This window comes from Streptomyces glaucus, from assembly GCF_039533365.1.
GTDB lineage: Bacteria > Actinomycetota > Actinomycetes > Streptomycetales > Streptomycetaceae > Streptomyces > Streptomyces glaucus.
Genome location: NZ_BAAATK010000005.1, coordinates 1 through 115343, shown reverse-complemented (window position 1 = coordinate 115343; position 115343 = coordinate 1). Strand labels below are relative to the sequence as shown.

93 protein-coding genes and 6 pseudogenes (1 of these 99 running past the window's edge) are annotated in these 115343 nt (G+C 74.4%); 48 read left to right on the top strand and 51 right to left on the bottom strand.

Annotated features, from left to right (window positions below):
• The 6 genes from ctaD to ABD363_RS05700 all read left to right on the top strand — a co-directional run.
• Positions 1 to 1579, top strand: partial view of an aa3-type cytochrome oxidase subunit I gene (gene ctaD, locus ABD363_RS05725; RefSeq protein WP_344600247.1) — the 3' portion only. Its footprint begins 134 nt before the window's first position; only the last 1579 of its 1713 coding nucleotides appear in the window; its start codon lies off the left edge, out of view; its stop codon occupies positions 1577 to 1579.
• Positions 1576 to 1950, top strand: a complete 375-nt coding sequence (locus ABD363_RS05720) for a hypothetical protein (RefSeq protein WP_344600246.1) — start codon at positions 1576 to 1578, stop codon at positions 1948 to 1950. The genes ctaD and ABD363_RS05720 overlap by 4 nt, the downstream gene beginning before the upstream one ends.
• Before the next feature lie 255 nt (positions 1951 to 2205).
• The gene (locus ABD363_RS05715; RefSeq protein ID WP_344600245.1) at positions 2206 to 3327 is read left to right on the top strand and encodes an ABC transporter ATP-binding protein; all 1122 of its coding nucleotides are present in this window, start codon (positions 2206 to 2208) and stop codon (positions 3325 to 3327) included.
• Between the two features lie 8 nt (positions 3328 to 3335).
• Entirely contained in the window at positions 3336 to 4043 is a 708-nt protein-coding gene (locus tag ABD363_RS05710) for an ABC transporter permease (protein WP_344600435.1), read from the top strand.
• Complete coding sequence (locus ABD363_RS05705) at positions 4040 to 4705, top strand: ABC transporter permease (RefSeq protein WP_344600244.1); 666 nt, start codon at positions 4040 to 4042, stop codon at positions 4703 to 4705. The genes ABD363_RS05710 and ABD363_RS05705 overlap by 4 nt, the downstream gene beginning before the upstream one ends.
• 83 nt (positions 4706 to 4788) lie before the next feature.
• Positions 4789 to 5745 (top strand): ABC transporter substrate-binding protein, encoded by a 957-nt coding sequence (locus tag ABD363_RS05700; RefSeq protein ID WP_344600243.1) that lies wholly within the window; start codon positions 4789 to 4791, stop codon positions 5743 to 5745.
• 40 nt (positions 5746 to 5785) lie between these two features.
• Here ABD363_RS05700 and ABD363_RS05695 read toward each other — a convergent pair.
• The 5 genes and pseudogenes from ABD363_RS05695 to ABD363_RS05675 form a co-directional block, all read right to left on the bottom strand.
• Positions 5786 to 6393, bottom strand: a pseudogene (locus ABD363_RS05695) (GTP-binding protein).
• Positions 6380 to 6739 (bottom strand): DUF742 domain-containing protein, encoded by a 360-nt coding sequence (locus ABD363_RS05690; RefSeq protein ID WP_344600242.1) that lies wholly within the window; start codon positions 6737 to 6739, stop codon positions 6380 to 6382. Before ABD363_RS05690 ends, ABD363_RS05695 begins: the two are co-directional and overlap by 14 nt.
• A gap of 1 nt (position 6740) precedes the next feature.
• Positions 6741 to 7160: a roadblock/LC7 domain-containing protein gene (locus ABD363_RS05685; protein ID WP_344600241.1), complete on the bottom strand. Its 420-nt coding sequence runs from the start codon at positions 7158 to 7160 to the stop codon at positions 6741 to 6743.
• 84 nt (positions 7161 to 7244) lie between these two features.
• Positions 7245 to 9632: a sensor histidine kinase gene (locus ABD363_RS05680; protein WP_344600240.1), complete on the bottom strand. Its 2388-nt coding sequence runs from the start codon at positions 9630 to 9632 to the stop codon at positions 7245 to 7247.
• A 132-nt stretch (positions 9633 to 9764) separates the two neighbouring features.
• A complete protein-coding gene (locus tag ABD363_RS05675) occupies positions 9765 to 10409 on the bottom strand; it encodes a substrate-binding domain-containing protein (RefSeq protein WP_344600239.1) in 645 nt (214 codons plus the stop codon).
• Between the two features lie 322 nt (positions 10410 to 10731).
• Between ABD363_RS05675 and ABD363_RS05670 the strand changes: the two genes are divergently transcribed.
• On the top strand, positions 10732 to 11067 hold the full coding sequence (locus ABD363_RS05670; protein ID WP_344600238.1) for an ArsR/SmtB family transcription factor: 336 nt from the start codon (positions 10732 to 10734) through the stop codon (positions 11065 to 11067).
• Between the two features lie 49 nt (positions 11068 to 11116).
• On the opposite strand, the gene ABD363_RS05665 is transcribed toward ABD363_RS05670, so the two are convergent.
• On the bottom strand, positions 11117 to 11869 hold the full coding sequence (locus ABD363_RS05665; protein WP_344600237.1) for a TioE family transcriptional regulator: 753 nt from the start codon (positions 11867 to 11869) through the stop codon (positions 11117 to 11119).
• Between the two features lie 58 nt (positions 11870 to 11927).
• Here ABD363_RS05665 and ABD363_RS05660 point away from each other — a divergent pair, with 58 nt between their 5' ends.
• The 7 genes from ABD363_RS05660 to ABD363_RS05630 all read left to right on the top strand — a co-directional run bounded on the left by ABD363_RS05660 (position 11928) and on the right by ABD363_RS05630 (position 20766).
• On the top strand, positions 11928 to 13130 hold the full coding sequence (locus ABD363_RS05660) for an erythromycin esterase family protein (protein WP_344600236.1): 1203 nt from the start codon (positions 11928 to 11930) through the stop codon (positions 13128 to 13130).
• A 240-nt stretch (positions 13131 to 13370) separates the two neighbouring features.
• Positions 13371 to 14018: a ScbR family autoregulator-binding transcription factor gene (locus ABD363_RS05655; protein ID WP_344600235.1), complete on the top strand. Its 648-nt coding sequence runs from the start codon at positions 13371 to 13373 to the stop codon at positions 14016 to 14018.
• A 52-nt stretch (positions 14019 to 14070) separates the two neighbouring features.
• The gene (locus tag ABD363_RS05650) at positions 14071 to 15249 is read left to right on the top strand and encodes a damage-control phosphatase ARMT1 family protein (protein WP_344600234.1); all 1179 of its coding nucleotides are present in this window, start codon (positions 14071 to 14073) and stop codon (positions 15247 to 15249) included.
• 147 nt (positions 15250 to 15396) lie between these two features.
• Positions 15397 to 17595 carry a germacradienol/geosmin synthase Cyc2 gene (cyc2, locus tag ABD363_RS05645; RefSeq protein WP_344600233.1) on the top strand — a complete coding sequence of 733 codons (2199 nt, stop codon included), beginning with the start codon at positions 15397 to 15399 and terminating at the stop codon, positions 17593 to 17595.
• A gap of 29 nt (positions 17596 to 17624) precedes the next feature.
• Entirely contained in the window at positions 17625 to 18356 is a 732-nt protein-coding gene (locus ABD363_RS05640; RefSeq protein WP_425577944.1) for a multicopper oxidase domain-containing protein, read from the top strand.
• Between the two features lie 222 nt (positions 18357 to 18578).
• On the top strand, positions 18579 to 19706 hold the full coding sequence (locus tag ABD363_RS05635; protein ID WP_344600232.1) for an aminopeptidase P family protein: 1128 nt from the start codon (positions 18579 to 18581) through the stop codon (positions 19704 to 19706).
• A 106-nt stretch (positions 19707 to 19812) separates the two neighbouring features.
• Positions 19813 to 20766 (top strand): aminoglycoside phosphotransferase family protein, encoded by a 954-nt coding sequence (locus ABD363_RS05630; RefSeq protein WP_344600231.1) that lies wholly within the window; start codon positions 19813 to 19815, stop codon positions 20764 to 20766.
• Between the two features lie 63 nt (positions 20767 to 20829).
• Here the strand turns inward: ABD363_RS05630 and treZ are convergent, their stop codons facing one another.
• Positions 20830 to 22575, bottom strand: coding sequence for a malto-oligosyltrehalose trehalohydrolase (gene treZ / locus ABD363_RS05625; protein ID WP_344600230.1), 1746 nt, complete (start codon positions 22573 to 22575; stop codon positions 20830 to 20832).
• Between the two features lie 367 nt (positions 22576 to 22942).
• Here treZ and ABD363_RS05620 point away from each other — a divergent pair, with 367 nt between their 5' ends.
• Together ABD363_RS05620 and ABD363_RS05615 are read left to right on the top strand one after the other, a co-directional pair.
• A complete protein-coding gene (locus ABD363_RS05620) occupies positions 22943 to 24301 on the top strand; it encodes a M14 family zinc carboxypeptidase (protein ID WP_344600433.1) in 1359 nt (452 codons plus the stop codon).
• Positions 24298 to 24744 (top strand): SSI family serine proteinase inhibitor, encoded by a 447-nt coding sequence (locus tag ABD363_RS05615; protein ID WP_344600229.1) that lies wholly within the window; start codon positions 24298 to 24300, stop codon positions 24742 to 24744. Before ABD363_RS05620 ends, ABD363_RS05615 begins: the two co-directional genes overlap by 4 nt.
• A 36-nt stretch (positions 24745 to 24780) precedes the next feature.
• On the opposite strand, the gene treY is transcribed toward ABD363_RS05615, so the two are convergent.
• Entirely contained in the window at positions 24781 to 27150 is a 2370-nt protein-coding gene (gene treY, locus ABD363_RS05610; protein ID WP_344600228.1) for a malto-oligosyltrehalose synthase, read from the bottom strand.
• Positions 27151 to 27235: 85 nt separating this feature from the next.
• A complete protein-coding gene (gene glgX / locus ABD363_RS05605; RefSeq protein WP_344600227.1) occupies positions 27236 to 29359 on the bottom strand; it encodes a glycogen debranching protein GlgX in 2124 nt (707 codons plus the stop codon).
• 612 nt (positions 29360 to 29971) lie between these two features.
• Between glgX and ABD363_RS05600 the strand changes: the two genes are divergently transcribed.
• Positions 29972 to 31240 (top strand): SAV2148 family HEPN domain-containing protein, encoded by a 1269-nt coding sequence (locus ABD363_RS05600; protein WP_344600226.1) that lies wholly within the window; start codon positions 29972 to 29974, stop codon positions 31238 to 31240.
• 118 nt (positions 31241 to 31358) lie between these two features.
• Positions 31359 to 32081, top strand: coding sequence for a 3'-5' exonuclease (locus tag ABD363_RS05595; protein WP_344600225.1), 723 nt, complete (start codon positions 31359 to 31361; stop codon positions 32079 to 32081).
• A gap of 17 nt (positions 32082 to 32098) precedes the next feature.
• Here ABD363_RS05595 and ABD363_RS05590 read toward each other — a convergent pair whose 3' ends face one another.
• Positions 32099 to 32962, bottom strand: coding sequence for a phosphotransferase enzyme family protein (locus ABD363_RS05590; protein ID WP_344600224.1), 864 nt, complete (start codon positions 32960 to 32962; stop codon positions 32099 to 32101).
• A 749-nt stretch (positions 32963 to 33711) separates the two neighbouring features.
• On the opposite strand from ABD363_RS05590, the gene erm(O) reads away from it, so the two are divergent.
• Both erm(O) and ABD363_RS05580 read left to right on the top strand, forming a co-directional pair.
• Positions 33712 to 34491, top strand: a complete 780-nt coding sequence (erm(O), locus tag ABD363_RS05585; protein WP_344600223.1) for a 23S rRNA (adenine(2058)-N(6))-methyltransferase Erm(O) — start codon at positions 33712 to 33714, stop codon at positions 34489 to 34491.
• Positions 34488 to 35745, top strand: a pseudogene (locus ABD363_RS05580) (glycosyltransferase). Before erm(O) ends, ABD363_RS05580 begins: the two are co-directional and overlap by 4 nt.
• 133 nt (positions 35746 to 35878) lie before the next feature.
• Here the strand turns inward: ABD363_RS05580 and ABD363_RS05575 are convergent.
• A pseudogene (locus tag ABD363_RS05575) lies at positions 35879 to 36109 on the bottom strand (MMPL family transporter); the annotation flags it as partial.
• 52 nt (positions 36110 to 36161) lie between these two features.
• Between ABD363_RS05575 and ABD363_RS05570 the strand changes: the two are divergent.
• The gene (locus ABD363_RS05570) at positions 36162 to 36710 is read left to right on the top strand and encodes a DUF1697 domain-containing protein (protein ID WP_344600222.1); all 549 of its coding nucleotides are present in this window, start codon (positions 36162 to 36164) and stop codon (positions 36708 to 36710) included.
• Between the two features lie 145 nt (positions 36711 to 36855).
• Here ABD363_RS05570 and ABD363_RS05565 read toward each other — a convergent pair whose 3' ends face one another.
• From ABD363_RS05565 to ABD363_RS05495, 15 genes are all read right to left on the bottom strand, one after another.
• A complete protein-coding gene (locus tag ABD363_RS05565; RefSeq protein WP_344600221.1) occupies positions 36856 to 37638 on the bottom strand; it encodes a sirohydrochlorin chelatase in 783 nt (260 codons plus the stop codon).
• Positions 37639 to 37646: 8 nt separating this feature from the next.
• On the bottom strand, positions 37647 to 38552 hold the full coding sequence (locus tag ABD363_RS05560; RefSeq protein ID WP_344600220.1) for an ABC transporter permease: 906 nt from the start codon (positions 38550 to 38552) through the stop codon (positions 37647 to 37649).
• Complete coding sequence (locus ABD363_RS05555; protein WP_344600219.1) at positions 38539 to 39327, bottom strand: ABC transporter ATP-binding protein; 789 nt, start codon at positions 39325 to 39327, stop codon at positions 38539 to 38541. The genes ABD363_RS05560 and ABD363_RS05555 overlap by 14 nt, the downstream gene beginning before the upstream one ends.
• Positions 39328 to 39367: 40 nt before the next feature.
• Complete coding sequence (locus ABD363_RS05550) at positions 39368 to 40471, bottom strand: aliphatic sulfonate ABC transporter substrate-binding protein (RefSeq protein WP_344600218.1); 1104 nt, start codon at positions 40469 to 40471, stop codon at positions 39368 to 39370.
• Between the two features lie 222 nt (positions 40472 to 40693).
• The gene (locus ABD363_RS05545) at positions 40694 to 42028 is read right to left on the bottom strand and encodes a sulfate adenylyltransferase subunit 1 (protein WP_344600217.1); all 1335 of its coding nucleotides are present in this window, start codon (positions 42026 to 42028) and stop codon (positions 40694 to 40696) included.
• A gap of 2 nt (positions 42029 to 42030) precedes the next feature.
• Complete coding sequence (gene cysD / locus ABD363_RS05540) at positions 42031 to 42978, bottom strand: sulfate adenylyltransferase subunit CysD (protein WP_344600216.1); 948 nt, start codon at positions 42976 to 42978, stop codon at positions 42031 to 42033.
• Positions 42975 to 43544 (bottom strand): adenylyl-sulfate kinase, encoded by a 570-nt coding sequence (gene cysC, locus ABD363_RS05535; RefSeq protein ID WP_344600215.1) that lies wholly within the window; start codon positions 43542 to 43544, stop codon positions 42975 to 42977. Before cysC ends, cysD begins: the two co-directional genes overlap by 4 nt.
• Before the next feature lie 2 nt (positions 43545 to 43546).
• A complete protein-coding gene (locus ABD363_RS05530; protein WP_344600214.1) occupies positions 43547 to 44257 on the bottom strand; it encodes a phosphoadenylyl-sulfate reductase in 711 nt (236 codons plus the stop codon).
• Positions 44254 to 44442 carry a hypothetical protein gene (locus ABD363_RS05525; protein ID WP_344600213.1) on the bottom strand — a complete coding sequence of 63 codons (189 nt, stop codon included), beginning with the start codon at positions 44440 to 44442 and terminating at the stop codon, positions 44254 to 44256. The genes ABD363_RS05530 and ABD363_RS05525 overlap by 4 nt, the downstream gene beginning before the upstream one ends.
• Positions 44439 to 46136, bottom strand: coding sequence for a nitrite/sulfite reductase (locus tag ABD363_RS05520; protein ID WP_344600212.1), 1698 nt, complete (start codon positions 46134 to 46136; stop codon positions 44439 to 44441). Before ABD363_RS05520 ends, ABD363_RS05525 begins: the two co-directional genes overlap by 4 nt.
• A 125-nt stretch (positions 46137 to 46261) precedes the next feature.
• Complete coding sequence (locus ABD363_RS05515) at positions 46262 to 46345, bottom strand: putative leader peptide (protein WP_309486338.1); 84 nt, start codon at positions 46343 to 46345, stop codon at positions 46262 to 46264.
• A gap of 127 nt (positions 46346 to 46472) precedes the next feature.
• Entirely contained in the window at positions 46473 to 47045 is a 573-nt protein-coding gene (locus ABD363_RS05510) for a GNAT family N-acetyltransferase (RefSeq protein ID WP_344600211.1), read from the bottom strand.
• Positions 47046 to 47112: 67 nt separating this feature from the next.
• On the bottom strand, positions 47113 to 48402 hold the full coding sequence (locus ABD363_RS05505) for a hypothetical protein (RefSeq protein ID WP_344600210.1): 1290 nt from the start codon (positions 48400 to 48402) through the stop codon (positions 47113 to 47115).
• Between the two features lie 277 nt (positions 48403 to 48679).
• A complete protein-coding gene (locus ABD363_RS05500; protein WP_344600209.1) occupies positions 48680 to 49969 on the bottom strand; it encodes a GAF domain-containing protein in 1290 nt (429 codons plus the stop codon).
• A gap of 290 nt (positions 49970 to 50259) precedes the next feature.
• Entirely contained in the window at positions 50260 to 51894 is a 1635-nt protein-coding gene (locus ABD363_RS05495) for an acyl-CoA dehydrogenase family protein (protein ID WP_344600208.1), read from the bottom strand.
• 174 nt (positions 51895 to 52068) lie between these two features.
• Between ABD363_RS05495 and ABD363_RS05490 the strand changes: the two genes are divergently transcribed.
• Both ABD363_RS05490 and ABD363_RS05485 read left to right on the top strand, forming a co-directional pair.
• Positions 52069 to 53196 carry a YihY/virulence factor BrkB family protein gene (locus ABD363_RS05490; protein ID WP_344600207.1) on the top strand — a complete coding sequence of 376 codons (1128 nt, stop codon included), beginning with the start codon at positions 52069 to 52071 and terminating at the stop codon, positions 53194 to 53196.
• A gap of 168 nt (positions 53197 to 53364) precedes the next feature.
• Positions 53365 to 54045, top strand: a complete 681-nt coding sequence (locus ABD363_RS05485) for a helix-turn-helix domain-containing protein (RefSeq protein ID WP_344600206.1) — start codon at positions 53365 to 53367, stop codon at positions 54043 to 54045.
• On the opposite strand, the gene ABD363_RS05480 is transcribed toward ABD363_RS05485, so the two are convergent.
• From ABD363_RS05480 to ABD363_RS05470, 3 genes are all read right to left on the bottom strand, one after another.
• The gene (locus ABD363_RS05480) at positions 54031 to 54429 is read right to left on the bottom strand and encodes a VOC family protein (RefSeq protein ID WP_344600205.1); all 399 of its coding nucleotides are present in this window, start codon (positions 54427 to 54429) and stop codon (positions 54031 to 54033) included. The genes ABD363_RS05485 and ABD363_RS05480 overlap by 15 nt on opposite strands.
• Before the next feature lie 59 nt (positions 54430 to 54488).
• Entirely contained in the window at positions 54489 to 55121 is a 633-nt protein-coding gene (locus tag ABD363_RS05475; RefSeq protein WP_344600204.1) for a VOC family protein, read from the bottom strand.
• A gap of 140 nt (positions 55122 to 55261) precedes the next feature.
• The gene (locus ABD363_RS05470) at positions 55262 to 56041 is read right to left on the bottom strand and encodes an SDR family NAD(P)-dependent oxidoreductase (protein ID WP_344600203.1); all 780 of its coding nucleotides are present in this window, start codon (positions 56039 to 56041) and stop codon (positions 55262 to 55264) included.
• A gap of 393 nt (positions 56042 to 56434) precedes the next feature.
• On the opposite strand from ABD363_RS05470, the gene ABD363_RS05465 reads away from it, so the two are divergent.
• Entirely contained in the window at positions 56435 to 57265 is an 831-nt protein-coding gene (locus ABD363_RS05465) for a helix-turn-helix transcriptional regulator (RefSeq protein ID WP_344600202.1), read from the top strand.
• Between the two features lie 287 nt (positions 57266 to 57552).
• On the top strand, positions 57553 to 58221 hold the full coding sequence (locus ABD363_RS05460; RefSeq protein WP_344600201.1) for a ThuA domain-containing protein: 669 nt from the start codon (positions 57553 to 57555) through the stop codon (positions 58219 to 58221).
• Positions 58222 to 58228: 7 nt separating this feature from the next.
• Here the strand turns inward: ABD363_RS05460 and ABD363_RS05455 are convergent, their stop codons facing one another.
• On the bottom strand, positions 58229 to 59314 hold the full coding sequence (locus ABD363_RS05455) for a LacI family DNA-binding transcriptional regulator (protein WP_344600200.1): 1086 nt from the start codon (positions 59312 to 59314) through the stop codon (positions 58229 to 58231).
• Positions 59315 to 59607: 293 nt separating this feature from the next.
• Between ABD363_RS05455 and ABD363_RS05450 the strand changes: the two genes are divergently transcribed.
• Positions 59608 to 60129 (top strand): hypothetical protein, encoded by a 522-nt coding sequence (locus ABD363_RS05450; RefSeq protein ID WP_344600199.1) that lies wholly within the window; start codon positions 59608 to 59610, stop codon positions 60127 to 60129.
• Between the two features lie 10 nt (positions 60130 to 60139).
• Here the strand turns inward: ABD363_RS05450 and ABD363_RS05445 are convergent.
• Positions 60140 to 61016, bottom strand: a protein-coding gene (locus ABD363_RS05445) for an IS5 family transposase (RefSeq protein WP_344600198.1) whose coding sequence is annotated in 2 segments (ribosomal slippage) — positions 60140 to 60586 and positions 60588 to 61016 — 876 coding nt in all. Because the reading frame shifts where the segments join, the coding sequence is not laid out codon by codon here.
• A 101-nt stretch (positions 61017 to 61117) separates the two neighbouring features.
• Between ABD363_RS05445 and ABD363_RS05440 the strand changes: the two are divergent.
• Positions 61118 to 62348 (top strand): annotated as a pseudogene (locus ABD363_RS05440) (IS701 family transposase).
• Positions 62349 to 62496: 148 nt separating this feature from the next.
• On the opposite strand, the gene ABD363_RS05435 reads toward ABD363_RS05440, so the two are convergent.
• The gene (locus ABD363_RS05435) at positions 62497 to 63102 is read right to left on the bottom strand and encodes a TetR/AcrR family transcriptional regulator (RefSeq protein ID WP_344600197.1); all 606 of its coding nucleotides are present in this window, start codon (positions 63100 to 63102) and stop codon (positions 62497 to 62499) included.
• Between the two features lie 159 nt (positions 63103 to 63261).
• Here ABD363_RS05435 and ABD363_RS05430 point away from each other — a divergent pair, with 159 nt between their 5' ends.
• Entirely contained in the window at positions 63262 to 64398 is a 1137-nt protein-coding gene (locus ABD363_RS05430) for an MFS transporter (RefSeq protein ID WP_344600196.1), read from the top strand.
• Positions 64399 to 64791: 393 nt separating this feature from the next.
• Here ABD363_RS05430 and ABD363_RS32575 read toward each other — a convergent pair.
• Positions 64792 to 65037: pseudogene (locus ABD363_RS32575) on the bottom strand (helix-turn-helix domain-containing protein); the annotation flags it as partial.
• A gap of 77 nt (positions 65038 to 65114) precedes the next feature.
• Here ABD363_RS32575 and ABD363_RS05425 point away from each other — a divergent pair.
• Positions 65115 to 65983, top strand: a protein-coding gene (locus ABD363_RS05425) for an IS5 family transposase (protein ID WP_344600195.1) whose coding sequence is annotated in 2 segments (ribosomal slippage) — positions 65115 to 65640 and positions 65640 to 65983 — 870 coding nt in all. Because the reading frame shifts where the segments join, the coding sequence is not laid out codon by codon here.
• A 77-nt stretch (positions 65984 to 66060) separates the two neighbouring features.
• Here the strand turns inward: ABD363_RS05425 and ABD363_RS05420 are convergent.
• Together ABD363_RS05420 and mmuM are read right to left on the bottom strand one after the other, a co-directional pair.
• Entirely contained in the window at positions 66061 to 66549 is a 489-nt protein-coding gene (locus tag ABD363_RS05420) for a DUF4265 domain-containing protein (protein ID WP_344600194.1), read from the bottom strand.
• A gap of 254 nt (positions 66550 to 66803) precedes the next feature.
• Positions 66804 to 67832 (bottom strand): homocysteine S-methyltransferase, encoded by a 1029-nt coding sequence (gene mmuM, locus ABD363_RS05415; protein ID WP_344600193.1) that lies wholly within the window; start codon positions 67830 to 67832, stop codon positions 66804 to 66806.
• Positions 67833 to 68249: 417 nt separating this feature from the next.
• On the opposite strand from mmuM, the gene ABD363_RS05410 reads away from it, so the two are divergent.
• Genes ABD363_RS05410 through ABD363_RS05400 form a run of 3 tightly spaced genes read left to right on the top strand, consistent with a single transcriptional unit; the run spans position 68250 to position 71834 of the window.
• Complete coding sequence (locus ABD363_RS05410) at positions 68250 to 69368, top strand: glycoside hydrolase family 43 protein (protein WP_344600192.1); 1119 nt, start codon at positions 68250 to 68252, stop codon at positions 69366 to 69368.
• Position 69369: 1 nt separating this feature from the next.
• A complete protein-coding gene (locus tag ABD363_RS05405) occupies positions 69370 to 70782 on the top strand; it encodes an RICIN domain-containing protein (RefSeq protein WP_344600191.1) in 1413 nt (470 codons plus the stop codon).
• Positions 70779 to 71834, top strand: a complete 1056-nt coding sequence (locus tag ABD363_RS05400) for a rhamnogalacturonan acetylesterase (RefSeq protein WP_344600431.1) — start codon at positions 70779 to 70781, stop codon at positions 71832 to 71834. The genes ABD363_RS05405 and ABD363_RS05400 overlap by 4 nt, the downstream gene beginning before the upstream one ends.
• A gap of 39 nt (positions 71835 to 71873) precedes the next feature.
• On the opposite strand, the gene ABD363_RS05395 is transcribed toward ABD363_RS05400, so the two are convergent.
• The 4 genes from ABD363_RS05395 to ABD363_RS05380 all read right to left on the bottom strand — a co-directional run bounded on the left by ABD363_RS05395 (position 71874) and on the right by ABD363_RS05380 (position 76847).
• Positions 71874 to 72392 carry a hypothetical protein gene (locus ABD363_RS05395; RefSeq protein WP_344600190.1) on the bottom strand — a complete coding sequence of 173 codons (519 nt, stop codon included), beginning with the start codon at positions 72390 to 72392 and terminating at the stop codon, positions 71874 to 71876.
• Positions 72393 to 72500: 108 nt separating this feature from the next.
• The gene (locus tag ABD363_RS05390; protein WP_344600189.1) at positions 72501 to 73601 is read right to left on the bottom strand and encodes a glycosyltransferase family 4 protein; all 1101 of its coding nucleotides are present in this window, start codon (positions 73599 to 73601) and stop codon (positions 72501 to 72503) included.
• A gap of 257 nt (positions 73602 to 73858) precedes the next feature.
• The gene (locus ABD363_RS05385) at positions 73859 to 76003 is read right to left on the bottom strand and encodes an amylo-alpha-1,6-glucosidase (RefSeq protein WP_344600188.1); all 2145 of its coding nucleotides are present in this window, start codon (positions 76001 to 76003) and stop codon (positions 73859 to 73861) included.
• 259 nt (positions 76004 to 76262) lie between these two features.
• Positions 76263 to 76847: a TetR/AcrR family transcriptional regulator gene (locus tag ABD363_RS05380; protein WP_344600187.1), complete on the bottom strand. Its 585-nt coding sequence runs from the start codon at positions 76845 to 76847 to the stop codon at positions 76263 to 76265.
• A gap of 300 nt (positions 76848 to 77147) precedes the next feature.
• Here ABD363_RS05380 and ABD363_RS05375 point away from each other — a divergent pair, with 300 nt between their 5' ends.
• The 3 genes from ABD363_RS05375 to ABD363_RS05365 all read left to right on the top strand — a co-directional run bounded on the left by ABD363_RS05375 (position 77148) and on the right by ABD363_RS05365 (position 80772).
• The gene (locus ABD363_RS05375) at positions 77148 to 78860 is read left to right on the top strand and encodes a PHP domain-containing protein (protein ID WP_344600186.1); all 1713 of its coding nucleotides are present in this window, start codon (positions 77148 to 77150) and stop codon (positions 78858 to 78860) included.
• Positions 78857 to 79369, top strand: coding sequence for a hypothetical protein (locus ABD363_RS05370; protein WP_344600185.1), 513 nt, complete (start codon positions 78857 to 78859; stop codon positions 79367 to 79369). The genes ABD363_RS05375 and ABD363_RS05370 overlap by 4 nt, the downstream gene beginning before the upstream one ends.
• Before the next feature lie 125 nt (positions 79370 to 79494).
• The gene (locus ABD363_RS05365) at positions 79495 to 80772 is read left to right on the top strand and encodes an MFS transporter (RefSeq protein ID WP_344600184.1); all 1278 of its coding nucleotides are present in this window, start codon (positions 79495 to 79497) and stop codon (positions 80770 to 80772) included.
• 119 nt (positions 80773 to 80891) lie between these two features.
• Here ABD363_RS05365 and ABD363_RS05360 read toward each other — a convergent pair whose 3' ends face one another.
• The 3 genes and pseudogenes from ABD363_RS05360 to ABD363_RS05350 form a co-directional block, all read right to left on the bottom strand.
• Positions 80892 to 83759, bottom strand: coding sequence for a glycoside hydrolase family 2 TIM barrel-domain containing protein (locus ABD363_RS05360; protein ID WP_344600183.1), 2868 nt, complete (start codon positions 83757 to 83759; stop codon positions 80892 to 80894).
• Between the two features lie 173 nt (positions 83760 to 83932).
• A pseudogene (locus tag ABD363_RS05355) lies at positions 83933 to 84364 on the bottom strand (transcriptional regulator); the annotation flags it as partial.
• A gap of 124 nt (positions 84365 to 84488) precedes the next feature.
• Positions 84489 to 85748 (bottom strand): D-arabinono-1,4-lactone oxidase, encoded by a 1260-nt coding sequence (locus ABD363_RS05350; RefSeq protein ID WP_344600182.1) that lies wholly within the window; start codon positions 85746 to 85748, stop codon positions 84489 to 84491.
• 324 nt (positions 85749 to 86072) lie between these two features.
• On the opposite strand from ABD363_RS05350, the gene ABD363_RS05345 reads away from it, so the two are divergent.
• Positions 86073 to 87392, top strand: coding sequence for a radical SAM protein (locus tag ABD363_RS05345; protein WP_344600181.1), 1320 nt, complete (start codon positions 86073 to 86075; stop codon positions 87390 to 87392).
• 739 nt (positions 87393 to 88131) lie between these two features.
• Here the strand turns inward: ABD363_RS05345 and ABD363_RS05340 are convergent.
• The 4 genes from ABD363_RS05340 to ABD363_RS05325 all read right to left on the bottom strand — a co-directional run bounded on the left by ABD363_RS05340 (position 88132) and on the right by ABD363_RS05325 (position 94172).
• Entirely contained in the window at positions 88132 to 90894 is a 2763-nt protein-coding gene (locus ABD363_RS05340; protein WP_344600429.1) for a helix-turn-helix transcriptional regulator, read from the bottom strand.
• Positions 90895 to 91168: 274 nt separating this feature from the next.
• On the bottom strand, positions 91169 to 92134 hold the full coding sequence (locus ABD363_RS05335; RefSeq protein ID WP_344600180.1) for an alcohol dehydrogenase catalytic domain-containing protein: 966 nt from the start codon (positions 92132 to 92134) through the stop codon (positions 91169 to 91171).
• Between the two features lie 96 nt (positions 92135 to 92230).
• Positions 92231 to 93148 (bottom strand): alpha/beta hydrolase, encoded by a 918-nt coding sequence (locus ABD363_RS05330; RefSeq protein ID WP_344600179.1) that lies wholly within the window; start codon positions 93146 to 93148, stop codon positions 92231 to 92233.
• A gap of 370 nt (positions 93149 to 93518) precedes the next feature.
• Positions 93519 to 94172, bottom strand: a complete 654-nt coding sequence (locus ABD363_RS05325; RefSeq protein ID WP_344600178.1) for a hydrolase — start codon at positions 94170 to 94172, stop codon at positions 93519 to 93521.
• Positions 94173 to 94771: 599 nt separating this feature from the next.
• Between ABD363_RS05325 and rsgA the strand changes: the two genes are divergently transcribed.
• From rsgA to ABD363_RS05300, 5 genes are all read left to right on the top strand, one after another.
• The gene (gene rsgA / locus ABD363_RS05320; RefSeq protein ID WP_344600177.1) at positions 94772 to 95872 is read left to right on the top strand and encodes a ribosome small subunit-dependent GTPase A; all 1101 of its coding nucleotides are present in this window, start codon (positions 94772 to 94774) and stop codon (positions 95870 to 95872) included.
• A gap of 63 nt (positions 95873 to 95935) precedes the next feature.
• Positions 95936 to 97315 (top strand): DNA-3-methyladenine glycosylase 2 family protein, encoded by a 1380-nt coding sequence (locus ABD363_RS05315; protein WP_344600176.1) that lies wholly within the window; start codon positions 95936 to 95938, stop codon positions 97313 to 97315.
• 365 nt (positions 97316 to 97680) lie between these two features.
• Entirely contained in the window at positions 97681 to 98550 is an 870-nt protein-coding gene (locus tag ABD363_RS05310) for an alpha/beta fold hydrolase (RefSeq protein ID WP_344600175.1), read from the top strand.
• A gap of 193 nt (positions 98551 to 98743) precedes the next feature.
• Positions 98744 to 100075, top strand: a complete 1332-nt coding sequence (locus tag ABD363_RS05305; protein ID WP_344600174.1) for a protein phosphatase 2C domain-containing protein — start codon at positions 98744 to 98746, stop codon at positions 100073 to 100075.
• 462 nt (positions 100076 to 100537) lie between these two features.
• Positions 100538 to 100954, top strand: a complete 417-nt coding sequence (locus ABD363_RS05300; protein WP_344600427.1) for an ATP-binding protein — start codon at positions 100538 to 100540, stop codon at positions 100952 to 100954.
• 103 nt (positions 100955 to 101057) lie between these two features.
• On the opposite strand, the gene ABD363_RS05295 is transcribed toward ABD363_RS05300, so the two are convergent.
• A complete protein-coding gene (locus ABD363_RS05295) occupies positions 101058 to 102101 on the bottom strand; it encodes a DUF2637 domain-containing protein (RefSeq protein WP_344600173.1) in 1044 nt (347 codons plus the stop codon).
• Positions 102102 to 102446: 345 nt separating this feature from the next.
• Positions 102447 to 103301, bottom strand: coding sequence for a (2Fe-2S)-binding protein (locus ABD363_RS05290; RefSeq protein WP_344600172.1), 855 nt, complete (start codon positions 103299 to 103301; stop codon positions 102447 to 102449).
• Between the two features lie 180 nt (positions 103302 to 103481).
• Here ABD363_RS05290 and ABD363_RS05285 point away from each other — a divergent pair, with 180 nt between their 5' ends.
• Positions 103482 to 104297 carry a GntR family transcriptional regulator gene (locus ABD363_RS05285; RefSeq protein ID WP_344600171.1) on the top strand — a complete coding sequence of 272 codons (816 nt, stop codon included), beginning with the start codon at positions 103482 to 103484 and terminating at the stop codon, positions 104295 to 104297.
• 31 nt (positions 104298 to 104328) lie between these two features.
• Here ABD363_RS05285 and ABD363_RS05280 read toward each other — a convergent pair whose 3' ends face one another.
• Complete coding sequence (locus ABD363_RS05280; RefSeq protein WP_344600170.1) at positions 104329 to 105111, bottom strand: hypothetical protein; 783 nt, start codon at positions 105109 to 105111, stop codon at positions 104329 to 104331.
• A gap of 118 nt (positions 105112 to 105229) precedes the next feature.
• Positions 105230 to 106930, bottom strand: coding sequence for a PucR family transcriptional regulator (locus ABD363_RS05275; RefSeq protein WP_344600169.1), 1701 nt, complete (start codon positions 106928 to 106930; stop codon positions 105230 to 105232).
• Positions 106931 to 107296: 366 nt separating this feature from the next.
• On the opposite strand from ABD363_RS05275, the gene ABD363_RS05270 reads away from it, so the two are divergent.
• Genes ABD363_RS05270 through ABD363_RS05260 form a run of 3 tightly spaced genes read left to right on the top strand, consistent with a single transcriptional unit; the run spans position 107297 to position 111218 of the window.
• Positions 107297 to 108187, top strand: coding sequence for an FAD binding domain-containing protein (locus ABD363_RS05270; RefSeq protein ID WP_344600168.1), 891 nt, complete (start codon positions 107297 to 107299; stop codon positions 108185 to 108187).
• Positions 108187 to 108750, top strand: coding sequence for a (2Fe-2S)-binding protein (locus tag ABD363_RS05265; RefSeq protein WP_344600167.1), 564 nt, complete (start codon positions 108187 to 108189; stop codon positions 108748 to 108750). The genes ABD363_RS05270 and ABD363_RS05265 overlap by 1 nt, the downstream gene beginning before the upstream one ends.
• Positions 108751 to 108752: 2 nt before the next feature.
• Positions 108753 to 111218, top strand: a complete 2466-nt coding sequence (locus tag ABD363_RS05260; protein ID WP_344600166.1) for a xanthine dehydrogenase family protein molybdopterin-binding subunit — start codon at positions 108753 to 108755, stop codon at positions 111216 to 111218.
• Positions 111219 to 111264: 46 nt separating this feature from the next.
• Here the strand turns inward: ABD363_RS05260 and ABD363_RS05255 are convergent, their stop codons facing one another.
• On the bottom strand, positions 111265 to 111705 hold the full coding sequence (locus ABD363_RS05255; protein WP_344600165.1) for an SRPBCC family protein: 441 nt from the start codon (positions 111703 to 111705) through the stop codon (positions 111265 to 111267).
• 202 nt (positions 111706 to 111907) lie between these two features.
• Here ABD363_RS05255 and ABD363_RS05250 point away from each other — a divergent pair, with 202 nt between their 5' ends.
• The 3 genes from ABD363_RS05250 to ABD363_RS05240 all read left to right on the top strand — a co-directional run.
• Positions 111908 to 112870 (top strand): UDP-glucuronic acid decarboxylase family protein, encoded by a 963-nt coding sequence (locus ABD363_RS05250; protein WP_344600164.1) that lies wholly within the window; start codon positions 111908 to 111910, stop codon positions 112868 to 112870.
• Between the two features lie 152 nt (positions 112871 to 113022).
• Positions 113023 to 114657 carry a carbamoyltransferase family protein gene (locus ABD363_RS05245; RefSeq protein WP_344600163.1) on the top strand — a complete coding sequence of 545 codons (1635 nt, stop codon included), beginning with the start codon at positions 113023 to 113025 and terminating at the stop codon, positions 114655 to 114657.
• On the top strand, positions 114654 to 115343 hold a 690-nt coding region (locus tag ABD363_RS05240; RefSeq protein ID WP_344600162.1), incomplete at its 3' end, for a glycosyltransferase family 2 protein. The genes ABD363_RS05245 and ABD363_RS05240, both read left to right, overlap by 4 nt.

The following is a 115343-nucleotide window of genomic DNA, read 5'->3' as shown; positions in this document are numbered from 1 at the left end:
GTTCTTCCTGGTCGGCGGGGTGCTGGCGATGGCGATCCGGGCGGAGCTCGCCCGGCCCGGGCTGCAGCTGCTGTCCAACGAGCAGTACAACCAGGCGTTCACGATGCACGGCACGATCATGCTGCTGCTGTTCGCCACCCCCACCTTCGCGGGCTTCGCCAACGCGATCATGCCGTTGCAGATCGGTTCGCCGGACGTGGCCTTCCCCCGGCTGAACATGCTCTCGTACTGGCTGTTCGCCTTCGGCGGCCTGATCGTGATCAGCAGCTTCCTCACGCCCCAGGGCGCGGCCGACTTCGGCTGGACCGCCTACACGCCGCTGAGCGGGCCGACCCGCACCGCCCAACTCGGCGGCGACCTGTGGATCATGGGCCTGGCGCTGTCCGGCTTCGGCACCATCCTCGGCGCGGTCAACTTCATCACCACCATCATCTGCATGCGCGCGCCCGGCATGACGATGTTCCGGATGCCGCTGTTCACCTGGAACGTGCTGCTCACCTCGGTGCTGGTGCTGCTCGCCTTCCCCGTGCTGGCGGCGGCCCTGTTCGCGCTGGAGGCGGACCGGCGCTTCGGCTCCCACATCTTCGACGCCCACTACGGAGGGGCGCTGCTGTGGCAGCACCTGTTCTGGTTCTTCGGCCATCCCGAGGTCTACATCCTGGCCCTGCCGTTCTTCGGCGTGATCACCGAGATCATCCCGGTCTTCTCGCGCAAGCCCATCTTCGGCTACACCGGCCTGGTCGGCGCGACCATCGCCATCACGGGCCTGTCGGCGACGGTGTGGGCGCACCACATGTTCGCCACTCAAGGGGCCCTGCTGCCGTTCTTCTCCTTCATGACCTACCTGATCGCGGTGCCGACCGGGGTGAAGTTCTTCAACTGGATCGGCACGATGTGGACGGGCTCCCTGTCGTTCGAACCCCCGATGCTGTGGGCGGTCGGCTTCCTGGTGACCTTCCTCTTCGGCGGGCTGACCGGCGTCATCCTCGGCTCGCCCCCGCTGGACTGGCACGTCACCGACTCCTACTTCGTCGTCGCCCACTTCCACTACGTGCTGTTCGGCACCATCGTGTTCGCGATGTTCGGCGGATTCAGCTTCTGGTGGCCGAAGATGACCGGCACCATGCTCGACGACCGGCTGGAGAAGGTGCACTTCTGGTCGCTGTTCACCGGCTTCCACCTGACGTTCCTGGTGCAGCACTGGCTCGGCGCCGAGGGGATGCCCCGCCGGTACTCCGACTACCTGGCCGCCGACGGCTTCACGGCCCTGAACACCATCTCCTCCATCGGCGCGTTCCTGCTGGGCCTGTCCACGCTGCCGTTCCTCTACAACGTCTGGAAGACGGCGAAGAGCGGCACGAAGGTCGAGGTCGACGACCCCTGGGGATACGGGCGTTCGCTGGAGTGGGCGACCTCCTGCCCGCCGCCCCGCCACAACTTCGTCACCCTGCCGCGGATCCGCTCCGAGTCCCCCGCCTTCGACCTGCACCACCCCGACGTGGCCCAGCTGGACGAGAAGGAGAACGTCGGCAAGCGCGACACGATCGACGCCGCCGGACACGAGAGCGACCGGTCATGATCAAGGACCGGGACGGCCGGCCGCGGACCGGCACCGGCGCGTCCCTGGCCGCCGAGGCCGAGGGCTACCTCCTGGCGCACGACCACTACGAGGCCGCGCGCCGGGAGGCCCGGGAGCTGTGCACCCGGATGCCGTGGCTGACCACCGGTCAGGCCGAGGAGGTGGCCCGCCACTACGTCGACCTGCGGCTCGACCTGACCCGCCAGATGCTGCGCAGCACGATCCGGCGCGCCGCCGAACTGCGCCAGGAGTACGAGGCCCGCTACCGCGAACTGCGCGGCGCCCTGCTCCGCCGCCACGCCGTCGGCGCCTGCGCGGTCCTGTCCTGCGCGACCGGCCTCGGCGCGGCGGTGGGCACGCTGGCGCGGTAGGGGCGCCTGCCGCGTGCCCGCAGGCCCGGCGGGTGCGGGCCGGGCGGGCACGGCCCCGGCCGCGGCCGCACAGCGGCTCCGGGGCGCCGGGGGAAGGGGAGCGGCCCACGAGAATCCCGGCCGGGCGGGGGGAGACGGCGCAGCGGGCACCCCTCGCCCACCGGAGCCGTGCGCACCGGAGCGTCTAGACTCTCCCGGCGACGGGCCGTGCGCCCCCGGCCGGAAGCTGCCGCCAACCGAAGGGTGTTCGGCGTTGTGATACGGATGGACTCAGTCAGCAAGCGCTACCCGGACGGCACGGTGGCGGTCGACCGGCTCTCCCTGGAGATCCCCGACCGGGCGATCACCGTCCTCGTCGGCCCGTCGGGCTGCGGCAAGACGACCACCCTCCGCATGATCAACAGAATGGTCGAGCCCAGCGAGGGCACCATCCTCCTCGACGGCGAGGACGTCCAGCGGCAGCCGGTCACCGCCCTGCGCCGCTCCATGGGGTACGTCATCCAGAACGCCGGGCTCTTCCCGCACCGCACCGTCCTCGACAACATCGCCACCGTGCCGCGCCTCCTCGGCTGGGGCAGGCGGCGGGCCCGCGCGCGGGCGGCGGAGCTGATGGAGCGGGTCGGGCTCGACACCTCCCTCGCCCAGCGGTACCCCTACCAGCTGTCCGGCGGGCAGCAGCAGCGCGTCGGCGTGGCGCGGGCGCTCGCCGCCGACCCGCCGGTGCTGCTGATGGACGAGCCGTTCTCCGCGGTCGACCCCGTCGTGCGCAAAGGGCTGCAGGACGAACTGCTGCGCATCCAGGACGAGCTGGGCAAGACGATCGTGTTCGTCACCCACGACATCGACGAGGCGGTCAAACTGGGCACGATGGTCGCCGTGCTGCGCACCGGCGGCCGGCTCGCCCAGTTCGCGCCGCCCGCCGAACTGCTGTCCGACCCGGCGGACGCCTTCGTCGAGGACTTCCTCGGCGCCGACCGCGGCATCCGCCGGCTGTCCTTCTTCCCCGCCGCGGGCCTGGAGCTGACCACCGGCCCGGTCGTGCCCGTGGACGCCACCGCCGAACAGCTCGCCGTCCCGGACGCCCCCTACCTCCTGGTCACCGACGCGGACCGCAGGCCCCTGGGCTGGGCCGAGCCGCGGGAGCTGATCGCCGGGGACATCCGGCCGGAGCGGCTGCTGCCGTACGGGCGGCCGTTCACGCCCGGCGCCGACTCGCTGCGCGCCGCGCTGGACTGCGCCGTGCTGTCGCCCACCGGCTGGGCCGTCGCCGTGGACGCCGACGGCCGGGTGACCGGGGTGGTGTCGCAGCAGTCCATCGCGGAGGCGATCCGCAGCGCCCACGCCGGCGCCCGCGACGACGCCAGGGTCGCCGGATGAGCGGCTTCCTGAACGACTTCTTCGACATCCCCAGCGACCTCCAGCACAGCTGGCCGGGCCTGATCGGGCTGCACCTGCGCGAAGCCCTGCTGCCGGTGCTGGCCGGGCTGCTGACCGCGCTGCCGCTCGCCCAGCTGTGCGTGCGGCTGCGCTGGCTGTACCCGCCCGTGCTCGCCGTGACCACCGTGCTCTACGCCGTCCCGTCGCTGGCGTTCTTCGTCGTCCTGATCGACTACACCGGCCAGACCGAGCTCACCGTGATGATCCCGCTCGCCGTCTACAGCCTGGTCGTGCTGGTCCCGGCCATCGTCGACGGCGTCCGGTCGGTGCCGCGGGAGACCCTCGCCGCGGCCACCGCCATGGGCTTCGGACCCGTACGCCGCTACCTCCAGGTGCAGCTGCCGATCGCCGCGCCCGCCATCATCGCCGGGCTCCGGGTCGCCACCGTGTCCAGCATCTCGCTGGTCAGCGTCGGCGCCCTGATCGGCAATCAGGGCGCCCTGGGCAACCTGCTCACGGACGCGCTGATCTACGACCGGCCGGTGCTCGCGGTGAACTCCGTGGTCACCACGGCCGCGCTGGCCCTCTCGTGCGACGTCCTGCTGGTCCTGCTCCGGACCCTGCTGACCCCGTGGATGCCGCGCGGGACCCGCGGCGCCCCGCGGACCGGCCGGCCCGACGCGGCGGCCCCCGCCCTCGAGGACACGGCCCGGTGAACGTACTGAACTTCGTCCACGCCTTCTTCGGCGACAGCGCCCACTGGCACGGCTACGACGGCATCCCGCACCGCCTGGGACAGCACGTGCTGTACTCGCTGCTGGCCCTCGCCCTCGCCGCCGCGATCGGGCTGCCGGCCGGGCTGCTGACCGGACACACCGGGCGCGGCGGCAACGCGCTCGCCCTCATCGCCACCGCCGCCCGGGCGCTGCCCAGCTTCGGCCTGCTGGTGCTGATGTTCGTGCTGCTCGGGCTGGGCCTGCTGCCGGTGATGATCCCGCTGGTGGTGCTCGCCGTCCCGCCGATCCTCGTCACGACGTACGAGGCGGTCCGCGCCGTCGACCCCGCGCCGGTGGACGCCGCCCGCGGCCTGGGCATGGGCGAGACGCGCATCCTCCTGCGGGTCGAACTGCCGGTCGCCCTGCCGCTGATCCTCGGCGGCCTGCGCTCGGCCGCCATCCAGATCGTGTCCACGGCCACCATCGCCGCCTACGTCAGCCTCGGCGGCCTCGGCCGGTACATCGTGGACGGGCTCTACCAGCGCGACTACGAGAAGGTGGTCGGCGGCGCCACGCTGGTGGCCGTGCTGGCCCTGCTGACCCTGGCGGTGTTCTGGGCGGTGGCGCGGCTCGCGGTGTCGCCCGGCGTGCGCCGGAGGTGACGCCGCGGCCGGCCCGCCCACCGGCGCCGATCGGCGACCGGTCCGGTCTTGACGGGCCGTGATCGGCTGGATTGGATCAGCGGATGACTTTCATCGCGAAGAGCAGCTGGTCCAGGACGAGGCACCCGAGCGCGGCGGCCGTCGCGCTCGCCGCCACGGCGGCGCTCCTCGCGGGCTGTTCCTCCTCCGGCACCTCCGACGACCCGTTGAAGGGCGACCGGGCCGACGGCGACACGGTCGTCGTCGGCTCGAACAACTTCGCCGAGAGCATCCTGCTCGCCGACATCTACGGCGAGGCCCTCAAGGCCGAGGGCGTCAAGGTCACCTACCAGCCCAACATCGGCAGCCGCGAGACGACGTACGGCCTGCTGAAGAACGGCTCCGTCACCGTCCTGCCCGAGTACAACGGCGCGTTGCTGGCCTACCTCGACCCCGAGGCCACCCCGAGGACGGTCGAGGAGACCACGGCCGCCATCGAGGCGAAGCTCGACGACGGACTGACGCTGCTCCGGCCCGCGCCCGCGCAGAACAAGGACTCCGTCACCGTCAACGCGGCCACGGCGAAGAAGTACGGCCTCACCGCCGACTCCGGCATCGCCGACCTGAAGGACGTCGCCGGCGAGATGGTGATCGGCGGCTCCCCGGAGTTCCAGACCCGGCACCAGGGCCTGGCGGGACTGAAGTCCGTGTACGGCGTGGAGTTCAAGTCCTTCAAGGCGCTGGACGCGGGCGGCCCGCTGACCCAGTCGGCGCTGCGGAAGAACACCGTGCAGGCGGCGAACGTGTTCACCACCGACCCCGCCATCGCCCGGGAGAAGTTCGTCGTCCTGAAGGACCCGAAGAACCTCTTCGGCTTCCAGAACATCCAGCCGCTCGTCCACGAGGACGGCCTGGACGACAAGGGGGCCGACGTCCTCGACGCCGTCTCCGCCGAGCTCGACACGGCCACGCTGCGGGACCTGGACGCCCAGGTCCAGCTGGAGAAGAAGGACCCCCTGGACGTGGCCAGGGCCTGGCTGAAGTCCGTCGGTCTCGGCTAGGGCACCGCCGGGCCCCGGCCGGGGCCCGGCGGTGCCCCGGTCAGGGCGCGGTGCGGCGGCCGGCGGTGCCGCCGGCCGCCGAGGCGATCAGCTGGTCGATCAGCGCGATCAGCACGTCCCGGCACGACTCCCGCTCCCGCGCGTCGCACAGCAGCACCCGGACGTCCGCGGGCAGCGCCAGCGCCTCCCGGACGTCCTCCGCCGGGTACGGGTGCTCCCCGAAGAAGCCGTTGACGCCGACGACGAAGGGGATGCCCCGGCGCTCGAAGAAGTCGATCGCGGCGAAGCTGCTCCGCGGCCGGCGGACGTCGACCAGCACCACCGCCCCCAGCGCGCCGATCGCCAGGTCGTTCACATGAACCAGAACCGCTGCTGCCCCGGTGTGCCGAAGAGGTACAGCACGAGGTCCCGGCCCATGGTGATGCGGCCGAAGTCCAGGGCGACGGTGGTGGCCCGCTTCTCCTCGACGCCCGCGAGGTCGTCGACGCCGAGGCCCGCGGTGGTCAGCGGTTCCTCGGTGCGCAGCGGGGCGATCTCGCTGACCGACCCGACCAGGGTCGTCTTGCCGACGCCGAAGCCCCCGGCGACGAGGATCTTGACCGTGTCGGGTGCCGTGGGCGCCGGGGAGGCGGCGTCAGAGCCGGCCAAGGCCGTCCCTCACTTTCTGCAGCAGTTCCAGGTCCGGGGTGGTGCGGGAGACGGGGCGCGGCGCACGGGCGGTGATCCGGCCCGCGTCCAGCAGATCGCTGAGCAGGATCACCACCACGCTCACCGGAAGGTCGAGCCGGGCGGCGATCTCCGCCACGGCGACGGGCTCCGCGCACAGCCGAAGGATCCGCAGATGCTCCGGCTGGGGCCGCGCGGCCCGCTCGGGCTGCGGGTCCACCGCGGTCACCGTCGTGATGAGCGTGAAGTCGGCGCGGCTGGGCCGGGTCCGTCCGCCGGTCAGGGTGAACGGCCTGACGAGCCGGCCCCCCGCACCGCCTCCGCTCACTTCACTCGCCGGGGCCGGCGGTGGCCCGCGGTGCCGCGCTGAGATGCTCGCCGATCTTCTTCACCAGCATGTTCATCTGGTATGCCACCACACCGACGTCCGCGTTCGGACCGGTGAGCACGGCGAGATGGGCGCCGGGGCCCGCGGAGGTGAGGATCAGGTAGCCGTGCGCCATCTCGATCAGCGCCTGGCGCACCGGACCGCCGCGGAAGTCCCTGCTGACGCCCTTGCTGAGGCTCATCAGGCCGGACGCGGTCGCCGCCAGCCGCTCGGCGTCGTCGCGCAGGAAACCCGTGGACTTGCTGACGACCAGTCCGTCCTCGGAGAGGACGACGGCCTGGTTCACGTCGGCGACCCTCTCCACGAGGCCGGTGAGCAGCTGGTCCAGCTGGGTGTTCGTGGCGGGAACGGGGCGTGTCATGGGGTGTCCTTCGTCGGAAGTCGGGAGTCGGCGGTCTGCGGTCGCGGGGCCGCGGTCCCCGGGGCGGGGGACCGCGGCCCGGGGTCAGCGGTCGGCGGGCGGCGCCGGGCAGAGCCCGGGGGCCCGCGCACCGGGGCCGCCCGGTGCGGCGGGGCCCTGCGGGCCGTGCGGGTCCCGGGGATCCGGACCGGCGCGGTCCGGGCCGGTACGGCCGGTGTCGGTGGCGGTGGCGGCGTCCCGCGCCCGGAGTGTGCCGCGCTGGAAGCCGGCCAGCGAGGAGGCGGCACGCTCCGCGGTGAACTCGTCGGGGGAGCCGTCGTCACCGGCGGGCGGCGCCTCCTCGCGCAGCTCGGCGGCCAGGCTGGTCCGCGGCACCCGGCGCGGCAGCGGGGCGAGGCCGTCCCGGCGGGCGGCGAGCGGCGGGGCGGCGACGCCCCGGGCCGGAGCCGGCCGGGCGGACCGCGCGGCCTCGCCGGCCCCGGCCCGCGCGTCCCGCCCGGCGGCCCGGGCGTCCGTCGTCTCCGGGGCACCGGCGTCGGGCACGTCCCGGACCACGATGTCGTGCGGGACCAGCACGACCGCCGTGGTCCCGCCGTACGGCGAAGGGCGCAGCGTGACGGTGATGCCGTGCCGGTGGGCGAGCCGGGCGACCACGAACATGCCGAGCCGCAGGTCGTCGGCGAGCGCCACCACGTCGAACTTCGGGGCCACCGCCAGCTGGGCGTTGAGCGCCGCGCAGTCCTCCTCCGACAGGCCGAGGCCGCGGTCCTCGACCTCGATGGCCAGCCCCCTGGCCACCATCGCGGCGCGCACCCCGACCGGGCTGGGCGCGGGGGAGTACACGGTCGCGTTGTCGATCAGCTCGGCCAGCAGGTGGATCACGTCCGCCACCGCGGGCGGCGCGAGGTGCACCTCCTCGTCGGTGTGCACCTCCACCCGCTGGTACTCGGCGACCTCGCCGACGGCGCCGTGCAGGATGTCGATCAGCGCGACCGGCTCCCGCCAGCTGCGCCGGGGCTGTTCGCCGCTGATGATGACCAGGTTCTCCTCGTACCGGCGCAACTGGCTGGCGATGGAGTCCAGTTCGTACAGCCCTTCGAGGACGTCCGGGTCGGTGTGCTCGCGTTCCAGCGCGTCCAGCTTGGTGAGCTGCATGTTGACCAGGTTCTGGCTCTCCCGGGCGATGCCCAGGATCACCTTCTGGAAGCCGCGCCGGGTGTCGGCGAGTTCGACCGCGGTGTGCACGGCGGTGCGCTGGGCGGTGTTGAACGCCTGCGCCACCTGGCCGAGTTCGTCCTGCCCGTAGTCCAGCGGCGGGGTCGCCGACTCCACGTCGACCGTCTCGCCCCGCTCCAGCCGGGCCACCACGTCGGGCAGCCGCTCCTGCGCCAGGCCGAGGGTGGCCGGCCGCAGGCCGCGCAGCCGCCGGGAGAGCGACCGCGTGATCCGCCAGGACATGCCGACGCACACCAGCAGGGCGGCCAGTCCGCCCGCGCTCAGCGACGCGGCCACCAGCAGCAGCCCGCGGGCCTCGTCGGCGCTCCGGGTGAGCAGGTCCGCCGTCTGCTGCCGGATCAGCGCCCTGTAGCGCTCGGTGAGCGTGTCCATCGCCTCGCTCCACCGCCGCCGCGCGTCGGGCAGGGCGACCGCGCCGTCGCTCCCGGCGGGCCGGGCCGCGAGCACCCGGTCCTCGATGCCCTGCAGGGTCCGCCACTCCGGGCTGCGCAGGATCCGCTCGGTCTGCGTCTTCGCGCTGCCGCTCAGCTGCGGCATGATCTGGTCCTCCACCAGCCACCGGCGGGTGTCGACCAGTTCGGTGAACCGGGACCAGGCCCGCTGGTCCAGCTCGCCGGCCGGCCAGGCCGGGGTGAGCTCCGCGTCCTCCTGCGAGACCAGCTCCGCCGCGTGCTCCAGCGCGACCAGCGGACCGGCCTGCGAGGTGAGGTCGCCGTCGTCGACCTGGGAGAGTTCCTGGAAGGCGTGGATCTGGTCGTCGATGATCGAGCTGTACTGGTCGAGCGCCTGCTCGGCGGTGATGTCGGTGGGGTCGTCGATCTGGTTCCGGTAGTACTCCAGGCTGCCCAGCGCGCCGAGCACCGAGTACAGCCGGTCCGAGATGCGTGACGGCGCCTGCTCGATGGCGTCGGACCGGCCGGCGAGTTCGGCGACCACGGCGTCCGTCCTCTCCCGCTGCGCGTCCAGGGCGGCCCGGGAGCCGTGCGGCGAGGCCAGCCACGCGGCCGACAGGCGGCGCTCCGACTGCAGCGCGAGCGCCGCTTCGGTGCCCATGGCCCCGGTCGACCGGCTCAGTTCCGTCTGCGTCCGCAGCCGCAGCCGCAGCCCTTCGGAGAACATCCGGATCGTCGTCACACCCCAGACGGCGGTGAGCGTGACGCCGGGGACCAGCGCCCGGAGGATCAGCGAGAGACGTAGGGAACCGAGACGGCGCCGGGCACCTGTCCGAGGAGACATCGTGGTCCTAGACGATCGGCGGGGCTGCGGGGGCGGCGGGGGAACGGGGTGCGCAGGATGCTATCCGGACAAGTGACCGTGCGGGCCGTGTCCGGCCGAATCCCTGGCTTCGGCGCCGTACGAAGCGGGCGGTCAGCGCGTGCCGTCGGCGGCGAAACGGGCGACCGCGTCGACGTTCGCCTCGGTGACGAAGGCGGGGCCGGTGAGGACGGGGGACACGCCGCCGCCGCTGACGTTGCCGTTGGTCCGGTACAGCCACAGCGCGTCCACCGCGAGATAGCCCTGCAGGTACGGCTGCTGGTCCACCGCGAACTGCACGTTCCCGGCCTGGACGGCCCTCACCAGGTCCTCGTTGAGGTCGAAGGTGGCGACCTCGGCCCCGCTGCCCGCCGCCGCGGCCGCGGCGACCGGGCCCTTCATCGCCTGCGGCTTGGCCAGGGTCACCGCGATGCCGTCCACCTTGTCGCGGACCGCGTCCCGCACCAGTTCGGCCTGGCCCGCGGTGTCGGAGTCGTTCGCGTGGACCAGGTCGACGCCGTCCTTGGCGGCGGCCGCTTCGGCGCCCTTCTTCACCAGGTCCCAGAAGGCGTCGCCCGCCCCGCCGTGGGTGACCAGGGCGACCCTCATCCGGCCGGTGCCGGCCCGGCCCGCCGCGTCCCCGTCGTCCCCGTCGTCCCCGTCGGAGCCGGAGCAGCCGGCGAGGAGCAGGCAGAGGGCGGCCGTCAGGGCCGCCGCGCGGGCAGGCCGGGGGGAAGCGGTAGGCAGGGGTGTGTTCATGGAGTGCGGCACCTCGCTGTGCGGCCGAGCAGGCGGAACGGGGCGAGGCGGGCCGGATGGCGAGGCGTGCGCGTCGGCCGGGTGACTCTCGCTGGCCCGGAGCCAACCGTGTGTGACCGGCGGTAGTCAAGTGAACAACCACGTGGTGCGGGTCGTTGCTGCCGCTTCGTGATGTGCGCGGGGCGGCGAGCGGTTCGCGACGGAAACGCGAGGGAACCCGCAGGGAGGAGGCCGCCGCCCGCGTGCCGCTGCCGCCGCTGCGGCCGGTCCCCGCGGCGGGCCCCGGGCAAGAGGGCGCGGACCGATACGGGAGGGCGACGAGGTGGCGGCAGCCGGCGGTGGCGCGGACGACCCGTCCGCCGACGTGGTCGAGCGTGCGGCCGTGACCTTCCAGCTGCTGGGCACGCCCGCCCGGCTGCGCATCCTGTGGGCCCTGGCCCAGGGCGAGAGCGACGTGAGCGGGCTCGCGCGGCGGGTCGGCGGCGCGCTGCCCGCGATCAGCCAGCACCTGACCAAGCTGAAACTCGCCGGCCTGGTCCGGGCCCGCCGCGAGGGCCGCCGCCAGGTGTACTACGTCGACGACCCGGACGTCGTGGACGTCGTACGGCTGCTGCTGGGCCGCCTGGCCCGGCGCACCCCGCCGGCCGGCCGCGGCTGAGACCGCCGGCGGCGCCCCCGCGGGGCGCCCGCGGCCGGGGACCGGAGCCTCATCCGCGCTCGCGCAGGTACGCCTCCAGCTCCGCGGCCCCGGCCAGCATCGCCCGCCCCCGGGCGGACAGCCGGTCCTGCCAGTCGCGCAGGGCGGCCCGCAGCGGCCCCGGCCCGCCCGCCTCCCGCACCTGGGCGATCAGCGGGGCGATCCGCTCCAACGGGTAACCGCCCCGCCGGAGCTGGTGCGCCAGCCGGGCGTCCCGCACGTCGGCCCCGTCGTAGATGCGGTACCCGGTCCTCGGGTCGCGGCGCGGACGCACCAGCCCGGCCCGCTCCCAGGCGCGCAGCGTCGCGGGCCGGATGCCGAGCCTTTGGGCCAGCGGCCCGATGAACGTGCCGCCCGCCCCGCCGGACACCGCGGCCGGCCCGGGCCCCGCACCGGGCCCGGGTGCCGTGCCGGGCTCCAGGTCGCCGAGGGCGCGTTCCACGGCCCGGAGGGTCCGCCGGTCGTCGAGGAGCCGGGCGTGGCTGTCGTCGATCAGGTGGAACGCCTCGTCGACCGCGCCCCGGTTCACGGCCCGCATGATCGACGCCGCCGTCCGGTGGCCGTGGCCGGGCACCAGGGCGAGGAACGCGCGCAGGGCCTGCGCGTGCAGCGGGGTGTAGGCGCGGTGGCCGTGGGGGGTGCGGTCGGCGGCCGGAAGGATGCCGGCCTCCTCGTAGTTCCTGACCGCCTGCGTGGACAGACCGTGCCCGCGGGCCAGATCGACCGGCCGGAGCCGTTGGCCCTTTTGAAGGTTTCGCCCCATGAGGCCGAAGGTATCGCGGAAAAGTCTCAACCGAGAGTTCAACGATAGCGTTGAAGGCATGGCCACTGTCATCGAGAACGCCGTCCATGCCGTCGAGGCCGCCGCCGTGACGGGGCTGCTCCCGGCCCGGCCCCGGCTGCTCGCCCTGGGCGAGCCCACCCATGGCGAGGAGGCTCTGCTCGGCCTGCGCAACGAGCTGTTCCGGCAACTCGTCGAGCAGGAGGGCTACCGGACGATCGCGATCGAGAGCGACTGCCTGGCGGGCCTGCTCGTGGACGACCACGTCACCTCGGGCACGGGCACTCTCGACGAGGTCATGGAGCGCGGGTTCAGCCACGGCTGGGGCGCCTTCGCGGGCAACCGCGAACTCGTGCGCTGGATGCGCGCCCACAACGACGGCCGGCCCGCGTCCGAGCAGGTGCGCTTCGCCGGTTTCGACGGCCCGCTGGAGATCACCGGTGCCGCGAGCCCTCGGCGGGCCCTCACCGCGCTTCACGGCTACCTCTCGGCCCGGGTGGACGCGGACCTGCTCCCCTGCACCGCGGAAACGCTCGACCGCCTGCTCGGCGACGACGACCGCTGGACCGATCCCGCCGCGATGACGGATCCGGCCCGGTCCGTGGGCCGGTCGGCCGAGGCCGGACGGCTGCGGCTGCTCGCCGACGACCTGGTGGCGCTGCTCGACGCGCAGACACCGCACCTCGTCGAGGCGACCTCGCGGGACGACTGGGACCGGGCGCGCCTGTACGGACGCACCGCCACCGGCCTGCTGCGCTACCACTTCTGGATGGCCGACGCCGCACCGAACCGCATGGCGCGGCTGATGGGGCTGCGGGACCAGATGATGGCCGGCAACCTCCTCGCCCTCGCCGAACGGGGCCCGGCACTCCTCCACGCCCACAACGGCCATCTCCAGCGGAACAGGAGCACGACGCGGATGGGCGGGACGCCGCTGGAGTGGTGGAGCGCCGGCGCGATCGTGAGCGCCCACCTGGGCGAGCGGTACGCCTTCCTGGCCACGGCCCTCGGCACGATCCGGCACCGGGGAGTGGACGCCCCGCCCCCGGACACCGTCGAGGGACTTCTGTACGCGCTCCCGCAGGACCGCTGCGTCATCGACGCCCCCCGGCTGGCCGCCGCCCTCCGGGACACCCGGCCCGCCCCCCGCGTGTCCCCCTGGTTCGGCTACTCCCCGCTGGACCCGGCCCACCTCGCGGACAGCGACGGCCTCGTGTTCGTCAAGGACGTCCCGCAGGGCTGACGCCGCCGTCGGCAGTCCGGCCTGGCGGTCCGGCCGACGCGGGGCGGATCACCGGTCGGCCCGCCTTCGCAGGGCATCGGCGCGAGTAAGATACCGCGCAACCCGTTTCATTCCATGGAAAGGGCCGGTACGTCCTGCGAAAACGCAACCGCAGCTACGCTGCGATGAGTTACTGTGTACGTCGGGTTACGAACAAACGGCACGACCCGTTCCTTTCTCGTTCCCAGGAGAGTTCCGCCGATGGCGAGGCAGTTACGCGCCGAGCAGACCCGCGCGACGATCATCACGGCCGCCGCTGACCTGTTCGACCGTCACGGCTACGAATCGACCAGCCTCAGCGACATCGTGGAGCACGCCCACGTCACCAAGGGCGCGTTGTACTTCCACTTCGCGGCCAAGGAAGACCTGGCCCACGCCATCATGGAGCTGCAGTCCAGAGCCTCCCGCCAGCTGGCGAGGGAGACGGAGGGCCGGGGACTCGCGTCCCTGGAGGCCCTGATGCGCATCACCTTCGGCCTCGCGCGGCTGTCCGTCGAGGGCCCGATCCTGCGGGCCGGCCTCCGCCTCGCCACCGGGGGAGTGCCGGTGAAGCCACCGCTCCGGCACCCCTTCGCGGAGTGGACGGACATCGTCACCAGCAGACTTCTCGGCGCGGTCAAGGAGGCCGACGTCCACCCGGACATCGATGTCGACGCCGTCGCCCACTTCCTGGTCTCCTCCTTCGTCGGCACCCGCGTCGTGGGCCGCGCCCAGGAACCCGTGGCCCGGCAGCCCCGCCGGCTGGCCGAGATGTGGCACATAGTGATCCGGGGCCTGGTGCCGGTGACCCGCCGCGCCCGCTATCTGAGCCTCGCCGCGCGGCTGGAGCGGGAGGCCGGGCTCGCCTGAACCGCCCCCGGGACGGCGGGCCGGGCCGGGCCCGCGCGCTACGGTGAGGCGTATGCCCGACATCCCGTCCGCGCCCGTGATCCTCGGCGACGAGCCCGGGTCGTTCCCCCACAGCGTGCTGGCCGAGCGGCATCCCGCGATCATCCGTCAGGTGCGGGACGCCTTCCCCTACGGCCCCGACCAGCACCGTGCGCTCGACGCGCTGCTGGCGAGCTGCACCGAGGGCGAGATCGAACCGCTGCCCGCCGACGCGCACGACCGGGACCGCTGGGTGGCCTGGGGCATGGACGAGCACACCGGCCGGTCCTGGTTCGACGTGCCCTGGCTGTGGTCCGAGAGCTACTTCTACCGCCGGCTGCTCCAGGCCGTCGGCTACTTCACCCCCGGCCCCTGGCAGGGCATCGACCCCTTCCGCCCCTTCAAGCGCGCCGAGCTGGACGCCCCCGGGACGGACGAGGAACTGGCCGCGCTCGACGACCTCGCCGGCCGTCCCGCCGACGAACAGGACGAGGCCCTGCTGCACGGCTCCCTGTGGGGCAACCGCGCGGACCTCGGCTTCCGCCTGTCCGCCGAGGGCGCCACGGCCGCGGCCGCCGCCCCCGGACTGGTCGCCGACGACAGCGACGCCCTCCGGTCGCTCCTCGGCGCCTCCGGCACCGGCACGCTGTGCCTGGTCGCGGACAACGCCGGCCGCGAACTCGTCCCCGACCTGCTGCTCGTCGCCCACCTCCTCGCCCGGGGGCGCATCGCGCGGGCCGTCCTGCACGTCAAACCGCACCCGTACTACGTCTCCGACGCCACCACCGCCGACGTGGTCGACGCCCTGCGCCGGCTGACCGGGGCGCGGGGAGCCGCCGCCGCGTACGGGCACCGCCTGTGGGCCGCCATGGCCGACGGCCGCCTCGCCGTCCGCGCCCACCCCTTCTCCTGCGCGCCGCTGCCGTACCAGGCCATGCCGCGCGACCTGCGCGAGGAGTTCGCCGCGGCCACGGTCACCGTCGTCAAGGGCGACCTCAACTACCGCCGCCTGGTCGGCGACCGCCGTTGGCCCCCCACCACCCCCTTCGCGGCCGTCACCGCCCACTTCCCCGGCCCGGTCGCCGCGCTGCGCACCCTGAAGTCCGACGTGATCACCGGCCTCGACGCCGGTACGGAAGCCCGGCTGTCCGCCGCCGAGGGACAGCGGTGGCGGACGAGCGGCACACACGCGCTGATCCAGGTGCGGGGCTGACCGGCGGAGCCCACCCCGCCGCACCGCCCGCACCGGCGGCCGGCAGGCGCGTCGGCGGACGTTCCCGGTCCCGCCTCGATTCACGCGATGGTGTGATCGGGCCCGGCCCCGCGGATGGCGCGGGACAGCCACGGGTAGCCCCCGGCCATGACGCAGCAGCCCTTCGAACTCCCGCACTTCTACCTGCCGCACCCCGCGCGGCTGAACCCGCACGTCGAGGAGGCCCGCGCCCACTCGACGGCGTGGGCACGCGAGATGGGCATGCTGGAGGGCTCCGGTGTCTGGGAGCGGTCCGACCTCGACGCGCACGACTACGGCCTGCTCTGCGCCTACACCCACCCCGACTGCGACGGCCCCGCGCTCTCGCTCATCACCGACTGGTACGTATGGGTCTTCTTCTTCGACGACCACTTCCTGGAGAAGTACAAGCGCACCCAGGACCGCGCCGCCGGCAAGGCCCACCTGGACCGGCTGCCGCTGTTCATGCCGCTCGACCCGTCGACGCCCGTACCGGAGCCGGAGAATCCGGTCGAGGCCGGTCTCGCCGACCTGTGGGCGCGTACGGTGCCGTCGATGTCGGCCGCCTGGCGCCGCCGCTTCTCCGTCGCCACCGAGCACCTGCTCGACGAGTCCCTGTGGGAGCTGTCCAACATCAACGAGGGGCGGATCGCCAACCCCGTCGAGTACATCGAGATGCGCCGCAAGGTGGGCGGCGCGCCCTGGTCGGCCGGGCTCGTGGAGTACGCGACCGCCGAAGTGCCCGCCCGCGTCGCCGGCTCCAGGCCGCTGAGAGTGCTGACGGAGACGTTCTCCGACGCGGTGCACCTGCGCAACGACCTGTTCTCCTACCAGCGGGAGGTCCAGGAGGAGGGCGAGCTCAGCAACGGCGTGCTCGTGCTGGAGACCTTCTTCGGCTGCACCACGCAGGAGGCCGCCGACACCGTCAACGACGTCCTCACCTCCCGGCTGCACCAGTTCGAGCACACCGCGTTCACCGAAGTGCCCGCGCTGGCCCTGGAGAAGGGCCTCACCCCCGCCGAGACCGCGGCGGTCGCGGCCTACGTGAAGGGCCTGCAGGACTGGCAGTCCGGCGGCCACGAATGGCACACGCGCTCCAGCCGCTACATGAACGAGCGTGCCCGCTCCCGCACCCCCTGGCAGCTCCCCACCGGGCCCGGCACCTCGGCCGCCGACGTCGGAGCACTCCTCGCCGCGGCCGGCGCCGAGCGGCTGCGCGCCTACACCCACGTGCCGTTCCAGCGGGTCGGCCCGTCCCTCCTGCCCGAGCTCCACATGCCGTTCGAGGTGAGGCTCAGCCCTCATCTGGAGGGGGCGCGCGAGCGCATCCCCGGCTGGTGCCACCGTATGGGCCTGCTCTCCGAAGGCGTGTGGGACGAGGACAAGCTCACGGTCTACGACCTCCCCCTGGCCTCGGCCGGCATGCACCCCGAGGCGGGCCCGGAGGAGATCGACCTCATCACCCGGTGGCTGGTGTGGGGCACCTACGCCGACGACTACTACCCGGCCGTCTTCGGGCACCGCCGCGACCTGGCCGGCGCCAAGCACTACACCGAGCGCCTGGCGGCGTTCATGCCCCTGACCGGCGAGCCGGTCCCGCCGCCGGTGAACGGCCTGGAGCGGTCCCTGGCCGACCTCTGGGCGCGGACGACCGCCGCCATGACCCCGCGGCAGCGGCTCGGCGTGCGCGACTCGGTGAACGCCATGACCCACAGCTGGCTGTGGGAGCTGTCCAACCAGCTGCAGAACCGCATCCCCGACCCCGTCGACTACCTGGAGATGCGCAGAGCCACCTTCGGGGGCGACTTCCACCGGAGCCTGAGCCGCCTGGGGCACGGCCCGGCCATCCCGGACCAGGTCTACCGCAGCGGTCCGGTGCAGTCACTGGAACACTCCGCCACGGACTTCCTCATGCTCGCCAACGACCTCGTGTCGTACCAGAAGGAGATCGAGTACGAGGGGGAGTTCCACAACGGCGTCCTGGTCGTGCAGAACTTCTTCCGGTGCGACTACCCGACGGCCGCCGGCATCGTCGCCGACCTGGCCAACCAGCGGATGCGGCAGTTCGAGCACGTCCACGCGCACGAACTCCCCGTCGTCCAGCGGGACCTGGCTCTGTCCGAGCGGGAACGCGCGGCGGTGGAACGGTACGTGGAGGAACTGCGGAACTGGATCGCCGGCGTCCTCCACTGGCACCTGACCGTGGACCGTTACCGGGCGGATTTCCTGGCGCGCCGCGCCCACGGCTTCCTCCCGGACCGGCCGCCCGCCCTGCCCGTGCCCCGGCCGCCCGCGGCCGTGCCCGCGCCCGCGCCCGCGTACGGATGAGCCCGCGCGGTCACCCCGCGGAGGGCGACGTGCGCTACCCGGACGTCATGGAGTTCCGGGTCCGCCGGTGCGGGCGGCCCGACCCGTTCGAACTGCCCGAGGTGCTCTCCGGCTCCTTCCGCCGCCTCACCCACGACATCGACCACGGCCACCGCCTGATCGTCCTCACCCCGCCCGCCACCAGGGGCGCCGGCGGGCACCCGGAGATGTGGGAGATGACCGAGGTGAGGGACCCGGGCCCGGTCCGGATCCCCGCGGACGGCATCATCCAGATCACCGGGCCGGACGGCACGACCAGGACGTACCGGCGCACGGCCCGGACGTTCAACGACGCCCTCGGCTACACCATCGCCGAGGGCAGCCACGAGCAGTGGAGCTTCCTCAACCTCTCGCCGATCGTCCACCCCATGCACATCCACCTGGCCGACTTCCAGCTCCTCGGCCGCGACGCCTACGACGTGTCGGGCTTCGACCCGCGGATCGGCGGCACCCGCAGCCCGATCCGGTACGACGCCGGCACGCGGATCCCGCCGGCCCCCAACGAGCTCGGCCACAAGGACGTCTACCGGGTGCCCGGCCACCAGATGCTGCGCATCATGGGCAGGTTCGACGGCGCCCACGGCCGGTTCATGTACCACTGCCACCTGCTGGAGCACGAGGACATGGGCATGATGCGGCCCTTCGTCGTCCTGCCCCCGCAGGTGCTGAGGTTCGACCACGGCGGGGCGCACGGCGGCCACGGCGAGGGGCGCACGGGCTGATCCCGGGCCGCGCCCCGCACGGCCCGCCGCGGCCCGCACCGGTGCCCGTTCCCGGCGCACCGCGGGCCGCCCCGGCGCCGCCGGACCAGGTGCCGGGGCGGCGCGCGCCGGGCGCCCGGTCCGTCGGCCGCGCCCCGGCCGCTCCCCCCGATCGGCTCGCGCGGCCCTTTCCCGCCGGGCAGGATGCTGTCCGTAGTCCCCTCACACGCCAGGGAGGCCCGGATGACCGGCAGTACGCCCGCGCCCTTCACCGCCGACGACTACCGGGCCCGGATGGAGCGCGCCGCGCGGGCGGCCGCCGAGGCGGGGCTGGCCGGGCTCCTGGTGGCGCCCGGACCGGACCTGGTCTGGCTCACCGGGTACGCGCCGCCCGCGGTCACCGAGCGGCTCACCCTGCTGGTCCTCGCCCCCGGCCGGGACCCCGTCCTCGTCGTCCCCGCCCTGGAGGCCCCGGACGCCGAGAAGGCGGCCGGGACGGTCGTGCCCGCTCTGCGCGACTGGACCGACGGCGACGACCCCTACGCCGCCACCGCCGCACTCCTGGACGCCTCGGGACGGTACGGGATCAGCGACAACGCCTGGGCGATGCACCTGCTCGGCCTCCAGCAGGCGCTGCCGGGCACCTCGTACGCCTCCCTCACCGAGGCGCTGCCGATGCTGCGCGCGGTCAAGGACGCGTCGGAACTGGCCCTGCTGGAAGCCGCGGGCGCGGCCGCGGACGCGGCGTTCGAGGAGATCCGCAAGGTCCCCTTCGGGGGGCGCCGCGAGCGCGAGATCGCCGCCGACCTCGCCGATCTGCTGCGCCGGTTCGGCCACTCCCAGGTCGACTTCACCATCGTCGCCTCCGGCCCGAACGGCGCCGACCCGCACCACGAGGCCGGCGACCGCGTCATCGGACGCGGCGACATGGTCGTCCTGGACTTCGGCGGCCTCAGGGACGGCTACGGCTCCGACACCTCCCGCACGGTCCACGTCGGGGAACCCACCGACGAGGAGCGCCGGGTGCACGACCTCGTCCGCGAGGCCCAGGAGGCCGGCTTCCGGGCCGTGCGGCCGGGCGTCGCCTGCCAGGAGGTCGACCGGGCCGCCCGCGCGGTCATCGCCGGCGCCGGACACGGGGAGCGGTTCGTCCACCGCACCGGGCACGGCATCGGCGTCACCACGCACGAGCCGCCGTACCTGGTCGAGGGCGAGCCGCAACCGCTCGTGCCGGGCATGTGCTTCTCCGTGGAACCCGGCGTCTACCTCCCCGGCCGTTTCGGGGTACGCATCGAGGACATCGTCACGGTCACCGAGGACGGCGGCCGCCGCCTCAACAACACGACACGCGAAATGGTCATAGTGGACTGACGGGCGCCGGGAACCCGGGACGGACGGGCACCGCGACGGCCCCCCGGGCCCGGCACCGCCCGGCCCCCGCAGTCCCCGAAACCCCCGACCGACAACGGCGCGATCCATGACCCAGGCACCGACACCCACCGCGGACACCGTCCGCCGACTGGTCCGCTCCCTGCTCAAGGAAGGCCCGGGCGACGCGGACGACACCGCCTGGCCCGACGTCCGGCCCGTCGCCGCGGGGGGCGGGCACGCCACGTGGTGGGTCGGCACCCGCCATGTGCTGCGCCTCGCCCCCGGCCACGAGGCCGCCGTACGGCAGCGCCGCGAGCTGCGCCTGCGCGACCTGGTCCGCCCGCACGTCCCGGTCGCGGTGCCGGTGAGCGTGGCCCACGGGGAGTGGGCGCCCGGCATGACCTACACGCTGGACACCAAGGTGCCCGGCGGCTCGGGGGAGAGGCACGCGGTGTCGGCGCTCGGCGAGGCCGACCTGGCCGAACTGCTCACGGGGCTGCGCGCGGTGCCCGTCCGCCAGGCCGAGGCCCTCGGCGTGGAGCGGGTCGCCCCGCGCTCCCTGGAGGCGCTGCGCCGCGCCGCCGAACGCGCCGCCCGGCGGCTCGCCGAGGCCGACGAGTTCGACCCCGCCCGCCTGGCCCAGCTCACCCCGCCGGCCGCGGTCCAGCTCGCCGCCCAGCCCGGTTCGGCCGTCCTCGTCCACCACGGGCTCACCGACGAGCACCTCGTGGTCGGCGCCGACGGGCGGGTGCGCGGCGTCCTCGGCTGGGCCGACGCGGTCGTCGGGGACCCCGCCGAGGACATCGCGGGGCTCGCGCTCGCCGTGGGCGCCCCCGCCGCCGTCCGCGCCGCCACCCTGGCCGGCTACGGTGCCCGCCCCTGCCTGCGCGGCCTCTGGCTCGCCCGCTGCGACAGCGTGGTCCGCCTCGCCGACGCCCTCGCCGGCCGCGCCGCGGGCCCCCTCCCGCCGCTGCGCACCCGGCTGCGGCGCGCCTGGGAGGCGATCCTGCTCGAACGGGTGACGGAACTGCGGGAGGACGGGGAGGACGACGCCCTCTGACGCCGCCCTCCGACGACGCCCCCCGGCGCCGCCCGCGCCCCCCCCGGGGACCCCGGGGCGCCCTCACGACTGCAGCAGCACCACGCCCGACTCCCCGGGCAGCCGCAGCACCCCGTCCCCGCCCGGCGCCTCGACGGGCTCCCACGCGGCCAGCACACGCGCGGGGCGGGCGCCCAGCGGGATCGCCGCCGGCCGCGTGCCGAGGTTCACGGCGACGCGGATGTCCCCGCGCCGGAACGCGAGCCAGCGTCCCTCCTCGTCGTAGGCCACCTTGGTGTCGGCGAGGTCCGGGTCGGTGAGGTCCGGCTGCTCGGCGCGCAGGGCGATGAGCCGGCGGTACCAGGCCAGCACGCGCGCGTGGGGCTCGCGCTCCGGCTCGGACCAGTCCAGGCAGGAGCGGTCGCGGGTCGCGGGGTCCTGCGGGTCGGGCACGTCCTCCTCCTTCCAGCCGTGCGCGGCGAACTCCCGCCGCCGCCCGTGCCGTACCGCCTCCGCGAGCTCGGGGTCGGTGTGGTCGGTGAAGAACTGCCAGGGCGTGCCCGCCGCCCACTCCTCGCCCATGAACAGCATCGGCGTGAACGGGGCGGTCAGGACCAGCGTGGCCGCGCAGGCCAGCAGGCCGGGGGAGACCAGCGCCGACAGGCGGTCGCCCTGGGCGCGGTTGCCGATCTGGTCGTGGGTCTGGCTGTAGCCGAGCAGCCGGTGCGCGGCCGTGCGGGTGCGGTCCAGGGGGCGGCCGTGGTGCCGCTCCCGGAAGCTGGAGTACGTGCCGTCGTGGAAGTAGCCGCCGGTGAGCGTCTTGGCCAGGGCCGCCAGGGGGGCGCGCGCGAAGTCGGCGTAGTAGCCCTGGGACTCGCCGGTCAGCGTGGTGTGGACGGCGTGGTGGAAGTCGTCGTTCCACTGGGCGTGCACCCCGAGGCCGCCCGCCTCGCGCGGGGTGACGACCCGCGGGTCGTTCAGGTCGGACTCGGCGATCAGGAACAGCGGGCGGCCCACCTCGGCGGCGAGCGCGTCCACGGCCGCCGACAGCTCCTCCAGGAAGTGGCACGCGCGCGTGTCGGCCAGCGCGTGCACCGCGTCCAGCCGCAGTCCGTCCAGCCGGTAGTCGCGCAGCCACGCCAGCGCGCTGCCCACGAAGTACGCGCGCACCTCGTCCGAGCCGGGCGCGTCCAGGTTGACGGCGGCGCCCCAGGGGGTGTGGTGCGTCTCCGTGAAGTACGGCCCGAACTGCGGCAGGTAGTTGCCGGACGGCCCCAGGTGGTTGTGGACGACGTCCAGGACGACGCCCAGGCCGAGTTCGTGCGCCCGGTCGACGAACCGTTTCAGCGCCTCGGGGCCGCCGTACGGCTCGTGCACCGCCCACAGCGAGACCCCCTCGTACCCCCAGCCGTGCCGGCCCGGGAACGGGCACAGGGGCATCAACTCCACGTGGGTGACGCCGAGTCCGACGAGATGATCGAGCCGCTCGGCGGCCGCGTCCAGGGTGCCCTCGCGGGTGTAGGTGCCCACGTGCAGCTCGTACAGGACCGCGCCGGGCAACGGGCGTCCGGCCCACTCGGTGCGCCACGCGTACCGCCCGTGGTCGACGACCGCGCTCAGCCCGTCCGGGCCGTCCGGCTGGCGGCGCGAGCGCGGGTCCGGCAGCACGGGGCCGTCGTCCAGCGCGAAGCCGTACCGCGAGCCGTCCCGCGCCTCGGCCTCCCCCCGCCACCACCCCACCCGCTCGGGATCGCGTTCCATCGCATACGTGACGCCGTCGCACCGGAGCGTCACACGGCCGGCCTGTGGTGCCCACACCTCGAACTGCACGGACGGTTCCCCTTCGTCTGCTCACCGTGATGTAGCCCGTCCATGGTGCGTCAAACGAGATCGTTCCGCTTTCGCATCCCCGGTTTTCACCCGCCGCGTCCCGCGGCGGGCCATCGGCGCCGCCGCCGTCCGCGAGGGCGATCGGGCCGGCTCCGGCGAACGGGCGTTCCGCCCGCCGCTCCCTCCGCCGCGGAGACCTCGCGGAAGGGCCCCGGCTCTGGCCTGGGCATGACGCACGGTCGGCGCCGGTGGGCGGCCCCCGCCCCCGTCGCCGTCGGGGTGTTGACGTACCCCCGAAGTCGTGACTGACTGTGCGTACCCCGCGTACCCCGGGTGAACCGACGGCTTCGCAACGTGGAGGTGTGCCCTGCCGCCCCTCCACCGCTACCCGACCGTCGACGAGCTGGGCGCCCGGGCCGCCGCCCTGGTCGCCCGCCGTCCCCGCGACGCCCGGCTGCGCCGCGTCGGCACCTCCCGCGCGGGCATGCCCCTGTGGCTGCTGTCCGTCGGACACGGCAGCCGCCAGGCCCTCGTCGTCGCCGGACCGCACGCCAACGAGCCCGTCGGCGGCGCCACCGTCCTGCGGCTGGCCGAACGCGCGCTGGGCGATCCCCGGCTCACCGAGGACGCGGACGCCACCTGGAACCTGCTGCTGTGCCTGGACCCCGACGGCCTGCGCCACAACGAGGGCTGGCTCACGGGCCCGTACACCCTCGACCGCTACGCCCGCCACTTCTTCCGGCCCGGCTTCCTGGAGCAGCCCGAGTGGCTGCCCGACGGCGCGGCCGCGGCCACGCTGCCGGAGACCCGCGCCCTGCTCGCCCTCCAGGACGAGCTGCGGCCCTTCCTCCAGTGCTCCCTGCACGGCGTCGACGTGGGCGGCGGCTTCGCCGAGGTGACCCACGACCTGCCCGGCCTCGCCCGGCGGGTCGCGCACTCCGCGGCCCGCCTCGGCATCCCCCGCGAGCTCGGCGCGTACGACACCCTGTACTGGCCCGCCCTGGGGCCGGCCGTCTACCGGATCCCGCCGCCGCGCCGGGGCGACCTCGTGGCGGCCATCACGGAGGCCGCCGTCGAGTCCACGTGGAGCCACCCGCGCCGCTACGGCACCGTCACGGCCGTCGTCGAGGCGCCCATGTGGGGAGTGGCCGCCGTGGAGGACGGCTCACCGCCCGCGGACCGGGACGGGGCGCTGCGCGCCGTCAGCCGGACGCTGCGGCACGACACCCGGCTGCTGCGGGGCATCCTCGCCCGCGTCCGGCCCCACCTCGCCGCCGTGCCGGAGGCGGCCCGCCTGCTCGCGCCGGTCGACGACTACCTGCTGGTCTGCCCCGGCCTCGCCGACGCGTGGGACCCCGACACCGCCGCCGGCGACGGCCCGGGACACGCGCTCCCGCCGCTGAGCACCGCCCACCTGACCGCCCTGCGCATCGCCGGGCGGCGGCTGGCCCTGCGCACGGCCGGGCTGCTGCACCAGCTGGTCACGGGCGCCGGGCGCGACCCGGCCGGGGCGCTGCCGGAACTGGACCGGCTCATCGACGCGTGGTGCGCCGACTACCGCGACGGCTGCGTGGCGCGCTGGATCCCGGTCGCACGCCAGGCCGAGTACCAGACGCGCGTGGTGCTCGCCGCGTTCGAACTGGCGGCGCGGTACGCGCCCGCCCGCTCCCGTTCGGGTGAGCAGGGCTGGGGGTCCGGGGCCGCCGTGCCGATGCACCGGGAATGACGCACACCACCACGACAAGAGCGCTGCGGAGCGGCCTGCTGACGGCGGCCGCCCTCCTCGCCGCCTGCGCCACGCCGGCGTCGGCGACCGCCGGGGGCGCCCACGCGGGCACCTGGCTGCACCTCACGGTCACCCGGGGCGAGACCCCGTCCGCGGTCACGCGCGGCGCCCTGCTGCGCTGCGATCCGCCCCAGGGCCACCCCCGCGCCGCCCGGGCCTGCGCGGAGCTCGGCACGGCGAACGGCGACATCGCGGGCCTGCGGCCGCAGGACGCCCACTGCCCGATGGTCTACGCCCCGGTGACCGCCCACGCGCGCGGGCAGTGGCGGGGCCGGCCGGTCGAGTACACGGCGACCTTCCCCAACGGCTGCGTGATGGCGGCCCGGACCGGGTCGGTGTTCGCCCTGGACGGCGCGGGGCCGGGCCCGTCGCACCCGGCCTGACGGGCGTGCCGCGGACCGGTCCGCCCGGCGGGCCGGTCAGTCCGCCGTCCCCACCCGCTCCAGCAGCGCCACCGGCAGCCGCTCGAAGAGCTCCGCCAGACGCACGTGCCCGGTGAACGCGCGCTCCGGCGCCAGCGCGTCGGCCCACCGGCCCGGCGGCAGGGGCAGCCGGGTGTCCCGCCAGCCGCCCGCGCGCGCCAGCCGCAGCGACAGCCGCGTCACGGCCGTGAGCACCTCGCCCGAGCGGACGAACGCCACGCAGTGCGCCGCCGCCGGCCCCTCGGCGGTCAGCGGCGCGTACGACGCCGCGGCGCCGAAGACGTCCGGCCGCCGCGCGCGCAGCCCCAGCGCCGCCCGCGTCACCGCGCCCTTGTCCCCGGGATCGTCCGCGGGCGGGAAGCGCACGGGCCGCCGGTTGTCGGGGTCGACCAGCGCCCGGTACTCGCCCTCCGTGCCCTGGTAGAGGTCCGGCACGCCCGGCATCGTCAGGTGCACCAGGGCCGTGCCGAGCACGTTGGCCCTCAGGTGCGGCTCCAGCGCGGCGCGGAAGGCCGCCACCCGCTCGCCCGGCGCCCCGCACGGCCCCGCCGCCACGAACCGCGCCACCGCCTCCTCGTACGCCGGCTGCTGCTCGGTCCAGCTGGTGTGCGTCCCCGCCTCGCGCACGTGTTTCAGCAGGGCCTGCTGCACGCGCTCCCGGTCCGCCGGGCCGAGCCCGAACACCGTCTGCCAGGCCGCCCACGCCAGCTGCGCGTCCGGCGCGTCCGCCGCGTCGCGTTCGCCACGGGCCGCCTCGGCCAGGACGTCCGCCCAGTCCCGCGGGCACTCGGTGAGCACGGCCAGCGCCGCGCGCACGTCGGCGCTGCGCTTGGTGTCGTGCGTGGAGACGACCGTCCCGGTCACCGGCCAGTCCCGCTGCAGGCGCGCGCAGTAGGCGTGGAACTCCTCCGGGGAGACGGCCGGGGACCCCGGGTTCCCGCCCACCTCGGTCGCCGACAGCAGCGGCACGTAGCGGTAGAACGCCGTGTCCTCCACGGACTTCGCGCGCAGCGCCGACGCCGTCTGCGCGAACCGCGTCCGCAGCTCCACGTGGTCCGGCCCGTCCCCGGCCCGGCCCAGCACCAGGTCGCGTACGACGTCGACCGCCCCGGCCTCCTCGGGCACCGCGAAGGCGCGCCGGGCCTCCGCGGCGGCCTCCTCGGTGACCACGGACGCCGCGTCGACCGACGCGTACGGCCGGTAGACCTCCAGCCGGACCAGCAGCTCCCGCAGCGCGGTGCGCAGCGCCCAGGGCGCGCGGTCGCGCAGGCGGGGATCGGGCGAGGCGGCGCACAGGCGGTGCGCCACCCGGGTGAGCCGGTCGCACTCGGTGGCCAGCTCATGCGTGAGCACCTGGTACGCGGCCCGCCGCGCCGTCGCCGCCCAGTCGCCGCCCCGGTCCGCCTGCGGGGCCGCGAACCGCCGGTAGTGCCCGATCAGTTCCGCCAGGCCCGCCGGGTCCGTGAACAGGCCGTCGACGTGCCGCAGGGCGTCGTAGCCGGTGGTGCCCGCGACGGGCCAGGAGGCCGGCAGGCGCTCCCCGTCCGAGAGGATCTTCTCCACGACCGTCCAGCGGCCCCCCGTCGCCTCGTGCAGCCGCCGGAGGTAGCCGTCCGGGTCGGCGAGCCCGTCGGGGTGGTCGACCCGCAGCCCGTCGATCACCCCCTCGTGCAGCAGCCGCAGGACCGTGGCGTGCGTGGCCTCGAACACCTCCGGGTCCTCCACGCGCACCCCGATGAGCTCCGAGATGCTGAAGAAGCGCCGGTAGTTCAGCTCGGTGCGGGCCAGCCGCCACCACACCGGGCGGTACCACTGCGCGTCCAGCAGCTGCGGCAGCGGCAGGTCCTCGGTGCCCTCCCGCAGCGGGAACGCGTGGTCGTAGTAGCGCAGCACGTCGCCGTCGACCCGCAGCTCGCCGATCACCTCGCCCAGCGGCCCGCCGAGCACCGGCAGCAGCACCTGGCCGCCCTGCGCCTCCCAGTCGATGTCGAACCACCGCGCGTACGGCGACTTCGGACCCTCCCGCAGCACCTCCCACAGGGCGCGGTTGTGGCGCGGGGACATCGCCATGTGGTTGGGCACGATGTCCACCACCAGGCCGAGCCCGTGCTCCCGCGCGGTGCGCGCCAGCGCCCGCAGCCCCTCCTCGCCGCCCAGCTCCCCGCGCACGCGCGCGTGGTCCACGACGTCGTACCCGTGCGGCGAGCCCGGCACCGCCTCCAGCACGGGGGACAGGTGCAGGTGCGAGACGCCGAGCGACGCCAGATAGGGCACGGCCGCCGCGGCGGCCTCGAAGGGGAAGCCGGGCTGCAGCTGCAACCGGTACGTGGCCGTGGGCACCGCCGGATCGGGTCGCTCAGGTGTCATGACAACGTACGTACCCGCCCCGCGGCCTTTCGTGTCATCGCGCCTTCGGCCCGGGGCGGGCACGCCGCCATCCGTGTGACGCCCGCTAGACGGGCCGCTGCAGCACCGTCAGGCTCCGGTCCACCAGGGTCAGCCGGTCCCCGGCCTGCACCTTCGCCCCCGCGCCCGGCGGCACCTGGTCCGGGTGGGAGGTGTCCACGACCACCTGCCACTGCCGGCCGTGGTCGACCGGCACCACGAACTCCAGCGGCTCCGGCGAGGGGTTGAACATCAGCAGGAACGAGTCGTCGACGATGCGCTCCCCGCGCGGTCCCGGCTCCGAGATCGCGTTGCCGTTGAGGAACACGGTCAGCGCCGACGCCTGCGCCGAGGTCCAGTCCTGCTGGGTCATCTCCCGGCCCTCGGGGGTGAACCAGGCGATGTCCGACAGGTCGTCGTGGGTGCCCTCCACGGGCCGTCCGTGGAAGAAGCGCCGCCGGCGGAAGACCGGATGGTCCCTGCGCAGCCACACCATCGCGCGGGTGAACTCCAGCAGCCCGGTGTCCGCCCCGTCCCCCTCCTCCTCGGGCCATCGCACCCACGACAGCTCGTTGTCCTGGCAGTAGGCGTTGTTGTTGCCCTTCTGCGTGCGGGCGAACTCGTCGCCGTGGCTGATCATCGGCACGCCCTGGGACAGCAGCAGCGTGGCGATGAAGTTCCGCATCTGCCGCGCCCGCAGCTCCAGCACCGCCGGGTCGTCGGTCTCGCCCTCGACCCCGCAGTTCCAGGACCGGTTGTGGCTCTCGCCGTCCCGGTTGTCCTCGCCGTTGTCCTCGTTGTGCTTGTCGTTGTACGCCACCAGATCGTGCAGCGTGAAGCCGTCGTGGCAGGTCACGAAGTTGATCGAGGCCAGCGGGCGGCGCCCGTCGTCCTGGTACAGGTCGGAGGAGCCCGTCAGCCGGGACGCGAACTCCGCCAGGGTGCGCGGCTCGCCCCGCCACAGGTCCCGCACGGTGTCCCGGTACTTCCCGTTCCACTCGGTCCACAGCGGCGGGAAGTTGCCCACCTGGTAGCCGCCCTCGCCCACGTCCCAGGGCTCGGCGATCAGCTTCACCTGGGAGATCACCGGGTCCTGCTGCACCAGGTCGAAGAAGGCCGAGAGCCGGTCCACCTCGTGGAACTGCCGCGCCAGGGTCGCCGCGAGGTCGAAGCGGAAACCGTCGACGTGCATCTCGGTGACCCAGTACCGCAGCGAGTCCATGATCAGCTGGAGCACGTGCGGGGACCGCATGAGCAGGGAGTTCCCGGTCCCGGTCGTGTCCATGTAGTAGCGGGGGTCGTCCGTGAGCCGGTAGTAGCGCGGGTTGTCGATGCCCTTGAAGGACAGCGTCGGGCCCAGGTGGTTGCCCTCGGCGGTGTGGTTGTAGACCACGTCCAGGATCACCTCGATCCCGGCCTCGTGCAGCGCCTTCACCGCCGACTTGAACTCCAGGACCTGCTGGCCGCGGTCGCCCCAGGAGGCGTAGGCGTTGTGCGGGGCGAAGAAACCGATCGTGTTGTAGCCCCAGTAGTTGCTCAGGCCCATGTCGGCCAGGCGGTGGTCGTCGACGAACTGGTGCACCGGCATCAGCTCCAGCGCGGTGACCCCCAGCTTGGTCAGGTGTTCGATGATGGCGGGGTGGGCGAGCGCCGCGTAGGTGCCGCGCAGCTCCTCGGGCAGCCCCGGGTGCCGCATGGTGAGGCCCTTGACGTGGGCCTCGTAGATCACCGTGTGGTGGTACTCGGTGCGCGGGCTGCGGTCGTCGCCCCAGTCGAAGTACGGGTTGACCACGACCGAGGTCATCGTGTGCGGCGCCGAGTCCAGGTCGTTGCGCCGGTCGGGATCGTCGAAGTGGTAGCCGTAGACCTCCTCGCCCCAGCGGATCGAGCCGCTGATCGCGCGTGCGTACGGGTCGAGCAGCAGCTTCGCGGAGTTGCAGCGCAATCCGCGTTCGGGGGCGTAGGGGCCGTGCACGCGGTAGCCGTACCGCTGCCCCGGCATCACGCCCGGCACGTACGCGTGCCGTACGAACGCGTCGCTCTCCCTCAGCTCGATCGCCGTCTCCGAGCCGTCGTCGTGCAGCAGACACAGCTCTACTCGGTCCGCGGCCTCCGTGAAGACCGCGAAATTGGTGCCGGCGCCGTCGTACGTGGCACCGAGTGGGTATGCCTCTCCAGGCCAGACCTGCATGGATACGACTCTTTCAGGTGTGCGACGCGGGTGGGGACGTCTTGGCCCCGGGTCTCCCCGGAAATGAGGGGACCACCCAGGACTTACTTCCCCCTTACCGGCCGGCCAGTGCACACGGGTATGCCGAACCGGTGGGGCGGGGGCATCCCCCGGGGCGGACGGGAGCGGGCGAGGAGCGGGGAAGACGTGCGCGGGACGGTGCGCCGGCGTCCGGGCGGGGGCCGCCCCGCCCGGCCGGCGGCTCCCCGCTCCGGCGGGGACCGCGGCCCGCGACGCCTCGGCGGCGACGGCCGTCCGGAGTCCGCGGACAGGTGCCTGCGGACAGGCGGGCGGGCGGTCGGGTGGGCGGACGGGCGGGTCCGGGGAACCCCGTCGTCCGGGGCGCGCCGGTCCCCGCCGCGTCGTGCGGGACGGGGACGGGCGGCCCCCGCCGGTCCGCCGGCCGGATCTCCCGCTCCGCCCGCGGGACGCGACCGCTATGAATCCGCTCACGCCGGCCGAGCTCGCTGTGTCGAACGGACGTGCAGATCAAGGAGGTTGAGAAACTACCTGTCCATCGGGCTGCACCGCGGACCGCTCCCGGAGTACCCTTCCTTGATCGTTGGGACGGGGATGCCCGGGGGAGCGGAAGGCGGTGCGCGGGTGGGCTCGGGAGGGCTGGAGCTGCCCCCTGGTGACGACGGCCACGAGGGGAACTCCACAGACGTCCCGCCCGGCGCCGTGTCCCTGGCACGGCCGATGGACGCGGGCGCGATCGGACCGGAGCTGGACTGGGACGCCGACGCCTGGCGCGAGGTGCGCACCCGCGCCCAGCGGGCCGGCCGCGCCTACATCTGGCTGAACCTCGTCGAACAGCGGCTGCGCGCGGTCGTGGCCGCCGTCCTGCGGCCGGTGTACGAGCCCGTCCACGGCGACGACTGGGTGGTCGCGGCGGCCGGGCCCGCCGGCCAGGAGTGGGTGCAGCGGGCGGTCGCCGTACGGGAGGTCAGCCGCCGCAAGGGCTATCTGCTCGATCCGGCCGACGACAACGTCCTCAGCTTCCTCACGCTGCCGCAGCTGCGCGAGCTGATGGTGCAGCACTGGCCCTGCTTCGAGCCCTACGTCGACGAGCGCCGGGAGGTCGAACTCGCCCTCGACGAGCTGGAGGTCACCCGGAACGTGGTCTCCCGCAACCGGGCGCTGTCCGAGGCCGTCCTGGCCCAGGCCGAGCGGGCCTCGGCCCGGCTGCTGGAGATCCTCGGCGCGGGCGGCGACGTGCCCTCCGCGCGCCGGCTGCCGGTCGACGCGGTCGAGGACCTGGTCGGCGACCGGTACGCCGACGTGGTCGCCGTGCACCCCGACCGGGTGCGGCTGCTGCGTCAGTTCCCCGCCGAGGACATCTTCGGCGGAGCCCGCCGCCTGGACGCCATCGGCATCGGCCTCAACCTGCTCGTGCAGAACTTCTCCGGCCGGCGCCTGGTCCGCCTCGCCGAGTCCGGCTGCCGGGTGCGGCTGCTGTTCCTGAACCCGGCCTCCAGCGCGGTCAAGCGGCGCGAGCGCGAGCTGGGCATCAAACGCGGGGAGCTGAGCCGCGCCGTCGAGACGAACATCCTGCACATGCGCCGGGTGCGCGCCCGGCTGCGCGACCCGGGCGCCTTCGAGATCCAGGTGTTCGACGAGACGCCCCGCTTCACCGCCTACCTCGTCGACGGCGACGGCGCGGACGGCGTCGCCGTCGTGCAGTCCTACCTGCGCCGGACGCGGGGGATGGAGGCGCCGGTGTTCGTGCTGCGGAACGGGAGCAGGCTGGTCAAGTCGGGCGAGGTGGACGAAGGCGGGCTCTTCCCCACCTACCGCGAGGAGTTCGAGTCGATGTGGGCGGACTCCCGGCCGGTGTCGTGAAACGCCCGGGTGACGGGCTCCGCGAAGGGAGAAGCGGAACGCGGTCCTCTGATTGTCAGTGGCCCATGGGAAGGTGGAGGCCACTGGGGGACAGCACCACCGAGAAGGGGGGCCGCCGATGGGCTGGCACCGGGAGCCGCTGATCGGCTTCGACCTGGAGACGACCGGCACGGATCCGCGCGAGGCGCGCATCGTCACGGGGGCCGTGATCGAGGTCAGGGACGGGGAGCCGGTGAGGCGCCGGGAGTGGCTGGCCGACCCCGGGGTGGAGATCCCGGCGGACGCGGTGGCGGTCCACGGCATCAGCACCGAGCGGGCGGCCGCCGAGGGCCGCCCCGCCGACCGGGTCGCGGACGAGATCGCCGACGTGCTCGTGGCGTACTGGACGTCGGGCGTCCCGGTTGTCGCCTACAACGCCGCCTTCGACCTCACGCTGCTCTCCGCGGAGCTGCGGCGGCACGCCCTGCCGTCACTGCGCGACCGGCTGGGCGGCGCGGCCCCCGCCCCGGTCATCGACCCCTACACCATCGACCGCTCCGTCGACCGCTACCGCCGCGGCAAGCGCACCCTCGAAGCGGTCTGCGCGGAGTACGGCGTCGCGTTCGGCACCGCCCACGACGCCGCGGCCGACGCGCTCGCCGCGGCCCGGCTGGCCCGCGCGATAGCCGGCCGCCACCCCGAGGTCGCGGCCCTCGGCCCGGCGGAGCTGCACCGCCGCCAGATCGAGTGGTACGCCGAGTGGGCGGCGGACTTCCAGGCCTTCCTGCGCCGCAAGGGCGACGCGACCGCGGTGGTCGACGGGACGTGGCCGGTGCGGGAGCCCGTGGGCGACAGGGTCTGAGCAGGGCCGCCGACGGCTCAGAACGGATACCAGCGCACCGTCTCGTCGCCGTCCCGCAGCGACGCCACCCGGCGCTCGAACTCGGCCAGTGCCCTGGGGTTGCTCGGCGCGTGCTGGGCCACCCAGGCGCAGCTGGCCGTCTCGCGGGCACCGCGCAGGACCGAGCAGCCCTCCCACTCGCGCACGTCCCAGCCGTACGCCTCGGTGAAGGAGTCGTACGCCTCGGCGGGCAGCCCGTAACGGTCCCGGGACAGGGCCATGACCACCAGGTCGTGCTCGCGCAGATCGGCGGAGAAGGTCTCCAGGTCGACCAGGACCGGCCCGTCGGGGCCGATGTGCACATTGCGGGGCAGCGCGTCGCCGTGGATCGGGCCGGGCGTCAGCCGGGGCGTCAGCCCGGCCGCGGCCGCCGCGAAACCGTCGCGGCGTTCGCGCAGATACGCCGCGTCCGCGGGGTCGATCACATCGCCCGCGAGTCGCAGCCAGCGTTCCACGCCCCCCAGCAGATCGCGGGGCGGCAGCGTCAGGGGAGGGGAGGGCAGCGCGTGGACGAGCCGCAGCAGTCCGGCCAGGTCCCGGGGCTCGGCGGGCCGCACCGGATCCGGCAGCCGGTGCCACACGGTCACCGGATGCCCCTCGACCAGCAGCGCCTTCGGCTCGGCCGCCCGCACCGCCGGCACCCCCGCCCCGGCCAGCCACACCGCGACGTCCAGCTCGCGCTGCGCCCGGTCCAGGAGCCCGGCGTCGCGGCCCACCTTGACGACCAGGTCACCGGCGGCGAACACCGCGTTCTCGCCCAGGGCGAGCAGCCGCGCCTCCCGCGCCGGGCCGGGCAGCACGCCCGCCGCGGCCACCACGTCCCGTGCCTTGGCCTCGTCCATCGTCCTCCGCCTCCGTGTCCTTCCTCGCGCGGGCCCGGCCCGGGCCGTGTCCTTCCTCGCCCGTGTCCGGCCCGATCCGGCCCCGGCCCCGGCACGGTTCCGGCCTGATCCCGCGCCCGTGCCGGGACCGGCGGCGGGGCACTCGCCGCCGGACCCCCGCCGTCCGTCGGCCAGTGTCGCATCCGCACGGGCCGGAGCCGGCGGGCGCACCCGGCTGCCGATGCTCTCCGCCCGCGGGAAGGCCTTACGCCACGGGCGGTTCGGCCACGCGGCGGCGCGGGGCCGCGTCACGGCCGCCGCGCTCCCGGTCCCGCCGGCCGTTCTCCGCGCCGGCCGTCCCGGGGGAGGGGAGGACGGACGAGGACCCGCACGACCGCCCGCGCCGGCCGGTACGCCGCCCCGCTCGCGTACCTCGTCCTCCTCGCCCTCCCCTCCTCCGGCTGCCGGCCACCGCGTTCGAAGCGCCGCGCGAGCCGGGCGGTCCCCGGCGGAAAATCCGTTGCCCGCCGCCCGCGGGCCCTCCTACCGTGCTGTCCGTGGGAATCAACGCGATCTACATCTCCGGTCACGACCGGGGCTGCACGCACTCCGTCCGGATGCGCCGCGGTCCCGGAGCCCTGACCGGTCCGGGACGCCCCGTCCGCTGATCCGCCGCGGCCGCCGGCCTTCCCGCTTCGCTCTTCCCCCGTCTTCCGGTCAGGGCCCTCGTCTGCCCTTTTCCCCCTCACGGAAGACAAGGACCGCAGGCCATGGCCCGCCCCACGCGCGTCTCGCGCGCCCTCTCGCAGAACTTCCTCGCCGACCGCGCCACCGCCGAACGCTTCGCCCGGCTCGCCGCACCGCACCCCCGCCCCGTCCCCCTGCTGCTGGAGGTCGGCGCGGGGAAGGGCGCGTTGACGCGGACGCTCGCCCCCCGCTGCCGGGAACTGGTCGCCTACGAGATCGATCCCCGGCTCGTCCCCGTCCTGCGCGCCCGCTTCGCGGACACTCCCCACGTCCGCGTCGTGGCCGGGGACTTCCTGGCCGCACGGCCCCCGCGCACACCGTTCTCCGTCGCCGGGAACGTGCCCTTCTCCCGCACCTCCGCCGTCGTCGACTGGTGCCTGAGGGCTCCGGCCCTGACCGATGCCACCCTGCTCACCCAGCTGGAGTACGCCCGCAAGCGCACCGGCGACTACGGCAGCTGGACCCTGCTGACGATCCGTACCTGGCCCCGTTACGAGTGGCGGCTGGCCGGGCGGGTCGGCCGGTACGGTTTCCGGCCCGTGCCGCGCGTCGACGCCGGGATCCTCCGCGTCGAACGCCGCCGCACCCCGCTGCTCGACGCCGACGCCTGCCGCAGTTGGCGGCACCTGGTGGAGCTGGGTTTCTCGGGGGTCGGCGGCTCGCTGCACGCCTCCCTGAGCCGGGCCCACCCCAAGCGGCGCGTCGACGCCGCGTTCCGTGCCGCGCGCCTCGATCCGGGCGTGCCCGTCGGCGCGGTGCCGCCCGAGCGGTGGCTCCGGCTGCACGAGGTGCTGACCTCATGAGAAATGAGTTGTACGAGACGTCTCGTCTCGCGTATGGTCGCTGCCATGACCAGTCCCGCTCACCTCGCCATGTTCTCCATCGCCGCCCACGGCCACGTGAACCCCAGCCTGGAGGTGATCCGCGAACTCGTCGCGCGCGGGCACCGGGTCACGTACGCGATCCCGCCCGCCTTCGCCGAGAAGGTCGCCGCGACCGGCGCCGAACCCAGGCTGTGGCACTCCACGCTGCCCGGCCCCGACGCCGACCCGGAGGCGTGGGGGACCACCCTCCTGGACAACGTGGAGCCGTTCCTCGACGACGCGATCCAGGCGCTGCCCCAGCTGATCGAGGCGTACGAGGGGGACGAACCGGACCTCGTGCTCCACGACATCACCTCCTACCCCGCCCGGGTCCTCGCCCACCGCTGGGGCGTGCCGGCGATCTCCCTCTCGCCCAACCTCGTCGCCTGGGAGGGCTACGAGGAGGAGGTCGCCGAGCCGATGTGGGCGGAGCCGAAGCGGACCGAGCGCGGGCGGGCCTACTACGCCCGGTTCCGGGCGTGGCTGGAGGAGAACGGGATCACCGAGCATCCGGACTCGTTCGTGGGCCGTCCCGCCCGCTCCCTCGTCCTGATCCCGAGGGTGCTCCAGCCCCACGCCGACCGGGTCGACGAGAGCGTGTACACCTTCGTGGGCGCCTGTCAGGGCGACCGCGGCGCCGAGGGGGACTGGCAGCGGCCCGCCGGCGCCGAGAAGGTCGTGCTCGTGTCGCTGGGGTCGGCCTTCACCAAGCAGCCGGGCTTCTACCGGGAGTGCGTCCAGGCCTTCGGCGGTCTGCCGGGCTGGCACACGGTGCTGCAGATCGGCCGGCACGTCGACCCCGCCGAGCTGGGGGACCTGCCCGGGAACGTCGAGGTGCACTCCTGGGTGCCGCAGTTGGCGATTCTGAGGCAGGCCGACCTGTTCGTCACCCACGCCGGCGCGGGCGGCAGCCAGGAGGGGCTGGCCACCGCGACGCCGATGATCGCCGTGCCGCAGGCCGTGGACCAGTTCGGCAACGCCGACATGCTCCAGGGCCTCGGCGTCGCCCGCCACCTGCCCAGGGAGGAGGCGACCGCCGCCGCCCTGCGGGAGACCGCGCTGCGCCTGGTCGACGACCCGGAGGTCGCCCGCCGGCTGAAGGACGTCCAGGCGGAGATGGCCCGGGAGGGCGGCACGCGGCGGGCCGCCGACCTCATCGAGGCCGAGCTGCCCGCAGGGGCGGACCCCGCGTGACCACGGGGGCCGGCGCCGCGGGCGCGCACCGCCCGGCACGGGAACCGGGGCCGACCGCCCCGGCGCACGGGTGAGGCCCGGCTCCCCGCAAGGCGCGGGGAGCCGGGCCTCGCTCCGGCGGCCGTCGGACCCCCGCCGGCGCGCCCTCGTCACGCGCGGTGCGCGTGACCGCCTCCGGCGCCTCGTCGTGCGTCGGGTCCGGCAGCCGGCGCAGCCACCGCGGCAGGCACCGGTCGCGCTCGCCGAGCAGCGCCGTCACCGCCGGCAGCAGCACGCCCCGGACGACCGTCGCGTCGATCAGGACCGCCGCCGCGAGACCGGCGCCCATCCGCTTCATGGACTGCGTGGACCACGTCCCGAGAACGCGAACACGACGGCCCTGCCGCCGTGCCCGCCGCCCGCCCTAGGGTGGGCGGATGACGACGATGTACGCGGCGCTGCTGCGCGGGATCAACGTGGGCGGCCGCCGGAAGGTCCCGATGGCCGACCTGCGCACGCTCCTGGAGGAACTCGGCCTCCGCGCCGTCCGCACCCACCTGCAGAGCGGGCAGGCCGTGTTCGCGGCCGGGCGCGGCGAGGAGGAGGCGCTGGCCGCCGAGCTGACGCGGGCGATCGAGAAGCGGTTCGGTTTCGCGGTGGACGTGATCGTGCGCGACCACGCGTATCTGCGGGCGGTCGCCGAGGCGTGCCCGTTCCCGGCCGCCGAGCTGGAGGCGAAGCAGCTCCACGTCACCTACTTCTCCGCACCCGTCGACGCCGGGCGGTTCGCGGAGATCGACCGGGCCGCCCACCTCCCCGAGGAGTTCCGGCTCGGCGACCGCGCCCTGTACCTGTACGCGCCGCACGGCCTCGGCCGCTCCCGGCTCGCCGAGCAGCTGTCCAGGCCCCGCGTGAACAAGGGCCTGATCGCCACCACCCGCAACTGGAACACCGTCGTCGCACTCGTGGAGCTGACCCGCGGCTGACCGGGACCCCGCCGTCGAGGCCGCCGTCCGGGGCGAGCCGGCGCGGCTCGGCCCCGAGGTCCGCCGCTCCCCGGAACGGATCGCGGCGCTGCCGCACCCCGGCTTCCACGAGTTCGACGCCCGGGAGGAACGACCGCCGGCGGCGTCAGGCGCCGATCGCCGCCGGCACCGGCAGGCACGCCGCGTCGTAGCGCTCCAGCAGGACCCGCGCCACCTCCGGGGCCGGGCCGAGGACACCGGCGAGGACGTCCGCCTCCGCGGCGCCGCGCGCGATGCGGTCCGGCAGGAAGCCGGGGGCCAGGACGTACGGGGCGACGGCGACCCGCGCACAGCCCAGGGCCCGCAGCTCGCGCACCGCGTCCTCGGTGCGCGGCAGGGAAGCGGAGGCGAACGCAGGCCGCACGGCGCACCAACCGGTGTGCCGCCACTCCCGCGCGATGTCAGCGATCACTGCGATCGCCTCCGGGTCGGTGGACCCCGCCGAGGCCAGCACGACCCCGGTCGAGGACTTGTCGGCGGGGCTCAGCCCCGCCTCGTACAGCCGCCGTTCCAGGGCGGCGAGCAGCAGCGGCGACGGGCCGAGGACCTCCGCCTGCCGGATCCGCAGCTGCGGCGGCGCGTCCGCGAGGACCGCCGGGATGTCCGCCTTCGCGTGGAAGGCGCGGGTGAGCAGCAACGGCAGGGCCACCACGTCCCGGACGCCCCTTTGCCGCCCGCCCCTGCCGCGGTGCGGCGCCTCGCGCCGCGCCTCCTCCGCCAGGGACTCCAGCACCCCCTGCACCGAGGGGAGGTTGAAGTCCAGGAAGCCGGTCTCCACGCGCACGTCCGGCCGCAGCGCCCGCACCCGCCGCACCAGGGCGTGGACGGTCGCGGCGTGCCGCGGATCGCGGCTGCCGTGGGCGACGACGAGCAGGACCGGACGGTGCATGACGTGCCTCAGCCCCTCACCAGCAGACCGCGGCTGCGCAGCACCCACCGCTCCAGCGGGCTGAAGATGAGCAGGTCGATGGCGATGCCGACGATCAGGATGAGCAGGATGGCCTCGAACACCATGGCCATGTCGCTGGCGTTGCGGCCGTTCTCCAGCAGCTGGCCGAGGCCGACGCCGAGGTCGGGGAAGGAGGCGATGATCTCCGCGGCCATCAGGGAGCGCCACGAGAACGCCCAGCCCTGCTTCAGGCCGGCGACGTAGCCGGGCAGGGCGGCGGGCAGCACGATGTGCCAGGTGCCCTTCAGCCCGGTGGCGCCGAGGGTGCGGCCCGCGCGCAGGAACAGCGGCGGCACCTGGTCGACGCCGGACACCAGGCCGTTGGCGATGGAGGGGACGGCGCCCAGCAGGATCACCGCGTACATCATCGAGTTGTTCAGCCCCAGCCAGATCACCGCCGGCGGCACCCACGCCACCGACGGCAGCGACTGCAGGCCGGACAGGATCGGGCCGATGGCCGCCCGGACGAACTTCACGCGCGCCACCAGCAGGCCCAGCGGGGTGCCGATCAGCAGCGCGAAGCAGAAGCCGAGCAGGCCGCGGGAGACGCTGGTCCAGATGTAGTCGAGCAGCTCGCCCTGGAGCCACGCCTGCCGGACCACGTCCCACACGGCGGCGGGCGCGGGCAGCTTGCTCGGGTCGTCGACGACCCCGAAGGAGATCAGCGCCTGCCACACCACCAGCACCAGCGCGACGGCGAGGACGGGCGGCAGGATCTTCTCGGTGAAGGTCTGCCGGAAGGGCTTGCGCCGGATCTGCACCGCGTCCAGCGCGTCCAGTCCGGCCTCCAGGCCGGCCAGGTCGTTGCCGTCCTTGGCGGTCGTCCCGGTGACGGTCGTCTCAGTGCTGGCCATGGCGACGGATCTCCCCCCGCAGTTCTTCGGTGATCTCGACGGACAGTTCCGCCACGGCGGTGTCCTCGATGCGCCGCGGATGCGGGATGTCCACGGTCCACTCGCGTGCGATCCGCCCGGGCCGGGAGGACAGCAGTACCACGCGCTGCGCGAGGCGGACCGCCTCGCGCACGTTGTGCGTGACGAACAGGACGGACACGTTCGTCTCCCGCCAGATGCGGGTCAGCTCGTCGTGCAGCACGTCCCGCGTGATCGCGTCCAGGGCCGCGAACGGCTCGTCCATCAGCAGCAGCCTGCTCTCCTGCGCGAGCGCGCGGGCCATGGCGACACGCTGGCGCATACCGCCGGACAGCTCGTGCACCCGCTTGCCGTACGCGCCCTTCAGCCGGACCAGTTCGAGCAGCTGCTCGGCCCGCTCGCGGCGCCCGGACTTGGGCACCCCCCGGAGCTTCAGGGCGAGTTCGATGTTCTTGCCCGCGGTCAGCCAGGGGAAGAGGGCGTGCTCCTGGAACATCAGGGCCGGGCGGCCGTCGGTGACGATGCCGCCGGCGGTGGGCCGGTCGAGGCCCGCCACCAGGTTCAGCAGCGTCGACTTGCCGCAGCCCGAGGCCCCCAGGAGGGTGACGAACTCGCCGGGCGCGACATCGAGGCTGATGTCGTCCAGCACGAGCTGCTGCCCGGCGGGGCCCGGGAACGACTTCGAGACGTGCTCGATCCGGGCGGCCTGCGCGGCCGCCTCGGTGCCGTCGTCGGCCTTGGCGAGGGTCGTGGCCATGGTCGTCACCTCCTGGGGACGCATCGGATGCGGGACTTGCTCACTCGGCGCCGAGACCGGCGTCGTCGACCGTGCTCTCGCCCTCGGCCTTCAGGACCTTGTTCAGGATCGTGAGGTCGTAGATGCCCTTGAGGTCGGGCTTCTCCAGCAGACCCGCCTTGACCGCGTGCTCCGCCTCGGTGTCGAGGGTGGCGGCCAGCGGGTCGTCGGTGAACCGGATCGACTTCCACGCCGGGTCCAGCACCTCGGCCGGCAGGGCCTTGCCGGAGTCCTTCTCCAGCTGCTCGTTCGCCGCCGCCTTCGCCTCGTCGGGGTGGGCGTTGATCCACCGGTTGGTCTCGACGGACGCCCTCAGCACGGCCTCGACGGCCTTCGGGTGCTCCTTGAGGAACTCCTGCCGCACGATGATGTTCGTGATCACGAACTTGCCGTCGGGCCACAGCGTGGACTCGTCCAGCAGCACCTTGCCGCCCTCGGCGACCAGCTTCGACGCGGTCGGCTCCGGCACCCAGGCCCCGTCGACGGAGCCGGCCTTGAAAGCGTCCGGGGTGACCTTGTTGTCGCTGCGGACGACGGTGACGTCGCCCTTGCCGCTCTGCGGGTCGACCTTCCAGCCCTGCTCGGCGATCCAGTTGAGCAGCGCCACGTCCTGCGTGTTGCCGAGCTGCGGCGTGGCGATCCTCTTGCCCTTGACGTCCTCGAGGGACTTGACCTTGTCCGGGTCGACGACGAGCTTCACGCCGCCGGACGCCGAACCGCCGATGATCCGCAGGTTGGTGCCGTTCGACTTGGTGTAGCCGTTGATCGCCGGGGACGGGCCGATCCAGCCGATGTCGATGGAGCCGGAGTTCAGGGCCTCGATCTCGGAGGGGCCGGCGTTGAAGGTGGCGTACTCGGCTCTGGTGGCGCCGAGCTGCTTCTGGAAGAAGCCCTTCTGCACGCCCACGAGCGCGGTGCCGTGGGTGAGGTTGCCGAAGTAGCCGATCTTCACGGAGTCGAGACCGTCGATCTTCTTCGCCCCGGCGGCGACCTCGACGTTGCCGTCGTCCTCGGCCTGGGAGCCGTATCCGCAGGCGGCGAGGGTGAGCAGGGGGAGGGCGGCGAGGGCCGCGAAGGCGCGGCGGAGGGCGGTGGTGGCAGGCACGGGAGGCTTTCCTCTCGTTGGCCCGGCGGTCACGGTCTCTCAGGTCGTGGCCGGGAGGTCGGCAGGTCTTCGTCTACGGCGGCGGGGGGTGAGGGCGCGCGAGCGGTGCGCGTACGTCAGCGCGCACATCGCGCCACTCCGCCCTGCCCGCTGCCGAGGGCGCCGCTGCCGACGCGGCCGCCCTCCTTCGCGAACATCGAGTAGAAGTCGGGGGGGGTCATGTCAGAAGTCCCACCCGTCGTCGTCGGCCTCGGCCGCGACGGGCTCCGGGGAGGCGAAGGACTCGCCGACCATGCCCGCGGTGAGGGTGGTGCCGTCGGCGGGGTCGATCAGGATGAACGAGCCGGTGCGGCGCGAGTCGGCGTAGGAGTCGACCGGCAGCGGCTCGGCGGCGCGGATCTTCACCCGGCCGATGTCGTTGGCGGCGAGCTGTCCCGGGTGCGGGTGCAGGGACAGGTCGTCGAGGGTGAGCCGGGACGGGATGTCCTTGACGATCGCCTTGACCGTGCGGGTGCCGTGCTTGAGCAGCACCCGGTGGCCGACGGTCAGCGGCTGGTCGGCGACGTGGCAGACGGTGGCCTCGATGTCCTGCGTGGTGGGCGGCGCGTCCGTGCTGGGCACGATCAGGTCGCCGCGCGAGATGTCGATGTCGTCCTCCAGCAGGAGGGTCACCGACTGCGGGGTCCAGGCCACGTCGACGGGCTCGCCCAGCAGGTCGATGCCGGCGATCCTGGTGCTCCGGCCGGAGGGCAGGACGGTCACGGACTCGCCGACCCGGAAGGTGCCGGCCGCGATCTGGCCCGCGTAGCCCCGGTAGTCGGGGTGCTCGGCGGTCTGCGGCCGGATCACGTACTGCACGGGCAGCCGGGCGTGGCAGTGCGCCAGGTCGTGGCTGACCGGGACGGTCTCCAGGTGTTCCAGCACCGTCGGGCCGCCGTACCAGTCCATGTGGGCGGAGGGTTCGACGACGTTGTCGCCGGCGAGCGCGGAGATGGGGATCGCGGTGATCTCCGGGACGCCCAGTTCGGTGGCGTAGGCGGTGAACTCCTCGGCGATCGCGGCGAAGGCGCTTTCCCGGTAGCCGACGAGGTCCATCTTGTTGACGGCGAGGACGACGTGCGGGACGCGCAGCAGGGCGGCGATGGCGGCGTGGCGGCGGGTCTGCTCGACGACGCCGTTGCGGGCGTCGACCAGGACGACGGTCAGTTCGGCGGTGGAGGCGCCGGTGACCATGTTGCGGGTGTACTGCACGTGGCCGGGGGTGTCGGCGAGGATGAACCGGCGGCGCGGGGTGGCGAAGTAGCGGTAGGCCACGTCGATGGTGATGCCCTGCTCGCGCTCCGCGCGCAGCCCGTCGGTCAGCAGCGCCAGGTCCGGGCCGTCCTGGCCGCGGCCGGCCGAGGCCCGCTGCACGGCCTCCAGCTGGTCGGCCAGTACCGACTTGGAGTCGTGCAGCAGCCGCCCCACCAGGGTGGACTTGCCGTCGTCGACGGAGCCGGCGGTGGCGAACCGCAGCAGGGTGGTGGCCGAGAGCTCCTCGGTCGTGGTCGTGGTCATGGCTAGAAGTACCCCTCGCGCTTGCGGTCCTCCATGGCGGCCTCGGAGAGCTTGTCGTCGGCGCGGGTGGCGCCGCGTTCGGTGAGGCGGGAGGCGGCGATCTCGGCGATCACCTTCTCGATGGTGTCGGCGTCGGAGTCGACCGCGCCGGTGCAGGACATGTCGCCGACCGTGCGGTAGCGCACGAGCCGCTTCTCCACGGTCTCGCCGTCCCTGGGCCCGCCCCAGGCGCCGGCGGTCAGCCACATGCCGTCGCGGCGGAAGACCTCGCGGTGGTGGGCGTAGTAGATGGAGGGCAGCTCGATGTGCTCGCGGGCGATGTACTGCCACACGTCCAGCTCGGTCCAGTTGGACAGCGGGAAGACGCGCACGTGCTCGCCGGGGGCGTGGCGGCCGTTGTAGAGGTTCCACAGTTCGGGGCGCTGGCGGCGCGGGTCCCACTGGGAGAACTCGTCGCGCAGGGAGAACACGCGTTCCTTGGCGCGGGCCTTCTCCTCGTCGCGGCGTCCGCCGCCGAAGACCGCGTCGAACTTCTCGGCGCGGATCGTCTCGGTCAGCGGCAGGGTCTGCAGCGGGTTGCGGGTGCCGTCCGGGCGTTCCCGGAGGATCCCGCGGTCGATGTAGTCCTGCACCGAGGCGACGTGCAGGCGCAGGCCGTGCTCCTCGACCGTGCGGTCGCGGTAGTCGATCACCTCGGGGAAGTTGTGCCCGGTGTCCACGTGCAGCAGCGCGAACGGCACCGGCGCCGGGGTGAACGCCTTCAGCGCCAGGTGGAGCATGACGATGGAGTCCTTGCCCCCGGAGAACAGCAGGACGGGGTTCTCGAACTCGCCCGCCACCTCGCGGAAGACGTGCACCGCCTCCGACTCCAGGGCGTCGAGGTGGGACAGGGCGTACGGGGTGTCCGTACCGCCCTCGCCCCCCTTGACGGTGGCGACGGTCGTCGTCATGCCAGTCCCCTTTCGCTCAGCAGGGCGTACACCGCGGCGGCGGACTCCTGGACGGTCTGGTGCTGCGACTCGATGCGCAGGTCGGGCGCGACGGGCTCCTCGTACGGGTCGTCGACCCCGGTGAGCCCCGTCAGCTCGCCCGCGGCCTGCTTGGCGTACAGGCCCTTGACGTCCCGCTCGCTGCACACCTCGACCGGGGTCGCCACGTGCACCTCCAGGTACGGCGTGCCGTTCGCCTGGTGGCGCTTGCGCACCGCCTCGCGGCTGTCGGCGTACGGCGCGATCACCGGGACCAGCGCCGTCACGCCGTTGCGGGCGAGCAGTTCGGCGACGAAGCCGATGCGCTGCACGTTGGTGTGCCGGTCCTCGCGGCTGAAGCCGAGGCCCGCCGAGATGAACTCGCGGATCTCGTCGCCGTCGAGCACCTCGACCCGGTGGCCCTCCGCGCGGAGCCGGCCGGCCAGCTCGTACGCGATGGTGGTCTTGCCGGCGCTGGGCAGACCCGTGAGCCAGACGGTGGCTCCGCTCGTCACGTGGTTCTCCTGATTCGTCGAAGGCACGGTCATCGTCAGCCGTGCAGCCCGCACTCGGTCTTGGCGCGGCCCGCCCAGCGGCCGGCCCGCGCGTCCTCGCCCTGAAGGACCCGCCGGGTGCAGGGGGCGCAGCCGATGGAGGCGTAACCGTCCATCAGCAGCGGGTTGGTGAGGACGCCGTGCTCGGCGACGTACGCGTCCACGTCGTCCTGGGTCCAGCGGGCGATGGGGGAGATCTTGACCTTCTGCCGCTTCTCGTCCCAGCCGACGACCGGGGTGTTCGCCCGGGTCGGGGACTCGTCGCGGCGCAGGCCCGTCGCCCAGGCCGCGTAGCCCTTCAGGCCCTCCTCCAGCGGCTGGACCTTGCGCAGCTTGCAGCACAGGTCGGGGTCGCGGTCGTGCAGTTTCGGGCCGTACTCGGCGTCCTGCTCGGCGACCGTCTGGCGCGGGGTGAGCGTGATGACGTTGACGTCCATCACGGCGTCCACGGCGTCGCGGGTGCCGATGGTCTCCTCGAAGTGGTAGCCGGTGTCGAGGAACACCACGTCGACGCCGGGCATCACCCGGGAGGCGAGGTGGGCGACCACCGCGTCCTCCATCGAGGAGGTCACGCAGAACCGCTTGCCGAAGGTGTCGGCGGCCCACTTGAGGATCTCCAGCGCGGAGGCGTCCTCCAGCTCGCGGCCCGCCTGCTCGGCGAGCGCCTTCAAGTCCTCGCTCGCGCGCTCCTGCTGAATAGCCGTCATATCCGTGTCCCTCCCGCGTCGGGTCGCTGAAGCCCCCGGGCCAGCAGCCCGAGGAACCTCAACTGGAAAGCCCGGTTGCATGCCGCGCATTCCCATGCGCCGTGGCCGCCCTGGGCGGCCTCACTGGGACGAAGGTCCTCGTCGCCGCAGTAGGGGCAGTAGAAGGGAGCCGCACGCTCGCTCACGACAGGGCCTCCTCCGAGGCGCGGGCGGCCCAGGCGGCGAACCGCTCGCCGTCCTCGCGTTCGGCCTGGAACCGCTTCAGGACGCGCTCGACGTAGTCCGGCAGCTCCTCCGCGGTGACCTTCAGGCCGCGCACCTTGCGGCCGAAGCCCGCTTCCAGGCCGAGCGCCCCGCCGAGGTGCACCTGGAAGCCCTCGACCTGCTCGCCGTTGTCGTCGAGGACCAGCTGGCCCTTGAGGCCGATGTCGGCGACCTGGATGCGGGCGCAGGCGTTCGGGCAGCCGTTGAGGTTGATGGTGATCGGCTCGCCGAAGTCCGGCAGGCGGCGCTCCAGTTCGTCGATCAGCTGGGAGCCGCGCTGCTTGGTCTCGACGATGGCGAGCTTGCAGTACTCGATGCCGGTGCAGGCCATGGTGCCGCGCCGGAAGGGGGAGGGCTTGGCCGTCAGGTCCAGCGCCTCCAGGGACTCGACCAGGGAGTCGACCTGCGACTCCGCCACGTCGAGAATGATCATCTTCTGTTCGACCGTGGTGCGGATCCGGCCCGAGCCGTGCGCCTCGGCCAGATCGGCGATCTTCGTCAGAGTGGTGCCGTCGACGCGGCCGACGCGCGGGGCGAAACCGACGTAGAAGCGGCCGTCCTTCTGGCGGTGCACGCCGATGTGGTCGCGCCACTGCTGCACCGGCTGCTCCGGAGCGGGGCCGTCGACCAGCTTGCGCCCGAGGTACTCGTCCTCCAGCACCTGGCGGAACTTCTCCGCGCCCCAGTCGGCGACCAGGAACTTCAGGCGGGCGCGGTTGCGCAGCCGCCGGTAGCCGTAGTCGCGGAAGATCGACAGCACGCCCTCGTAGACGTCCGGGACCTCCTCCAGCGGCACCCAGGCGCCCAGCCGCACGCCCAGCTTGGGGTTGGTCGACAGGCCGCCGCCGACCCACACGTCGAAGCCCGGCCCGTGCTCGGGGTGCCGGACGCCGACGAACGCGACGTCGTTGATCTCGTGGACCACGTCCAGCAGCGGCGAGCCGGAGATCGCCGTCTTGAACTTCCGGGGGAGGTTCGAATACGCCTTGTTGCCCAGGACGCGGCGCTTCATCTCCTCCAGGGCCGGGGTGCCGTCGATGATCTCGTCCTCGGCGATGCCGGCGACCGGGGAGCCGATCATCACGCGGGGGGTGTCGCCGCAGGCGGTCACCGTGGACAGGCCCACGGCCTCCAGGCGGTTCCAGATCTCGGGCACGTCCTCGATCCGGATCCAGTGGTACTGGACGTTCTGCCGGTCGGTGATGTCGGCCGTGCCGCGCGCGAACTCCTGCGAGATCTCACCGATGACCCGCAGCTGACGGGTGGTGAGCGCCCCGCCGTCGACGCGGACGCGCATCATGAAGTACTCGTCGTCCAGCTCCTCCGGCTCCAGCACCGCGGTCTTGCCGCCGTCGATGCCGGGCCGGCGCTGGGTGTACAGGCCCCACCAGCGCATCCGGCCGCGCAGGTCGTTGGGGTCGATCGAGTCGAAGCCCCGCTGGGAGTAGATCGTCTCAATGCGTGTCCGCACATTGAGACCGTCGTCGTCCTTCTTGAACTGCTCGTTGCCGTTGAGCGGGGTGAAGTGACCCGCGGCCCACTGACCCTCGCCGCGGTGACGGCTCACCTTGCGGCGGGGAGTCGCGGCGGCGGGGTTCTGCGGGGTGGCGGCCATGGTTGACACGTCCTTCGGGACAGGCGGAAAGCGGCTCTGACCTGCGCGTACACGCGCATGGGCATACGTGCGCGACGTTGCGCGGGGAGGCGGTGAAAAGGGGTTTCCGGGCGGTGCCGGGGCGGTCAGCTCGCCGGACAGATGGCGCTGGACATGCGGCCGAGGTCGACGTGTCGCCGACTCACCAAGGCAATTCCAGTTCCGGACATGACGGAAGCGTGTCACGGCGATCTGGACACAGTCCAGCTTTGTCCGTCATGCGGACACCCTTGTCCCGGATGGCAAGATGAGGGTGTCGTCGGTCACACGGCGTGGATCCGGCCGTGTCCGCGCAGGTCAGGAGGGGAACGCCCCGGGCCACGGCCCCGGTGCGGGAACCTCCGGCTCCTCCTCGACCCTGGTGTCGAACAGCTTGAAGCCCCGGCGCAGGTAGTTGGCCAGCGCGTGCTCGCCGTCCTTGCTGCAGGTGTGCAGCCACACCCGCCGGGTCGGCTTCCGCCCCGGCCAGCGGTCCGCGAGGTCCCACGCGCGGGCGGTGCCGTACGCCAGCAGATGGCCGCCGATGCGGCGCCCGCGGAAGGCGGGCAGGAGCCCGAAGTAGACGATCTCCACCACCCCGTCGTCCTGCGGGTCCAGCTCCACGTACCCCGCGGGCGTCCCGCGGTCGTAGGCCACCCAGGTCTCCACACCGGGCCGGTCCAGGTGCGCCCGCCACTGCGCGTAGGTCCAGCCGAGCCGGTCGGTCCAGCGGATGTCGCCGCCGACCGAGGCGTACAGGAAGCGGCTGAACTCGGGCGAGGGCACCTCGGCGCGGACGATCCGGACGTCGCCGTCGGGCGCGGCGGCCGGGAGGAGGTCGGCCGGGGAGGTCTGCTCCAGGGACCAGGTGGTCACGGGGATGGTGGTCATGCCGGTCAGGGAATCATCCGTCCGGGCGGTCTGTCGATCCGCCGGCCGCGGACCCCGCCGGCCGGCGTCAGCGCAGCGCGTCCTCGACCGAGGACAGGGGAGTCGCGAACAGCACCCCGTCCGCCTGGGTCCACACCTCGCCGGTCTCCTCCCAGTAGGACAGGGACTGCGCGCCCCCGCTCCAGCACAGCCGGGTCTCGTCGGCGCCGCACCGCGTGGCCCGCGCGCCGCCGGTGTCCTGCCGCCACAGCGTTCCGCGCCGGTCCCGCGCCTCGGCCGCGCGGCCGAGGTACCAGGCCGAGCGGTACGACAGCACGCCGCGCACGTCCGTGGTCCTGGTCTCGTACGCCTCGCCGGCGCTCACCCGGCCGGCGGCGCCGGTGGCCAGCAGCCCGGCGCGGGCCGGGTCGGAGCTGAAGGAGTAGCGCCACAGCCGGGTCGGCCGGTCGCCGTCCGCGGGGACCCACTCGCTCACCACCAGGCTGTCCGGCGCGGTGCTGCGGTCCAGGGAGATGCCGGCGGGCCGGGGCGTGTCCCGGCCGCCGGGCAGGGTGTACGAGGCGACGGCGGGCAGCACGAACCGGTGGCCGTGCGCCGCCCAGCCGCCGGGCACCCGGCCCACGGTGCCGGCGTCGACGCTGGTGCGCTGGATGCGGTCCAGGTCGTACACGTACAGGGCGGTGCGGTCGCCCGCGCCGGCGGTGACCAGCAGCTTGTCCTGGTACCAGACCATGCCGGACACGGGGGAGGCGAGCTCCCGGTAGTCGCGCCCGCCGTCGACCGGGACGACGAGCAGGGCCGAGGCGTGGCGCAGGCGCTCCGGGTCGTCGGCGTCGACGAAGGCGACCCGGGCCAGGCCCCGGCCGGCCGGGCCCTCGTACCGGGTCCAGGCGGACAGGATCACGCGGTGCCCGCCCCAGTGGCCGTCGTCGTCGGCGTCGCCGGAGGTGGTGACCGCTCCGGGCCGCCAGCCGGCGGTGTCGGCGGCGTCCCAGCAGTAGGCGCGGGTGGCGGCGGGCGCGACGGGCAGCGCGGCGCGCTCCTCGGCCGTGCAGTCGGGGGAGGCGCGCAGGGCGCGGTCGGCGGCGTCGAGGACGGCGGCGACGCCCACGGGCCGGCCCATCGCCGAGGCGAGCCGGTCCAGCCAGCGCTGGGGCACCCGGCGCTCCGTCACGTGCAGCCGGTCCTTCGCGGCGGGCGCGGTGAGCGGCCGCAGCGCGGCGGCGTCCTCGACGTCCGTGGCCTGGGAGGCGCTGATCATCGTGGCGGCGGCCGTCAGCGCGAGGGCGGTCCCGGCCAGGGCGGCGCGCAGCGCCCTGCCCCGCTTGCGCCGTCGGTGTCTGCCGCGGTGCGTCATGGAACCCCTCTTCCTGGCTCGTTCGCCTCCGGGGCGCTCCGCCTGTGCCGTAGGAGGCCGAGGCACCGGGCCAACTGCGCCTGCCGGTCCGTACGTTGACCGAGAAGCGCGTGGGATGGCCCGTGCCGATGCTACGGCAGGCCGGGGGCCCAGGGACTCGGACCCCGGAAATATCCCCGCATCCGGGGGGCGGACACCACCCGGATGCGGGCGGACGGGGGCACTCGGGGCGAGCGGGCGGGGGCACCGGGGGCGGACGGGGGCACGCGGGGCGCGGTCAGGGCGCCCGGACCGCCGCCCGGCGCCCGGCCACGGCCGGCGCGGTCGAGTGGGGCAGCAGGTCGCGCGGGTCGTCCGGGAGCAGCACCGCCACCTCGGCGTCGTCCCGGAACCGGTACGGCCGGTGCTCCAGCAGACCTCCCAGGTAACGCCGTATCCGTGACATCTCGGCGCGCACCGTCACCGTCCGGGCCGGGTCGCCGAACAGGTCCTCGGCCAGGCCCGCGGCGCCGCGGCCGGCGCGGTGCACGGCCAGCAGGTAGAGCAACTCGGCGTGCCGGGGGCTCAGTTCCCGGCTCCAGGAGCCGGCGCTGCCGGACACCTCCAGCGACCAGCGGCGCGGCTGCCTGAGGTCCAGCACGATCCGGGCGGCGCCGTCCGGCACCGGTTCGTCGGCGGGCCGCACCAGCCAGCCCCCGGCCAGCGGCTCCACCGCGCACGGACCGAGCGCGGGCAGCCAGGTCCGGCCCACCGCGGGCGAGGCGGGCAGCGCGATCCGGCGGGTGTACGGCATCCCCGTGACGGCGGCGGTCCAGCCGTCCCGGTCCACCACCAGCGCGCGCCCCCCGACCCGGGCGAGCACCGGCGCCGCCACCGCGCGCAGCCGCTCCAGCGTCCGCGCGTGCATCTCGCGCAGCCGGGCCTCGGCCAGCTTGGCCACGGAGTCCACCCAGGAGAGCGTGGCCGGGTGCATCGTCTCCAGCGGCCCGCTGACGTCCACCACGCCGAGGAGCCGGCCGTCGCGGGGATCGGTGATGGGCGCGCCGGCGCAGGTCCAGGTGGCCTGCGAGCGCACGAAGTGCTCGGCGGCGAAGACCTGGACGGGCCGGCGCACCACCGCCGGGGTGCCGATGCCGTTGGTGCCGACGACGTCCTCCCGCCAGTCCGCGCCGGGCTCGAAGCCGAGACCGTCGGCCCTGCGCAGCACCGGCGCGCTGCCCTCCCGCCACAGCACCCGGCCCTCCTCGTCGGCGACCACCATGATGTGCCGGGCGACGTCCGCGGTGGCCAGCAGCCCCTCCCGCAGCACCGGCAGCACGTGCCGGAGCCGCGAGGTCTCGCGCCGCCGCTGGAGCTCCTCGGGGGACAGCAGCCCGGACCTGCGGTCGCGCTCGGGGTCGACCCCGTGGCGGAACATGCGTTCCCAGGACTGCTCGATCACCGGGCGGGGCGCCACCGGGGCGCGCTGCCCGGCGAGCCGCGCGGAGCGTACCTCGCTGAGCACCCGGGCCGCGCGCGTGGTGTCGACGAGGGCGAGGTGCGCCACGTCCGTCGCGGAGAGCGCCACCGGCCCGCCCGGAGCCGGCGGCCGGAGCGACCGCTTCCGCGGTCTGCCGGCCGCGCCCCCGAAGTCCGTTCCGACTCTTCGTCCCATCAGTGACCGCCTGCCCCTGGCTCGGGGGCACGGTCCGCACACAGCCGGCAGCAAGGTGCAACCCCTTGCAACCCTGGTGGACCGCCCCCCGGTTGTCCGAAACTTGAGCGACGCCGCCCCGAGCGGCGTCAGTGGCTCGTACGGGCCGGTGAGGCGGGGGTGGTGCCGTGTCGGCGCAGCACCACCCCCGCATCACGTGCCGGTCAGGGCACCGGCCGGGCCCGTTCGACCACCGACGCCAGATCCAGGGTGTGCGGCAGCGTACCGAAGGCCGCGCCCCCGTCGCCGCCCAGGCGTGAGGCGCAGAAGGCGTCGGCGACCGCGGGCGGCGCGTACCGCACCAGCAGCGCCCCCTGGAACACCAGGGCGATCCGCTCCACCAGCCGCCGGGCGCGCGCCTCGACGCCCTCCAGGTCGGCGAGTTCGGTCAGCAGGTTCTTGATCGCCGCGTCCAGCCGGTGGTCGGCGCCGCGCGCCCGGCCGACCTCGCGCAGATAGGCGTCGAGCGCCTGCGGCTCCCGGCGCAGCGCCCGCAGGACGTCCAGCGCCTGGACGTTGCCCGCGCCCTCCCAGATCGAGTTCAGCGGCGACTCGCGCACCAGGCGGGGCAGCCCGGACTCCTCGACGTAGCCGTTGCCGCCGAGGCACTCGGCCGCCTCGACCACCACCGGCGGGCACCGCTTGGTCACCCAGAACTTGGCGGCCGGCACCGCCAGCCGCAGCAGCGCCCGCTCCTGCTCGCTCCCGTCGTCCCAGGCGGCGGCGAGCCGCAGCGCGAGGGTGGTGGCGGCCTCCGACTCGATCGCGAGGTCGGCCAGGACGTTGCGCATCAGCGGCTTGTCGACCAGCTTCCCGCCGAACGCCTCGCGGTGGGCGCAGTGGTGGACCGCCTGCGCGACGGCCTGCCGCATCAGCCCCGCCGAGCCCAGCACGCAGTCGAGCCGGGTGGCCGCCACCATCTCGATGATGGTGCGCACCCCGCGTCCCTCCTCGCCGACCCGGCGCGCCCACGTCCCGTCGAACTCGACCTCGGCCGACGCGTTCGACCGGTTGCCCAGCTTGTCCTTCAGCCGCTGCAGGAGGAACACGTTGCGGGTGCCGTCCTCGAGCACGCGCGGGACGAGGAAGCAGGTCAGCCCGCCGGGGGCCTGGGCCAGGACCAGGAACCCGTCCGACATCGGCGCCGAGCAGAACCACTTGTGCCCGGTCAGCGCGTAGGCGCCGTCCTCGGCGAGCGGCCGGGCGGCGGTGGTGTTGGCGCGGACGTCGCTGCCGCCCTGCTTCTCCGTCATGCCCATCCCGAACAGGGCGCCGGCCTTCAGCCGCGCGGGCCGCAGCTCACGGTCGTACACCTCGGAGGTCAGCCGCGGCACCCACTCCCCGGCGAGCGCCGGATCGGCGCGCAGGGCGGGCACCGCCGCGTGGGTCATCGACAGCGGACAGCAGGTGCCGGCCTCGGCCTGCGTCCACATCAGGAACCCGGCCGCGCGCCGCACGTGCCCGCCGGGCCGCACCCAGGCCTGCGTCAGGCGCGCCGAGACGCCCTTGCCGAGCAGCCGGTGCCAGGCCGGGTGGAAGTCGACCTCGTCGACGCGGTGGCCGTAGCGGTCGTGGGTGCGCAGGACCGGCGGGTTGCCGTTGGCCTGCGCCCCCCACTCCTGCACCTGGGCCGAGCCGCAGGCGCGGCCGAGGGCCGACAGCTCGGCCAGCGCCTCGTCGCGCACCCGGGGCGCCACATGCCGTTCGACGGCCTCGGTCAGGGCGCGGTCGGCGGTGAAGACGTCGTACCCGACGAGCGGCGGGGCCTGGTTCGTCACGGTGTGCGTACTGGCTGCCATGCCTGCGAACCTATCGCGCCGCGCGGCGCGGGGGGAGCGGACCGCCGCGGCGGGGCGCCGCGGGGGCGTGGCACGGGGTCCGGCGGGGGCAGCGGACGGCCCAGGGAAGCCCGGCCGGGTACGACGGGCGGCCTTCGGGAACGTGCGGCCTGGTGCGACGGATACCTTTGGGGTGTGCAGCCAGCAAGTGACATCCCCGAGCGGCCCTCCGGCCGGCTCCACCGGGCTCGTGCCCTCTACCGGAACGTCTCCAAGCGGAGGACCGCCTGGCTGTTGCTCAAGGACACCGTCAACTCCTGCATGGAGTACCGGATCCTGGGGCTGGCCGCCGAGGCCGCGTTCTTCACCCTGCTGTCGGTGCCGCCGCTGCTGCTGAGCGTGATCGGGCTGCTCGGCTACGTCGACGCCTGGACCGGCGCCGACACCATCCAGAGCCTGCGGGCCAACATCCTCGACGCCTCCCGCACGGTGCTGTCCGACCGGGGCGTGAAGGAGATCGCGGAGCCGATCCTGCACGACGTGATGAAGGGCGGCCGGCCCGACGTCATCTCCCTCGGCTTCCTGTTCGCGCTCTGGTCGGGCTCGCGCGCGGTGAACGTCTTCATCGACACCATCACGGTCATGTACGGCCTGGACGGCGTCCGGGGCATCGTCGCGACCCGTCTGCTGGCCTTCCTGCTGTTCGTGGTGGCCCTGCTGATCGGCTCGGTCGCGCTGCCGCTGATGGTGGCCGGGCCGGACGCGGTGGTGCGGATCGTGCCGTGGTCGACGACGGTGGTGCAGGTCCTGTACTGGCCGGTGGTGGTCCTGCTGTCGATCGCCTTCCTGACCACCCTGTACCACGTGTCCGTGCCGGTGCGCTCCCCGTGGATCGAGGACGTGCCGGGCGCGCTGGTCGCGCTCGCCATGTGGGTGCTCGGCAGCTTCCTGCTGCGGATCTACCTCACCAGCACGGTCGAGGGCCCCACCATCTACGGTTCGCTCGCCGCGCCCGTCGCCGTGCTGCTGTGGATCGGCGTGTCCGCGTTCGCCGTGCTCGTCGGCGCCGCGGTCAACGCCGCCATCGACCGGGTCTGGCCGGCCGCCGCCACCGCGGCCGCCCGCGAGGCCAACGAGCGGCTGCGGCAGGCGCAGGTCGCCGAGTACGTGGCCCGTGCCGCCGCCGGCGGCGCGGCCGACCCCGACATGCCGTCCGAGTTCCCCGAGCGCTGGTCCCGGTTCCTGCCCCCGGAGGACGTGACGGCCCGGCTGCGGGCCCATGTCAAGAGCGCCCATCCGCCGCACAAGCCGGAGGACTCCTGAGGCCCCGGCGCGCTCACCCCGTCCAGGCGCCCGCTGAACGGCTCCACGACCCGGGCGCCCACCTCGTGCGCGGCGGGACCGGCGGCCGGCCGCCGGACTCCGCCGCCGAGCGGGCCCGCGGCGTCGGCCCGCGGGGGTACCGGGCGCGAACGGCGTAGCCTTCTGCCCGTGTACGCGGAGCGGACGTCCCGGCTGGCCGGCGCGGTGGTGTGGACCAACACGCCGGCCGGGCCCGACGCGGTCCGGGTCCTGCCCGACGGCTGCATGGACCTGCTGTGGCACGAGGGCCGGCTGCTGGTCGCCGGCCCCGACACGCACGCGCACCTCACGGCGGAGCCGGGCCCGTGGGCCGGTGTCCGCTTCCCGCCCGGCACCGCGCCCGTCCTGCTCGGCGTGCCCGCGCACGAGCTGCGCGACCGGCGCGTGGACCTCGCGGACCTGTGGCCGGCGGCGCGGGTGCGTCGCCTGGCCGCCCGCGTCGCCGCCGCCCCCGACCCGGCGAGCGGCCTGGAGGAGCTGGCGCTGCGCCGGGCGGCCGAAACCGGTCCCCCCGACCCGCTGCTGCGGCGGATCGTCGCCGCCCTGGACGCGGGCCGCACGGTCGCCGCGACCGCCGCCGAACTCGGTCTGGGCGCGCGGCAGCTGCACCGCCGCTCGCTGGCCGCCTTCGGCTACGGCCCCAAGACGCTCGCCCGGGTGCTGCGGCTGCGGCGCGCGCTCGCGCTGGCCCGCGCCGGTGTGCCCCTGGCGTGGACGGCGGCCCGGGCCGGGTACGCCGACCAGGCCCACCTGGCCCGCGACGTCCGGGCGCTGACGGGACTGCCGGTGCGGGAGCTACGGGGCCGGTAGCGGCGCGAACAGGTCCACCCCGTTGCCGTCCGGGTCGTGCAGCACGGCGTACCGCTGGCCCCAGACGGCGTCCCAGGGCTTGAGCTCGCCGTGGTACCCGGCGCCGACCAGCTCCTCGTACAGCGCGTCCACCTCCCCGGGGCCGTCGCAGCGCAGGGCCAGCGAGGCCCGGCCGCCGCCGGCGGGCGGCCGCCATCCGGGGTGGAAGGAGCGGACGGTCTCCTCGGTGTCCAGCAGCAGGCGCAGCCCGCCGGGCAGTTCGGCCTCGGCGTGCGGCTGGTCCTCGGCGCCCGCGGGGAAGGCGAGGCCGAGGCGGCGGTAGAAGGTCACGGCGGCGGCCATGTCGGTGACGACCAGGCCGATGGCGTCGAATCGTGCGGTCATGCGGCCACCGTAGGCGGCGCGCCGGGGCCCGGTCTTGAAGGAATCGGACACCCCGGGCCTCAGCCGAAGGTCACCGGCCCGCGGGGGGTGTCCACCGTGAAGGAGATCCCCACCGGGCCGGCGGTGAGCGGCAGGGCGGTGCCGAGGGCGGCGAGCAGGGGCCGGATCCCGTCCGGGTCGGGAGCGGTGGCGGACAGCGCCAGCAGGGGGGTGACGGGCAGGTCCGACGCCGTGGGGTGCGCCGAGGCGCCCCAGTCGATGAGGAAGGGCACCAGACCGGAGGGGTGCGCGGTGGCGCCGTCGGTCAGGCGCCACTCCAGCAGGGTGCCGTCGGGGAGGCGGCGGCTCATCGCCCGCACCGCGCCGGGGTCGTAGCCCCGCGCGCGGGCCGCCGCGACCGCCGCGTCCAGGTCGGGCGGGCTGATCGCCCAGGTGAGGGTCCGCGCGGCGGTGAGGCCGTCGACGCCGAGGGCGCGCGGACCGGTGGGCGCGGGCTGGTCCGGGTCGGGGCCGATGATCTCCAGGTAGCTGGTGCCGCCGAGGGACACCAGGTGGTTGCGCGTGCCGAGCCCGACGTGCGCCCCGCCGGGAGCCGGTGCCACCCCGGTGCGCCGGGTGAAGTCGGCGACGGTGGCCGCCAGGTCGGGGGTCGCGAGGACCAGGTGGTCGAGGTGCGCGGGAAGGGTGTTCATCGCCGTCGAGCGTACGCAGCCGAGCCCCCGCGGGGAACCGCCCGCGCGTCCGGCTGCGGCGCCCCGGATCCCGGACGCCCGCCCCGACCGGGCCCGGAACCCGTGGCCTCGCTCACCGCTCCGGGCGGCCGGGAGCCGGATCAGCCGGCCCGGTAGCGGGAGGCGAGTTCGGGGCTCTGCCCGCCGAAGGCGGCGAGGCCGGCCCGGAAGACGGCGTCGAGGAGGCCGGCGTCCTCGACGCCGGGGGCGCAGACCACCTCGCCGAGCTCCAGGCCGCGCAGGCCGGCGGTGACGACGTCCTCGGCGCTCATACGGGGCACGGCGCTCATGTCGAGGCCCTGGCGCGCGTGGAATTCGGTGGCGACGATGCCGGGGCACAGGGCCTGGACCTGGACGCCGGTGCCCTCCAGTTCGGCGCCGAGGGTCTGGGACAGGGTGACGAGGTGGGCCAGGGAGCCGGCGTAGACGGCGCGGCGGGGCATGACGGACTTGTCGGCGGGACCGCTGAAAGCGATCATTCCCGCCACATTGATGATCTTTCCTGCGCCGCGTTCCCGCATGCCGGCGACGGCGGCGCGGGTGAGCATGGTGGGGGCGACCACCTTGACGTGGACGATTTCACGGGCCTTGTCGGCCGGCAGTTCGGCCAGCGGCATGTAGTGGGCGACGCCGGCGTTGTTGACGAGCATGGTCAGCGGCTCGGCGGCGCAGATCGCGGCGACGGTGTCGATGCCGGCGTCGGTGGACAGGTCGGCGGCGACGGCGCGGACCGTGACACCGGGGTGGGCGGCGGCGAACTCGTCGAGGCGGTCCTTGCGGCGGCCGACGACGATCAGGTCGTGGCCGTCGGCGGCCAGGCGCTCGGCGAACGCCTGGCCGATGCCGGAGGTGGCGCCGGTGACGAGGGCGAGTCCGCTCATGGGTGCTGTTCCTTTCGGAGGCCGGCCGGGACGGCCGGGGGGCTCTGGTGGGGCCGGGCGGGTCCGGCGCGGCACCGTTCGGCGGCGGCCGGCCCGCGGCGCGGTCCCGGCGGGTCAGACCGGGCCGGGCACCGGCGGGGGCCTGGCCCGGGCCGTCCAGGCGGGCGGTCCACCGGGCCCGGGAGCGCAGGGGGAAGCCCGCTTCGGCGATCGAGGCGGCCACGGGCAGGCCCTGGCACCCGGCCCGGCGGACCCCGCGGCGGGCCGTGCGGGCGTCCGTGCCGGTGCCGTGCCTCCACGGTCGGCGGGAAACGCGCGACCAGCCAGTGGACCCGTTGTCGTGGGAACGGCGGTACCAGGACAGGGGAACGTCCCTCTTGCCACAATCGGGGCATGGCGACCACGGAACTCGGCGCGGCCCTGCGCCACTGGCGCGATCACGTCCCGCCCCAGGCCGTCGGCCTGCCCGTGGGCGGACGCAGGCGCGCCGCCGGACTGCGCCGCGAGGAGCTGGCCCGGCTGGCCGGCATCTCCGCCGACTACATCGTCCGGCTGGAGCAGGGGCGCGCCACCAGTCCCTCGCCCCAGGTCGTCGAAGCCCTGGCCCGCGCCCTGCGGCTCACCCGGGACGAACGGGCCCACCTCTTCCACCTGGCCGGCCTCGCCCCGCCGGGCCCCGGCACGGTCCCGCGGCACGTCCCTCCCGGCGTCCACCGCATGCTGGACCGGCTGGCCGGCACGCCCGTCGCCGTCTTCGACGCCGCCTGGACCCAGCTGCTCGCCAACCCCCTGTACACGGCGCTCATGGGGGAATGGCACGGCGACGACGCCAACGCGGTGTGGCGCAACTTCCTCAACCCGCACAGCCGCGTACGCCACACCCCGGAGTCCAGGGGCGCGCTCCAGGCCGCACACGTCGCCGACCTGCGCCGCACCGTCGGCCGCTATCCCGACGACGCGGGCCTGCGGACCCTCGTCGCCGAACTGCGCCGCCGCAGCGGCCACTTCAACGCCCTGTGGGAGTCGGGCGCCGTCGGCGAGCACCGAGCCGCCCGCAAAACCATCGACCACCCCCGCGTCGGCGCCCTGACCCTGGACTGCGACGTCCTCGGCGTCGCCGGCAGCGACCTGCGCGTCATGGTCTACACGGCCCGGCCCGGCACCGAGGACGCCGACCGCCTGGCGCTCCTGGACGTCGTGGGGACGCGGTCCCCCGTCGGATGACCGCCCCGGGATCCGGGGGCGCAGGGCGCGGCCTTCCGGTTCCCGGCAGGGCCCACGGCGGCCGGACAGCCAAGGCCATGGGGGCACGGGCGGTTCGCGTCCGCGGGGGCGGGGGCGGGGCGTTCGCCGGGCCGCTCGGGACCCGGGAGGCGGGCTCCGGCGCGCGCACCGGCGCCGGCCGCCCGGACCGGTCGCCGTCCCGCGGCCATCCGCGAGGCCCGAAGCGGCCGGCCGGAGTGCCCGGCCCCGGCCGGGCCCCGCACCGCCCGCCCCCTAGGCTCGGCCGCATGACTTCCCGACTCCTCGTCTACACCCGTACCACCGACTACCGGCACGACTCCATCCCGGCCGGCGTCGCGGCCCTGCGCGCCCTCGGCGGCTTCGCGGTGGACGCCACCGAGGACCCCGCCGCCCTCGAAGCGCCCCTCGACCGGTACGCCGCGGTCGTCTTCCTCTCCACCAGCGGCGAGGTGCTGACCCCGGCCGGGCGCGCCCGCCTCGCCGCGTACGTCGAGGCGGGCGGCGGCTTCGCCGGTGTGCACGCGGCGGCCTGCACCGAGTACGACTGGCCGTACTACGGCGAACTCCTCGGCGCCCGCTTCGCCCGGCACCCCGCCCACCAGCCGGGCCGGGCGGTGGTCGAGGACCGGGCCCATCCGGCCACCCGGCACCTGCCCGCCGTATGGGAGTTCACCGACGAGTGGTACGACTTCCGCACCAACCCGCGCGGGCGGGTGCACGTCCTCGTCCGCGCCGACGAGTCGTCGTACGAGGGCGGCGGCATGGGGGAGGACCACCCGCTGGCGTGGTGCCGCGACCAGGGCGCCGGCCGTGTCTTCTACACCGCGCTCGGCCACGCCGCGGAGGCCTTCGACGACCCCGCCTTCCGCGCCCACCTGCGCGGCGGCATCGGGTGGGCGGCACGGCTCGGGGACGGCGCGGACCGGGCCGGGTGACGGCCGCTCAGCCCGCCGCCCGGGCGGGAGCCCGGCGCGTCCCGCCGGGGGCGGCGGGCGGCGGGGCCGTGCTGGCCCGCTCGACGAGACGGGTGGAGAGTTCGGTGCGGGTGCCCTCGGGGCGGTCGCCGTCCATCATCCGCACCAGCAGGCGCAGGGCGGTCGCCGCCATCTCCGCCAGCGGCTGGCGGACCGTGGTCAGGGCCGGGCCGAGCCAGCGCGCCTCGGGCAGGTCGTCGAAGCCGACCACGCTGACGTCGTCCGGCACCCGCAGCCCGCGCGCGGCCAGCGCCTCGTACACGCCGGGCGCCAGGGCGTCCGAGCAGACGAAGACGGCCGTCGGCGGCTCGGGCAGATCGAGGAGCTCCAGCGTGTGGCGGCGGGCCGCGGCCGGGTCGGCGCCGGCGTGCCGGACGTACTCGGCGCGGTCGCGCACCTGTGCCGCCGCGAGCGCCGAACGGTAGCCGGCCAGCCGCGCGTCGCCCTCCTGCGCGTGCCGCTGCCCGGTGATGACGGCGATCCGCTCGTGGCCGAGCGACAGCAGGTGCTCGGTGGCCGTCACCCCGCCCTGCCAGTTCGCGGCGCCCACCGACACCACGCCCGGCGGCGGTTCGAGCACCGGGTCGATCAGCACGAACGGGATGCGGTGCTGCTCCAGCCACGCGTACTGCGACCCGGTCGGCTCGGCCAGGCCGAACAGCACCCCCGACGACCCCCGGACGACGAGCCGGTCCAGCCAGTCGCGCTCCGGCCGCCCGCCCCGCCGCCGGCTCGGGCCCGCCGAGACCACGACCTCCAGCCCCGCGTCGTACGCCGCCTCCTCCACCCCGTGCAGCACCGCGCCCGACCAGGAGTTCTCCAGGGAGTGCACCACGAGGTCGACCATGCGGAGCGTCCGCGCCCCGTCGAACCGGGGCCGGCGGACGTATCCCAGCCGGTCCAGGGCCTCGGTGACCCGGCGGCGGGTCTCGGGCGCCACGTCCTCGCGGCCGTTGACCACCTTGGACGCCGTCGGCACCGACACCCCGGCCTCCCGGGCCACCACGGCCAGCGTCGGCCCGGCCGCCACGCCCGCCCTGCCCGCACGGACCATCGGGACACCACCTCTCCGGCCCGCCCGAGGGCCGTGGAAAGTTTCGACCAGCGCTGCTTCCCGGCGTCGGACCGGTGCCCGGACCGGGCCGGGCCCGACCGGTTCCGGCCGGACAGAAAGCGCTTCCTACTGTAGGTGTGGCGCAGGGCGGCGGGAAGACGGCGGAAAGCGCGGGATCTTGACGGCCGCAACCTTCGAAAACCCGGACGGGCGGCCGACGCGGGCCGGACGGGGAGTTCCTCCGCCACCTCCGCCCCTGGGGCGTGTGCCGGAAGTGCTCTAGGTTGGCTGACGTGACTGAGCGGGGGCGGAGCTATCGATATGTCGGACCGGTCGAGCTGAAGGCCGCGGTCCGGCCTGGTGGCGGCGGGCGTCGTATCGGCTCGGCGGCTGACTTCGACGGCTGGATCGTGGAGCAATCGGCGGCCGAGCTGGCCGAACCGTTCACCTTCGTGGTCGGCGTGGACGGTGTGCTTCGGCTGGCGCCGCGCCGGAGCGAGCACGTGGCCTGTGCCGGCGGAGACATGGTCCTGAGCGCTGGTGAGATCAGCTTCATGCGCGAGGCGGACCGGTGGACCGTGAGCGAGGTCAGCAACCAGTCCACCGGCTACTGCCCAGATGTCACCTCCTGGGCGGAAGTCGCCCGCGCCCTGGACGCTGCAGAGCTCCGGCGGCCATCCGGCTTCACCCACGAGGTGGTGTTCCGGCGATGCCCCGACTGCCAGGAGCGCAACATCGTCCGTGAGGACGACTTCGTCTGCGTCTTCTGCGGCAGCGGTCTGCCCGCGGCATGGAACGTGGATCCCACCCCGTGACGGCCCGAGGTCACAGCCACTCGCTGATGGCCGCGACCAGCACGGTCGCCTCGTAGCGGACGGCGAGCTTGTCGTATCGCGTGGCGACAGCACGGTGTCTCTTGAGGCGGTTGATCCCACACTCGACCGCATGGCGCCGGCGGTAGTCGACCGGGGCGAAGCGCGGCGGCCGGCCACCGCGGGAGCCTAGCTTCTGGCGGTTGCGGGCCTGGTCGGCCTTGTCCGGGATGGTGCAGCGGATCCCGCGGCGGCGCAGGTGGGCGCGGTTCCCGCGGGAGGCGTACGCCTTGTCAGCCCGCATCCGATCGGGACGAACGCGTGGCCGACCCGGCCCGAGGCGGGGCACGCGAACCTTCTCCAGCACCGGTTCGAACTGCGGTGAGTCTCCACGCTGCCCTGCCGTCACCACGATCGAGAGGGGCTTCTGACCCTGTTCGACGGCCAAGTGCAGTTTGAGTGGTAAACCCGCCGCGCGAGCGTCCCGGCCCGTGATCACGAGGCTCGGTGAACACGCCGCCCGGCGGCTCCTTCTGCGGATCACCCTGCTTGCGAGCCCCGGCCGCATGCTGGTGGGCGCGGCGGACCGTGGAGTCGCCGCTGAGGTCCCACGTGATCGCGCCCTTCGCATCAGCCAGGGACTGGAGGCGGGTGAGGATGCGGTGCCAGGTGCCGTTCCGCTGCCGTCGACGGAAGAGGTCGTAGACCCGGTTCCAAGGCCCGTATTCGACAGGGATGTCCCGCCACGGAACACCGGTCCGGACCCGGAACCGTATGCCGTCGATCAGCTGCCGCCGAGGCCAGACAGGCGGTCGCCCCGCCTTCGTCCCCTTCGGCAACAACGGCCCCAGCACCGCCCACTGCTCGTCCGTGAGATCTCCCCGACCCATGAACCGTGATCATTCACAATCCCAAGATCTACTTTCGATACACGGCCTAGAGTGTTTCGTTACGTCGGGTGATCTCACCTGGTGGTGGGCATCTTCCTCGTATGAGGCTGGGGGAGGTGGAACGGCTCCGGGGTGAGTTATCGGAGTTCGTTGCCGATGTTTTCGGCTCGATGCCGCGGCGGGATCAGCGGCGGTGGGGCGAATGTTATCTGCGGGGTCCGATGCTGGATGGCCGTCGGAAGTCGATCCAGCCGATGGCCGAGCGGCTGCCGGACGGGAACATGCAGGTCTTGCAGCAGTTCGTGAACCAGTCGCCGTGGGATCCGCTGCCGGTGCGGCGGCGGATCGCCCAGCGGCTGTCCGAGGCGATCGGCCCCGAGGTGTGGGTGATCGACGACGTGTCTTTTCCCAAGTGCGGCACCGCGTCGGTCGGGGTGGCCCGCCAGTACTGCGGGGCGTTGGGCAAGCGGGCGAACTGCCAGGTCGTGGTCAGCGTGCATGCAGCCACCGACACCGCGTCCTGCCCGCTGGAGTGGGAGTTGTTCCTGCCGGAGGAGTGGGCGCAGGACGAGCAGAGGCGCCGGCGGGCCCAGGTGCCCGAGGAGAATCGGGCATGTGTCCAAAACGCGCTTGGCTCTGGGGCTGCTGGACCGGCTGGCCGGCCAGGGGCTGGCAGTGCCGGTGATCGTGGCCGATGCGGGTTACGGTCGCAGCGTCTCCTTCCGGCTCGCGCTGGAGGAACGCAGCTGGTCCTACGTGGTTGCGGTCGACCCCAAGGAGATTGCCCGCCCGGCCGTGGCCGAGCCGCACCTGCCCGAGTACGGCGGGCTGGGGCCGCCCACTCTGCCCCGCTACCGCGAGGCCGCCAAGCCACTGACCTCGTTTGTCGACTCTGACACCCGCTTCGAGTCGGTCACCTGGCGGCAGGGCAGCAAAGGCGTGATGACCTCGCGTTTCGCCGTGCTCGAGGTGCGGCCCTCGGGCAAGGAAGCGACCCGAACCGCTCAGGAAGCGGCCGGCGGACGCAGCCGCTGGAACGGGGCGCTGCCGCTGCGGACCCTGCTGATCGAGCAGCCCGCAGCAGCGGCCGAGCCGACCGGCTACTGGATGACCAACCTGCCCGCCACCACCCCGGTCGCCGACCTGGTGCGGTGGGCGAAGATGCGCTGGCGCATCGAGCACGACTGCCGCGAGCTCAAGCACGGCCTGGGTCTGGACCACTTCGAGGGCCGCACCTGGCGCGGCCGGCACCACCACGTCACCCTCGTCACCGCCGCCCAGGCCTTCCTCACCCTGCGGCGGCTCGACCCAGAAGCCCGCACACCGGCCTGACCCTCTACCAGGTCCTCGACGTCCTTCAGGACCTGCTGAGGTGCTGGACCGGCACCTGCACCACCTGCGGCCGCCTCCTGCCCACCCCGCGAAGCCGCCGCAGACAGCGCAGAACCTAACGAAGCACTACTAGCACCGCCCCGTGCCGTCAGGCAGGTTCCGCGGGCGCGGGTCCCAAGGCTCGGATCGCGAGATCGATCGCGGTGGTCAGACGCTCGAGGTCGTGGCCGGCGCGCTCCCGTACCCGCAGGCCGAGCACCGTGGTGAACAGCAGTTCCACGGCGCCGTCGATATCGAGGTCGGCGGACAGTTCGCCACGGCCACGGCCCTCGGCCAGTGTCGAGCGCAGAGCCTGCCGCGTGACCTCGAACGCGGCTTCGGTCCGCTGACGGACCTTCTCATCGGTGGTGCCGAGCTCGGTGGCGGTGTTGACCACGAAGCAGCCGCGGCCGGACTCGCCATCGGCCGGGCAGGTCACCAGCCACAGCATCCACTCCCGCAGTACCTCCCGGACCGGACGGTCCGCCGCGTCCAGCCGCTGCCGGGCTTGAGTCGACTCGGTGGCCCGGTAGTGGTCGAGCGCGCGCAGGAACAGCGTGTGCTTGTCCGTGAACGTCCGGTACAGGCTGCTGGGCGTGAGCTTCAGCGCGTCACCCAGGTCGCGCACCGAGGTGGCGTGGTAACCGCGTCGCCAGAACAGCTCGGTTGCCGACGTGACCGCGTTCTTCTCGTCGAACTGCCGGGGGCGTGCCATGTGTTCACCTTACCCAACTTGTGGAGCGAGCGCTCCCGTACTAGGGTCATCGGTTCGGGAGCGATCGCTCCCGAATTGTTGAAGGAGGCTCCCTTGACGACCGCAGAACAGACCCCCACCCAAGCGCAGGAACCACAGGCTCCGGAGAAAAGTCGCTGGATGGCGGTCGCCGTGGTGGCTTTGGGCACCTTCCTGCTGGTAACCGCCGAGCAACTGCCGATCGGTCTGCTGACCTCGGTGGGATCCGCGCTGTCGATCTCCGAGGGGACGGCGGGGCTGATGGTGACGGTGCCCAGCATCGTCGCCGCGTTCGCGGCACCGCTGGTTCCGATGCTCGTCGGGTCGATGGACCGGCGCATCCTGCTGCTCGGCCTGATGGCCCTGATGACCGCCGCCAACCTGGCTTCCGCTCTGGCACCGAACTTCGCCGTGCTGGTGGGCTCCCGGGTGCTGGTCGGCATCGCGATCGGCGGCTTCTGGGCGGTCGCCAGCGGCCTGGCCGTCCGGCTCGTCGCCCCCGCGGACGTGCCGCGGGCCACCGCGGTCATCTTCGGCGGCGTCGGAGCCGCGAACGTGTTCGGTGTCCCGCTCGGCACCCTGGTTGGTGACCTCACCGGCTGGCGCATCGCCTTCTCCTCACTGAGCGCCCTGGCGCTCGTCACCCTGATCGCCCTGCTGGCGGTTCTGCCGGGGCTGGCCGCATCCCAGGTCATCCGGCCGAAGCTGCTGATGGAGCAGTTCCGCAACCCGGGCGTGCGCGTCGGCATCATCGCGACGGTGCTCATCGTGTTCGGGCACTTCGCCGCCTACACGTTCGTGAGCCCGGCACTGCAGAAGCTGTCGGGGATCGACGAGCGCTACGTCGGTCCGCTGCTGTTCGGGTTCGGTGTGGCCGGCATGATCGGCAACTTCGTCGCCGGGTCGGCGCTCTCCCGCCGCGTGCACCGGAGCGTGCTGATCATCTCTGTCGCCCTGGCGATCGCGATGCCGCTCTTCCTGCTGCTGGGCCAGTCCAAGGTGAGCGGCGCCATCCTGCTGATCGTCTGGGGTCTGTCCTACGGCGGTGTGTCCGTCGGCCTCCAGACCTGGATGATCAAGGCCGCCCCGCAGGCCGTTGAAGCGGCCTCCTCGCTGTGGGTGGCGGTGTTCAACCTGTCCATCGGCCTCGGCGCGCTGGTCGGCGGCGTCATTGTCGACACGCTCACCCTCCAGGGCGTGCTGTGGCTCGGCGGCGCCTGCGCCCTGCTCGCCGCCCTGGCGATCCGGACCGCCCGCGCCAACGACGCCCTGCGATGACCGAGCCCCTCACAGGGCCCACCGGAGACGCGTAGCCACACGGCGCCGACTGAAGTTCCGTCGCTGTACCGGCGGCGGCACGCCAGTCGGCGCCGCATTGTGCGCGCTCTGCGGCAACGCGTACCGGTTCCGGGCGTGGCTGAAGCAATGCCGTGCATCTGTTGTGATGTCGGCGGGGTCAGGTGGCGGCGGGACACAGAGCACGAAAGCGGCTTGATCGGCGGCGGGCTACGGATGGGTGTTGATCCAGTCGGCGATGCGGGCGCGGAGAGGGCCGCGGTGCTCATGGCCGCTTCCTCGCCTGGCCCCCGGGGCCATGCGAGGTCGGGGCCGCATGGGACGCGGGCCTGGTGCAGGAGCCGGTAGACCGTGGCCACGGGGTAGTGGCAGTCCTCAGCAAGCTCCGGCACGGCGCTCCGGCCTCGTACCGTGCCCGCAGGGACAGCGCGAGCTTTCGCCGCTCGGCGGCCCGCGCTGCGGCGGCTCGTACAGGGTGCGCAGGTGGGCTGCGAGATGCTGGCGCGCCTGCGGATCCTGGCGCAGCCGACGGGTCTGCCACGAGGTGCGCATCACGGTCCCGGCATCGTGCAGCCGGTTGAGGACCGTGCCGTAGGACAGGCCGCCGGCGGCGAGGAGTTCGTCGACCGTGGCACCGGACTCGTACTGCTTGCGGAAAGTCGGTTCTACTCCTCGTCTCGCATCGTGATGATCGCGGTGTGGGGCGAGGGGATCTTTCCGACAGGCAGTGGGCGGTGCTGGAGCCGCTGTTGCCGATCGCGGTGCTGGGGCGGCCGTCGTTGGGCCGGCGGAGGCTGATCGATGGGATCCGGTGGCGGGTGCGGACCGGTGCTCCGTGGCGGGATCTGCCGTCGGAGCAGGGGCCGTGGCAGACGGTCTACGGACTCTTCCGCCGCTGGCAACGCGACGGCACCTGGCCCGAACTGCTGACCCGGCTGCAGGCCCGGGCGGACGCGGCAGGGCTGATCACGTGGGAGGCCGACGTCGACTCCACGATCTGCCGGGCCCATCAGCACGCCGCGGGCGCCCGCCGCCACGGCCAGTCCCAGAAGGAACCGCCGGGCGGAACCCGCGCCGAACCAGACGACCACGGCCTGGGCCGGTCCCGGGGAGGATGCACCACCAAGATCCACCTGGCCTGCGAGCAAGGCCAACGACCACTGTCTCTGCTGGTCACTGCCGGTCAGCGTGGTGACGGTCCTCAGTTCGCCGCCATCCTGGAGGCATCCGAGTGCCCCGCACCGGACCAGGCCGTCCCCGTGTCCGGCCGCTGCGGGTGCGGGGCGCCAAGGCGTACTCTTCCCGAGCCAACCGGGCCTGCCTGCGAAAGCGCGGAATCCGCTGCACGATCCCGGAGCCTGCCGACCAGGCCGCCAAGCGCAAGAGGCGAGGAAAGGCCGGCGGTCGGCCTCCTGCGTTCGACCGCGAGGACTACAAGGCCCGGCACGCGGTCGAGTGCGGGATCAACCGACTCAAGCGCAACCGGGCGGTCGCCACCCGGTTCGACAAACTCGCGGTCCGCTTCGAGGCCACCGTCCTGATCGCCGCGGTTGGCGAAGGGATATGACGAACCTGAGCAGTCGGGCCCTGCACGAGAACGATGCAGCCTGGCTCGCTGCGGGCTGGGACGGGGCACCGCTGCCCTCACGGTCGCGCAGTGGCTTCCCAGGCGGCAGTGACACACCCTTCTTCCCAGTGCCACCACTCCTTCGCCTCGCCGTACTCCAACAGCTCGCGGATTTTCAGCAGGTCTGCCTGCGGCGGGACATCCAAGGCCACCATCCCGAACCGCTCGATGCCTTCGCCCGTCGTGCCGAGGCGATGGAAGACCTCCAGGACGCTCTGCCGGGCGGCGGCAGATCCGTCGTCCTTCAGCACGATGAGCCGGATGGTGCAGTTCTGCGAAGGCTCCACTGTTTCTCCGGCCCAGAGAAGACCGTCATCATCCGGCTGAACCCTGATGACGTCACCACTGGCGACTCCGCGGACGAACCAGGGAGTGTTGTCCAGCCGCACCGTGCCATTGCCGAGGTCGACAGCCCACAGGCTCTCGACACTCGCCGGCGGCCATCCGTCCTCGTCCATCTCCATGCGGAAATGGACCTTCACGTGGTCGTCACTGATGTTCGTCACCGAATCATCATCCACTTCGCATCCACCAGACCGGACTGCGGAGCACGCAGGCGCGTGCCTCCGGGCCCGGCTGGCAGCTCGCGAAGATCGCCGACCGCCGCCAGATGATCGGCTTCTAAAACACGGCCCAGTACATCTCTCCCGGTATGCGGCAGGGGCGGAAATCCCCTTCCTCCACGGGGGCGCATGACATCGGCCACGGAGGTGAAGGCCTCGATCGCTCCTGCCTCGGACGGCTGCTCCGGCCGGATCCTTCAGCGTTCCTCCCGTCCGTCCCGGTCCCTCCCCAGCACCTCCGCGATCCCCTCGATCGCCCCCGGCCCCACCCGGCAGCACCCCCCGACCAGCCGCGCCCCCGCCGCCCGCCAGGCCCGCACCCGCTCGGCGTCGAAGGTCGAACCGCCGGTCCAGGCCCGCGCCCGCGCGTCCCATCGCTCCCCGCTGTTGGGGTACGCCACGACCGGCTTGCCGGTGATCCGGGACGCCGTCGCGACCGCGTGCTCCACGTCCTCGGGGGCGCAGCAGTTGACGCCCACCGCGATCACCTCGTCCGCGTCGGCGGCCAGGGCGAAGGCCTCCTCCAGCGGCTGCCCGGCGCGGGTGCGGCCGCCCGCGACGGTGTACGACAGCCAGGCCGGCACGCCGAGCCCGCGCACCGCGCGCAGCAGGGCGGCGGCCTCGTCGGCGTCGGGGACCGTCTCCAGGGCGAGGACGTCCGGGGCGGCGGCGGCCAGGACCTCCAGGCGGGGCCGGTGGAAGCGTTCCAGCTCGGCCACGGTCAGGCCGTACCGGCCCCGGTACTCGGAGCCGTCCGCGAGCATCGCCCCGTACGGGCCGGCCGAGGCCGCCACCCACCGCGGGCGGCCGGGCGCGGCCCGCCGGGCCGCCTCGCGGGCCAGCTCCACGCTCAGCGCCATGAGCCCGGCCGCCCGCTCGCGTCCGATGCCGCGCCTGCCGAACCCCTCGAAGGTGGCCTGGTAGCTGGCGGTGATCGCCACGTCCGCGCCCGCCGTGAAGTAGGCGAGGTGCGCCTCGGCGACCGCCTCCGGCCGCTCGGCCAGCAGCCGCGCCGACCACAGCTCGTCGCCCAGGTCGTGTCCGGCCGACTCCAGCTGGTTGGACAGGCCGCCGTCGAGGACGAGCGTCCCGGCGGCCAGGGCGTCGGCGAGGGGCGGCGGAGCCTGCCGGGCGCCGCGCTCGGCGGGCCGGGTGCCGTGATCCGCCTGCCGGGTGTCGTGAGCGGTCCGCCCGGTGTCGTGGGCGGCAGGGGAACGCCTGGTCATGCCTCGACGCTAGTCGAAGCGGCCGGTGCGGCGGTCCCCGGCGCCGGAACCCCTGGCGCCGCGCGGCCCGCGCCCACGAGCCCGGACCGGCCCGGATCCGGCCGCCGTGCGGCATCCGCGCGCCCCGTCTGCCGGCCGGACCGCGGTACCGGGAGCGGGGGCCGATGCCCGCGTTCCCCACGGGGCGCCGAGGCGCCGACGCCGGGCTTGCCGCGGGCGCCGAGCACGGCCGCCGTCCCGGGGCGACGACAATCCGCGGGCGCCTCTTCACGCCGGACCCGTTGACCTGTCCGTGACACACCCTTACCTTTTCGGCGTTCGTAATGACAGATGTTGTTTGAAATATCGAACGAATTGCACAGGGTCCAGCAGTACCGGACCCCCGTTTCGCGCACCCCCACCCGAGAGGCAGTCCGCATGAGCCGCCCCGACGACCTGCCCGAAGCCGCCGAAGCCCGTCAGGCCCCCCACGTGCCCAGCCGCAGACTGATGCTGAAGGGCGCCCTGGCCGCGGGCGCCCTCGCCGCCGCCCCCGCCCCGGCCCTCGCCGCCCCGGGGACCGCTCCCGCCCCCTCCCCGAAGGCGGCCCCGTACGTGAACCCGCTCGTCCGCAACCGCGCCGACCCGCACATCCACCGCCACACCGACGGCTTCTACTACTTCACCGCCACCGCCCCGGAGTACGACCGGATCATCCTGCGCCGCTCCCGCACCCTGAACGGCCTGGCGACCGCCGCCGAGTCGGTCATCTGGCGCAAGCACGCCACCGGCGCCATGGGCGCGCACATCTGGGCGCCGGAGATCCACCGCGTCGACGGCAAGTGGTACATCTACTTCGCCGCCGCGCCCGCCGAGAGCGTGTGGGACATCCGCATCTGGGTGCTGGAGAACGCCCACCCCAACCCCTTCCGCGGCGCCTGGGTGGAGAAGGGGCAGCTGAAGACGGCGTGGGAGACCTTCTCCCTCGACGCCACCACCTTCACCCACCGCGGCACCCGCTACCTCGCCTGGGCCCAGCACGAGCCCGGCATGGACAACAACACCGCCCTGTGGCTGTCCGAGATGGCCGACCCGTGGACCCTGACGGGCCCCCAGGTGCGGCTGTCCACCCCCGAGTACGCCTGGGAGTGCGTCGGCTTCAAGGTCAACGAGGGGCCGTCGGTCATCGCCCGCAACGGCCGGCTGTTCATGACCTACTCGGCCAGCGCCACCGACGCCAACTACTGCATGGGCCTGCTGACCGTCGACGCCGACGCCGACCTGATGAACCCGGCGAACTGGTCCAAGTCCCCGGTCCCCGTCTTCACCAGCAACGACACCACCCGGCAGTACGGCCCCGGCCACAACTCCTTCACGGTCGCCGAGGACGGCCGCACCGACGTCCTCGTCTACCACGCCCGCCAGTACAAGGAGATCACCGGCGACCCGCTGCACGACCCCAACCGCCACACCCGCGTCCAGAAGCTGGGCTGGAAGCCGGACGGCACCCCGGACTTCGGCGTCCCCGTGGCCGACACGGCGCGGGAGGGCGCGTGAGATGAGACGCGCGCACGCGATCCTGCTCGCCCTGTGCCTGGGCGTGCTCACCGCCCTGGCCGGCGCCGGGCCCGCCCAGGCCGCGCCCCGGACGATCGTCAACGGCACGCAGTTCACCGACACCTCGGGCAACCCCGTGCACGCGCACGGCGGCGGCGTCATCAAGGTCGGGGCCTACTACTACTGGTTCGGCGAGCACCGCAACGCCGACAACACCTTCCGGTACGTGGACGCCTACCGCTCCACCGACCTGAAGAACTGGGAGTTCCGCAACCACGTCCTGACCCAGTCGTCCGCGCCCGAGCTGGCCACCGCCAACATCGAACGGCCGAAGGTCATGTACAACGCGGCCACCGGCCAGTTCGTGATGTGGATGCACAAGGAGAACGGCACCGACTACAGCGAGGCCCGGGCCGCCGTCGCCGTCTCCTCGACCGTCGACGGGGACTACACCTGGCGGGGCAGCTTCCGCCCGCTCGGCCGGCACATGTCGCGGGACCTCACGGTCTTCACCGACACCGACGGCGCCGGCTACCTGGTCTCCGCCGCCCGCGACAACTACGACCTGCACATCTACCGGCTCACCGCCGACTACACCGGCGTCGCGAGCCTGGTCGCCAACCCCTGGCCGGGCGGCCACCGCGAGGCCCCGGCCCTGTTCAAGCGGGGCGGCGTGTACTTCATGCTGACCTCGGGCGCCACCGGCTGGAGCCCCAACCAGCAGCAGTACGCCACCGCCACCAGCCTCGCCGGGCCCTGGTCGGCGATGACGAACGCCGGCGACTCCACGGCGTACGGCTCGCAGACCGCGTACGTCCTGCCGGTGCAGGGCACGTCCGGCACCGCCTACCTCTACCTGGGCGACCGCTGGGGCAACTCCTTCGGCGGGACCGTGAACGACTCGCGGTACGTGTGGCTGCCGCTGGCCTTCCCGACCGCCACCTCGCTGTCCCTGTCCTGGTATCCGGAGATCACGGTCGACGCCGCCGCCGGGACGGTCACCGGCACCGCCGCCACCTACCACACGCTGACCGCCCGGCACAGCGGCAGGTGCGCCGACGTCACCGGCCAGTCGCAGTGGCAGGGCGCCCAGCTCAAGCAGTACGACTGCAACGGCGGCGGCAACCAGCGGTTCTGGTTCCGGCCCGCCGGCGACGGCTACCACCAGCTGATGGTCCGCAACAGCTCCCTGTGCGTACGGGAGAACGCGAGCACCGTCACCCAGGAGGACTGCGACAGCGCGGCGACGGACCAGCAGTGGTCCCTCACCACCACCGGCTCCCACCTCACCGTCAGCTCCCGGGCGACCGGCGAGTGCCTGGACGTGAGCGGCGCGTCCACCGCCAACTCCGCCGCGCTCATCACCCACCCCTGCAACGGAGGGACCAACCAGCAGTGGACGCGCGGAACATGACCGGCCCGGCGGGACGCCTGTCCCTGGCCGTGCTGGCGGCGGCGGCCCTGGGCGCCGCCCTGCCGGCCGCACCCGCCCGGGCCGGCGAGGCCCGCCGGCCGCCCGGCATCGAGCACTGCACCGCCACGGCCTGCCACTTCGACGTGCCGCCCGGCACCTACGACGTGCGGGTGGTGCTGGGCGGCGCGACCGCGTCCGCCACCGCGATCGGCGGCGAGACCCGGCGCTCCCTGCTGCCCGGGACGCCCGTGCCGGCCGGCGAACGGGCCGTGCGCTCCTTCACCGTGGACGTCCGCACCCCCGAGGGGGAGCCCACCGGACCCGACGGCAGCCCCGGCCTGGACCTGGCGATCGGCGGCCCGGCGCCCGCCCTGGCCGGCGTCCGCGTCACCCCCGCCCGGCACACCCGGCAGATCCTCCTGATCGGGGACTCCACGGTCTGCGACCAGCCCGGCGACCCGTACGCGGGCTGGGGCCAGCAACTGCCCCGGTACCTGCGCAAGGGCCTGTCGGTCGCCAACCACGCCGACTCCGGGGAGAGCACCGTCTCCTACCTCCGGGACCCGCGGCTGTGGGACACCGTCCGGGCACGGATCCGCCCCGGCGACCTGGTCCTGATCCAGCTCGCCCACAACGACAAGACGACGGACGGGGCGGCCTACCGGGCCAACCTGGAGGCGCTGGTGGCGGGCGTGCGGGACCGGGGCGGCGAGCCGGTCCTGGTCACGCCGATCGTGCGGCGCTGGTTCAACGCCGACGGGACGCTGGACAACGGCACCGCGCTGCTCGTCAACGGCCTCGGCGTCGACCACCCGGCGGTGATCCGCTCGGTGGCCGCCGACCGGGACGTGCCGCTGATCGACCTCACCGCGCAGACCAAGGCGCTGGTGGAGTCCCTCGGCGTCGAGGGCTCCAAGGCGCTGTACCTCCACGACGAGAAGCGGGACAACACGCACACCTCCGTGCACGGCGCCACCGTGTACGCGCAACTGGTCCGCGACGCGCTCGTCGCCCGGCGCCTGGTGCCCGAGGGCCTGGTCCGGGCGGGCTGAACCCCCGGGGCGCCCCGACCGGAACCGGGGCGCCCCGAATCAGCTCTGCAGGCGGCGCCGCATCTGTTCGAGACGGCGGGCGAAGCGGCGGTTGTACCAGGTGAACCAGGTCATGAACACCACGGCCAGTGCCAGGGTCCAGCCGCCCGCGGTGACGGAGCCGGACGCGAAGCACAGGGCCGAGACGCCGAAGAAGAGGACGGCCAGCAAGGGCAGCGCCCACCAGCTGTTGCGGCGTATCCGCTCCTGGCGGGAGGCGACGAAGGCCGCCATCGCCTGCCGCCGCCGCGGATCTTGCGGCGCCGGCCCGCCCTTGAGGACCTGCCGCTCCATGGCCGGGACGTCGTCCGCCTCCGTCCCCGTGGTCGCGGCGTCGTGCCGCCGCCGGCGGCGCACCAGCCACACGGTCCAGCCGGCCAGGAACGCGGCGCTCACGGCGGCGTACGGCCACGCGGACATCCCGTCGAAGATCAGACGGACCACGAAACCGACGACCAGGGCGAACAGGCCGATCACCCATAAGCTGTCCTGCGGACGCCGCTTCGTCCCGTTCTCCATCTCCACCTCCAAGGCAGTGAGGGGCAGTCACGGAAGTACGACGCCCGCCGGGTACCCGGGAGCGGCCCGCCGGACACCGCCGGTCCGGCGGGCCGTCCGCCGGGCCGGTCAGGCCACCGGCGCCATGTCCTTCTGCCTCTGCCTCGGCACCAGGGGCGTCGGGGCCGGGGCCGAGGACTCGACGACCTTGCGGTAGACCGCCTCGTAGCCGGCCGCCATGGTGTCCGGCTGGAAGTGCTCGATGACGTGGTTGCGGCAGTCGCGCGAGTCGAGGGCGCCCACCGCCTCGACGGCGTCGGGCAGTTCGGCCACGTCGTCACGGACCAGGCCCGTCACCCCGTCGACGACGACCTCCGGGACCGAGCCGCGGCGCAGCGTGACCACCGGTGTGCCGCACACCATCGCCTCGATCATCACCATGCCGAACGGCTCCTCCCACTGGAGCGGGAAGAGCAGGCAGCGCGCGCGGGCCAGCAGCTGCTTCTTGCGCTCGCCCGTCACCTCGCCGAGCCACTCCACGCCCGGGCCGAGCCGCGGCTTGATCTCGGCCTCGAAGTAGGCGTGTTCGGCGGGTTCGCTGCACTTGGCCGCCAGCTTGATCGTCCGGCCCGCGGCGCGCGCGGCGTCGATGGCGAGGTGCATGCCCTTGTCGGGGGTGCAGCGGCCGAGGAAGAAGACCCAGTCCTCCTTGTCGCGCCGGTAGGGGAAGTCGCCCGCGCGCAGCGCGTTGTGCACCGTGCCCGCCCAGTTGAGGTCCGGGGCCTGGGAGCGCTGCGAGTCCGAGATCGCCACCAGGTGCACGGAGTCGCCCAGCTGCCGGTAGTAGTCGCCCGGTTCGCCGTCCAGCGGGCCGTGCGTGGTGACCACGGTGGGCACGCTCCGGCCGCGGGCCAGCAGCGGGCCGGCCAGGGTGTGGTCGTGGACGACGTCCACGTCGAGGCCGTCGAGGAGGCGGGCGGTGGCCGCGGTGTGCCACACCTCGGGCAGCGGCTCGCCCAGCCGCTTGCCCTGCGGCACGTCGTAGGTGCGCAGCATGCGGCGGGCGCGGGTGCCGTTGCGGCCCGCGGCGATCAGGGTGACGTCGTGGCCGCGCTCCACCAGCGCGTCGGTGAGGTCGGCGCACATCGCCTCGATCCCGCCGTAGCCGCGCGGCGGGAGCTCGAACCACGGCGGCGCGACCATGGCGATACGAAGCGGCCGGTTGCTCACGTCAAGCTCCTTTCCTTGGTGCGTCCGCCGCCGGGGCGCCGCGGCCGTGCGGCGGGCGGCCGGTCGCGCCCGCTGCTTGCGCGCACGGCACGGCCCCGCCGCGGCGCGGCGTGCCATGTCATGCCCGGAAACAGGGGCGAGGGGTGGGAGTGGGCCGGCCACGGACGGCGTCGGCCGCGGCGGCGGGACACGGACGGCGCGGGCGCCCACGGGGGGCGCCGGGGCCGTCCGGTGCGGGGGAAAGCCTGCGTCGTGGGTCAGGAGGACGGCGGGGCGGAGGCGGCCGTGCAGGCGCAGGGCTGCGTCGAGACCTCCATCCCCGCGGGCAGCCCGGTGACCTGGACCTCCCCGGCCTCGGTCACCCGGACGCCCACCTGGGCCGTGCCGACCGGCACCTCGGTCAGCCGCAGGGCGCCGAAGCGGGCGGGCAGCACGGGGGCGAGCCGGATCCGGCCGTGCGGGACGCACACCTCGGCGCCCAGCAGCACCCGCAGCAGGTACACGGGCGTGGCGGAGGCCCACGCCTGCGGCGAGCAGGCCGCCGGGTACGGCACCGGCTGGGCGTACTCGGCGCGGTCGAAGCCGCACAGCAGCTCCGGCAGCCGCCCGCCGAAGGCCGCCGCGGCGTCCAGGACGGCCTCGGCGACGCGGCGGGCGTGGTCGGTGAAGCCGTAGCGCATCAGACCGGCGGCGACGATGCCGCTGTCGTGCGGCCACACCGAGCCGTTGTGGTAGCTCATCGGGTTGTACGCGGCCATGGTGGTGGCCAGGGTGCGCACGCCCCAGCCGCTGAACATCTCGGGGGACAGCAGCCGCTCGGCGACCGCTTCGGCCTTGTCCTCGTCGACGATGCCGGTCCACAGGCAGTGGCCCATGTTGGAGGCGAGGGAGTCGACCGGGTTCTTGTCGCCGTCCAGCGCCTCGGCGTACCAGCCGCGCCCGGGCAGCCAGAACACCTCGTTGAAGCGCCGCTTGAGCTGCCGGGCCCGCTCGTGCCAGCGCGCGGCGTCCGCCGCGTCCCCGGTGTGCTCGGCGAGCAGCGCCCGCGCCCGGTACGCGCCGTACACGTACCCCTGCACCTCGGCGAGCGCGATGGGCGGCTCGGCGAGCTTTCCGTCGGCGCTGTTGACGCCGTCCCAGGAGTCCTTCCAGCCCTGGTTGGCCAGGCCCCGGTCGGTGGAGCGCCGGTACTCGACGAAGCCGTCGCCGTCGCGGTCGCCGTACTTCTCCACCCACTCCAGCGCCCGGTCGGCGTGCGGCAGCAGCTCCCGCACCGCGTCCGGGTCGACGCCCCAGCGGCACAGCTCGCCGAGCAGCATCACGAACAGCGGGGTGGCGTCGACGGTGCCGTAGTACACGGTGCCGCCGAGCGCGAGGGACGCCTCGACGCCGAAGCGCAGCTCGTGCGGGATCTTCCCCGGCTCCTCCTCGGTCACCGGGTCGGTCCGCGTGCCCTGGTACCGGGCGAGGGTCTGGGCGGTGCCGAGGGCGAGCTGCGGGTCGAGGGGCAGCGACATCAGCGCGGTGAGGATCGAGTCGCGCCCGAACAGCGCCATGAACCAGGGGGCGCCGGCCGCGACGACGGGCGTGTCCGGCCGGCCGGGGTCGAAGATGCGCAGGGCGCCCAGGTCCTGGCAGCTGCGCCGCAGCGTCAGCGCCAGCGACTCGTCGCCGACCTTCGCCCGCGGCCCGGACCGACGCCACTCACTGGTCCGCACCGACGGCCCGGCCTGCTCCACGGGCCGCTCCAGCGGGAACGACGTGGGCGTCTCCACCCCGTCGATCACCGGCGTGACCAGTACGGACGCCCGCCAGGTGCCGCGCGGCGGGACGAGTGCGCGGAAGGTGAGCTGGCCGGGCGAGCAGATGGCGTCCTCGGCGACGATCCGCACCCCCCGGCTCTCGCCGCGCCACTGCCGGTTCAGGGAGAGCACCCCGTCGCCGTAGTCGACGCCGTACTGGCCGCGCGGCTGGACCCGGCCCTCCTTGACCTCGAACAGGTCGGCGAAATCGGCCTCGACGCGCAGGGTGAGCCGGCAGGCGGCGGCCTCGTTGCCGAGGTTGCGCAGCACCAGGTCCTCGCGCATGCCCGCGCCCACGAACCGGTGCCGCTCGACCAGGACGGTGGCCTCGCTGTGTCCGGGACGCGGCCGGGCCCGGCCCAGGAACAGGGCCTCGTACGGCTCCTGCGCGATGACGGAGAGCGGGTCGACCTCCTCGTCGTCCAGCCGCAGCTGCCAGACGGACAGGATGCGGGTGTCGCGGTGGAAGAGTCCTTGAGGAGTACCGGGTGCGAGGTCACCGCCCCGCTCGGACAGACAGAACGACGATCCCTCGATCAGCGTCACCGAGTCGCCGCCGCCCTGCGTCGCCTCTCCGGCGAACGTCCAGCCCTGGCCCATCGATCACCTTCCCGCCATGACAGCCCAACACCACGAAACACGGGCACGGCATCACGGAGCACGCACGTGAGCACGAAACCCGTGAGAAGACGGTCGATCGGACATTGTTTATACGACGTAACTCAATTTTCCTGCAAGTGGCCGCATGGCCCTCCGGGGCGCCGGCGGCCGGCGCCGCCGCGACCCGCTCCGCGCGCCTTCCCGGATACCCGCACCGCGCCGGGCGCGCCCGCCGGGAACGCGCCCGGCGCGGTGCGGGTCAGCGGCCGTCCCCGTCCTCGCGGGGCCAGTTCTCCAGCGTGATGTGCAGGGCGTCGACCGCCTTCTCCCAGGACGCCCGGACGTCGCGGGGGGCGCCGAAGCCGCCGGCCGCCTCCAGGGCGCAGTAGCCGTGGAAGGTGGCGCGCAGCAGGCGCACGGCGTCGGTGAGGTCGGGCTCCCGCAGGCCGTAGCCGCGCAGCATGCCGTAGGTGATCTCGGCGGTGCGGCGCAGGGCCGGGGAGCCGGCGATCAGGTCCTGGTCGATGCGGATCCGGGTCGCCGCGTACCGGCCCGGCCGGGTGAGCGCGTACTCGCGGTAGGCGCCGGCGAAGGCGGCCAGCGCGTCCTTCCCGGCCCGCCCGGCGACCGCCGCCGCGATCCGGTCGATCAGCTCGCCGCCCGCGAACAGGGCCAGGTGGGTGCGCAGGTCCTGGAGGTTCCTGACGTGCGTGTACAGGCTCGCGTCCTTCACGCCGAAGCGGCGCGCCAGCGCCGACAGCGTGACGTTCTCGAAGCCGACCTCGTCGGCGAGTTCGGCGGCGGCCGCGACCAGGCGGTCGGTGGTGAGGCCGGCACGGGGCATGGCGGGACCTCCGTGAACCTGGGACTCCTGGGGGAGAGCCTAGTGCCCCGAGGATCCGGCGCGTCGGCCGCGACGCGGCCGACGCGCCGTCCCGCGCCGCTCACGGCCGGCACAACTGGTGTGATTCCCAGGGGAAGCAGGGAAAGCTGTGACGGATGGGCCGAGCGGCCGTGTCCGGGACGTCTGCCGCTCATCTCCAGGCCGTTCAACATTCATCTTCCATGTTGATCCTCCTCACGCACGCACAGCAGTGCGGCGAGAAGGCAGCCGCGGACGGCAGCGGCACTCAGGAGGCACATCATGGGACACGGCCACGACCACGGACACGGTCATGGACACGGGCATCACCACGGACACCACGGCCACGAGGGACCGGAGCTGCCCGCGGCCTTCGACACCTCCGTGCCCGACGAGGCCCTGACCCCCGAGCAGCGGTCGCGCCGCTCCCTGCTGCGCCGCGCCGGCCTGCTCGGCGCCGGCCTGGCCGCGGGCGGCGTCCTCGCCCAGACGACGGCCGCCGCCCCCGCCCGCGCCGCCTCGAACGGCCGCCGCGGCAAGGGCTTCCTGTGGCTGGCCGGCGACCACCACATCCACACCCAGTACAGCAGCGACGGCAAGTACCGCGTCGTCGACCAGGTCCGCCAGGGCGCCCGGCACGGCATGGACTGGCTCGTCATCACCGACCACGGCAGCGCCACGCACGCCAAGATCGGTGTGGAGAAGGTCAACCCGGACATCCAGGAAGCCCGCGCCGCCTACGAGGACACCCTCGTCTTCCAGGGCCTGGAGTGGAACATCCCCGCCGCCGAGCACGGCACCGTCTTCGTGCACCCCGGCAAGAACGAGGTCTCCGTCCTCAAGCAGTTCGAGACCGACTACGACGGCAGCGTCAAGGGCGCCTCCGACTCCACGCCCGCCAACGAGGCGCTCGCCGTCGCCGGCCTCGCCTTCCTCCACGACCAGGTCAAGCGGCGCAAGGTCAAGGACGCGCTGATGCTCGCCAACCACCCGGCGCGGCGCGGCGTCGACTCCCCGCACGAGATCCGCGCCTGGCGCGACGCCACACCCGCGAGCCGGCGGATCGCCGTCGGCTTCGAGGGCGCCCCCGGCCACCAGGCCGCCGGCCTGCCCACGCCCCTCGGCATGGGCCGCGCCCGCGGCATCTACGACAACAACCCCAGCGCCAACTCCTTCGCCGGCTACCCGCTGGAGTCCTACCGCACCTGGGGCGGCTTCGACTGGATGACCGCCACCGTCGGCGGCCTGTGGGACAGCCTCCTCGCCGAGGGCAAGCCCTGGTGGATCACCGCCAACTCCGACTCCCACCAGGTCTACGCCGACACCGCCGTGCGCGGCACCGGCGGCGACTTCGCCACCGACGGCCGCTACCCGGACCCGGTCTACGGCGGGCGGATCGACATCACCCAGGGCGACTACTGGCCCGGCCAGTACAGCCGCACCCACGTCGGCGCCGACGGCTTCTCCTACGCCGCCGTCATGGACGGCATCCGCGCCGGCCGCATCTGGGTCGACCACGGGCAGCTCATCAGCGGCCTCGATGTCCGCGTCGCCGGCGGCGGCCGCTGGGCCACGCTCGGCGGCGCCCTGCACGTGAAGAAGGGCACGCACGTCACGCTCACCGCCGACGTGGCGCTGGCCGGCGGCCCCAACTGGGCGGGCTTCGTGCCGAAGCTGGCCCGCGTGGACGTCATCCAGGGCGACGTGACGGGCGAGGTGAAGGACAAGGACACCTTCACCGCCCCCACCGCCAAGGTCGTCAAGTCCTACGAGGTGGACAAGTCCGCCGGCACGGTCCGCCTCACCTACGACCTCGGCCGCGTCGACCGCCCCGTGTACGTCCGGCTGCGCGGCACCGACGGCAACCGCACCGCCGTCGGCGCGATGGGCGCCGCGGTCGACCCGGCGGGCCCGGCCCTGGACGTCGTCGGCGACGCCGACCCGTGGCGCGACCTGTGGTTCTACTCCAACCCGGTGTGGGTCCTGCCCTCGTGACGCCGCACGCCCTCACCGTGGACGCGGGGGTCCGGGACCTGCGCGCCGCCGACCACCTGCTGCACGCGCTGGCGGCCGGACTCGACCTGCCCGAGGACACGTTCGGCTGCACGCACCTGGTGCGCGGCGGGCACCCGCGGGTCGCGGTGTCCCTCGCCCTGCCCTCGGAGCCGCTCCTGCGCATCGCCCGGGAGCGGCTCGGGGCCCAGGGGTACGAGGTGTCGCCCGGCGTGCCGGACGGCTCGGGACGCGCGGTGCTCTACCCGGGAGCCCGCGCGCTCACCGGCACGCTGACGGTCGCGGACCTGCTCGCCCGGTCCGCGATCGACGACGTCACGGTCCTCGGCGCCCCGGAGCGCCCCGCCCCGGACACCCGGCTGCACACCCGGGACCACGTGCGCCCGCAGTGGCACGACGGCCGTCTCCTGCTGGCCGCCATGCCGGCCGCCGGGGGCACCCTGGTGCCCTTCGAGGTCCCCGAGCCCACGCCGTGCTGCGCGGACCACTGAGGCCGTGACGGCCCGCCCGTACCGCCCCGGCCGGGCCCTGACCCGCGGCCGGGGCGGTACGGTTGCCGGACGAAGGAGCCGACGGGGAGGGCGCGTGTGACGGAGCGGCGGACGGCACCGGACCGATGACGTACGAGGCGCCCGAGGAGCGGGCCGGGCGGCGCCCGCCGGACACCGGCCGCATACGGCCCGGCGCCCGCCCGCCGGGCCGGCGGCGCGACTTCGGGATCTTCTGGGCCGCGCAGACCCTCTCCGTCCTCGGCGACTCCTTCGCCCTGATCGCCCTGCCGCTGCTGGTCCTGGAGGCCACCGGGTCCGTCGCCCGGATGGGGCTGCTCACCGCGGCCGGCGGGGCGGCCTCGGTGGTGGCGGCGGTGTTCGCCGGGGTCGTGGTGGACCGCGTGGACCCCCGTCGGCTGCTCATCGGCTGCGACCTCGTGCGCATGGTCCTGTACGGCCTGGTCCCGCTGGTGTGGCTGTCCGGCCCGCAGATCCCCCTGCTGTACGCCGTGCTGCCGCTGTGCGAGGCCGTCGGCATGCTGTTCGCCGTCGGCTACGTCACCGTCGTGCGCGGCCTGGTCGGCCCCGAGCGGCTCACGGAGGCCAACGGACGGCTGAACGCCACGGCCGCCGCCGCGGGCGTGCTCGGCCCGCTGTGCGCGGGGGTCGTCGCCGCCTGGTCCGGCCCGGCCGCCGCGGTCGGCGTGAACGCGGCCAGCTTCGGGGTGTCGGCCGCCTGCCTGGCGCTCGTACGCTTCCGGGCCCGCCCCGCGGACGACCGCCCGGGGGAGCGGGCCGGGCTGTGGCGGGACCTGCGGGCCGGGATCGCCTTCCTGTACGGGCATCCGGTGCTGCGCGCCCTGACGGCCGCGCTGTCCCTCTTCAGCTTCCTCACCCTCGGCCTCAACGACCTGGTCGTCTACCACCTCAAGCACGACCTCGGCCACGACGACGGCACCGTCGGCGCCGTGCTGGCCGTCGGCGCGCTCGGCGCCGTCACCGGCGCCCTGCTGGTCGCCCGCGTCCGCCGCCGCCTCGGCTTCGGCCCGACGTGGACCGGCGCCGTCGCGGTGTCCGGGCTCGCCCTCGCCGGACTCGGCGGGGCCCGGGACGTGCCGGTCGTCGCCGCGCTGAGCGCAGCCTTCCTGGCCGCCGTCGCCGTCGCCGGCACCTGCTCCATGTCGCTGCGTCAGGAGGTGACCCCGGAGCCCCTGCTGGGCCGGGTCACCGCCGCCTTCTGGACCCTCCAGTACGCGGCCGCCCCGGCCGGCGCGGCCCTGCTCACCTGGGCCGCGGAACGGCACGGCACGGCGCCCGTCGCCCTGGCCGCCGGCGCGTGCTGCGTCCTGATCGCCCTGGCCGCACCGGCCACGCCGATCCGCACCGCCGGGGGCCGCGCCTGACGGACCGTGCCTCACCCGGAGCTCCCTCCCGCACCGGAGGCCGGGCCGCCGCGGACCCCCGGGACGGTCCGGGCGCGGTACGGCCGGCCGGGGCCCGCCGTACCGCGCCCCGGGCGGGATCAGCCGGGCGACGGGGCGAACACGAAGGAGAACTCCGCGGGTTCGGCCCGCAGGAAGTACCGCGGCAGCGGGCCGGGGCCGCACGACTGCGACCCGATGCCGTGCTGCCCGTGGTCGAGGTTGACCCACACCGTGTCGCCGGGGACGAGGTCGGTCAGGTGCCGGGCCGCGTCCAGCTGTTCGGTGGTCCAGCGGCGCGCGGTGAACCAGAACTCCGGTTCGCCCTCGACGCGCAGCCCGCCGATCTCCGCCCAGCGGACGTCGGCCCGCGCGCCGTTCTCCTGCGGGCGGACGTACGGCGTCTGCAGCTCCTCCACCGTCGCCTCCCAGCGGCCCAGCAGCGACGCCGCCCTGGTGTCCGGGTACGCCTCGCCCGGGCCCCCGCCGAACCAGCGGACCCGGTCGGCCCGCGGCAGCCCGAACCGGATGCCGAGCCGGGGCAGCGGCACCGTCCAGTCCCCCTCCGGCACGACCGAGACGGCCAGCCGGACCCGGGTGCCGTCCGAGGTCCACCGGTAGGTGGTGGCCAGGCCCAGCTCCCGGCCCGCGGGCGCCACCCGGGTCCGTACCGTCAGCGCGTCGCCGCCGGCCTCGACGGCGTCCAGGCGGTGCCGCATCCGGTGCAGGCCCAGGGCGCGCCACAGCACCCCGTACCGGACGTCCGGCTGCCACGGGGCGCCGTCGTCGTTGTCGGTCGGCGCCCGCCACACGTCCAGGCGCAGCCCGGTGACGTCCACCCCGCCGATGCCGCGCAGGGCGCCGGTGCGGGCGTCGAACACGGCCGGGCCGAGCGTGATCCGCCCGCCGTCGGCGGCGGGCCGGACACCGGCCGCGGCGGGCGCGGGAGCGCGCCGGGCGACCGTGCCCTGCCCCCACGCCACCACATGGCCCCGCTCCGCCCAGGGGGTGTCCTCGGCGAGCCGGGCGCGGACCGTCCACTGCACCTCGGCGCCCCGGCCGTCGGGGGCCGGGGGCAGCTCGACCTCCGCCGACCCGCCGGGCGCCAGCGGCTCCACCGTGAGCCGGGCCGTCGCCGTGACCTCGCCGTCCACCTGGTGCAGGCACTCGAACTCCAGGTGGGACAGGCCGGCGAAGTCGTACCGGTTGGTGATCCGCACAGTGCCGTCCGCGGCGCCGCCGTCGATGCGGACCGGCTCGATCACCTTCGCGTACTCGACGAGCCCCGGCGAGGGCCGCCGGTCGGGGAAGAGCAGCCCGTCGCAGACGAAGTTGGAGTCGTGCAGCTCCTCCCCGAAGTCGCCGCCGTAGGCGAAGCCGAGCTCCGGATGCGCGATGCCGTGGTCGATCCACTCCCAGACGAACCCGCCCTGGAGCCGGTCGTACCTCTCGTACAGCTCCTGGTAGTCGGCGAGCCCGCCGGGGCCGTTGCCCATGGCGTGCCCGTACTCGCAGTGGAGGAAGGGGAGCGCGCGCCGCTTGCGGGGGCCGCCGTCCAGGCCCCGGCCGATCCGCTCCACCTCCTCGTGGAAGGCGTACATCCGCGCGTACACGTCCGTGTCGCGGCAGGTGGCGTCGCCCTCGTAGTGCACCAGCCGCGAGGCGTCCCGGCCGCGGATCCACTCGGCCATCGCGGTCAGGCCGCGCCCGGTGCCCGCCTCGTTGCCGAGGGACCAGAAGATCACCGACGGGTGGTTCTTGTCCCGCTCCACCATGCGGGCGGCGCGGTCCAGCAGGGCCGGGGTCCAGCGGTCGTCGTCGACGGGGTTGTCCCGCCAGCCCTGCTCGGTGAAGCCGTGGGTCTCCAGGTCGCACTCGTCGATCACCCACAGCCCGTACTCGTCGCACAGGTCGAGGAAGGCCGGGTGCGGCGGGTAGTGCGAGGTGCGGACGGCGTTGACGTTGTGCCGCTTCATCAGCAGCACGTCCTCGCGCATCGTCGCCGGGTCCAGGGCGCGGCCCCGCTCCGGGTGCCACTCGTGCCGGTTGACGCCCCGGAAGAGGACCGGCCTGCCGTTGACCCGGATCAGGCCGTCCGCCAGGACGACCGTGCGGAAGCCGATCCTGAGCGGCACCCGCTCGCCGGGGGTGGCCAGCACGCCGTCGTACAGCGTCGGCGTCTCCGCCGACCACGGCTCGACCGGGACCGTCACGGACTCGCCGGTCGCGACGTCGACGCCCAGGGCGGGCACGGTGACCCGCCCCTCGACGTCGGAGTCGACGCGCAGGGTGCCCCGGCCGGTGGTGTGGTCGTAGGAGGCGTGCACGAAGAAGTCGCCCGCGCAGCCCGCCGGGCGGTGCAGCAGCGTCACGTCCCGGAAGATGCCGGGCAGCCACCACTGGTCCTGGTCCTCCAGGTACGACCCGGCCGACCACTGGTGGACCCGGACCGCGAGCACGTTGCCGGCCGGCTCCAGCAGGTGCCCGACGGCGAACTCGTGCGGCAGCCGGGAGCCCTTGAACTCGCCGAGCTCGGTGCCGTTGAGCCAGACCCGGGCGCAGGACTCCACCCCGTCGAAGCGCAGCACCGCGTCCCCGCTGGCGGGCCAGTCCGCCGGCAGGTCGAAGACGCGCAGGTGGTCACCGGTGGGGTTCTCCGTCGGGACGTGCGGCGGGTCCACCGGGAAGGGGTAGAGGTGGTTGGTGTAGATCGGCGCGCCGTGCCCCTGCAGGACCCAGTGGCCGGGGACGGACACCTCGGCCCAGTGGCCGGCGTCGTACCCGGGCGCGGCGAACGCGTCGTCCTCGGCGTCGGCGGCCGGCGACAGCCGGAACCGCCAGCTGCCGTTCAGGGAGAGGGGCTTCGCGTCCGAGGACGCGTACCAGGCGCGCGGGGGAAGCGTTCCGCGGCCGGGCGCGACGTCCTCGACGTAGGCGGCGGCCGGGGCGGGAGGGGTGCGGAAGGACATCGGTCTCCTAGGTCGGCCCCTGATGCCGGTCCGTGCGGTCCCCCGGGCCGGCCGGCGCGGCAGGAAGGGGGGCACGGACACCAGGGGCGGGGTGGGAACGGCCGGGGCCATGAAGTGCGGGTGGGAGGTGACGGCCCGGTCGGCCGGGTGGGGGGAGCGCGTCACTCGGACGGCCCGGGCACCCGCGCCCCTTCGACGCCGGCCCGCGCGACCACCGAGCCGACGGCCGTGGCGACCTGGCCGGCCACCTGCTCGGGGCGGCTCCCGCCGGGGCGCATGTCCTCGCCGGCGCGGGCCGGCACGTCCAGGGCGGGGGCGAACAGCTCGACCCGGACGTAGGTCCCCGCGACGCCGACGCCGATCAGCGCGCCGCCCGGGGCGTCGACCGCGACCAGGCCCCGGGGGCGGCCGTCGGCCGGGTCCTCGGACCCGGCCTCCGCGATCGCGCGGAGGCCGGGCGGCTCGCCGGCCAGGGTGGCGACCGGGGCGGGCGAGCGGCCGGTGGCGGCCGCCGGCTCCTGCCGGGACGTGGGCGACGCGGCGATGATCCGGCGCAGCATCTCGTAGCGGTTCGCGGCGCGGATGTCGCACGAGGTGCGTTTCACCGGACGGCCCCCTCCCTTCCGGGCCGGGCCGGGGCGGCCCGGACTCCGGCGCGGCGCAAGGCTAGGGGCCGCGGTGGCTTTCGACAAGGGCTTCGGACAAGGGCCTCGCCAGGCCCGGTCCGGGTCAGCCGCGGCCGGTCCGGCCGTCCAGGACGTCCCGCACGAACGCGTTGGCGAACTTCCCCCGCGGGTCCAGCTCCCGCGCCAGCGCCCGGAAGTCGCCCAGCCGCGGGTAGCGCTTCCACAGCTCGGCCGCCGGAGCGGTGAAGACCTTCCCCCAGTGGGGCCGCGCCTCGAAGCCGGCCAGCGCCTCCTCCACCCGCCGCACCACCGGCAGCACCGCCGCCGTGTCCTCGACCCAGGTGAAGTGCACCGCCACGGTGTCCCGCCCGTACGCCGGGCTCAGCCACTGCTCGTCGGCGGCGACCGTGCGCACCTCGCAGGTCTGCAGCACGGGCGCCACCGTCGCCCGTATCGCGTCCAGCGCGTGCAGCGCGTCGAGGGCGTACGGCCGCGGCATCAGGTACTCCGACTGCAGCTCGGCGCCGCTGCTCGGGGTGAACTCGGCCCGGAAGTGCGGCAGCCGCTCGTGCCACGGCCCGGGCACGCCGAACTGCTCGGTGCAGTTGACGGCGGGCATGCCCGGCACCGGGTGCAGCTTCTCGGTGGCGGGCGCGGCCCACGGGAAACCGGGCAGCGGCTGGTCGGTGCGCCGCTTCAGCCACACCTGCCGGAAGCCCGGCGCACGCCAGTCGGTGAACAGGCTCACGCTGTACGCGGACGCCGCCACGGTCTCGAAGTCCAGCCCCTGAAGCGGCAGTTCGGTGAACAGGTGCTGCTCGACCTCGAACGCCGGCTCCAGGTCGAGGGTGAGCGCGGTGACCACCCCGAGCGCGCCGAGGGAGGTGACGGCGCCGCCGAAGCGCGGGTCCCCGCGGCCGATGACGACGGTCGAGCCGTCCGCCGTGACGAGTTCCACCTCCCGCACGGCCGACGCGAGCGAGCCGTTGCCGACGCCCGAGCCGTGCGTGCCGGTCGCCACCGAGCCGGCCACGGAGATGTGCGGCAGGGACGCCATGTTGGGCAGCGCCAGCCCGTGCTCGTGCACCCGGCGGGCCAGTTCCGCGTACCGGACGCCGCCGCCGACCCGTACCGTGCGGGCCGTCGCGTCGACGTCGATCCGCGGCGGCAGGGCGGCCAGCGACAACAGGGCCCCGTCGGCGCCCGGATCGGCGATCTCGTTGAAGGAGTGCCCGCTGCCCAGCACCCGCACCCGCGCGCTGTCCGCCACCAGCGCCCGCAGCGCGTCCAGCGAGTGCGGCCGGTGCACTTCCTTGGCCGTGTAGGTGATGTTGCCGGCCCAATTGGTCACGGTCTCGGTCATCCCGCCCCTTTCCTGCCGCGTCGAGAACCAGGAGGTCACCGCTGGAACCTACCCCGGAGATCGTCCGGCCGGCGGCACCGGACCCGCCGCCCGCCTCCTCGCCGCCCCCTGCCGCCCGCCCCGTCGCCCGCACCGCAGGAGCGCCTTCTCGCCCCGGCCTCCCCGGGCCCTTCCGCCCCGGCCGCGCCGGCTCACCGGGTCCGTTTGTGGCGATATGCGGTGAATATCCGCCTCGGTCGCCGGCTGGGGGGACCCGGTACGGCTCACGTACAGGCGGGGGCATACCGTGAGGAGTCGTACGTCCGAACCGGGAGGAGACACGGGATGGGCAGCCGTACCGCGCTGGTCGAGGATCTGATGGAGCGCTTCCCGCACGTGCCGCGGGAAGCCGTCTTCAAGGAGGACCTGCTCCGCGGAGGCGTGGCCTTCGACCCGTCCGCCCTCAGCGACAACGAGGACGGCGAGGTCAAGCCGAAGTCGTACTTCATCTTCTCCTTCGACCACGGCACCCTGCCCGAGCTGGGCGAGGCGGCCCTCAGGCGCCCGCCGGAGGAGATCATCCTCACCGGCGGCCCGTACGACCTGCGCCGGACCGTGGTCTCGGTCCGGGTGAACCCCTCGTCGCCGTACCGCGTCGCCGCGGACGAGGACGGGGTGCTCGGCCTCTACCTCGACGGGCGGCGCATCGCCGACGTCGGCGTCCCGCCGATGCCCGAGTACTACCGGCACACCCTGTCCAACGGGAAGTCGGTGATGGAGGTGGCCCCGACCATCCAGTGGGGCTACCTGATCTACCTGACCGTCTTCCGGGTCTGCCAGTACTTCGGCGCCAAGGAGGAGTGCCAGTACTGCGACATCAACCACAACTGGCGCCAGCACAAGGCGGCCGGACGGCCGTACACAGGGGTGAAGGACGTCGAGGAGGTCCTGGAGGCGCTGGAGATCATCGACCGGTACGACACCCAGAAGGCGTCCACCGCGTACACGCTGACCGGCGGCGCCATCACCAAGACGGTCGCGGGCCGCGACGAGGCCGACTTCTACGGCCACTACGCCAAGGCCATCGAGGAGCGCTTCCCGGGCCGCTGGATCGGCAAGGTCGTCGCCCAGGCGCTGCCCAAGGCCGACGTGCAGCGGTTCAAGGACTACGGCGTGCAGATCTACCACCCCAACTACGAGGTGTGGGACCGCCGCCTGTTCGAGCTGTACTGCCCCGGCAAGGAGCGGTACGTCGGCCGGGACGAATGGCACAAGCGGATCCTGGACTCCGCGGAGGTCTTCGGCCCGCGCAACGTCATCCCCAACTTCGTCGCGGGCGTGGAGATGGCCGAGCCGTTCGGCTTCACCAGCGTCGACGAGGCGATCGCCTCCACCACCGAGGGCCTGCGCTTCTTCATGTCGCACGGCATCACGCCCCGGTTCACCACCTGGTGCCCCGAGCCCACGACGCCCCTCGGCAAGGCCAACCCGCAGGGCGCGCCGCTGGAGTACCACATCCGCCTGCTGGAGGCCTACCGCGCCACCATGGACGACTTCGGCCTGTCCTCCCCGCCCGGCTACGGCCCGCCCGGCGCCGGCCGCGCGGTCTTCTCCGTCAGCTCCTTCATGGACAGCCTCCCGGCGGACGAACCCGTCGAGGCGTGACCGGAGGTCCGGTGCGCGGGACACGCCGCCGCCCGCGCACCGGCTCCGCGCCGTCACCGTCGTCGGCTGCAGTGCCTCCGTTCCCGGGAACGGAGGCCTCGCCCTCGGCCGCCCCGCCTTCCGGCGCGGCACGAACTCCCCGGCGTACGGCTTCACACCGGACGGACGCGACCGCGCATCGCGACCGCGCTCGCCGGCCGCATCGAATTCTTCGCCCCCCCCCGCGAACCCGACCGAGCGCAGCAGCCCCTCCCGCGTGCCCTCCGGCCCGCAAGCGCTCGACGCCCCGCTGCTGGGAGCGGCCGTCCCGGCGCGCACCGCGTTCGTTCCTGGCTGGGACGGGCGTCGGGACGAGGCGGCTGAACGCATGGCCGCCGCCCGCGGCTAGGCCGTGTCCCCCGACTCCTGCGTGAGCACTGGGAACAGAGGGCTTCGTCGAAGCTCGTAGAATCATGGCGTGGCATTCATGAGCACCCCGCACTGCTGCTTCCTCTGACCGGAGGACTTTGAGGGCGATGCCGGACGGCGTCGCCCTCCTCGATGTGCCTGTGGTGCGAAACCACGCTCCCGTCGCTGCCCGTTCCTTCCTGAGGCAGTGACGCTCTGAGCGCGCAAGCAGGCACGAACCCTTCCCTCCACCCCTTGTATTCTCGATCACGCGTCGGACACCCAGCCACGTGAAAGACCGAGGCTGGGCCCGCCACCCGGAGCCCCGTCCGGCAGCGGCGGCACCGGCAGCTCACGCGGTCTGCGTCACCACCAGGGGAAGGCCGCGCAGTTGACGGCGCGAGGTGATGCCGAGCTTTTTGAAGATATTGCGCAGATGGGTGTCGACCGTGCGTGGGCTCAGGAACAACTGGGTGGCCACCTCCTTGGAGGTAGCGCCCGTGGCGACAAGCCGCGCGATCTGGAACTCCTGCGGCGTGAGCCGGTGCTGTGCCTCAGCCCTCGGCTTCCGCACCTGCTCGCCACCGGCCGCCAGTTCACGGGCGGCGCGTGCGGCGAACGCTTCCGCTCCGATCGACGAGAGCTGCTCGTACGCGGCACGCAGTTGGGTGCGGGCCTCGGAGAGGCGTCCCTCACGCCGCAGCCACTCACCGTGCAGGAGTCGGGCGCGCGCGAGATGGACGGTGCCTTCGCTGCGACCGAGCTGAACGATCGCCTCCTGGTAGAGCTCGTCGGCCGCCGGGCCGTCCGTGAGGAGCGCCCGGGACCTCAGCTCGACCCCCGTCGCCCAGGGGGTGCGGCTGGCCCTGGCGCGTTCGGAGAGGCGCTTCATCACCGGGAGGGCGAGATCCCGCCGTCCGGCTCGCGCCGCCGCCTCCACGAATTCCACCGGGATCCAGGAGTAGAAGCCCGGTTCGTCGAGATCGCACGCGGGGCGGGCCGCCTGCAGAGCCTCCTCGTACCGGCCGAGCCCGTTGTGCAGCACGGCGCGGGCGTACTCGGTGACATTGGCGAGTCTGCCCTCTCCTCGCTCGTGGGCGGCGCGCATCGCGACATCGGCCAGTGCGGCCGTCGCGGCCTCGTCCCCCCGCCATGCGGCGAGGGAGACATCGACGTACACCACGGGCGGGGCGCCGGCGTCGACCGCGATCGAGTGGGTCTCGTCGACGAGTGCCGCCGCGTCGCCGAACTCCCCTGCGTGGATGTGAGCGAGGGCGCGGAAACTCAGGAGTACAGGAAGAGACGCCAGGGCGCCGTGCCGCCGGCACAGGGAGATCTGGCGGTCGGCCAGAGCTCTCCAGGCGGCGTCGTCCCACAGGTCCATCGCGGCGTTGCAGGCCATCCACACCTCGCCGAGGCCGTACTCGCTGCCGTCGTCGGCACGACGGTGGAGGTCGACGGCGCGGCGCAGCTGCGGGACGGCCGCGGTGTACCCCTCCCTCACCTGAGCGGCCAGCCCTTTGAGAAGTATGTCCAGCGGGCGCGGGGGGTCTTCGACGGGTGACATGGCATGTGCCGCGTCCGCCACCTCGAGCAGGCGCGGCCCCTTGGCGAATCGGCCGACGAACACGGCCGCCGCAAAGGCGTCGAGCAGCAGCTCCCGGGCACCGGCGGCATCGCAGCGCGTGGTCAGCTTCGCGGCCTGCAGGAGTCCGACCACCGCTTCGTCGTCGCGCTTCCTGTCGAAGGAGACCCGGGCGCGCAGGGCGGCCGCCTCCGCCCGTCGGGGCTCGTCGTCCGGTCCCAGGTTCGTCTCCGACATCGCCACCAGCGTCAGAGCCGCTTCCGCAGCGCCTGTGTCGCGCTTGGCCCGGGCCGCGGCCAGCGCGCGTACGGCACGGCGGCCGGGATCCGGCGTGAGGGTCGCCGCTCGTTCGAGAAAAGCGGCGGCCGCCGCGATGCCACCGCGTGCCCGTGCACGTCCGGCGGAGTGTTCGAGTGCTGCGGCGACGCCCTCGTCGGGGCCGGCGGCCGCCATGGAACGGTGCCAGGCCCTCCGGTCGGGTTGGGCGTCGGCGTCCGTCACCTCGGCGAGCGCCCGGTGCGCCGCGCGGCGGTCTTCCGGGGAGGCGGCGCGGTAGACGGCGGAACGCACCAACGGGTGCCGGAACCGGACCCAGGCGCTGACGGTCAGCAGCCCGGCGTCCTCGGCCGGTGTCACGGCCGCCGGATCGACGCCGAGAAGTTCCGCTGCCCGCCGCAGGAGTGATGGCTCCCCGATCGGCTCCGCCGCCGCCGTCAGCAGCAGGAGCCGGGTGTCCGCGGGCAGTCCTTCCCAGCGGCTGCGGAAGCTGGCCTCGACACTTCCCGGTGCGGGCACCGCCTCGGGAACGGCGAAGCCACCCGCCAGTTCGGCCGTCCGCGGCAGCTCCAGCAGGGCGAGTGGGTTGCCCCGCGCCTCGGCGATGATCCGCTCACGTACCTGACGGTCCATCGGCGCCCGGAACTGGGAGGCGAGCAGTCCGCGGGCATCGGCGTCGGCCAGACCTTCGAGGCGCAGCTCGGGAAGGTCCGTCAGTTCTGCACCGCCCGAGGGCGCCCGCACCGCGAAGACGACCGCCACCGGCTCGTCGTGAAGCCTCCGTGCGACGAAGGAGAGGGCCTGCGCCGAGGCCCGGTCGAGCCACTGGGCGTCGTCGACCAGGCAGAGCAGGGGCTGTTTGCCCGCCGCCTCCGACAAGAGGTTGAGTACTGCCAGGCCGAGGTGAAAACGGTCGGGCGTACCGCTGCTCAGCCCGAAAGCCGCCTCCAGCGCGCCGCGTTGCGGGCCCGGCAGGCGCTGCAGAACACTCAGCATCGACCCGCAGAGTTGGTGCAGCGCCGCGAACGCGAGCTCGCTTTCGAACTCGGCTCCGGACACTCTCAAGGTGCGTACCCCGGGCGCCGTCCTCATGTACTCCAGCAGGGCGGTCTTGCCGATACCCGCTTCCCCGCGGATGACGAGGGCGCCACCCCGTCCTGCCTGTGTCCGGTGGAGGAACTGATCGAGCACGTCCGACTCGTGACGGCGACCGAGGAGCACTGGACGCCGGGGAACGAAGCGGTTTGCCGGCATAGGGCCTCCGCCGCCGTGACACCTCGGTGGGCGGCACCGGGAGCGGGGGCGTCGAACCTGCCCGGGACGACCGTCGAAGCCACGCGGCACAGTCTCTGAGCAGCGGTTGTACCCCCCTGACCGGGAGCGTATGGCATGGCTGTTCGGCGCGTCAACGAAACGCTGGACGGAGATCCGGTTACGAGCGGCACGCCGGTGACGGTCGCTGTTCCGGGGCAGACCGGACGCCGCCGGGCACAGCTTGCTCGCGGCGTGCCGGCTCAGAACGTGATGGTCACCTTTCCGCGGATGTGCTGGTGGGCGAAGTCGACGAGCGCGCGCCGCGCTTCGGCGAACGCGTACTCGGCTCCGATCGCAATGCGCAGTTCGCCCGTGGCCGCCTGCGCGGCAAGGGCCGCAAGCCGCCCGTCCGGGGTGGTGGTTCCTCCGTACACGGCGGTGACGCCGCGCTCGAAGGACGCCGGTCCGCCCAGGGGCGAGACGAGGCGGGCGCCGCCGCGGGGCGCGCCGCGGGCCCCGGGGGGGAGGGGGGGCGCCCCCCGCCGCGGGCCGCGCCGGCGGTCAGCGCCAGGGCGGGGCCGGTGTTCGCGAGGTCGAACACGACGTCGACTCCGCCCGGTACGAGTCGGAGAGCCTCCTCGGTGATGTCCACGTGCTGGTAGTCGATGGTGTGCAGCGCTCCCAGACCGTCCAGGAACTCCTGGTCGCCGGTGCGGCCGGTCGCGAGCACGACGAGGCCCGCCTGGCCGGCGAGCTGCACGAGGTAGGAGCCCACGCCACCACCTGCGCCCACCACGAGCACGGTGTCGCCCGGGCTCGTTCCCGAGATGTCGAGCAGCGCCGCTGCGGTCAGTGCAGCGGTCGGGAGCGCGGCTCCCTGCGCCGCGGTCAGTCCGGCGGGCCGTACGGCGGCCGCGGCGCTGGCCTTCACCAGGACGTACTCGGCCAGTGCTCCCGAGGGGACGCCGTTCCAGGCCACGATCGCCTCGCCGACGGTGAAGCGGGTGACGTCGGCGCCGACGGCCTCGATCACCCCGCTGACGTCGACACCGGGCACGAACGGGTGCCGCACCGGCAGCACGTGCCGCATCGTTCCGGTGATCAGGGCCTTGTCGATGGCGTTGAGGGCGGTCGCCTCCGTCCGGACGAGCACATGGTCCGGCCCGGGTACGGGTCTGGGCAGGTCGATGAACTCCAGGTCCTCCAGCGGTCCGTAGGCGGTGGCGGCAAGGGCTCGCATGATGAGTCTCCTCCGTGGTGCGGGTTCAGCGGACGAGGTGGCCGTGCGGGGGCCGGCGGCGTGGGACGACAGCGGGCGTGGAGGCCTGGCCGGCCGTTACAGGTGCAGAGTCCGGCGAAGCCAGCGCACCCGCGCCGCCCTCGCGTCCCTGGACAGGGTCGCGTCGGGCACGAAGGCGTCGAATCCGTGGAAACCACCGGGCCAGACGTGCATCTCGGCCTCTCCACCGGCCTGCCAGACGCGCGTCGCATAGGTGACGACCTCGTCCCGGAACGTTTCGGCGGATCCCACGTCGACAAGGAGCGGAGGCAGTCCGGACAGATCCGCCGCACGCGCCGGTGCGGCATAGGGGGAGACGTCGGGCCCGCCTCGCAGGTCTCCCAGCAGCGCGCTCCAACCGGTGTTGTTCGACGTCCGGTCCCACACTCCGAGCCCGGCCATCTGATGGCCGGAGACCGTGGTGTCGCGGTCGTCCAGCATGGGGCAGACGAGTATCTGCCCCGCCGGCGCCGGTTCGCCCCGGTCCCGCATGAGCAGCGTGAGCGCGGCGGTGAGGCCGCCACCCGCACTGGCCCCCGCGACGACGATGCGGCCGGGGTCGATGCCGAGTTCGCCGGTGTGGGCCGCGGTCCACCGCAGGCCCGCGTGGATGTCCTCCAGGGCGGCGGGGTACGGATGCTCGGGGGCCAGCCGGTACCCGACCGAGACGAGTACGAGGTGCAGTTCCTGCACCCAGTCCAGCATCTCCGCGAGGAGACTTCGGTTGTCTCCGAAGACCATCCCGCCGCCGTGGGTGAAATAGACCGCGGGCAGGGGTCCCGAGACTTCGGCCGGGCGGCAGACCAACAGAGGGACCGCTGGCGCGCCGGCCGGGCCCGGTACCCGGAACTCCTCGACCACGAGGGACCCGCCCCGGCGCAGTTCCTCGTCGGAGGGGCGCGTGGCGCGCATGGTCCGGCGTATGCCCGGGATCATGCCGGGCAGGACGGTCGTCGGGATGAGTTCGGACAACATGCCGAGCACATCGGCTAGTTCGGGATCGAAGGGGGGCGGTGGTCCGATGCGGCCGGTGGTGGTAATGGTCACTCCTGTTGTACGGGGTGGACGTTGGGAACAGGACCCGGCTTCCCGGCGGGGCCGGATCGGGGCGGGAAAGGACGCGCGGACCGCGGTGGCCGCGCCGTTCCGCCCGGTGCAGTACGCAAGGCGTTGTGGCAACGGCGACCGCCGGGCGGAACGGACCGTCCGCCCATGCGGACGGGCCGGTCCTGCCCTCCGGCCCGTTCCGATCAGCCGCGGGGCGAGGACCGGAACCCGGGCCTTCGGGCCCCGGCCGGGCTGCGGAGTGCCGGGGTCCGGCCGGGGCCCGAAGACACGAGGGACGTCATCCCTTGTCGAGCCCGAGAAGCTGCAGTTCCCAGGCGAGGCTCGTACCGAAGCTGCCGCCGTGCTGCAGCATGATGTCGGTGATGCCGGGAACCGTCTCCTCCCGGGCCCAGTCCCGCTGCCACTCCGAAATGACGGTGCCGGCGCAGGTGGGGATGACACCGGCCTGGATCATGCGCTGGACGCCGCGCTCGTGGGCCTCGGTGGTGGTGGCGCCCGAGGCGTCCGTCACCGCGAAGACCCGGTAGCCGTCGGCGAGGGCGTGAACGGCAGGCCAGGCCAGGCAGATGTCCGTCCACAGGCCCGCTATGACGAGGTCCCTGCGCCCGGTCGCGGCCACGGCGTCCACGACGCGCTGGTCCTCCCAAGTGTTGATCGCGGTGCGGTCGATCGGGGTCTGCTCGGGGAAGACTTCCTGCAGCTGGCGGATGATCCGACCGCCTCGGTCCTCCACCACGGTGGTCAGGACGGTCGGGACGTCGAACAGCTTGGCGCCCTTCGCCAGGGCCGTCACGTTGTTGACCACCAGGTTGGTGTCCGTGCTGCCCATTCCCGCGAACTGGGCACCCTGGTGGTCGATCAGCAGCAGAACCGAGTTCTCGGGGGTGAGCAGAGCGTCGAGGCCGGTGTAGGTGATGCCGTGGTCCGTCATGGGAAACTCCGGTGTCCGTGTCGGTCGCGGCGCCCACTGGCCGCCGTCGACTCGAAGTTCCCACGTGGCCACAGGCCCGCGCATCGGCGATCCCTACGTAAGCCGGGTACCTACTGAGGACTTCGGGTTGCCCGGTCGGTCTCGTTCGGCGGCGTCCGGCGGTGAGCCGGCCGTCGAAGGTGCTGCCGAAGGCTTGGAGTGCAGCCTTCCGGCGCATGGTCCGGCGTTTGCGTCCGGTGCCGGTCGGGCCCGGGCCGTGATCCTGGCGACGGTGCAGGCGGACTGCGTCGGGCGTAGGCCTTGTGCCGGTGAGACAGCTCGCTCCGCCGAGCTGCGGTCCACGAGCGGAAGGGGGCCGGAAAACACGATGGCGCGCGATCGTCGGCGGCTCTAGGCTGTGCCGTGTTGGCGAAGCGCTCCGTGAGTGCTGTTCGTTCGAGTCGGGATTTCCGGGAGGTGTGACCGATGGCTGTCTCTGTGGTGGGCCCTGCCCGCATCCAGTCGCTCGTTCCGTTCACCTCCGTGGCCTCCGGCTGACGCCTCTCTCCTTCCGCGCCTGCGATGCGTGGCGCCGGGGGCTGCCCTTCGAAGGGTTTCCCTTGAATCTCTCTTCTCCTTCGGCTTCGTCGCACCCGCTTGCCCGCTTCGGCTGGGACGAGGGGTGGGAGGCCGAGTTCTCTCCGTACGCCGCGCAGGGTCTGGTGCCGGGCCGGGTGGTCCGGGTCGACCGCGGGCAGTGCGACGTGGTCACCGCCGGCGGGACCGTGCGCGCCGACACCGCGTTCGTCACCCCGCACGACCCCGTGCGGGTCGTGTGCACCGGCGACTGGGTCGCCGTCGAACCGGACGGGAACCCGCGCTACGTCCGCGCGTATCTGCCGCGCCGCACCGCCTTCGTGCGCTCCACCTCCTCCAAGCGGTCCGAGGGGCAGATCCTCGCCGCCAACGTCGACCACGCGATCATCGCCGTGTCCCTGGCCGTCGAACTCGACCTCGCCCGCGTCGAACGGTTCCTCGCCCTCGCCTGGGAGTCCGGGGCGCAGCCGGCGGTGGTGCTCACCAAGGCCGACCTCGTGCCGGACGCGGCCACGCTGGCGTACCTCGTGCAGGACGTGGAGACGGCCGCGCCGGGCGTGCCGGTGCTCGCCGTCAGCGCCGTGGACGGCGAGGGGCTCGACGTCCTCGCCGCCGTCGTCGCCGGCGGCACGGCGGTGCTGCTCGGGCAGTCCGGCGCGGGCAAGTCCACCCTCGCCAACGCGCTGCTCGGCGAGGACGTGATGGACGTCCGGGCCACCCGGGACGCCGACGGCAAGGGCCGTCACACCACGACCACCCGCAACCTGCTCCCGCTGCCCGGCGGGGGAGTCCTCATCGACACCCCCGGACTGCGGGGCGTCGGACTGTGGGACGCCGGCAGCGGGGTCGGACAGGTGTTCTCCGAGATCGAGGAACTGGCCGAGCGGTGCCGCTTCCACGACTGCGCGCACGAGAGCGAGCCGGGGTGCGCGGTGCGGGCCGCCATCGACGCCGGCGAACTGCCGGAACGCCGGCTGGACAGCTACCGCAAGCTGATGCGGGAGAACCAGCGGATCGTCGCCAAGACCGACGCCAGGCTCCGGGCCGAGATCCGCAAGGAGTGGAAGCGGCGCGGCGCCGAGGGCAGGGCGGCGATGGAGGCCAAGCGGGGCCGCCGGCGGTAGGGGCACCGTCATGTCCGGTTTCCGCCGGACCGGGCCGCGGGTCCGGCGGAGACTGGAGGCGTGATGGACGAGGACACCAGGTACGAGGCCGTGCGCAGCCGGGACGCCCGGTTCGACGGCGTGTTCTTCTTCGGCGTCGAGACGACCGGCATCTACTGCCGGCCCAGCTGCCCGGCGGTCACGCCGAAGCGGCGCAACGTGCGGTTCTTCGCGACGGCCGCCGCCGCGCAGAGCTCGGGGTTCCGGGCCTGCCGGCGGTGCCGTCCGGACGCCGTGCCGGGGTCCGCGGAGTGGAACGCCCGCGCCGACGTCGTGGGCCGGGCCGTGCGGCTGATCGGCGACGGCGTCGTCGACCGGGAAGGCGTCCCGGGACTCGCCGCGCGGCTCGGCTACAGCGCCCGGCAGGTGCAGCGGCTGCTCACCGCCGAACTCGGCGCCGGCCCGGTGGCCCTCGCCCGCGCCCAGCGCGCCCACACCGCGCGCGTGCTGCTGCAGACCACCGGCCTGCCGGTCACCGAGATCGCCTTCGCCTCCGGGTTCGCCAGCGTGCGGCAGTTCAACGACACCGTCCGCGCCGTGTACGCGACGACCCCGAGCGGGCTGCGCGCCGCCGCCCCGGGAAGCCGCCGTACGACGGACCCCGCCACCGCCGGCCTTCCACTGCGGCTCGCCCACCGCGGCCCCTACCAGGCCGGACCCGTCTTCGACCTGCTGCAACGGGAGGCCGTCGCGGGCATCGAGGAGGTCCTCGGCGTGCCGGGCCGGCGCACCTACCGGCGCACCCTGCGCCTGCCGTACGGCACCGGCATCGCCGCCGTCGACGAGCGGCCGGGCCGGGCGCGGCCGGGCGCGGGCGGCTGGCTGGAGGCCCGGCTGCACCTCACCGACCTGCGCGACCTGACCACCGCGGTCCAGCGGCTGCGCCGCCTGTTCGACCTCGACGCCGACCCGTACGCCGTCGACGAGCGGCTCGGCGCCGACCCGCGGCTCGCCCCGCTGGTCGCCGCCCGGCCCGGCCTGCGCTCCCCGGGCGCCGCCGACCCGGAGGAACTGGCCGTGCGGGCCCTGGTGGGGCCCGCGGAGGCCGGGCGGCTGGTCCGGCGCTACGGCAAGGCGCTGGACGCGCCCTGCGGCGGCCTCACCCACGTCTTCCCCGAACCGGCCGTCCTCGCCGAGGCCGAACCCGGCGGCACCCTGGGCGCGCTCACCGCCGCCCTCGCCGACGGAGCCGTACGCCTGGACGCGGGCGCCGACCGGGACGACGCGCAGCGGGCGCTGCTCGCCCTGCCCGGGCTGCGCCCCCGCACGGCCGCCGTCATCCGCACCCGCGCGCTCGGCGACCCCGACGTGGCGCCGCCCGGCACCGACGTCCCCGACACCTGGCGCCCCTGGCGCTCGTACGCCCTGCGGCACCTGTGCGCCGCGGGGCGGCCGGAGCCGTGACGGCCGGGCCGCCCGCCGGACCACCGTCGCCACCCGCCGGCGCCGGGCCGCCCGGCAGCGGTGCCGGGCAGCCCGTCCGCCCCGCCCGCGGTCGGGGCGACGCACACAAACGGAAGATTCCCTACGGGTAGTGCGGATGATCTTCCGCTGGATAGAGTGAGCCGCCGGACCGCACCACCGCACGCATGCCGCCCCCGGGCTCCGCGCTCGACCGCGCGGCGCCCACCACGTACGAGGACGTCCCCGTGGCGGGGCGGCGCGCCGCAGGACGAAGGCCCGGCTCCCGGCCGCGGGGCGACTCGTGACGAGGGGACGGGCGACGCACGGGCCGCCGACGCCGCGGGGGCCGGAAAGCGAGAAGACAGATGCAACCGACGTTCGTCCTGGTGCACGGAGCCTTCGCGAACTCCTTCTCCCTGGCGCCGCTCCAGGCGGAGCTCGGCCTCCTCGGTCACCGCTCGGTCGCCGTCGACCTGCCCGGCCACGGATTCGGGGCGACCTACACCCGCGCCTACCAGGCGCCGCAGGACCTCGAACGGCTCGCCGCCGCACCCGGCTCGCTCAAGGGCGTCACGCTCGCCGACAACGCCGCACACCTGATCGGGATCCTGGAACGGGCCAAGCGCAACGGCCCCGTGATCCTCGTCGCCCACAGCCGCGGCGGCGTCACGGTCACGGCCGCGGCCAACGCGCGGCCGGACCTGATCGACCGCCTCGTCTACGTCGCGGCCTGGTGCCCGGTCGAGCTCGACGTCAACGACTACTACGCCGAGCCGGAGATGGCCACGGTCGACGCCGCCTCCCTGGCCCTGGCGGCGGCCGGCGACCCCGCCGAACTCGGCCTGCTCCGCGTCAACTTCCGCACCGCGGACCCGGACGCCCTCGCGGCGTTCAAGGCGGCCTTCCTCGCCGACGGCACCGACGAGGAGTTCCTGGTCTTCCTGAACACCTTCCAGCCCGACGAGAACCTGGACGTCGGCACCTCCGCGGACCGGGCGCAGGCCGCGACCTGGGGCCGCGTCCCGAGGACCTTCGTCCGCCTGGCCGACGACGCGAGCATGCCGCTCGCCCTGCAGGACCGGCTGATCCGCGAGGGCGACGAGCTGACGCCGGACAACCCGTACGACGTCCGCACCCTCGCGGGCAGTCACCTGAAGTGGCTGGTCGACCCGGCGCCGGCGGCCCGGGTCCTGGCCGAACTCGCCGAGCTCCCGGCCCCGTCCGCCCGGCCCTGACCGGAACCGGCCGAGGAGGGCGGCGGCGGGAACGCGCGGCGCACCCGGTCCGGGAGGCCCGGACGTCGCCGGACGGTTCTCCCGCGGGGGCGGGACCGTCCGGCGGCCCCCGCCGCGCGGCTGCCCGGCGCGGCCCGGCCGATTTTCCCGACGCCCCGTTCCCAGGCGGCCCGTGCGGTGGACAATCAGGGGCATGAGCCAGCAGGGGGGAAGGCCCACCGGTCACGAGGACGACTGGTGGGGGCAGTTGTACGACGACTCCACCGGGGACACGGGCCCCACGGCCACGGCCGATTCCCTGGACGACCGGTACGCCTCGGCGGCCGGGACGGTCGGCCCGGGGGAGCCACGGGAGGGTCCGGAGGCGGGGCCGGGGGCGCGGGAACCCCGGCCCGGCCCGCCCCCGGGAGCCGCCGGCCGGTGGGAGCGCCCGGCGGGCGGCGGTGTTCCCGCGCCGCGCACCGGATCCGCCCCTCCCCCCGGCGCTCCCTGGACCGCATCCGCCCCGGCCGGACGCGCCGGCCCCCCGCCCGCTCCCCGGGCCTCCCGCCCCCTCACCTTCCCCCCGCCCCGCGACCACGCCGGGTCCGGGCCGCCCGCCCACGACGCCGAGCCCACCGCGCTGCCGGCCGCCGATCCCGACGCCCTGGACGGCCTCGTGGCGGACACCGTGCTGGACGGGGCCCGGTACGGCAGCTGCACGCTGCGGGCCGTGTCCGTGCGGGGAGAGCTCGCGCGGCACCGGGGCGAACCGCGCCGCGACGCGCTGCTCACCGCCCGCTTCGGCGCGGGGGACCGGGCGCTGGTCCTGGTGGCGATGGCGACCGGCGCCCGTGCCGCGCCGCAGGCGCACCGGGCCGCCGCCGAGGCCTGCCGCTGGATCGGCCGGGCCGTGGGCCGCAGTCACGCCCGGCTCGTCGAGGACATCCGCGCCGCCCGGCGCGGCGACCTGAAGTCCGGCCTGCACCGCCTCACCGACCGCAGCCTCGGCAGGCTCCGCGCCGACGCCGCCGAACGGGGCCTGTCCCCGGACGCGTACCCGGCCGCCCTGCGCTGCCTGCTGCTGCCCGCCGACCCCGCGTGCCGGACCCGCGTGTTCTTCGGCGTCGGCGGGGGCGGGCTGTTCCGGCTCAGGGACGAGCGGTGGCAGGACATCGAGCCCCGGATCGCCGCCACCGGCGAGCCCGCCGCCGGATCCGGCCCGGCCCCCGCCGAGACGCCCGAGGGCGACCGGCGCACCCTGGACCTGGGCATCACCACACCGCCGAGCCCCTACGGCGAGCCGGAACCGCCCCGCGAACCCTTCCGTTTCCGCGCCTCCGTCGCCCGCCCCGGGGACGTCCTGCTGATGTGCACCGCGGGCCTCGCCGACCCGCTGCGCGGCGGACCGGAGCTGGGCGGGCACCTCGCGGGACGCTGGGCCGGCCGCACCCCGCCCGGCCTCGCGGCGTTCCTCGCCGACAGCCAGATCAGGGTCGAGGGGTACGCGGACGACCGTACGGCCGCCGCGGTCTGGGAGGCGTGACGCCCGCCGGCCGTCCCCGCACGCCCGTCGGCCGGCCGTCCCCGCTGCGCGCCGGTGGGGGGACCGACGGATTCCGGCCAGTTTCCCCGGTCGTGGGGAGACCCGGCGGCGCGGGCCGCGGCGGCCGTCCACCGGGTCCCCCGCGCCCCGCCGATCGGTTTTTGCCCCGCGCGGCCTGCGCGATACGGCCCGGATATGCGAATGCCGCGGACCGGACCGCCCCCGGCGCCGTACCGTGTCCCTCCCGCCCGACGACCGGGTCCTGCGCCCGGAAACCCCGTGGCCGAACACCCGGTCGTCGACGACACGGCATGACTGCCTCGTGCCCGAACGGGCAAGCATCCCCGTGAACGTGTTCGAGCACGGAGGGGAACCGACATCGGCACGCGGGCGGGGGACATGAAGAGGCAGGCACGAGGAGGCGGTCCCACGGCGGTCGGGGCCTCCTCGGCGAACGACACGGTGGAGGAGAAGGCCGACGGCGTCATGACACAGGCGCCCCAGCTGCGGTGCAGACTCGGGCGGGCCGACCTCGGAGCGGTGCCCGAGGCCCGCCGCGCACTGCGCGAACTGCTCAGACACTGGGGGAGACCCGAACGCTCGCAGGTGGCGGAACTGCTCACCAGCGAACTCGTCACCAACGCGCTCGTCCACACCGACGACGACGCCGTTCTCACGGCCACCGTCGGACCCCGCGCACTGCGGGTGGAGGTACGGGACTTCGTGGCCCGCCGCCCCCGGCCGTGCGTACCGGACGCCGGCGACAGCACGCACGGCCGGGGCCTGCTGCTGGTGGAGTCGCTCGCGGACGCGTGGGGAGTGCGGGCGCACGGGGTGGGCAAGGCGGTGTGGTTCGAACTCGACGCGGAAGCCGCCTGAACCGGCCGCACGGGAACACGCGGCGCGACGACGGCGACGGCGAGGGGGCGCGACCCGCACGGGTCACGCCCCCTCGCCGAGAGAACCGGTGGAGCCGCCGGCGTCAGCCGAACTGCTGCTCCAGGTCCTTGAGCTTACGCTCCAGGGAGTCCAGGCGCGGCAGGGCCTGTGTGTCGTCCTCCGCGGTGAGGTCGACGGTGACCGGGTCGGAGCCATTGCGCACGGGCTGCAAAGAGGCCCGCGGCGCGCGGGCGGGAAGCTGCTCCGGCGCGGATATGGCAGGCTCCGCGGGCGCCGGGGCGGAGCCCCGCTCGACGGCCTGGACCTCCACCTGCCGCGCGCCGTTGCGCCCGACGATCCGGTGCCCCCGGCTGATCGCCTTCAGCTGGGCCCGCTCCACGCGCTCCTGCTCGCGGCGGCGGCGGCGCGCCTCCTCCTTCTGGCGCTTGTCCTCGCGCACCTCCTCGACGGCCTCGTCGAGGCTGCGCACGCCCTCCAGGAGCATCAGCGACCAGGCCCGGTAGGTCTCCCGGGGCGCCCGCAGCCAGCGGACGACCCGGATCTGCGGCAGCGGCCTGGGCACCAGGCCCTGCTCCCGCAGGGCGGCCCGGCGGGTCTGCTTCAGCGCGCGGTCGAACAGCACCGCCGCGGACAGGGACATGCCGGCGAAGAAGTGCGGGGCTCCCGCGTGGCCCGCGCCCCTGGGCGCGTGCACCCAGTTGAACCAGGCCGCGGCGAACGCGAAGGTCCACACGAGTATCCGGGAGCCGAGCGCCGCGTCACCGTGGCTCGCCTCGCGCACCGCCAGCACGGAGCAGAACATCGCGGCGCCGTCCAGTCCGAACGGCACCAGGTACTGCCAGCCGCCGGAGAGGCCGAGGTTCTGCTCGCCGAAGCCGACCAGGCCGTGGAAGGAGAGCGCGGCGGCCACCGCGGCACAGCAGAACAACAGGCCGTAGGAGACGGCGCCGTAGATGGCCTCCTTGCGCCTGCGGCGCTCCTCGCTGCGCTCCCACGAGTCGTCGGCGCTCGTGTCCTTCCCCGCGGAGCGCTTGCCGCGCGCGAGCACCGCCACCGCCACCAGCATGCCCAGGAGCAGTACGGCGCCCGGAAGCAGCCAGTTCAGCGATATGTCGGTCAGTCTCATCTGGGGTCCCTTGCATTGGGATAGGGCGTAACGCCCGCCATAGTGGCCCAAACCCGCTGGTCCTCAGGGGGTTTCGGGGCAAGAGGCCGCCGAGGAGGTGCAAGGGGATGCCCAAGGCGGCTTTCTGCTCGAACTGCCGCGTGAGGAGCGGGAGTTGAGTTCGAATAAGACTACCCGTACGGGCGGTTCCACGGAAACTTCCTGCGACGGGTGAGGAAGTTGTGAATCACCTGTGACCGTGTGGGTGCCGTATTCGCGGGTGATCTTACGGGACGGCGGGGGCGTCGGGCACGGCGGGGCGCCGAAAGGGCGGGAGAACGCGCCGCGGTGCGGGCCGGGGGCGGCTCAACCCGTGGTGGCGAGCAGCTTGGTGACGCGGTCCGCGTCGCAGGTGCGCGGGCAGGTGGCGCAGGTGTCCTCGGGGCGCAGGGTGTAGAACATGCAGCAGCTCGCCCGGTCCCGGGTGCGCAGCGGTTCGCCGTCGGGCCCGGTCAGCTCCCGGAACGCCGCCGCGCCGACGTACGGCCGGGTCGCCCCCGGCAGCAGCAGCTCCAGCTCGCGCCGCGCCCGCTCCTCCTCGCCGAGCAGGTGGGCGACGTACCAGAGGCCCTCCACGACCTCGTCGGTCGCCATGCCCCACAGCGCGCGCCCGCGGCGCCGCATGCGCGGGCCGAAGCCGGCGAGGACGGGTTCCAGGTGCTCGGCGACGGCGGCCCGCACCTGCGCGCGCAGGGCCTCCTCGTCGGCGACCACCCGGGCGCCGGGCAGGGCGGCGGCCGGGTCGCCGGGCAGGCAGGCGAAGCCGTCCGGGCGGACGGCGAGGCGGCCCATGGACAGGCCGGGGGCCGTGCGGTCGTACGAGACGTGCGTCACGGGATAGCGGGGCACGCGGCGGTGCAGGAACCACGGGACGGTGATCAGCAGGCAGGCCGGCCAGGCGTACCGGTGCAGGCCGAAGCTCGCGACCACGTCCGGGCGGGCCTTCTGCCCGTAGTCCCGCAGCACCTGGGCCTCGTCCCAGGCCAGGAAGGAGTCGAGGGCGGGACCGCCGGCCGCCAGGGCGGCGGCGGTGACCCAGCCGCCGCCCCGCGGCAGCTCCTCGCCGGCGGCCGCCTCCGTGACGGCCAGACCGGGGAAGACGCCGGTCAGGCGCGCGTAGGCCTCCGCGACGGCCGAACGAGGGGCGGGCGGGACGGGCATACCGGGACCACCGATCCAGGGCTGGTGTGCGGGTCAACTAAAGGTAAGCCTTACCTTACCCAAGATTGCCGGTGTTTGAACCGGCGGCTTGTGCGCTTATGGTGCTCGACGGGTGAGCAGCCGCTCGCCGTGACGACCGCGAACGCCGACACGTCTGGGACACGTCCGGAGGAGGACCCCGTGGAGCAGGGCGCACCGGGCTTTGCCGGGGCCGGCGGACGGCCGGACGCGCGGACGGACCCCGGGGCCGTGCGGGTGCCGGCGCAGCCGGGGGCCGCGGACGCGGACCGGGCCGGGGGCGGCGCGGCCGAAGCGGCGCCCGGGGAGCACCCGCACGACGGGCGGGGCGTTCCGCGGGACCGGCCGGCCGTCCGGCGGTCCTCCGTGCGGGGGCAGGTCCTGGACGCCCTGCGGGCCGCGCTGGTGACCGGGGAACTGCGGCCCGGCGAGGTGTACTCGGCGCCGGTGCTCGCGGAGCGGTTCGGGGTGTCGGCCACGCCGGTGCGGGAGGCGATGCAGCAACTGGCGCTGGAGGGCGCCGTCGAGGTCGTGCCGAACCGCGGGTTCCGGGTGGTCGAGCGGGGCGCGCGGGAGCTGGCGGAGCTGGCCGAGGTGCGGGCGCTGATCGAGGTGCCGGTGATGCTGCGGCTGGCGCGCACGGTGCCCGCCGAGCGGTGGGCCGAGCTGCGCCCGCTGGCCGAGGCGACGGTGCGGGCCGCGTCGTCCGGGTGCCGGGCCTCCTACGCCGAGGCCGACCGCGCCTTCCACCGGGCGGTGCTGTCGCTCGCGGGCAACGGGCAGCTGGTGCAGATCGCCGAGGACCTGCACCGGCGCGCGCAGTGGCCGCCGGCGGGGGCGGCGGGGTCCGTGACGCGGGGACGGGCCGAACTGGTGGCGGACGCGGCGGAACACGGGGCGCTGCTGGACGCGCTGATCGCGCGGGATCTGGACGTGGTGCGGGTACTGGTGCGGGAGCACTTCGCGGGAGCGGGATGAGCCGGGGGCGGGGGGCGGCCCGCCGGCCGGGTCAGGCCGTCGCCGCGTCCGACGCCGGCGGTGTCAGGTGGCGGGCCAGCCAGGTGGGGACGCCGCCCAGGAGCCGGTACAGGCGGTGGGCCTCCGCGCGCAGGCGGGAGGCCTCCGGTTCGGATTCGGTGTCGGCCAGGGACGCCAGGGCCGGAGCCGTGCCGACCAGATAGCCCAGTTCCTCGCGGATCCGCAGGGATTCGGCGAAGCCGTGCCGGGCCTCCGCCAGCTCGCCGTCCCGCAGGGCGAGTCCGGCCAGGTGGCGCCAGGTGAAGGAGAGGAGCAGGGGGTCGGGGTGGGCGGTGGCGGCCGCATGGGCGCGGCGGTAGGCGGCGCGGGCGGCCTGGGGGGAGCGGGCGAGGTTCTCGGCGAGTAAACCGCGGCGGAAGTCCAGGAGGGCCCGGGCCGGCCTCCCCGGCGGGATGAGCGCCGCCGCCCTGCCGAGGGCGGCGCGGGCCTCGTCGGCCCGGTCGCGTACGCCGTGCAGCGTGGCCGCGTAGGCGAGCTGGCCGCGTTCGCAGGCGGCGGCCCCGCGCTCGTCGTCGCTGTGGGCCAGCGCCTCCGCGGTGCGCAGCGCGTCCTCGGCCTCCTCCCAGCCCTGCTCGGTGTACAGGCACCGCTCCACGAGCAGCGTGGCCCGTTGCAGGGCCGCGGCGGCGGTGACCGGCTGCAGCAGGGCTGCCGCGTCGGCCCAGCAGGCGCGTGAGCGCAACCGCCATACCGCGGTCTGGAGCGGATCGTCACCTGCGGTCGTTCCCGTACCAGACATGGCGGTATGCGCCACGTTGCCCTCCCCTAGCACGCCATCGAGCTGTTGAGTGGTGGCCGCATCTCAGCACGAATCGCCCGGCCCGGCCAAGAGGGTGGGTGAAGGATTTCACAAAGTCGGAGGACCGGGCCCCTCAGCTCATCCGCAGCGCCAGGAAGAAATCCAGCTTGTCCTCCAGCCGCGACAGGTCACGGCCCGTCAGCTGCTCGATCCGCCCGACGCGGTACCGCAGTGTGTTGACGTGCAGGTGGAGGCGGGTCGCGCAGCGGGTCCAGGAGCCGTCGCAGTCCAGGAAGGCCTCCAGGGTCGGGATCAGCTCGGCGCGGTGGCGGCGGTCGTAGTCCCGGAGGGGGTCCAGGAGGCGGGCGGTGAAGGCGCGGCGCACGTCGTCCGGGACGAAGGGCAGGAGCAGGACGTGGGAGGCCAGTTCCTGGTGGCCGGCCGCGCAGACCCGGCCGGGGCGGGCCGCCGCCACGCGGCGGGCGTGCCGGGCCTCCTCCAGGGCGCCGCGCAGGCCCTCCGCCGAGTGCACGGCCGCGCTGACGCCGAGGGTGATCCGGCCGTCGTCGCCCAGGCCGGCCGTGAGCGGGCCCCGTATGGACTCCAGGAGGGCGTCGGCGAGGACGCCGGACTCCGAGCCGTCGTGCTCCGCCGCGACCGCGGGGAGGGGGACCAGCGCGACGGCCTCGCCGCCGGTGTACGCCACGGCGATGCGGTCGGCGGGCTCCGGGCCGGCCAGGTCGTGCCCCCCGCTCGCGGAGCCCGGCAGCGGGGCGGCCAGGACCTCCTCCAGGAGGGCCTGGGCGGCCGGGCCCTCCTCGACGTCGCCGCCGTCCCATTCGACGCGGGCCACGACCACCTGCCAGTGCGGCGCCGCCCCGAGGCCGGGGAGCAGGACCGGGGCCGCCACGCGCAGGCGGGCGGCGATCTCGGCGGGCGCCGCGCCCGTCTGCGCCAGCTCCAGGACCTCCTGGGCCAGGCGGCGGCGGACCGTGCGCGCCGCCTCCCGGCGGTCCCGCTCGACCGCGATCAGCTGGGTGACGCCGTGCAGCAGGTCGAGCCGCTCCTCCGGCCAGTCCCCGGCGTCCGCCTCCACGGCCAGCAGCCAGTCGGACAGCACCGTCTCGCGCACGTCCCGGGCGGCCTGCGGGGAGTGGCCGCTGGAGCGGACCGGGAAGAGCGAGTAGGCCGTGGCGCCGAGGGTCACGCGGTGGGGGCCGTGCCGGCCCGTGCGGGTGGCCGCCAGGTGTTCGGCCGCGAGCCGCGCGCACACGTCGGCGGCGAGGGCGGGGCCCGCGGCCTTCGGACCCGCGACCAGCCGGCCGGTGGGGGACAGGACCCAGGCGCGCAGGTCCAGGTCCGAGCCGAGCAGGTCCAGGACCACGTCCGGGCCGCCGCCCGCCGGGCCCGACGTCATCATCCGGCGGTGCCGGTCGACCACGGCCGCGAGGTCTCCGGCGCGCTCGCCGGAGACCTGCCGCACGACGTGCTCGGTGATCGTCGCGAAGGCCACCGACTCGTGCACGGCGAACAGGGGGAGGCGGTGACGGGCGCAGGCGACGATCAGATCCTCCGGGACGTCGCCGAGTTCCGCCTCGCCGGCGGCCAGGGCGGCCACACCGGCCTGGACCAGGATCCGCACGAACGGTTCGGAGTCGGCGGCGTCCCGGCGCCAGGCCAGGCCCGTCAGCACCAGCTCACCGCCCGAGAGGTAGCGGCTGGGGTCCCGCAGGTCGGTGGTCATCACACCCCGGACGGTGCGGTCCAGCTCGTCCTCACCGCCGAGGAGCCTGAGGCCCAGCGCGTCGGTGGCCAGCAGTGCGCGCAGCCGCATTCTCGTCGCCGCCGTTCTCTGTCTCGAAATCTTCGCCGAATGGTGCAGGGCGGGGGTCCGTCCGGCGGGGCGCTGAGCGGCGCCCGCCGTCTCCCGAGCCGTGTCCCGGCCGTGTTTCCGGTCACGCGGACGTGTCGCGCGTTTCCACAGGAAAACACGGAGGTTACCGTTGCCCTCCGTTCATACGAATCTACAAGATACCTGCCCTGGCCAGCCAACTCCTTCATGGTTTCCGTGACTGACCCGCCCGGGTGCAGCGCTGTGTACTGAGGCCACCGCACGGTGACAACACCTGCACGAGCCGGACCGGCCGCACACGGATTGGCTCGATCTGTACGCCCCACGAGACGAAGAAGAGAGCCGGTCATGGACTTCCTTCGCCCCGCCAGCTGGGAGGAGGCGCTCGCCGCGAAGGCGGAGCACCCCACCGCTGTGCCGATCGCGGGCGGCACCGACGTGATGGTCGAGATCAACTTCGATCACCGCCGGCCCGACTACCTCATGGACCTGAACCGCGTCGGTGACCTGTACGAGTGGGAGGTCGGCGAGGAGAGCGTACGGCTCGGGGCCTCCGTCCCGTACACGAGGATCATGGAGAACCTGCGCGCCGAACTGCCGGGGCTCGCCCTCGCCGCGCACACGGTCGCCTCCCCGCAGATCCGCAACCGCGGCGGCGTCGGCGGCAACCTCGGCACCGCCTCCCCGGCCGGCGACGCCCACCCGGCGCTGCTCGCCGCGGGCGCCGAGGTGGAGGCCGCGTCGGTGCGCGGGACGCGCCGCATCCCGATCGACGAGTTCTACCGGGGGGTGAAGCGCAACGCCCTCGCGCCCGACGAGCTGATCCGGGCCGTGCACGTGAAGAGGGCCGACGGGCCGCAGCAGTTCTCCAAGGTGGGCACCAGGAACGCGATGGTCATCGCCGTGTGCGCGTTCGGGCTCGCGCTGCACCCCACGACGCGGACCGTGCGCACCGGCATCGGCTCGGCGGCCCCCACGCCGGTCCGGGCCGGGGCCGCCGAGGAGTTCCTGAACGCCGCGCTGGAGGAGGGCGGCTTCTGGGACGACGGCAAGGCCCTCCCCCCGTCGGTGGCCCAGCGGTTCGCGCAGCTGTGCTCCGCCGCCTGCGCCCCGATCGACGACGTCCGGGGCACCGCGCGCTACCGCCGCCACGCGGTCGGCGTCCTGGCCCGCCGCACGCTGACCTGGACCTGGGAGACGTACCGCGGCACCCGCCGCGCCACGGAAGGAGCCGCGTGATGCGCGTCAGCCTCACGGTCAACGGGCGTCCGCGGGAGGCGGACGACGTGTGGGAGGGCGAGTCCCTGCTGTACCTGCTGCGGGAGCGGCTGGGGCTGCCCGGCTCGAAGAACGCCTGCGAGCAGGGAGAGTGCGGGTCGTGCACGGTCCGGCTCGACGGCGTGCCGGTGTGCTCCTGCCTGGTGGCGGCGGGCCAGGCGGAGGGCCGCGAGGTCGTCACCGTCGAGGGCCTGGCGGACCACGCCCGGCGGCGCGCCCGCGGCACGGACGCACCCGGCACGGACGCACCCGGCACGACGCACGGCGCCGCCGGCTCCCGGACCGGCGAGGAGGCCGGACTCTCCCCGGTCCAGCGGGCGTTCATCGACGCCGGCGCCGTCCAGTGCGGCTTCTGCACGCCCGGCCTGCTGGTCGCCGCCGACGAGATGCTGGAGCGCAACCCGAACCCGACCGACGCGGACATCCGCGAGGCCCTGTCGGGCAACCTGTGCCGCTGCACCGGCTACGAGAAGATCATGGACGCGGTCCGCCTCGCGGCCGCCCGGCAGTCCGAGGGGGCCTGACCATGCCGTCCAGCAGGCCCTTCGCCGCGTCCGCGCGGGGCGGCGCCCCCGCCGGCGCGCCCACCGGGATCACCCAGGGCTCCCGGACCGGGGGCGGCGTCGGCGAGTCCACGCTCCGCCCCGACGGCACCCTCAAGGTCACCGGCGAGTTCGCCTACTCGTCCGACCTGTGGCACGAGGACATGCTCTGGGGCCAGATCCTGCGCTCCACCGTCGCGCACGCCGAGATCGTCTCCATCGACACGAGCGGGGCGCTGGCGACGCCGGGCGTGCACGCCGTGCTGACGTACGACGACCTGCCGGCCGGCGTGCGGCACTACGGCCTGGAGATCCGGGACACCCCCGTCCTCGCCCACGGCAAGGTCCGCCACCACGGCGAGCCGGTCGCGATCGTCGCCGCCGACCACCCGGAGACCGCGCGCCGCGCCGCCGCCAGGATCGAGGTCGAGTACCGGGAGCTGCCGGCGGTCACCGACGAGGCCTCCGCGCTCGCGCCGGACGCGGTCCTGGTCCACGAGAACCGCGCCGGCCTCCCCCAAGGACCTCCGGCGGGCTCCGGCCCGGGAGAGACCCCCGTCGCCGGCCGCGTCCCGCACCCCAACATCGTCCACCGCCAGCCAATCGTGCGCGGGGACGTGGCCGAGGCCCGGCGGCGGGCCGACGTGATCGTCGAGGGCGAGTACCGCTTCGGCATGCAGGACCAGGCCTTCCTCGGCCCCGAGTCCGGTCTCGCCGTGCCCGAGGAGGACGGCGGCGTCCACCTCTACGTCGCCACCCAGTGGCTCCACTCCGACCTGCGGCAGATCGCGCCCGTGCTCGGCCTGCCCGAGGACAGGGTGCGCATGACGCTGGCCGGCGTCGGCGGCGCGTTCGGCGGCCGCGAGGACCTGTCGATGCAGATCCACGCCTGCCTGCTGGCGCTGCGCACCGGCCGGCCGGTGAAGATGGTCTACAACCGCTTCGAGTCCTTCTTCGGGCACGTCCACCGCCACCCCGCCACCCTGCGCTACGAGCACGGGGCGACGAGGGACGGCCGGCTGACCCACGTCAGGTGCCGGATCGTGCTGGACGGCGGCGCGTACGCCTCCTCCTCCCCGGCGGTCGTCGGCAACGCCGCCTCGCTCGGCGTCGGCCCGTACACCGTCGACGCCGTCGACGTCGAGGCGATCGCCCTCTACACCAACAACCCGCCCTGCGGCGCCATGCGCGGCTTCGGCGCGGTCCAGGCGTGCTTCGCCTACGAGGCGCAGATGGACAAGGTGGCCGGGAGACTCGGCCTGGACCCGGTGGAGTTCCGGCAGCGCAACGCCATGGCGCAGGGCGACCTCATGCCGACCGGGCAGGCCGTCGACTCCCCGGCCCCGGTCGCCGAACTCCTGCGCCGCGTCAAGGCGATGCCGATGCCGCCGGAGCGGCAGTGGGAGAGCAGCGAGGGCGTGGACGTACGGCAGCTGCCGGGCGGCCTGTCCAACACCACGCACGGCGAGGGAGTCGTCCGCGGCGTCGGCTACGCGGTCGGCATCAAGAACGTCGGCTTCTCCGAGGGCTTCGACGACTACTCCACCGCCCGCGTCCGCCTGGAGGCCGTCGGCGGGCGGCCCGTGGCCGTCGTGCACACCGCCATGGCGGAGGTCGGCCAGGGCGGCGTCACCGTCCTCGCGCAGATCGCCCGCACCGAGCTGGGCGTCACCCAGGTGACCATCCACCCGGCCGACACGCGGGTGGGGTCGGCGGGTTCGACCTCGGCGTCCCGGCAGACGTACGTCACCGGGGGCGCCGTGCGGAACGCCTGCGAGCTGGTGCGGGAGCAGGTGCTGGAGACCGGGCGCCGCAGGTTCGGCTCCCGCCGCCCCGCCTGGGCGACGGCCGGCCTGCGGCTGGCGGACGGCAAGGTCGTCACCGACGGCGGTGAGGTGCTGGCCGACCTGGTGGACGTGCTCGGCGACGAGGCGGTCGAGGTCGAGCGGGAGTGGCGGCACCGGCCGACCGAGCCCTTCGACCCGCGCACCGGGCAGGGCGACGGGCACGTGCAGTACAGCTTCGCCGCGCACCGGGCCGTCGTCGAGGTCGACACCGAACTGGGCCTGGTCAAGGTGGTCGAGCTGGCCTGCGCCCAGGACGTCGGCAAGGCGCTCAACCCGCTGTCCGTGGTCGGCCAGATCCAGGGCGGCACGGTGCAGGGGCTGGGCATGGCGGTGATGGAGGAGATCGTCGTCGACCCGCGGACGGCGAAGGTGCGCAACCCCTCCTTCACGGACTACCTGATCCCCACCATCCTCGACACGCCGGCCATCCCCGTCGACGTGCTCGAACTCGCCGACCCGCACGCCCCGTACGGCCTGCGCGGCGTCGGCGAGGCGCCCACCCTGTCGTCCACCCCGGCGGTGCTCGCGGCGATCCGCGACGCCACCGGGCTGGAGCTGAACAGGACGCCGGTACGGCCGGAGCACCTGACCGGGACCGCGTGAGGGACCCTTCGGGCGGCGCGGCCGACCCGGCGGGGCGGGGTGCGGCTCACGGCATCCGCAGCAGCCGGTTCGCCGCCCGCCCGAACACGTACCGCGCGGCCCGCCGCAGCGCGCCGTCGAAGAGGCCCGGCAGGAACCGGACCCGCACCTCCTCGCGCCACACCACCCGGGCCCGGCCGCCCGGCCCCGGCCGCACCTCGATCTCCGCCCAGCCCGTGATCGCCCGGCCCCGTTTCTCCAGGCGGCACCGGCCGGGCGTCCCGTCCCGGGGCGGCTGCCAGACCGTCACCTCCATCGGGTCGTCGAAGGCGAGCGGGCCGACGCCGGTGCGGGCCACGAAGAGCGTGCCCCGGCGGGTCGGCGGGGGCGTGGTGACGGTGACCCGGGTCAGCGGCACCACCTCGCCGTGCCGGTGCCACTCGGTGAGCCTGCGCCACGCCTCGTCCGGGGGGAGCGGTGCCGTGCGTTCGACGAAGAAGGTGACCACGGCACGATCGTAGGGAACCGGGCCCGCGCCGTCGGGAGCGCCGCGGCCTCCCCGGACGGACCGGCGGGCGGCGGACGGGGCGACCGCGGCCGGCCGCTTCGCAGGCCGGCCGACCGGCATGGCACTCCAGTTCGAGGTAGGCGGGACGGCTCCCGGGTTACTCGCGCGGACATGCAAGTGAAGCGAGAGTGAGGAGAGCCCCATGAGCGGACACCTCTGGCACCGGGCCCTGGTGACCGGTGGAGCCGGTTTCGTGGGTTCCCACCTGTGCGGCCGGCTGCTGGACGCCGGCGCCGAGGTCGTGTGCCTCGACAACCTGTCCACCGGCTCCCGCGCCAACGTGGCCGAGCTGGAGCGGCGCCCCGGCTTCCGCTTCGTCCGGGCCGACGCCGCCGACCCGGCGGCGCTGCGCGGCCTGCCCGGCCGCTTCGACCTGGTGCTGCACTTCGCCTGCCCGGCCTCGCCCGCCGACTACCTCCGGCTGCCGCTGCAGACCCTCGACGCCGGCAGCACCGGCACCCGCAACGCCCTGGAGCGCGCCCGCGCCGACGGCGCCCGCCTCGTCCTCGCCTCCACCTCCGAGGTCTACGGCGACCCGCTGGAGCACCCGCAGCGCGAGACCTACTGGGGCAACGTCAACCCGGTCGGCCCGCGCAGCGTCTACGACGAGTCCAAGCGGTTCGCCGAGGCCCTGACCACCGCCCACCGCCAGGTGCACGGCACCGACGCCGCCATCGTCCGCATCTTCAACACCTACGGGCCCCGCATGCGCACCGGCGACGGCCGCGCCGTGCCCACCTTCATCGCGCAGGCCCTGGACGGCATGCCCCTCACCGTCGCCGGCGACGGCAGCCAGACCCGGTCCCTGTGCTACGTCGACGACACCGTCGACGGCGTCCTCGCCCTGGCCGCCTCCCGCGAGACCGGGCCGGTGAACATCGGCGGCGGCGAGGAGATCACCGTGCTGGAGCTGGCCCGGCGCATCGTCGAGCTCACCGGCTCCGCCTCCCGCATCCGGTTCGTCGAGCGCCCCGTCGACGATCCGGGCCGTCGCCGGCCCGACACCGCCCTGGCCCGCGAACGCCTCGGCTGGCAGCCGCGCGTCGGCTGGGGCGAGGGCCTGGAACGCACCATCGGCTGGTTCGCGCACGCCGTGGCCGCGTGAGACGGCCGGGACGGCCACCGCTTCCTCGTCACGGACGGTGAGACACGGGCGCACTCCTGTCATTGAGCTGTCTCCAAGTGTTTGAGACAGCCGCGGCGCGGCACCCGCGTGTCCCATAAGAACCATTTGCCGCTCGGGACGGAGCACCTCCCATGCGCATCCTCGGTATCAACGCCCTGTTCCACGACCCCGCCGCCGCCCTCGTCGTCGACGGCAGGACCGTGGCGGCCGCCGAGGAGGAGCGCTTCAGCCGCCGCAAGCACGGCAAGCGCCCGGTGCCGTTCTCCGCCTGGGAGCTGCCCGAGCTGTCGGCCCGCTGGTGCCTGGCCCACGGGGGCGTGCGGCCGGAGGAGCTGGACGCCGTCGCCTACTCCTTCGACCCCGGGCTCGCCCGGCCCGCGCGCGCCATGGGCCTGGACGACCCCTGGGACCCGCTGCGCCTGGAGTACGCCCGCCGCGCCCCGGAATTCCTCGCCGAGGCACTGCCCGGACTCGACCCCGGCCGGGTCGTCCTCGTCCCGCACCACGTGGCGCACGCCGCCTCCGGCGGGCTGGCCTGCCCGCATCCCGACAGCGCCGTCCTGGTCCTCGACGGCCGCGGCGAGGCCGCCTCCCACCTGGCCGGCCGCTACCGCGACGGCAAGCTCGACACGCTCGCCGCGCAGGCGCTGCCGCACTCGCTCGGCCTGCTCTACGAGGAGCTGACCGCACACCTCGGCTTCCTGCGCAGCAGCGACGAGTACAAGGTGATGGCCCTCGCCTCCTACGGCACGCCCCGCTTCCTGCCCCGGCTGCGCGAGCACGTGCACGCCACCGGCGACGGCGGCTTCCGCGCCCACGGCGTGGACTGGGCCGCGCTCGCCCCGCCCCGCGCCGGGGGCGAACCCTGGACGCGGGACCACGCCGACCTGGCCGCCAGCGCCCAGGCCGCCCTGGAGGAGACCCTCCTGGAACTCGTCCACTGGCTGCACCGCCGGGCCGGCGGCGAGTCGCTCGCCCTGGCCGGCGGCGTCGCCCTCAACTGCGTCGCCAACTCGAAGATCGCCGCCCGCGGCCCGTACCGGAACGTGTGGGTGCAGCCCGCCGCCGGCGACGCCGGCACCGCCCTCGGCGGGGCCCTGCACGTGGCCGCGCAGGAGGAGCTGCCGCAGCCGATGCCGGGCGCCGACCTCGGCCGCGGCTGGCGCGACGAGGAGCTGCGGGCCTGGCTGGAGACGGCCGCCGTCCCCTACGAGCGGCCGGACGACGTCGCCGAGGCCGTCGCCGGGGAACTGGCCCGCGACGGCATCGTCGCCTGGTTCCAGGGCCGCAGCGAGTACGGGCCGCGCGCCCTGGGCCACCGCTCCCTGCTCGCCCACCCCGGCCGGGCCGAGAACCTGGAGCGGCTCAACCACGTCAAGGGCCGCGAGGAGTTCCGGCCGGTCGCCCCGATGGTCCTCGCCGACCGCGCCGCCGGCATCTTCCGCGGGCCGCTCCCCAGCCCGTACATGCTCTTCGTGCACGACGTCGCCGCCGAGTGGCGAGACCGCATCCCGGCCGTCGTCCACGTCGACGGCACCGCCCGCATCCAGACCGTCGAGGAGCGCCGCGAGCCGCTGGTCGCCCGCATGCTGCACGCCTTCGAGCGGCGCACCGGGCTGCCGGTCGTGGTCAACACCAGCCTCAACACCGCCGGGCGGCCCATGGTGGACGACCCGCGCGACGCGCTGGAGTGCTTCGGCTCCGCGCCCGTGGACCTGCTGGCGATCGGGCCGTACGTGGTCCGCCGCGGGAGGGCGTACGCATGACCGGATACGCCGTCGTCGTCCCCACCCTGGTGCGCGGCACGCTCGCCGACTGCCTCGCCGCGCTCGCCGCCGCCACCGGGCCGCCCCCCGAGCGGATCGTCCTCGTCGACGACCGGCCCGGCCCCGACGCCGGCCCGGAAGCGCTGGAGCACCCGCTGAGCGTCCTCGGCGACCTGCGCGAGCGCACGGTCGTGCTGCGCGGCGGGGGCCGCGGCCCGGCCGCCGCCCGCAACACCGGCCTCCGCGCGGTCACCGCGCCGTGGACCGCCTTCCTCGACGACGACGTGCAGGTCGGCCCCCACTGGTGCGACCAGCTCGCGCGGGACCTCGCCGAGGCGGCCCCCGACACCGCGGGCGTCCAGGGCGTGATCACCGTCCCCCTGCCCGGCGGGCGCCGCCCCACCGACTGGGAACGCGGCACCGCCGGCCTGGCCCGGGCCCGCTGGATCACCGCCGACATGGCCTACCGCACCGACGCCCTCAAGCAGGCCGGCGGCTTCGACGAACGCTTCGAACGGGCCTTCCGCGAGGACGCCGACCTCGCGCTGCGGCTGCTCGACGCCGGCTGGCGCATCCGGCGGGGCCGCCGCACCACCCGGCACCCGGTGCGTCCCGCCTCCCGCTGGGTCTCCCTGGAACAGCAGCGCGGCAACGCCGACGACGCCCTGATGCGGCGGCTGCACGGC

Bases quoted from the DNA above. Each gene is read 5' to 3' on its own strand.
- ABD363_RS05720 (WP_344600246.1), top strand. From the start codon at position 1,576: ATGATCAAGGACCGGGACGGCCGGCCGCGGACCGGCACCGGCGCGTCC.
- ABD363_RS05700 (WP_344600243.1), top strand. From the start codon at position 4,789: ATGACTTTCATCGCGAAGAGCAGCTGGTCCAGGACGAGGCACCCGAGC.
- ABD363_RS05685 (WP_344600241.1), bottom strand. From the start codon at position 7,160: ATGACACGCCCCGTTCCCGCCACGAACACCCAGCTGGACCAGCTGCTC.
- ABD363_RS05680 (WP_344600240.1), bottom strand. From the start codon at position 9,632: ATGTCTCCTCGGACAGGTGCCCGGCGCCGTCTCGGTTCCCTACGTCTC.
- ABD363_RS05675 (WP_344600239.1), bottom strand. From the start codon at position 10,409: ATGAACACACCCCTGCCTACCGCTTCCCCCCGGCCTGCCCGCGCGGCG.
- ABD363_RS05665 (WP_344600237.1), bottom strand. From the start codon at position 11,869: ATGGGGCGAAACCTTCAAAAGGGCCAACGGCTCCGGCCGGTCGATCTG.
- ABD363_RS05660 (WP_344600236.1), top strand. From the start codon at position 11,928: ATGGCCACTGTCATCGAGAACGCCGTCCATGCCGTCGAGGCCGCCGCC.
- ABD363_RS05655 (WP_344600235.1), top strand. From the start codon at position 13,371: ATGGCGAGGCAGTTACGCGCCGAGCAGACCCGCGCGACGATCATCACG.
- ABD363_RS05650 (WP_344600234.1), top strand. From the start codon at position 14,071: ATGCCCGACATCCCGTCCGCGCCCGTGATCCTCGGCGACGAGCCCGGG.
- cyc2 (WP_344600233.1), top strand. From the start codon at position 15,397: ATGACGCAGCAGCCCTTCGAACTCCCGCACTTCTACCTGCCGCACCCC.
- ABD363_RS05635 (WP_344600232.1), top strand. From the start codon at position 18,579: ATGACCGGCAGTACGCCCGCGCCCTTCACCGCCGACGACTACCGGGCC.
- ABD363_RS05630 (WP_344600231.1), top strand. From the start codon at position 19,813: ATGACCCAGGCACCGACACCCACCGCGGACACCGTCCGCCGACTGGTC.
- ABD363_RS05615 (WP_344600229.1), top strand. From the start codon at position 24,298: ATGACGCACACCACCACGACAAGAGCGCTGCGGAGCGGCCTGCTGACG.
- treY (WP_344600228.1), bottom strand. From the start codon at position 27,150: ATGACACCTGAGCGACCCGATCCGGCGGTGCCCACGGCCACGTACCGG.
- glgX (WP_344600227.1), bottom strand. From the start codon at position 29,359: ATGCAGGTCTGGCCTGGAGAGGCATACCCACTCGGTGCCACGTACGAC.
- ABD363_RS05600 (WP_344600226.1), top strand. From the start codon at position 29,972: ATGCCCGGGGGAGCGGAAGGCGGTGCGCGGGTGGGCTCGGGAGGGCTG.
- ABD363_RS05595 (WP_344600225.1), top strand. From the start codon at position 31,359: ATGGGCTGGCACCGGGAGCCGCTGATCGGCTTCGACCTGGAGACGACC.
- ABD363_RS05590 (WP_344600224.1), bottom strand. From the start codon at position 32,962: ATGGACGAGGCCAAGGCACGGGACGTGGTGGCCGCGGCGGGCGTGCTG.
- ABD363_RS05570 (WP_344600222.1), top strand. From the start codon at position 36,162: ATGACGACGATGTACGCGGCGCTGCTGCGCGGGATCAACGTGGGCGGC.
- ABD363_RS05565 (WP_344600221.1), bottom strand. From the start codon at position 37,638: ATGCACCGTCCGGTCCTGCTCGTCGTCGCCCACGGCAGCCGCGATCCG.
- ABD363_RS05560 (WP_344600220.1), bottom strand. From the start codon at position 38,552: ATGGCCAGCACTGAGACGACCGTCACCGGGACGACCGCCAAGGACGGC.
- ABD363_RS05555 (WP_344600219.1), bottom strand. From the start codon at position 39,327: ATGGCCACGACCCTCGCCAAGGCCGACGACGGCACCGAGGCGGCCGCG.
- ABD363_RS05545 (WP_344600217.1), bottom strand. From the start codon at position 42,028: ATGACCACGACCACGACCGAGGAGCTCTCGGCCACCACCCTGCTGCGG.
- cysD (WP_344600216.1), bottom strand. From the start codon at position 42,978: ATGACGACGACCGTCGCCACCGTCAAGGGGGGCGAGGGCGGTACGGAC.
- cysC (WP_344600215.1), bottom strand. From the start codon at position 43,544: ATGACCGTGCCTTCGACGAATCAGGAGAACCACGTGACGAGCGGAGCC.
- ABD363_RS05530 (WP_344600214.1), bottom strand. From the start codon at position 44,257: ATGACGGCTATTCAGCAGGAGCGCGCGAGCGAGGACTTGAAGGCGCTC.
- ABD363_RS05520 (WP_344600212.1), bottom strand. From the start codon at position 46,136: ATGGCCGCCACCCCGCAGAACCCCGCCGCCGCGACTCCCCGCCGCAAG.
- ABD363_RS05515 (WP_309486338.1), bottom strand. From the start codon at position 46,345: ATGTCCGGAACTGGAATTGCCTTGGTGAGTCGGCGACACGTCGACCTC.
- ABD363_RS05510 (WP_344600211.1), bottom strand. From the start codon at position 47,045: ATGACCACCATCCCCGTGACCACCTGGTCCCTGGAGCAGACCTCCCCG.
- ABD363_RS05505 (WP_344600210.1), bottom strand. From the start codon at position 48,402: ATGACGCACCGCGGCAGACACCGACGGCGCAAGCGGGGCAGGGCGCTG.
- ABD363_RS05495 (WP_344600208.1), bottom strand. From the start codon at position 51,894: ATGGCAGCCAGTACGCACACCGTGACGAACCAGGCCCCGCCGCTCGTC.
- ABD363_RS05480 (WP_344600205.1), bottom strand. From the start codon at position 54,429: ATGACCGCACGATTCGACGCCATCGGCCTGGTCGTCACCGACATGGCC.
- ABD363_RS05475 (WP_344600204.1), bottom strand. From the start codon at position 55,121: ATGAACACCCTTCCCGCGCACCTCGACCACCTGGTCCTCGCGACCCCC.
- ABD363_RS05470 (WP_344600203.1), bottom strand. From the start codon at position 56,041: ATGAGCGGACTCGCCCTCGTCACCGGCGCCACCTCCGGCATCGGCCAG.
- ABD363_RS05465 (WP_344600202.1), top strand. From the start codon at position 56,435: ATGGCGACCACGGAACTCGGCGCGGCCCTGCGCCACTGGCGCGATCAC.
- ABD363_RS05460 (WP_344600201.1), top strand. From the start codon at position 57,553: ATGACTTCCCGACTCCTCGTCTACACCCGTACCACCGACTACCGGCAC.
- ABD363_RS05455 (WP_344600200.1), bottom strand. From the start codon at position 59,314: ATGGTCCGTGCGGGCAGGGCGGGCGTGGCGGCCGGGCCGACGCTGGCC.
- ABD363_RS05435 (WP_344600197.1), bottom strand. From the start codon at position 63,102: ATGGCACGCCCCCGGCAGTTCGACGAGAAGAACGCGGTCACGTCGGCA.
- ABD363_RS05430 (WP_344600196.1), top strand. From the start codon at position 63,262: ATGGCGGTCGCCGTGGTGGCTTTGGGCACCTTCCTGCTGGTAACCGCC.
- mmuM (WP_344600193.1), bottom strand. From the start codon at position 67,832: ATGACCAGGCGTTCCCCTGCCGCCCACGACACCGGGCGGACCGCTCAC.
- ABD363_RS05410 (WP_344600192.1), top strand. From the start codon at position 68,250: ATGAGCCGCCCCGACGACCTGCCCGAAGCCGCCGAAGCCCGTCAGGCC.
- ABD363_RS05405 (WP_344600191.1), top strand. From the start codon at position 69,370: ATGAGACGCGCGCACGCGATCCTGCTCGCCCTGTGCCTGGGCGTGCTC.
- ABD363_RS05400 (WP_344600431.1), top strand. From the start codon at position 70,779: ATGACCGGCCCGGCGGGACGCCTGTCCCTGGCCGTGCTGGCGGCGGCG.
- ABD363_RS05395 (WP_344600190.1), bottom strand. From the start codon at position 72,392: ATGGAGAACGGGACGAAGCGGCGTCCGCAGGACAGCTTATGGGTGATC.
- ABD363_RS05385 (WP_344600188.1), bottom strand. From the start codon at position 76,003: ATGGGCCAGGGCTGGACGTTCGCCGGAGAGGCGACGCAGGGCGGCGGC.
- ABD363_RS05380 (WP_344600187.1), bottom strand. From the start codon at position 76,847: ATGCCCCGTGCCGGCCTCACCACCGACCGCCTGGTCGCGGCCGCCGCC.
- ABD363_RS05375 (WP_344600186.1), top strand. From the start codon at position 77,148: ATGGGACACGGCCACGACCACGGACACGGTCATGGACACGGGCATCAC.
- ABD363_RS05365 (WP_344600184.1), top strand. From the start codon at position 79,495: ATGACGTACGAGGCGCCCGAGGAGCGGGCCGGGCGGCGCCCGCCGGAC.
- ABD363_RS05360 (WP_344600183.1), bottom strand. From the start codon at position 83,759: ATGTCCTTCCGCACCCCTCCCGCCCCGGCCGCCGCCTACGTCGAGGAC.
- ABD363_RS05350 (WP_344600182.1), bottom strand. From the start codon at position 85,748: ATGACCGAGACCGTGACCAATTGGGCCGGCAACATCACCTACACGGCC.
- ABD363_RS05345 (WP_344600181.1), top strand. From the start codon at position 86,073: ATGGGCAGCCGTACCGCGCTGGTCGAGGATCTGATGGAGCGCTTCCCG.
- ABD363_RS05340 (WP_344600429.1), bottom strand. From the start codon at position 90,894: ATGCCGGCAAACCGCTTCGTTCCCCGGCGTCCAGTGCTCCTCGGTCGC.
- ABD363_RS05335 (WP_344600180.1), bottom strand. From the start codon at position 92,134: ATGCGAGCCCTTGCCGCCACCGCCTACGGACCGCTGGAGGACCTGGAG.
- ABD363_RS05330 (WP_344600179.1), bottom strand. From the start codon at position 93,148: ATGTTGTCCGAACTCATCCCGACGACCGTCCTGCCCGGCATGATCCCG.
- ABD363_RS05325 (WP_344600178.1), bottom strand. From the start codon at position 94,172: ATGACGGACCACGGCATCACCTACACCGGCCTCGACGCTCTGCTCACC.
- ABD363_RS05315 (WP_344600176.1), top strand. From the start codon at position 95,936: ATGGACGAGGACACCAGGTACGAGGCCGTGCGCAGCCGGGACGCCCGG.
- ABD363_RS05310 (WP_344600175.1), top strand. From the start codon at position 97,681: ATGCAACCGACGTTCGTCCTGGTGCACGGAGCCTTCGCGAACTCCTTC.
- ABD363_RS05305 (WP_344600174.1), top strand. From the start codon at position 98,744: ATGAGCCAGCAGGGGGGAAGGCCCACCGGTCACGAGGACGACTGGTGG.
- ABD363_RS05295 (WP_344600173.1), bottom strand. From the start codon at position 102,101: ATGAGACTGACCGACATATCGCTGAACTGGCTGCTTCCGGGCGCCGTA.
- ABD363_RS05290 (WP_344600172.1), bottom strand. From the start codon at position 103,301: ATGCCCGTCCCGCCCGCCCCTCGTTCGGCCGTCGCGGAGGCCTACGCG.
- ABD363_RS05275 (WP_344600169.1), bottom strand. From the start codon at position 106,930: ATGCGGCTGCGCGCACTGCTGGCCACCGACGCGCTGGGCCTCAGGCTC.
- ABD363_RS05270 (WP_344600168.1), top strand. From the start codon at position 107,297: ATGGACTTCCTTCGCCCCGCCAGCTGGGAGGAGGCGCTCGCCGCGAAG.
- ABD363_RS05265 (WP_344600167.1), top strand. From the start codon at position 108,187: ATGCGCGTCAGCCTCACGGTCAACGGGCGTCCGCGGGAGGCGGACGAC.
- ABD363_RS05260 (WP_344600166.1), top strand. From the start codon at position 108,753: ATGCCGTCCAGCAGGCCCTTCGCCGCGTCCGCGCGGGGCGGCGCCCCC.
- ABD363_RS05250 (WP_344600164.1), top strand. From the start codon at position 111,908: ATGAGCGGACACCTCTGGCACCGGGCCCTGGTGACCGGTGGAGCCGGT.
- ABD363_RS05245 (WP_344600163.1), top strand. From the start codon at position 113,023: ATGCGCATCCTCGGTATCAACGCCCTGTTCCACGACCCCGCCGCCGCC.